Here is a 115,343-nt window from a genome sequence, read left to right as displayed (position 1 = left end):
GCCATGAAACGCACCTGACGGCGAATTTTGATACCAACAGTTGGAGGATCGAAATTACTAATATGATTGGAACATAAAAGTACGCCGCCTTCTTCCGGAATATTCTCCCGTCCAACGGCCTCCAAGCGGAAAAGAATGGTGTAAATGATCCGCAGTAATGTGCTGCAAAATGTGTAAATCATAGACCGATCTCTCCTCTGACCATTGTGCAATAAGATACGATTTTGTCAACCACTTCATGAATGTTCATCTTTGTTGTATCCAGGACGATAGCATCCTCAGCACAACGCAGTGGGGAAATTTCCCGATTCTCATCCAATCTGTCACGGGTGGCAATGTCTCGCTCCAGCTGTTGCAACGTCAGTCCTTCAGAGGGGTCCAGTTCTTTGAAGCGGCGAAGCGCACGCTCTTCCACACTGGCAGTCATAAAGATTTTCACTTCCGCATCGGGCAATACTGTCGTTCCGATATCGCGTCCATCCATAACGACGCCCTTGCGCAAAGCCATTTGCCGCTGAGTATCCACTAATTGCGTACGCAGCCCCTCGATTTGCGCATATCGGGACACGATTCCCGTCACTTCACGGGAGCGGATTTCCGAGGTTACTTCTTCCCCATTACAGAACACTTTCTGTCCGTCGGGATCCGGTTGTAAATCAATGACCAGCTTTTGGGCTTCCTGAAGTACCTGTGTCACTTCTTCTGGCGCAATATCTTTCCGAAGCATGTGCAAGGTTACCGCACGGTACATTGCGCCTGTATCGACGTATACATACGCGAGCGCCTCTGCAACCAATCGGGCCACCGTGCTTTTCCCGGCACCGGCAGGTCCGTCAATTGCAACGTTCATTTTCCCGTTCTCTGATGTGTTCTGGCTTGCCAACGGGGCATTCCTCCTCAAACGATAAACCTCAATAAAAAAACAGGCATTGCCTGCATCGTGAAAATTATACCACACTCTACACATGGATGCAAAAACAGACAAATCAGCGCTGTCCGTACTCATTCACCGTTTGCAATTGAACTGGCGTTCCTTCCAGACGGTCAATCGTGGTCAAATTCTTTTTGAATCCTGGTACCAACAGCAGTAATTGATACACCACAAGCAGGATCAAAAGGCCTGTAATCAGAATCATAACCCTTCGTTCCATTCGTCTGGAGAAAACATAATAAAGTCGTTCATATCTGCGGGTTGCATGACGATGATTCAAGACAATCCCTCCGTTTTTTACATTACAGTGCCCGCAGTTCCCTCTATTTATGCCACAACATTCCTATTTCGTGCGATAGTCCAGTTGCCGTTCGAAACAAAACTTGATAATTTTCTGGCGGTCCGAATCTGAGATCTGCACAAATTTCAGCATGCATAGCTGTCTGCCGGTTTCCAGGGTTTTGATCCGCACAACTTCAGCTTCAAAATTCACATGTTCAATGATTGAATTCCGGTATGGAACAAGCAACCAGCATTTCAATTTTTGACCTTCAGCTATTGAAAACCCTGTTTCGCCGTAGATGGACAATCCACCGCCACCAATATCTTCAGTCAATCCGACGGCACGGGTCAGATCTTCACTCTGGATGGCCAATTCGAGATTTGCATGAACACGAAGAAAGCTACGCCTTTGTATTTTGGATATATCGCTCGCAAGCGGTTTGCGTATACGAACAAGACGAATTACATCTTCTTCAAACCCTGTGACAAAGGTATTAAAATAATGTCTGACTCCATCTTCCGTAATGTATGAAATAGACAGTTCCTCTCCGAAAAAAAGCCTTTTCAGACGGCTGCTTCCTTGTTGCATTGGGACCTCAATCAGAAAACTGCTGTCATCCATATCTGCAATGCGTGATTTGTACTCTTTGTGTTCCTCTTTTTCATCTGCAGAAGCAATCTGGATGAATAAAATTTCATTTATTTTAGGAAACAAGCTGTTCACCGCCACTTTATGTATTTATCTTCGTATGTACAAGGACTATTATACCATGACCTTTCTCACATTGAACAAGAAAAAAACAGACCACATCGTGGTCTGCCGCAATTATTCGCTCAACTTAAAATTGAGATTATCCATCTTTTTATGAGGTTGCATTGACCGGTTTGATCTCTTCAACCGCTTCTTCTATTCCTGTATTCGCATTAATGTATATCCGGTAACGAGAACCGTTAATTTTCCCTCCGAATTCATAACACAATACTTCTTTGCTGTAATCATTCTCAATCAGAGATTTTCGTACATAATTTTCTTCAAAGTCTGAGTTGAGCTTTTGACGTGCCTGTTGCTCCGTAAGTGTTGCTTTCGGAATTTTGCGCTTGTCATTATGTTCATAGACAAAGTCACTCGCCTGAAATCCGGTTACTTCTCCTGTATCCAGTCCTACACGAACTGACATTTTCTCAGGATAGATCAAGGTGTCCCCTTGCTTACGCACGTAAGTAAGGTTACCCAAATTACCAAATTCATCGTAATTGACGGCTTTCATATCTTTGTAGCCTTTATTCGTTAGAAATTGATCTGCTTTTGCCATGGCATCCTGACGAGATACTTTTTTGGTTCCAATCGGACGTGTATCACTATAAGAGATAAGCATCCCCCCATTACGGGTGAAATCCATCATCAGTTTGCCATTGTTGGCATGATCGACCGTCGCAGTATACGATTCCCAGTCCGTTCCTTTACCGTTTTCCTGCACTTTAATTTTGCTGCTGTCCGCATCAGAGAATTTTGCAGCCTTGCTCTGAATCTGTTCTTTGGTCACCGGCATGCCGTCCAGTTTCTTGACTGTTCGTTTGGCATAGATATTGGATACGGAAGGACCCCAATCAAGCTCCGGGTATTCCTGCACCTTTTTATTCACAGTACGAAAACCGTCAACGATCGTGTTGTCCATGGATTGCTCTTGTGTTGCCATGGCAGTCTCCGCGTCCATCCAGCGCAAACGGTCCGTCAGCACTTTCTGCTGTACTTCCTGCAGATTCTTGGTAATTTCGGATGAATTCTGATACAGCTTTTTCAAGTTGCCCATTTCCTTCTCACTGAGCGGCTCGTTCGTCAAGTCACGCATCGACGCCCGATAGGCAAAGTTGGAAATGCGCGAGAGGAATTCCTCTGTCTCGTTAAATGGCAGCATCGTGAGTGGCAGCTGGTTAATCTCATTCTGTGCTTCACTGGTGAGTCGCCATACATTCATCAAACCTTTGCGGTGCATCCCCTGTGATGTGGAGTGAACCGCCAAGGTGTTGCCAATCTCCGAATGCAATTTATCCATATGAAAAGATAAATCGTGAAAGGCACGCTGATATTGGTTCTCTGCCTTGATCAGAATCGCATTTTTCTCCTGATTCTCCTGATAGCCCCACACGAGGGCACCGACCAGCAGAACCGCAAATATCGGAAACATAACTGAACTTAAACGTTTATACATCGGTAGAGTCTCCTTTCTTCTAAACCACTACCTCTATTGTGGATCGAAGAAAGACCTCTTATGCATGCGATTTCCAGTCCTTACACAAGCAGGCTGCTGAAGTACCGTTTGGGTCCTGCTTTTAATTCAACTGAACCCCAGTTGCCATGCCCTCTTCTTCAATTTCGAACTGGTCTCTGTTATCACAGAGGCACTGCTTGAATCCCGTCTCAATCCGGCCCCGTTCCTTCTTGCCACGTAATGTAAAACGTTCACCACATTGTTTGCATCTGATTTTAATTTTAATTCTCATCACAGTTAATCTCCGTTTCTGTTGGTCATTCCCCGGAGTATATTTCGCAAAAATAAAAACACACCGGAGCCATAGGCGCAATATGCGCTTTATGTCCACCAGTGTGTCCGTATTTTTATAATTTAACCTCTTCCTCCCGCTTCACAAAACGAAAAGGAGAACGGTTATTGGCACGTGTGATTTTACCCATTGCCCCATACCACAGGCCCGCCATTAGCGGCGCTATAAACCATAACCAATAATTCACCATGGTGTTCATGATGACATCGTATAACGCATGCCAGAAAAAAGGTAACACAAGGGAAAGAACCAGGTACCACCGCTTTTTCTTGCCACCGATAAACTTGGCCTTGCCCATGTAATAACCCATGATTACCGCAAACATAGCGTGCCCTGATACAGGGAGCAACGCCCGGAGAAACATAGCTGAGACGGATGCATTCCCCGCAAAGGCATACAACACATTCTCAACTGTGGCAAATCCAAGCGAGACAGCAACTGCATATAAGATCCCATCATACGGTTCATCAAATTCGGTGTGATTGTAGATGATATGATAAAGCACGAACCATTTGATGAATTCTTCCACGCCACCTGAGATCAGAATGGACTCAACATAAGGATTATCTCCGAGCCACATCATCATGCCACGCTGAATGATCATCACAGGCAATACCATGAGAATTCCCATAAGGAACACTCGCAATACCATATGAAGTGGCTCATAATCATAACGGTCTTTCAGGTAAAAGTATGTTAACAAGGCGAGACCCGGAGCAACTGCTGCCGCTAAGACCGAAAACAAAAGCACCGAAATTCCCTCCTCTGACTAAAGACGCGGTTGCAACTAGAGATTAATCCTGGCGTTTGAAGTGGGTGCAGATAACATCAATCGCTTGTGCAGGAATAACTACCTTACCATACTCTTCCATAACAGCAGGAGTCACTGAGGAGCCTTCACCAAATTCAGCAAGCAAGGCAATCAATGCCGCATGTTTAGTGGAATCAACCTCATCTGGCTCCAAATGCAAGAACCACTTGTCTTTATAAGAATAAAGTCTCCCAGCATCCGTAACATGCTGACGCAACATATGTGCAGCTTCAATGAGCACTTCAAAGTCCTTGAACGCATAAACGATGGAATCGCTTTGCTCGAGCGTAACTTCCATTTCATATACTTCTTCAGGAAGATCATCTTCATGACCTGAACCATATTGTTGCGGATCATATTTTCCACGTGTGACAATGACAACCATCCCTTGAGCGGGAAGTGCGAATACTTCGACAGCGAGTGGACCCGTGGCATCAAATCCAAGTTCGGAATAGGCCTGATCCATCATTTCAGTGAACAGTTCATGAACCTTAGGTATTTCCTGCCACATATCTTCTTTTTGTATTCCGCGCTCGCTCAGATCGTCAAAGGTCAGGAAAATCCGTATCTTATCGTGACTTAGTCGTTCTATTTTCATACAGGATCTCCCCTTTATAAGCAAGTCTTATAACAGATTATGAAGCACAAAACAATATGTGCTGAAAATAAATCTATGTAGTTATGTTATCATTTTATACCTCTAAATGCACGAAGTAAAATCGACAAAAAAAGAATCATTCCACAGCCAATCAAGACTGTGGATGATTCTAATTGGAGGTTTTGGTTTATAAACCCGGTACTGTTGTGTTTGTTTGGCTTAAAATTTGCTCAACTTCATGCTTCACGTCTGGATTAGTGCGAATAAAATCTTTGAGCATACTCATATTCGCTTCTTTTTCCTGCGGTGTGATTGCTCTTGCGCTCTTTGCCACTGGATTTTTGTGTGATTCACCATGTTGATTTTGCTTGCTTGTGAACCCATCCATACCCGGGAAAGTCATCTCCATCATCTTATGTTTTGCCTGATCCATCATGTTTCGTGATGAACCCAATGACATCATGGGCAATTTGCCTTTGGACAGCCATGAACTGGCTGCAACACCAATCACAATGCCCCAAAAAAAGGATGACGTCTTCATTACACCAACCTCCTTCAAGTGTTAAAATCATATTTAGTGTTTGCGGTAGTGAGCAATCTCATTCCGTATAAATACAGGAAAGCGAGTTGAAATCATGTTCAGACATACAGCCTCCCTGATTATTGCTGCAAGTTTGTTGCTGTCAGCCTGTGGGGTAGCCGAAGAAAAAACATCAGAAAATTCCACATCAGTAGGCGAATCCACCACGATTCAAGAAGAACAAAGTAATTCTAACCCAGCTGAAACAGGAGAACCCGGAACCAGTGCCCCTGAACTCTCAGCGAATGATACAACTGTGACTGAAGAAGAAACCGAATCTTCGGGGAAGGTTTCTACAGAAGAGAAAATGGAAAAGACCTATCATATGAATGAAAATTATTATATTAAACCGAACGATGATACAAGCCAAAGCAAAGTGGTCTTGTTAACGTTTGATGATGGACCCAAAGAAGAAAAAATGATTACTTCACTAATCGACACTCTTGATAAACACAACGCCAAAGCGATATTTTTCGTCAATGGATATCGGGTGAAAAGTCATCCGGAATTGCTCAAACTTATCCACGAACGGGGTCAGATTGTAGGCAATCATGCCTGGGATCATGAGGATCTCAAAAAAATGTCTAATGCTGAAGCGGCAAAGCAGGTTACAGATGTCCAAAAAATAGTGAAGGATACCATTGGTGAAGAACCGCAATTCTTCCGCCCACCTTTTGGATCGGGTAATGATGCACTGAAAGCTGCTGTGAAGAAAAATGGCATGTTATATATGACATGGTCTAATGGTTCCCTTGATTGGGATAAAAGCACCAAAGACAAACCGGAAAAAGTCATTCAAAATGTAATGGACCAGTTAAATCCAGGAAGTAATATTTTGATGCATGAATTGCCATGGACGGTTGAAGCATTGGATGAGTTGCTGACCAAGCTCGAAAAGAAAGGCTACGCATTTGTCGATCCGCGTGCAATCGAATTGGAAGCTCGTTAAATCCTTATTTCTCGTATGTGTAAAGTTAAACAGCCTTGATCCAATGGATCAAGGCTGTTTCTCTGTAAGTGCTATTTCCGCGGGCGCTCTTAATGTGATGATATGCATCTCCGCAGGACAACCTAGTCGAAGAGGAAGATGATTCGTACCGTATCCTCTGCTGACCAGCATTTTACCTTCTTGATGAACGTCCTCCGGATTGCGCTTCAGGGAGTACCACCCATTTGATATGGGACGATACGCTTTACTAAGGAAAACGGGTCCAAAAAATGGTAATACTAATTGCCCACCATGTGTATGACCACTTAAAATAAGATCTGCATTTTGCTCCAAGCGAAGGGCCTGCAAAGGATCATGAACAATCGCAATTTTGCAAAAACTGTCGCCGACCTGCTGTAACAATTCATCGCCTTGTCTGGAACGATAATCTATACCGATCAGGCTTAATCTGTCGTTGCCCCTTTGCAGATATTCCACATTATCCTGCAAGAGCTGAACGCCCGATTGCTGAAGAATACGAGCAAGTTGAGAGGTACCAGCCCGCTTGTCATGGTTGCCATACACGGTAAAAGAAGGAGCAATGTTCGATAAGAGTTTCATATTATGTCTTACTAGAGACCACGAGATTCCTCTTTCCGCAACATCCCCACCAATCAGAACCCAGTCCACCTTGTTTTTAAAGTTTGCCAGATCCTTCTGCTTTAGCTTGCGCTTATGAGTGTCGGATACATACAAAATCATGGCCCCATCAAAGGATGTTGGCAGATGAGGAACTTCGACCTCTTCTTCAATCAATTGATGAACATGGGCTTGACGCCACATATGAAAGAGTAGCAAAATTCCAATCAAAATGACTAATCCTGCGAGTAATAACATTACCACGGCAAGGGAAGGAACGTATTCAGAGCGGGAGCCCCTTTTACTCCCCACCAAACCAGACTAATCGTTAGCATGACAAAAATAAAAATGAGTGAATTGACAAACCTCTTGCTCAATTTTAAGCGACGTGAAGGATGTAATTCAGTCCGTGTAGGAAGCGAACCCGCTTCGGGGATCGATTCTTCTGTTGCTTTTGGCGTTTTTTTGGAGCGTGATGGTGCCCTTTGAGGAAGTACTGGACTTTCCAACTTTTCTGTATAAGGCTTGCGCTGTGATCTAGGTAAAGTAACGGAAGTAATTGGTGTAATTCCGCCAACCTCAGCAGCTGCTGCTGTTTCAGCAACGATGCTTACTTGAGAAGCCACCTCTCGCTCGGAAGTCTCTTTTTTATCCGATTGACGATGGCGCTGACTGCCATATGTCTTCATTCTACTTAATGGCTGATTCATGATCCCCTCCGAAAACGTATCGCTAATCCGGACACCAAATCAATAATAAAGTGACATAATATCGGCGCCCATAATGTGCCGGATTGCAGGTAAATCCAACCCAATCCATAACTTGAGACAAACACCCAGCCTGTTGGAATCCAGTGGCGCAAATAACGAATGTGGATAACTGCAAATAAAATACTTGTCCAGTAAGGACCGATGGCATGTTGAATGGCTCCACGGAATAATAATTCCTCACACACAGCAACAATGGCTGCTATACATACAATGTGCCAGATCGGACGTCCACGGAACAACATCTCGTTAATTCCACCGTCATCCATGCTTTCCTGAGGTATAACATACGACAGTACCAAGTCCATAACAAGCATGATGCCAGCAAGACCAAGACCCCACCATACAAATTGGTAATTGTCAGGCCATGCGAGTACATCTAACAAGTTTCGTTTTTGCAATAAGATCCACACAACTCCGATAATCAGTGTCAGACCTTGAGTAAAGTATAGATTGATTAAAAGCAAACGCTCGGTGAGCTGCTGTGGCTCAGCCTTCTGAATCTTGAACTTGGGAAACTTGAATTTTTTCATCGGATGCGTCTGTCCTCTTGAGTTAAATTTGATGGATAACAATTACGTTGTCCAATCGGATAGTATACTAAATCATAGCCAAAAAACCAAATAGGTTCAAGGCCTGCCCCAAGTCCTGGTTTTGCGTCAGTGACATTACTTCATTAAAGCAGTAAAATCCGGTTCACCAAACAGCTTACATTCCATCTTCTTGTAGTAGATAGAATAAGGATTGCATTGCTTATGATGTCTTGGTATAGGTTCGAAGCGAAAGCCATCTGCAAAACAATTTAAAACATTTAAGCCTATTGACATGCTCATGTCAGCCATGATACATTATGAAAAAATTAGTCACGTTAAACACGATGATGGAAAAAAGACGTTGCTTCGTCTTACAGAGAGCCGATGGTTGGTGTGAATCGGTGGCAGGCAAATGGTCTTGAGCGCTCCTGAGTTATTGCATTGAAATTGGAGTAGGTGCAATCGGTTTAGACCCGTTATCCTCTTCGGTCTTCATTGACCGCTAAGACTGTCGTTGCGAAACGGCGGTGAATTAGGGTGGTACCACGACAACTCTCGTCCCTTATTGCGCAAGCAGTATGTGGATTGAGAGTTTTTTGATTTATTTTAAAGGATATCTGTGGAATCACTCTATTTGCTTCACCTTCCCCCTCTGCTGCGACACCGCGTTGTTGGGCGGAAGAATCAACCTGGTTTTAAGGAATACCTCTTCCCTGAGGTCAAACCTTGACGATATAGATACACATACCTAAGGAGGAAGAAACCATGTACAAAGTGTTAGTGTCGGACCCAATCAGTGATCTCGGTATCCAGCAACTGGTGGATGCAAATGATGTTGTTGTTGAGAAGAAAACCGGTCTTAGTGAAGATGAACTTGTTGCCATTATTGGTGATTATGATGCCCTCTTGGTTCGTAGCCAGACTCGTGTGACAGATCGTATTATGACGGCGGGTACCAACCTTAAAGTGATTGGACGTGCAGGTGTTGGTGTAGATAACATTGATCTGGAAGCTGCTACACAGCGCGGGATCATCGTTATTAATGCACCTGATGGCAATACCATCACAACCTGTGAGCATACGTTTGCCATGATGATGGCATTGGCACGACACATTCCTCAGGCATACGCCAAGACTATTCAGGGTACGTGGGATCGTAAAACCTTCCTGGGTGTGGAATTAAGAAATAAAACGCTGGGTGTACTGGGTATGGGACGAATCGGTAGTGAAGTTGCCAAACGCGCCAAAGCATTCGGAATGGACATCCTTGCTTACGACCCGTTCCTGACGGAGGAGCGTGCCGAGAAGCTGCAAGTGAAGCTGGCTAGTGTAGATGATATCATTCGTAATGCGGACTTCATGACCGTTCATACGCCATTAACACCGGAAACACGGCACATGATTTCACGTCCACAATTCGAAGTTATGAAAAAAGGCATGAGAATCATCAACTGTGCTCGTGGTGGTGTAGTTGACGAGATGGCACTTGTGGAAGCCATTGACGAAGGCATTGTTGCCGGAGCGGCATTTGATGTATTTGAAAGTGAACCACCTGCTCCAGACCATCCATTCCTGAATCACCCTAGCATCATCGTTACACCTCACCTTGGTGCATCCACTGTTGAGGCCCAAGAAAACGTAGCAATTGACGTTTCTGAACAGGTTCTTCACATTCTGCGCAATGAACCTTTCAAGAACGCAGTTAACATGCCGGCTGTTGCACCAACCGTAATGAACAAATTGCAGCCTTATTTCAAATTGGGTGAAACATTGGGAAGTTTTGCAGCACAGATTACACAAAATGCAGTGCAGGAGATCCGAATCGACTATGCTGGCGAACTTTCTGAAGTAGATACATCTCCTCTTACGCGTTACATTGTGAAGGGTATTCTCGCCAGACATTTGGGTGGGGAAGCCAACATCGTCAACTCCATGCATTTGGCCAAAATCCGTGATCTGAATGTGGTTGTAAGCCAAACCTCTGCAACCAAAGGATTCACTAACCTGATTACTGTAACATTGGTTACAACTCAGGATGCTGAGGAACGCCGTGTAGCAGGTACATTGCTTGCAGGTTATGGAGAACGTATCGTTCGTCTGGACAAATTCCCGGTAGATATCGCTCCGGAAAGTCATCAAATCTTGATCTCACATAACGATAAGCCTGGTATTATCGGTCGTGTAGGAACACTGCTTGGACAAAACGATGTCAACATCGCATCCATGCAGGTTGGACGTAAAATTATTGGTGGTGCAGCCATCATGATTCTGACCGTAGATAAAGCTGTGCCAAAAGACGTGCTTGTGCAGCTTGCTGCGCTGCCTGAGATCAATACTGCTGTTGAAATCGTGCTGGAATAATCATACGTATTATAAATGTAAAAGAAAAGACGGGACCATCATGGTTCCGCCTTTTTTTGTCGCGAATTAAATTCAGTATTCATTTCAATTTTCAAGTTAAATATGATAATGGTGAGTGATACTTCTGGCCGTGCACTTTCGGTTGCCCCAAATACCTGTTGTTTGATTGACCACTATCTGGAAAGAAAGAGAAACCCGAGTTATAAAAACGATTTGGGTTTCTCTGGATTCTGATGCACCAATCCCGTATGAGTCCCTCTGCTTTTGCCCACTAGTGATTCATCTTAAGACGTTATCAGACGATTAACTTAACTGAATAATATTTAGTGTAGATCCTGGAGGAGAAAGAATAGCTGTGCCAATAAGCCCGAATAATTGTAACTGTATTGTTGAACCAGCCGTAACGGTAACCATAAAATCAGACTGAAGCTGACTGAGAGAAAGTGCTGGAGATACTACACTCGCTGGAATAGCTGTACCATTAAGCAAAACCCGAGATTGAATAGCAAGCGCAGCTGTCAGATTTATTTTGTATGAGATGTAGTAACGACCTGCATTGGCAAGTGTGAAGGTGTCATTTGTCCCATTGACGGTTATACCTGTGCCGATATTTTGGTTATTCGGCAATGGAACGAGTGTACCTCCCAATATTACAACAATCGTACCATTAGTATTCTCAGCAAAAGCAGAGTTAGATGTTACAGATGTTCCGGTTGCACCGGTAGCTCCTGTTTCACCAGTCGCACCCGTTGGTCCGGTACTTCCTGTTATGCCGACTCCCGTGGCTCCGGTTATACCTGTCGCACCCGTTGACCCGGTACTTCCTGTTATGCCGACTCCTGTGGCCCCGGTTATCCCTGTTGCTCCTGTTTCACCAGTTGCACCCGTTGGCCCAGTGCTTCCCGTTATACCAACTCCTGTGGCTCCGGTTATCCCTGTCGCTCCTGTTTCACCAGTGACACCCGTTGGCCCAGTGCTTCCCGTTATACCAACTCCTGTGGCTCCGGTTATCCCTGTCGCTCCTGTTTCACCAGTGACACCCGTTACTCCCGTACTTCCTGTTATGCCGACTCCTGTTGCTCCAGTTATCCCTGTAACTCCTGTTCCCCCAGTTGCACCCGTTGGTCCCGTACTTCCCGTTACGCCGACTCCTGTTGCTCCGGTTATCCCTGTAGCTCCTGTTCCCCCAGTTGCACCCGTTGGTCCCGTGCTTCCTGTTATGCCGACTCCTGTTGCTCCAGTTATCCCTGTAACTCCTGTTCCCCCAGTTGCACCCGTTGTACCTGTAACTCCTGTAACCCCAGTCGTTCCGGTCGCCCCTGCAAGACCAGTTACTCCACTTACTCCTGTTTCACCAGTTGCACCCGTTGCTCCGGTACTTCCTGTTATGCCGACTCCCGTGGCTCCCGTTATACCTGTTGCTCCTGTTTCACCAGTGACTCCGGTTAGCCCTGCCGTTCCCGTCGCTCCCGTTTCGCCGGTTGCACCGGATGCCCCTGTGTCTCCAGTACTGCCGGTTACGCCAACTCCTGTGGCTCCCGTAACACCCGTTGCCCCTGCGCCCGCAAGCAACGTAAAATCCGGTGAAGTCCCTGGCGTTCCCGTTGGTGATGCCACATTCGCGATATACGTACTTCCATTAAACGTTACGACCTGACCGACTGGATACGTCGGCGCAACTGCTGGATCAAACGGCACCACTCCCGTGAGTCCTGCACCCGTAACACCCGTTGCTCCGGTATTTCCCGTCACTCCAGCTCCCGTTGCACCTGTCACACCTGTTGCTCCCGCACCCGCAATTAATGTGTAATCCGGTGATGTACCCGGTGTGCCCGTTGGAGATGCAAGATTGGATATATACGTACTGCCATTAAACGTTACAACTTGGCCGGCTGGATACGTTGGGGCTACGGCTGGATCAAATGGCACGAGGCCACTTAAACCTACACCTGTCGCTCCCGTTGCACCTGCTGTTCCAGTGGGCCCCGTAGATCCTGCACCTGCAAGCAGTGTATAATCCAGCGATGTGCCCGGCGTTCCTGTTGGTGATGCCACATTCGCGATATACGTACTTCCATTAAACGTTACAATCTGACCGGCTGGATACGTTGGCGCTACCGCCGGATCGAATGGCACAACACCATCTAATCCAATTCCTGTGGCCCCAGTAACTCCCGTTGCTCCTGCGCCAACAAGCAATGTATAATCCGGTGAAGTCCCCGGCGTTCCCGTTGGTGAAGCTACATTCGTAATATACGTACTGCCATTAAACGTTACAACTTGGCCGGCTGGATACGTTGGGGCTAAGGCTGGATCAAATGGCACGAGGCCACTCAAACCTACGCCTGTCGCTCCTGTTACACCAGAGATTCCTGTAGCTCCTGTAACTCCAACGCCAGTTATTCCTGCGCCCGCAAGCAACGTAAAATCCGATGAAGTCCCCGGCGTTCCCGTTGGTGATGCCACATTCGTAATATACGTACTGCCGTTAAACGTTACAACTTGATCGACTGGATACGTTGGCGCTACTGCTGGGTCAAATGGAACAACACCATTCAGACCGATACCTGTAGCACCAGTGACACCCGTTGCGCCCGCGCCTGCAAGTAATGTGTAATCCGGCGATGTGCCCGGTGTTCCCGTTGGCAGAGCTACATTCGTAATATACGTACTACCGTTAAACGTTACAACTTGACCCGCTGGATAGGTCGGAGCTACTGTTGGGTCAAACGGTACAATTCCACTCATTCCGACGCCAGTAGCTCCAGTACTTCCCGTTGCCCCTGCCCCGGTTGCTCCTGTGACTCCCGTCGCTCCTGCGCCAGCAAGCAATGTGTAATCTGCTGAAGGCCCCGGCGTTCCCGTTGGTGATGCCACATTCGCGATATACGTACTCCCGTTAAACGTTACAACCTGGCCAACTGAATATGTTGTAGCCACGGTACGATCGAATGGCAAAATGCCTGTTAGTCCTGCCCCGGTTGCTCCCGTTACACCTGATGCACCTGTGGCTCCTGTAGGTCCTGCTCCTGCAAGCAATGTATAGTCTAGCGAAGTCCCTGGAGTTCCCGTAGGAGAAGCAACATTTGTTATATACGTACTGCCATTAAAGGTAAGAACCTGACCGGTTGGATACGTTGGAGCTACTGCAGGGTCAAACGTAACTGCACCATCAAGGCCTATGCCCGTAGCTCCAGTCGAACCTGTAACTCCAGATCCTGCTAGCAGTGTATAATCTGGTGAACTGCCGGGTGTACCTGTTGGTGATGCCACATTGGTAATATAAGTACTTCCCCCAAATATGATGATCTGTTCAGCGGGATAGGTTGGTGCTAATGCCGGATCGAATGGCACGATATCACTTAAACCTACGCCTGTGGCCCCGGTTGCTCCTGTCGTTCCTACACCCGTGTCTCCCGCAGCCGCAAGCAACCTGTAATCCGGTGAGCTTCCTGGTACTCCTCCAGGACTTGCAACATTCGTAATATAAGTACTCCCGTTGTACGTAACAACCTGACCGGTTGGATATGTCGGGGATTGAGCCGGATCAAAAGAAGTTATTCCAGTTAGGCCTACACCAGTTGCACCGGTGTTCCCCGCAGCCGCAATTAATGTATAATCTGACGAAGTTCCAGGTGTTCCTAAAGGACTAGCAACACTTGTAATGTACGTACTCCCGTTATACGTAATTATCTGACCGGCTGGATAACCCGGAGCAAGCGCTGGATCAAATGTTAATGCACCCGTTAAACCAGCTCCGGTTGCTCCTGTAGCTCCGGTCGTTCCTCCCGCCAACAAAAGAGTGTAATCCGGGGAACTCCCGGGTATACCCAACGGACCGTTTACATTAGCAACATAAAGATTCCCCTCATAACTTACTACCTGACCTTGAGCATAAGTCGGTCCAAGTGCTGGATCATATCCGGTAATATTGTTTAAACCTACACCAGGTGCCCCTGCCGGACCTTGTGATCCCTGTGGGCCTACTGGGCCTACTGGACCTATTGGGCCTACTGGGCCGATTGGTCCAATTCCTCCTGCCGGTCCAGTAGCACCTTTCACCCCGGGAACACCTGGTACACCTGGTACTCCTGGAACTCCCTGTGGGCCAGTTGGTCCGGTAGCTCCTCCGTTTCCAAGAGTTGTCGTCGCCCGACTTAAGGATAACGATATCGAACGGATTAACCCCACGAATTTATCTTTTTCTACAGGTGGCACTTCAAGAAGTAACGTCACACTCAATAAATCATCTAGTAAATGTTGCAAGTTACCTGCGAGATTAATTAAAGGAACAGGAATAACCTCTGAGCCTGCAATCGTTAATTCCAGTACTGCTTGTAATTCTGCTTTTACCCCGGCACGAAATCCGGATTCATTTACAAATGTAAGTAACGGGCGTAATCCATTCTGTAATGCTAGTATATTGGCTGAAGTCGGCTGGCCGAGTGCAGCTGGAATAGTCACAGCGAGAGAACGCAGTATGGACTCAAATTGCTCCAGTTCTTTAGTGGTTATGGGAATAAACGGAGAGCCCGCTCTAAAAGATCTACCTTCCAGAAAAGCTTTAATATTGACCCTTTTTCGATCATCGGACATGCTTAACTCAATCCTCCTCTATCTTGCTTGCTTTTCAAGCTTATGTAACATAGGAAGGAAAATTATCTTGGACACTCTTTTTAGTCAAAAATAAAAAAAAATCATGTTCCACGTTGAACAAGATTAAACGGTACTCTTCAACAAAAAACACCCTCCGTAAGAGGGTGTTTCCGCACTTTTTGTATGAAATCAGGCTATTTCGATGAATCCAAGGGAAATTGTAAAATAAACTCTGTTCCTTCGCCAAGCACACTGTTGACGGTAATCATTCCTTGATGCGCATCAACAATATTTTTCACAATCGCTAACCCAAGCCCTGTACCTACACTTTCTCCCCGAACACGAGCCTTGTCTGCTTTGTAGAATCGTTCGAAAATAAATGGCAAGTCGGATGAAGGGATACCTACACCTTGATCCTTCACTGAAACTCTAACGAATGGCGCACGAAGATAAGTGACCCGCTCTGCCGAGATCATTACATTTTTGCCAGTCGGCGTATGCCTGAAGGCATTATCCAGCAAATTCGTAAAGACCTGCTCAAGTCGATCCTCATCTGCCTGTTGAAGTTCAATGGTTGGCTGTTCACATTCGAAGTGCAGTTGAATTCCCTGTTCTTTCGACCGCACTGAGAACTTCCGGTATACACGCTCAAGTAGTTCCCCAAGGTCAACTTCCTTCATCACCATGTCCGTGTGTCCAGCTTCCATCCGAGCCAGATCAAGTAAGTCTTTGACCAATCTGCCCATTCGCAGGGACTCATCATGAATAACCTGGATAAGTTCTTCGCTCTCTTCCGGTGAGTTTGCCATACCGTCCAGTAGGGCTTCACTGTAACCTTGCATCATGGATAGCGGAGTTCGTATTTCATGAGATACATTAGCCACAAAATCACGCCGCATTTTCTCCAAACGCACTTCTTCTGTTACATCTCTCAAGACAGCCACAGCGCCTCTGACAACACTGTCAGCATACAACGGTGCCATCTGGACAGACCAAACGCCTTGCTGTACATGAACATTGGAGTTCTGGTCCCCACCTTGCTCCATCACCATTCTGAACAATGGAAGAAGGGGCTCAGGTACATCACGTGAAGACTTGTCAAACTGTTCAGAATCTTTTCCTTCGTCCACTTTCGCCCAATCCAGATCATACCAAGTCTGCATGATCTTCTCTCCTGGCGGATTCGTCAGAATAACTTTGCCTTCACCATCAAATGTAACCACCGCATCGGTCATGCTTCGAAGCACACTCGCCAAATGTTCCTTCTCATGGTTAAGGTTTCGAATATTATCTTCCAGTTGGGCAGCCATATGATTAAAAGTATTGGCCAATTCACCAATCTCATCACTCGTTACCAGGGAGAGACGTGTTCCGTAGTTGCCTTTGCGAATCGCATTGGCTGCCTGAATCAATTGCTGCATAGGCTGCGTTATTTTGGTGAATAGGAACAATGCAAAAAAGGTAGTTAAACTGAATCCGATAATACAGATATAGGTGAACAACCGTTTAATATCTCTGGACTCGGATTCTGCAAAGTTCGTATCAATGTAGGGCAGCAAAAAAAGACCCAGCGCTATAAGTACACAACCCACAAGGCAGATAATAGTGATCCATAACTTCCCGACCAGCGATCTCCAGAAACTTAAACTACTTCGGTACTTCCAGTTTATAACCGACACCCCACACCGTCGTAATCATGGCCGCCGACTCTGGCGATACCTTGTTAAGTTTCTCGCGAAGACGCTTCACATGCGTATCCACGGTACGAAGATCGCCAAAGAACTCGTAGTTCCATACATCTTTGAGCAATTCTTCTCTGGAGAACACTTTGTCGGGAGATGTTGCCAGGTAGTGCAACAATTCATATTCTTTTGGTGTAAGGCTAATCTCTTCACCACCAGCCGTGACCCGGTGGGCATCATGCTCAATAACCAAATGTGGGAACACGATGTTATTACTCGAATTGCTCTCCTTCGATAGATAAGCTGTCGCGGAAGATCGACGCAAAATCGCTTTGACACGATAAATCACTTCACGCGGACTGAATGGTTTTACTACGTAGTCATCAGCGCCAACTTCGAAGCCTTGAACCCGGTTAATCTCTTCACCTTTTGCAGTGAGCATCAAAACTGGCGTTGATTTCACCTGACGAAGACGGGTACACACTTCAACTCCATCCATACCCGGTAACATCACATCAAGCAAAATCAGTCCGTAGTCCCCTGCTGTTGCTTTACGCAGCGCAGTTTCCCCATCCTCAGCTTCATCAATTTCATAACCTTCTTTTTCGAGATACATTTTCAAAAGTCTGCGGATTCTCTCTTCGTCATCCACGACCAGTATTCGATTCTCATGTTCAGCCATGCCTCTCCAGCCCCTTTGCAATAACTCCTGATCACTTCTATTATGTTCGATCTGGCGAACAATATTTGAATACCCTTCAATAAAAAGGTACGTTTGTGTTTCCCGTTTCTAAACCCAACCTTTGCAAGACGAGTCTGTCCTAGTCCGCTCCAGCGTACGAATGCAATCCGGCAATGATCAGATTCACCCCAACCAGCGTAAACATGACAACCAGGAAACCAAGAACCGCAAGCCATGCAGACTTTTGGCCTTGCCAACCTCTGGATAAACGCAAATGCAGATACACACTATAATATAGCCATGTAATTAACGCCCACACCTCTTTGGGGTCCCAACCCCAAAAACGACTCCAGGCAATCTGAGCCCAGATCATGGCAAAGATTAATGCTCCCAGTGTAAATATTGGAAAACCGATGGCAATCGCACGATAACTTATCTCATCCAGATCATCGGCATCGATTCCATCCATCATTGGCTGTAACGCTTGTCCAAGGGGTCTGCGCACAAGAAGTCGTACAATTCCATACAGGATCAGACCTACAATAAGTGACCAAACCACCGTATTCAGCTTACGCCCGGCATTTACGCCGTTCATCCAGGAAGGCGTCTCAAGTAAAGGTTTTTTCATGCCAAGAAACGGTGTCATGCTCTCCACTTCGCTATTATATGGCGCAAAAATTGGAGGCATGCGATAATTCACTTTCTCTATTGTACTATTTTCCTGTACCTGCATGTCAATGCTGACCGTTTTCTGCACAAAAACCGCCTCATAGCCAGCTGCACGAAAGGCAAATACCGTTCCTATAAATCCAATAACGACAACGATCGTAACCAGGGTGAATTCAACCCATCCTCGTTGACGTCTTGAAGACTTGTCCTTACCACTAAAATCAACAGTACGGAGCAAATACATGAACCCTGCGGCAAAACCCACGGCGAAGAATGCTTCACCAAGTGCGGCCAACGTCACGTGAATTTTCAGCCAGATGGACTGAAGTGCCGGGATCAACGGTTGTACCTCCTGAGGAAATACAGCAGCATAAGCCATTATAATGATGGTAAGTGGTAAGGCAAACAAACCCAGTAACGACTTCCGATATATGGCGTATACAACGATAAATGCAACCATGATCATCATGGACAGAAAAGACATGAACTCGTACATGTTACTAACAGGAATATGCCCTGCCCCAGCCCATCGGGTTGCAAAGAATACAAGATGTGCCGCCAAAGCGACAGTCGAGGCAATGAAAGCTCGTTTACCCCAGCGATTCATATGCGCCAGAGGATCACGATTGCTCCATTTTTTGCCCATTACCGCAACACCATATAAAAAGAATGCGGCACAATAGAGAAAGAAAGCTACGATAAATGCGTCGCTGCTGAAATCCAATAAATTCATGCTTGGTTCCCCCCGTTATCCAACGACTTCTCTTCCACTTCCAAATTCATTTGTTTCAAAACAGCCGCCACTTCACGCCTGAAGCCAAACCAGTTTTTGTTGGTATGTCCACCCAAGGTAAGCTGTTGATCATCAAAACGAATCCAGATGCGGCGATGATGCCAATAAAATCCCATGACCAGACCCAACATGACAATGCCGGCTCCTACCCACACAAAAGGCATTGCTTTATCTACGCGTATATTGAGATAACTTACGGATTGAATAATATCAACCTTGTCCATGCTGTCCACTTCCAACTGTAAAGGAATCTCTGTTCCAATCAGCTGTTGGTTAATTGCATCCTGCTGAAACCGTTGTTTATCAATCTGCTTCGCAAAATAAAGATATTGTATCCCCTCTTCCGGCAGATTCGGTCCCTTAATGAGAAATAGAAAAGCAGGTGCATTAGGTGAAGGCGATATTGATTTGGGCTGTCCATTCTCATCCAATCCAAAGTCCATGAACTTTTCCTTCACGGTCAGTTCATAAGGGCCCGCTTCAAATGTTTTTTGGGTATCGACCATATCAATCTTAATCGCCCCATATACTTCACCAGTCTTTGTATTGACCAGATCCGGCGTTACGGACCGAATGGTGGGTGTTAGATCATAATCAAACTGATATGCTTTCAGACCGTTATAATTTAAGGGATGATTCACACGAACATCATGTCTGGCCACCTCAGCTAATTGAGGTTTTTTTGAAAGATCCGAACAATCTGCTGTACATTCATACAACACAACTTTTGTTTCAAACAGTTTTGGAACGGTCTTGTTCAGGTTACGGAATTGCTCCGGTACTTCTTCCTCACTGTAAAATTCAACATTAAACTGTTCGTTTTTCAGATACATCGACGTATTCGGTATCTTTTTGATCTCACCTTCCGGAAAAGCAACATGCTCATCCAGATTCAGGCCAGGCAGCCCTCGTGCAAGCACCGCCAGCAGAAATATAATGAGTCCAATATGAATGACATATGGGCCCCATCGACTGAATCGCTGTTTCTCGGCGAGTAAAGCATCACCCTGAGTATGCACGCGGTAGCCTTTCTTTTTCAGCGGCGTAACCGCTTTCTTAATCCAGTCTTCTGGTGCCTCTTCGATAGGACCTTGGTACACCAGACGCTGTCTCGTCAGAAATTGCCTGTGTTTACGTATTTTCTGTTTATTCAGTGCTTTGTAGAGCGGTAGGACGCGATCCAGACTGCATATCACCAATGATGCTCCAATCATCACCAATAGCAAGATAAACCACCAGGATTCGTATGTATGGGATAAACCCAACAGATAATAGATATGACCCAACTGACCGTATGTTTCTTTGTAATACACGGAAGGATCAATATTTAGAAATGTACTTTCTTGCGGATAGATCGTGCCAAGCATAGAGCCTACAAGCGTTAACACAATCATATAGACAGCAATTTTGACGGATGAAAAAAAGTTCCAGATGCGATCAATGATGTTGGGATTACTACGCTGTGAACGGCGCGCCATGCCATCGTAACGCATTTCCAGCACTTCAGTCGATTTAGCTTCAGACTCCAGTAGTGGTTTCCCACATGCTTCACATAGTACAGTGCCAACCGGATTTTGGTGTCCGCACTCACATTTGGTATTTTGGAACACGAATAGACCTCCTGTCAGGGCTGCTTCGCCAGTTGCGAAATTTGAGCGTCAAGTGTGTCCAAATCAAGTTGCCCGATATGAATGGTAGAGATTTTGCCGGTGTCGGATACAAAAAATGTTGTTGGCATCGGAGAGATCCCGAAATCACGAACCGAGTTTTTCTCACGGTCTAACATGATTGGAAATGTAACCCCAACCTGCCGAACAAAATTATCCACGGTCATCTGGTCTTCTCCAACATTAATTCCGACAAATTGTACTCCCTTGTCCTTCCATTTGTCAGCTTGTGCCTGAAGTGCAGGCATTTCTTTAACACAAGGTTCACACCAGGTGCCCCAGAAATTGATCACCAATGCTTTTCCTTTGTACTCGTCAGACGTATGAACTTGACCATCCAGGCCCAGCAGTTCAAAAGAAGGAGACTTGTCCCCTTCCTTTGGCTTGCCGTTCGAGCCGGATACCGATGTCGTAATCGCATATCCGCCCAACACCAGGATCAATGTCAAAATGACGATTTGCACCGTTCTTCTTGATTTCCCCATGTGCTGCTCCCCTTTTAAGTGACTCTAACACTCGCATATTATTGAACTGGACAACTGTGAACATCCTATGAACAATTATAGCGAATTTCGTCACAAAACTGCGGCGGTTTTATGAAAATTATGTGTCCTCACATTACCTTTTTTTCATTTTTCTGGCTGGTTCTGATTGTGCGAGGGTAATCAGGTTGTTAACTTCTTCTTTGGTCAGATTGCGTGTCAAACCACGTTTCAGGTTTTGTAGCAAAATGCCACCAAACGAAATCCGTTTCAACCGGGTTACCGGATGGTTGATCGCCTCGAACATGCGTCTAACCTGACGGTTACGCCCTTCATAGATCGTAATAGAGATCACCGACTCATTGGCCGCTGTATCCACATCTTTGTACTCCACCTCTGCAGGAGCAGTCATGCCATCATCCAGCATAATGCCTGTCTTTAATTTTTCCAGAGCCGAACCATGCGGCACACCTTTGACCGTTGCGTGATACGTTTTGGGTACGTGATGCTTCGGATGCGTCAACAAATGTGCAAACTCACCATCATTGGTCAGAATCAATAAGCCCTCTGTGTCATAATCCAGACGACCCACAGGGTATACACGTTCCTTGACACCTTTCAGGTAGTCGGATACAATTTTCCGACCTTCCGGGTCAGATGCACTTGTGATCACGCCTTTTGGCTTGTTCAACATCAAGTACACTTTTTTCTCACTGCGGATCGGTTTTCCATTAACCGTAATCATATCCTCTTCGGGGTTCGCTTTCGTACCCAGTTCGGTTACGACCTCCCCGTTAACTTCTACTTTGCCGGACAGGATTAGTTCCTCGCTCTTACGGCGGGATGCAATGCCTGCCTGTGCGATAATTTTTTGTAATCTTTCCATGTTTGTCATGTCACCTCACACTAATGATACCCATCACGCAAGGAAATCACAAGGATAATCCAAGGATTTTGTAAACTGACGACACGAATATCCATTTCAGGCTGACTTCCCCTTTGAGATTCACGTAAAAAAAGCCTACCTTTGCACGATCTGTTCAACACAGATAGCGTAAAGATAAGCCTTTACCTCAAAACAATTAATTGGAAACTTTTCCGGCAACTGCAACCTGTTTTTTGGCAGGCGTAGCGCTGTCCTTAATGAAAGACTGCAATGTTTTGGAAGTAATATAATAGGTGCGTCCACCGTATACAAATGTCATCATACCAATGACCCGGTTGTTCTGGTCCAGAACAGGGCCACCTGAATTACCTTGTGCCATGGATTTCACAATACTGCCGATTCCCTTTTTACCCGGAACATCAGAGGCTTGGGAACTGAACACTCTGCTTTTGGCTATCGTATTGTAGGTTGAAGGAAAATCTTCATCCAGGATGACCAGATCACCAGCAGGATTTTTGGGGAATCCAATCGTATAGACAAGCTGGTTATCCCTTGCGTTTGCAAATGTGACCGGTTGGGCGTCTATTTCCTTGTCCAGCTTCAGCAGCGCCATGTCTGTCACCGGATCTGTCTTCACAATCTTTGCCTTTACAGGCTTACCTAAGGAACCAGGACTCGCAACAGTCAGTGTGCCTTCATCGCCACCAGACAGTTCAGCATAACTCTGAACCACATGGTAATTCGTGAGCACTTCATCCTTCGAGATCAGTATCGAGGTACCAATATCATAATATACCATATCGGGTTCATTCTGCTTGACCAAACGTACATTCACGACTGGGAAAGAATCCGCTGTGACTGCCATTTGTGCACGCAGCTGTTTGTCGAAGTAACCTGTAAAATGTATCGTCTGAACGGCTTGAGCCGCCGCCAGCCCCGTTGAACCAGCGAGCATTGCAATGGCAAGCACACCTGACATTCCAACACGGAGCATTCGTTTCCAACTCTTCTGCATGTCTCACTCTCCTCCGCTATTATTCTAGCATAACTAATATATCGGAAGGAAAGGAGATATCTTTTAACCAAAAACGAGCAAACAAATGGCGAGGGCAGCAATAAAACCAACGACATCAGAAAACAACCCTACTTTGAGTGCATACCGACCGTTCCTTATGCCTACAGCCCCGAAATAGACAGTCAGCACATATAATGTAGTATCTGTACTCCCCTGAATCGTAGATGCCATACGTCCAATCATGGAGTCGGGGCCATGGGTTTTGATCAGATCGGTTGTAAACGCCAGGGAGCCTGTCCCAGTCAAAGGACGCAGTATTCCGAGTGGTAACACTTCGCCTGGAACACCCATCCAGGACACCAATGGAGCCAATAGACTAATTACAAAATCCAGTGCACCCGAGGCACGAAATACGCTGATTGCGACCATCATGCCTACGAGATGCGGGATAATACTGATTGCAGTAGAGAATCCATCCTTGGCCCCATCAACAAAGGATTCGTAAACCGGGACCTTTTTGGTAAACGCATATAATGGAACAAACGCGATAATAACCGGGATGGCCCAGACAGAGATCCAGTTGATGAAGGTTAACAAAGCTACTCATCCTTTCATGCCGGGTTTGCCACTTTTCTGTATACGTGGCGGTTTATGTAAAGCCCTATTCCGATACCAGCGATCGGCGATTATAGCAGCAAGTGTAGCGATAATGGTAGCCATTAATGTTGTTCCCACGATCTCTGTAGCATTGGCGGAATGATAGTTTAATCGGATGGCAATTAGCGTTGTTGGAATAATGGTAATGCTGGCCGTATTCAGAGCCAGTAAGGTGCACATGGCTGGAGAAGCTGTTTGTTTATCCGGATTAAGCTCCTGCAGCTGTTGCATGGCTTTGATTCCCATTGGTGTCGCCGCATTTCCTAGCCCCAGCAGATTGGCACTCATATTGGAGAGAATATAACCCATCGCCGGATGATTTTTGGGCACATCGGGGAACAGGAAGCCCACAATGGGACCGAGCAGCTTAGCAATCCGAGACAGGAGACCGGCATCCTCAGCCATTTTCATCATGCCCATCCAGAACACAAGCACACTGATCAGTCCAAAACACACTGTAACTCCCGTGGCCGCGCCATCAAAAGCGGCTTGCGTGACCACCTCAATATTGCCGTTGATGGCTGCAAAAGCAAATCCGATTAAGATCATTAGCAGCCAAATTAAATTGATCAATGGTTATCCCCTCCCTTCAACGATGGTTCTACTAAGGAGACAACAGGTGACTTAACACGGCACGCCAAGCTGCTGCCCAGGAAGAAACGTCTCCAATTCCCCCCATCGTTGCCTCATCTGTCTTTGGTTCAGGAGGAATAAAACTGCCTTTGCGATATACCGGAATCGAGCCAACAAGTTTTCCGTCAAGTTGCATATCGATGCGTCCTGCCAATCCAAATGTAGGGTCTGTGGATTGTTTATTCCCATCTGTTTCAGATTGGGCGCGATTTTCGTGCAAAATCAACTTTTTAGTCAATGAACTTTTCTCACTCTCAGCAAGTGGATACCAAAATCCCCGACCTGTAACGACATCTGTATTTTGCACAGGCTGTTCTTGCCTCGCAATCTCTACCAATGGGAAGTATTCAAACCCAAAATCAAGCATCCGAGCATGATCGTTCCAATCATTTCCATCGTTCAGCGTTACCGCGGCGAGCTGCTGTCCATTCCGTGTAGCCGAGCTGACCAAACATCTGAAAGCTTTCTTTGTATAGCCGGTTTTCACACCATCTGCACCTTCATACATCCGCAGCATTTTATTTTTGTTGTGCCAGGAGTATTCCCAGCTTTCATTGGGGTTAGGTGCGGATTTGTCCTCCGTGGCCACGATGCGTTTGAACACCGGATTGTGCAACGCGTAGGCAGTTAATCTGGCCAAGTCATTGGCTGTAGAATAATGACCTTCTGCATCCAGTCCATGAGGGTTCATAAAGTGGGAGTGCGTCAGACCGATTTGCTCTGCCTTTTTGTTCATTAATAGCACAAATCCTTCTTCCGAACCCCCCACATGCTCTGCAATCGCAGAAGCCGCGTCATTGCCTGAACGGAGCATTAGCCCGTACAACATGTTCTCGAGTGTCATCTCTTCCCCCAACTTCAGATAGAGAGATGATCCTTCTTTGGCAAAAGCCGTGGGAGACACTTTCACTTTCTCATCCAGCTTGCTGTGTTCGATTGCTACAATCGCTGTCATGATTTTGGTCAAGCTGGCAATTCGCAGTTCCTTATCCCCATCCTTGCTGTATAAGATCCGTCCTGATGTGACATCGATGAGAGCAGCGCTTTGCGCATGTGTGGACGGACCTTGAATTATTGCCTGGGCTTGAGTAACCCCTAAGGAAGATAGCAAGAAGACAGGGATAAGCATGCATGCAAGAACTTTCGTTATTTTTCGCATCAATTCATTCCTCCGGGTCACTTGGAATCTTGTACTATCTTATGTTCGGACAACTTGGAGTATGTCCCATGGGGCAAAAACAGCAAAAATCCCTCACGCTGGATGCGGGAGGGACGTTATGTATGATACGTTATATAAAATAGCAATGGCTGTGATGACGATCACGCCTGATCCGGTTTATTCAGCATTTTTGCCACTTTTCGCATAATTCTGGAGACTCTCATCTGGCTAATATCTTCCATATCCGCGGTCTGAGTTTGATTAAATCCGTCTACACGATGTTTCAGTACTGTCACTTCTTTCTCACTGAGCTTGCGCTTGACCGAATCAATGACCGCATCAACATATAGCTTATCCAGAATACCTTCTTCAATGTTCTCCCCACTATAGATGGTATCCATCAACGTCACGGATTGAGTTTGTTGATCATCAGCACCTACAGGCTCATCCAGGTACTTCACACCTTTACCCACCTGAAGTGCTTTGTTGATCTTATCTTCCTCCTCATCCAACAGCAATGCGATTTCATGTGCTGGTGGCAGGTAGCCCATATCGTGTTCAAGTCGATTAATTCGGTTGATTAATTCCGTAGCTGTGCGAGTTGGACGAATAATGCTTGCACTATCTCTTAGAAAACACCGAATTTCTCTGACGATCGCAGTGACAGCAAACGAACTAAATTTTACGCCACGCCCGGTATCAAATGCCCTAATCGCTTTGATAAATCCAAGACGGCCCAGTTGCAGAATATCATCCTTCTCTACACAATGATTCTTAATAATCATTTCCGGCTTTCCTATATACTTATGAACGGAATGCCAAATCAGGTTCTCATTGACCAGAATACAATCCCCAAGGAAATGTTCATCGAGCTTACAACGTTCAATATTTTCTACGTCATCCATTGTGTAATGCTTCTTATCTACCTGTAAATTCATACTAATATGTTCTGGAAATTTTCCCATGTGGATCTCCCGATGTAAAATTGATAAACGGTATTGTAATATTCAAATTCTATTGTTAACTGATGTTCATAGACCTTTTTTGATTATTTCAAGCATTTTGTAATGGTGTTCCTTCACTTGATTGTAATACCAGGGGCGCGCCTTTCCCTTAGCTACATTGCCTTCTCCCTGATTGTACGCAATGGTTGCTGTACGAAGATTTCCATCGTACTTATCCATGAGATATTTCAAGTATATAATGCTTGTCCTGATATTTGTTTCAGGCTGATGTAGCTCCTGTTGCTTCACTCCAAACGATTTCGCTGTGCTAGGAAGAATCTGAAGTAGACCAATCGCTCCATGGGATGATACACTTTCCTCTACCATTCGGCTCTCTTGCCACATCATTGCCAGAATCCAGACGGAATCGATATCCGTATCCTTCGAATATTGAATTACCCACCTCACATACTTCAGCAGCTTTGCCCGGCTCACTTTTTGCTCATGGTGGAGTTCTATATACTGCTCAAGCATATCCGTCATTTGTAGGTGTGCAGGAGTTACCGATTTAACTAGTTTCTGTTGTTTTTCTTGTTCTTCTTGCTTCATTGGCTTTACTTGCTTTATCTGCTCTTCTTGTGTTACTTCCTTTAATCTCTGAGAGCCAACTATATCTGCGTAAACCCGTTTGAAATTTTCTGATGCCGATAGACTCCCGTATTGCGAAGCCAATACCACAACTGCAATAACAACACCTATTGCTCTTTCTAAAGTGAACAACAGATTCGTCCACCTCCTTACTGAAAGCCTCTATATTATAGAAGAAAAATCTCATGTATAAGTTAGGATTGGTCTTGTTCACTTGGTTGATATACGATAATTGCTGCAAATTCCAACATGCTGCTGAGTGGATCAACGTTGGAGGTAAACTCCAGTCCGGTAACAAATGTGTGTGGTTTGGATAACATCCATGCGTTGATCAGTTCTTCCATACCTGCAGCGCTAGTGGACACAAACGTTTTTACTGCTAAATCCGAGGCGTAGTTCAACACCTTCATTGCTCTTCACCACGTGAGTCTTGTTCTTCTTCCTTTTTCTCTTCAATGAGTTGATTAAACTCCTCTTCGGTCAGTTCATGAATTTCCAATTCGTAAGCACTTGTCAGAATGTACCCCATACCATCCGTTAAATGAACGTTATAAAATGTTTGTGGTTCTTCATGAAAGGTACCTTCTTCATAGTTGAATCCAATAACGGCTTTTTCGTAACCCGCTACACTGCCAGCAAACCATACGTTAGCCTGGGTTGTTGCGCCGGTTGGCGTCTGGACCTCATGCATGTTGGTTGGTGCGTGGATATACTTTCCAATCATGCTTGCTACGATTTCTTCCGTTAATTTATCTTCTTTGGCTTTGATCATACGTGTCATCGAATTATTCCTCCATTAAGTTAAAGTTTAACGAATATGCTTGCCCTTACATTCTCTATACGTGTTATCGGAGCGGCAGTTAAATTGGAGGCGCAGATGAAGTACTTGTTCCGCTGCTTAGGACCAAATACTTCGTCCGCATATGGAGTACAGCTGTATCCAGATCAGTCACTCGTTTGGAGACAAAATCTTCGATAACAGGCTCCAATGGCTTGAAACCCACACCCAAGATTGGTTTTTTATGTATATAAGCATGATGCATGATCACAATATCAGTAGAGCTCAATTGATCCATAGCCAGATTAACCAAGACAGCATCAGCCTGTACGACTACTTTCTCAATAATCAAGGCATACTCCCTGTTGCTTAAATCAGCAGCTGTCGACGAATCATGACTTGCCCAAGCGATATCCGAATACCCCTTCAGATGTTCCATCGTAAATCCTAAAACCACCACACTAAGCATCTTGTTCCGCCTTTCTTTCTGTACTAATCACTCTATACGACTTAAAAGAGCACCCAGTTAAGGGTGCTCTCTCTGTTCTATGTAGGTTACTGAATCTATCTTTCATCTAACTTAGGCTATTAATTGCCACTTATGACTACAATGCTTCGTACTTCTCACGAATCGCTTTCCATAACTGGGATATACGTGCCTTGGATACACCTAGCATTCCTGCAATCTCTACAAATTCATACCCCGAAGTCCGAAGTTTAAAGATTTGCTTCTCACGTTCGTTCAGCCTCATATTTTCCATAATATCTGTTACAAACTCAAAATTCTCATATGCAAACCCAGCATGACCAAGCGCTAATGCAATATCTGAACTTTCCGATTCATCGCCACCACTCTGATCCGTGCACATGATCTGTACAGCGTTAACCACACTGAGATTTTTCTCAGACATGCACTTGCGGTACATGTCCTTGATTTTATTTTCGATAAGATGATCAACAAACGTCGACATTTTCGCTTTTTCTGCATCATACTTGTCCAGGGAATTAACCAATTTGATCATAATCTCCTGGGTTACATCTTCTTTCTCCATCCCTGCAAATGTTTTCCCTCTAAGCTTGTGACGACACTTCTCCTGAGCTTTATTCAGGAACATGTCTATATCCCCAATCTCAAATAAATCATCAAAACCCATAGCAGTTGTAGCAGACATAATACATTTCCCCCATTAACTTTTAATTATTGTCGGTCGTATACTTTCTTCACAATCTAGTTACTATCCAGCGTGATTTTACTATACACACCCGCTATTGCTCCCTAAATCTCACATACCATATGTAGTCTTGTTACAAACAATTGAAACTAATAAGCCTAATTACATACAAACGATCAAAAAATCCCCCTTTGATCCGCCTCCTCATTCCCATCCTATTACATTCAGAATAACAAATACGAACTAATGTTCGCAACATTTATTTATTTCGTTCGCTTATATGCCTTTTACTGACTATATACGAAGTATACGGTGAAAGGTAAAGCAGCATTTTTTACAAACAAAAAGACCAACACAGAGCGCACCACTGGAAAATACCAAAATGGTGGAATGTGTCGGTCTTGGTCTGACATCTATTTCGTCCCAATTACCGAAGATATGGCCTTCAAGTTCTTTAACAAGGTTATAGGCTTCGTCAAGATTATTAATCTATTCAATCGCCATAAGGGTAGTATAAGGAAATATGTAGGATATTGTCAACAACAAAAATTAGTTCCTAAGAACCTGTATAGTATTCAAAATTTAGTTAATAGGACTTAAGGCATGTTTATCTCATCATTTTTCAGCAGCACTTCAACATCCTTGTTCATCTTGAAGACTGTAATCTGTTCTGCAAAATCAGGGCCAAAAAATGTTGTTTCGATGTCTTCGATCTTCAGACCCATGTTGATATAGGAGAAAACGGGGTTGAAATTTTCTCTCATCATATGTGCTAGCTTCATCTTGTATTCGGCGAAAATTTGACTTGAGTGTGATTGCATATGTTTCAGCATGAATGCTTCAGGCTTGGTGAATTTTGCTGTAAATTTTAAGATGATAAAATGATTCATGATAGAGACTCTGGTATCTACCGGCCCGCGTTCAGTAAAATCTTTTCTTATTCTGGATGCCAACTTTGCGAGCTCTCTTTCCAAGTCTTTTATCTCAATGTCCCATCCCTCCTTGCCAATCATCCTGACCCCTTCTACTGCCCCTGAACATATGAATTCAACCTAGTTTAATCAAAACTACTTGTACAAGACAAGTTTCAATGGATGCATTAAATCAAGACACGATCAACTTTTCATGAAAAAGGAATAGACCCCAGAACTAGGCTTGGGGTATATCACTTTATTAACTATATTTTATAATTATTCAAATAAATTAGCAGTTGATGCTGAAAAGCTAACATTTGTTAGCGTAAACGCTTAATTTATCATTTCATTGGTAAGCTCTATTTTTAGCAGGCTAAACGCGACCAGATTCAAAGCGACATTGGCTCCATAGTCTCTTTCGATCAAATCGAATGCTTCTTCGGTTGCTCCAACCAGATCCTCCTTATCCGAAGTCATCTCGGTAGTCACAATTTCCTCATCATTCAGTGCGAAGGTCAGTCTGTACAGCATCTGTATTCCCCTCCTTAGAAGTCAATTCAATGTTTCGTACATCCGTAAGATCAATGATATGAACCACATCGTATGTATCTTCCAGCGTGATCGATTTCCCCTCGTTCTTGTGTTTAGTGAAAAGTCGTCGATATTCTTGCTTAACCTCATCCGCAGTTAACGGGATTTCACGTACGACCTTATCCGAATCTTTCTCTTTCTGTTGTAATCTAGGATTATCTTCTATCCAGTTCACCGTTTTTTTCTTCCCACTTCCCTTGAAATAGAAATGAGCAGTCAGTTCAATATTCATCGTACACTACCTCCCGAAATAATTACGTTCTCATACTACTTTCTCTATACGACTTGATCAGCCAAGTGTTAATGCTAGTCTTCATATGGTGATGTGAAATAAAAATTATTTCGATGTTATTCGTTGTTAAAAGAAAAAAAGGACAGCATATGCTATCCTTCCCTATTAGTATTTCTTAACCGCTATACGATTGCCGAATGAATCATATATATATTGGAAGTTGGTTTGAACAGGTGTTGTTCCCATTCTGGCGATAGACTTCTCTACCAATCTTCCCTCACCATCATACTGATAAATGACATCAACCAAAGTTGGAAGCTGTACGAAGTCCAGACCGTCATATCGATATATCTCACCAATGGAAATGACCAAGAAGGAATCATCCTGAGCGTAACCTTCTGAAGAAGTCGGCAAGGTCAGCACAGGTTCTCTAACCAGCTGCTCGGTGTAATTGTCCGTAACGACTTGTCGAATAACTCTTCCCTGCATATCAAAAGCAAAATATGTAACCACATCTGTATAATCCACCAAGTCGCTGATTGATTCCCACGGATCAATGACATTCAGGCGTTTTCGTTCACCCCACGTCATGCTCACATGTGTTTCGCCATCACTGATCATATCGGCACTATGTGTATCAGGATGTGTGTAATGATTGGCCTCACGCTCGATGTTGGACAATTTTTCACGTTCGTCCAGAGTCATGATAACGTTATGAGTTCCATCTGTTACCATATCAGCACTGTGTGTATCAGGATGGTTATAGATCACCGTTCTGGTTCCATTAAGATTAATGGTTCCATTCTCCGGATGGTTCGAAACTCGATCACCACCCACCTTAACATATTCCCCGCTGCTGTATGTATAGGTCGTTGATTCATTCTGATTGCTTGAGTCTTGGCGTACCAGATATAATCTTCCTGCTTCACCTACGGTGGGCAGTTCTGTTTTGAGTCTGACCGAGACCACGTTTCCTACTGACACCGCGTCCAGTCTGCCATCAAGTGAGGCATATGAATCCCTGGCTTGTTTAACTTCACGTTCTACTTTGGCAGCTTTGCTGAATGAAACAATATCCATGTGGTGGTCCCCTCCTACCTCGTAGTCAAGCCAACGACCTCAATATCGAAGTTGGCCACATCTATACCCAGATTTTTTAACGACAAGTGAAGTGTTGAAGTCCCATCTACGTCCTCATATGGCAAATCGATCATATCATAGATCCCTTCCATAAAATTCCCCGTTGAGTATTGGGCATTGTTGAAATAGAGAACTTCTGGATGTGGACCGGCACTGTTCAACACATGGACTTCCACATTCGTCTCTCTGGACGGAATGACTCTGATCGTTTTGATCATGAATCGAGGATGTTCCATGGGAATATCAATCATTGCCTTCGCCCCACCGCCAACATACTCTACTCTTTGGGCAAACGATACCGGCAATAGCACTTTTCTCATCTCCTCCATCAGTTTCCATGTCCTGTTCAAGAGTCTTCCCTCCTTCTAGGAATATGTGTATCCGGATACCGTCGTGGACGAAGATGATTGCCAGAAGTGTTGCCACTTCCGCTGTAAGACCAATCCCCCCACGTTTTTCCTACTAACCCCGCCTGCTGGGTAGGAATCTTGACCTTAATACACCAATCGAGCCCCGCAAAATTTTGTTTTGCTTTTAGTCCTCTTATGGTTTCTCGAATTAAACCTACTCCACTGGATTGGGTCAAAAATTTATGCTTCAGTATCATATTTTTTTCATTAGGAACTCCCACACTGGTTCGTGGCCCATAAATATACTTATCTGTAACGTATCCAATCAAAAGATCGTTATGGTTGTCCAGTACCCTCCATGTACCCCAGCGATAGATGTCAATTAATTCTGCCGTAGTTGATAACGTTCCTAATGAATAGACCATTTCCTTACCTTCAATGGTTAACGGAACGGCATCCAGATCGTATCCAATGCCATGGAGGACCACTGCCTTACTCTGGGTAAAAATAGAACCGCTCTCGGCGGTCCCTACAACTTTCCCTTGATGTATTGCCATGTCCATTCACCACCTTAATTCATCAGGACAGCAACCGTAGCTCCTGATAAGAAGCTTTGTCCACCAATCGATAGAGAGTATACCTTATATGTTTTGGTGCCCACTTTGATCTCATCTCCATGAGAAACTCCGGCAGAAGGTACCGCATAGATATCAATAAGCTCGCCTCTCGGACCTTCCACACCGTTACACATAATAACCGGAGCAAGATGATAAAGGGACCCCCAGCCTGGATTAACAGGAAGCATGGCAGAGTAGGCATCATATATGTTATTCACCATCTGTTTATCTTTATCGCGCAACGTCCGAATACCGTTATCTCCGTTGTAACTGAGGCCTACACTCAAACTCGAGGAATCTGTCTCTGTCGCATACCTGTTCAGAATTCCAAAGTAACCCAGATTGGATATACCGGTAACCGAGTTCACATCCCCCTGCAAATAAATAATAATACGGTTTGGTTGAACTGAAACTTGGTAATCAATTAATAGATTCGTATCAACGGCACTCGTATGACATAGGAAGTCCTTCTTCACTTCAGCTCGGCCTAATGGAATACTACCATCTGTTGCCATCACATCTTCAGCCACACTCACGGTCAATGTGTTCCCCGTAGTTCCCTTCGTGTTTCCAACCTCTAGTCTGAAAAACAGTTTATCTGAGCCGGTTGTACCCACTGATTTCAGCACGATCACACTCGCTGTCTCGTAAAAAACGGACCAGGGAGAACCCGCAATCGTTTTAAATCCCTGAACAATATTCGCGAATAATTCATTCATCTTCACTTTACCTGTGAAATTAGCCATCCCTCATCGACACCTCCTATATTTGGAAAAGTAACGCTCTTTGCCCGCCACCAAGCAGTCGGGCACCATGGAAGAACTTTGGTCTTGAATACACTGGAACTTGGTTCGAATTGTAGTAATAACGTCCATAGTCTGTATTCGGGTAATCCTGATCTACGACATGAAAGACGTAGTACTTGCCATCATTGCCAAGATCGAGGATCGATCCGTCCGGGTGCTGCGCACTGTTTTTAAATACAATGGAGCGCATACCCTTGAATTCACCCCTGGCCCCTTCAGAAGGATGATAGACCATGAAAGGTGTAACATAATATCTGGAACCCACACCTGGAGAAGGAATCGACTCTGTTCCAAAATTGTACAATGCATACTCCGTTCCATTCCGTGAAGACATAACGACACCTCTCGGTGTATCATATTGATCTGATGTGTTGTTATCTGAAGCGGATAAAGGCATATGTGGGAAAACCCCATAAAATTTATTGGCAATCGCCGGGTCTTCTTGCTCTAGTGGCTGGCATTTGCCTAGAAATATTCGTACTGGGTACGCTCGTTCCGGGTAGTTCAGACTTTCTCCATGGATAAACAGGATATCCTCATTTGTAATTACAGACCACTTATAGTTCACATTGTACTGTCCGTTATGACACAAAAAGGGAGTTTCCAACATGAATTTATCCGTGTCTACTGGCGGATTGACGAATAGATCTGGTGATGCCACATTGTTTCCGAGGTTCTTCAGCCCCCAACGAATGTTAACTCCTCTGGCATGCGCCCATACACACATAGTAAAACGCATGGATGTATTTTTTTTATTGGTCAACAGTGCATTACCCCAGTTGGCATAAGTCGTTTCGGCCGTATGTATGGTATCCCAGTAAGGATCGAGTGCATCTTTCAATGTGTTAACAAGTGTGGAAGTAAATAAGCTTAGCGTACTGGTAAACTCGTGTCTGCGAATCATAGTCACGCCCTACACCTCCTTCTCAATTTCGAACAGCAGCACCCGCTGCCCACCACCTAGGAGTAAGGGGGAATCGAAGAAGTAGGGTTGGCCATTGTAGTAAGCTCCATTGCTTGCATAAAAACCTTGATGTGTTGATGGATGCTGTTGATTCATAACATGAAAAACATAATAGCGTTCGTCTCCAAGATCTAGAATAGAGCCATCGGGATACATACCTGCATCCCTCAGAACGGCTGTTCGAATACCATAAAACTCTCCACGCACACCTTCTGATTCATGCCATACATAGAAGGGCGAAACAAAGTACCTCCCACCCAAACCCGGAGAAGAGACTTGGGAACTTGTTGAAAAGTGATATAAAGCATTTGCAGTGCCGTTTCTTGATGTTCTCACATAGCCTCGCCCTGTACTATACTTTAATTCGTCGTCCGACATGTTCAACCCTAGAGGATAATGTCCGAAAACGCCTACAAAATCGTTAGCTACTAAAGGGTCCTCATTTTCGAAAGGTTTCAATTTTCCGAGATACAATCTTACTGGATACGCTATGTCAGTAGCATTCTGTGGCTCACCTAACATGAAAATATAATGCTGTGAGCTGAATAAGCTCCATTTCCAGTATACATTTGGGGCAGTGCTTCTGTCCGAATAGGCCTCATTGATGCAGGTGTTTAGTGGTATTTCTGACACAGCGCCTACTTCAGTATAAAGATCAGGTTTCACTACTGAGCCATTGTTTCTATATCCAGTTCTAAGTAAATAACTCCGTGTGTAGTCATTAGTATAATAATTAGTATAAAATCTTGAGATGTTCATACTTATTGTAAAAAACAAACTTGGATCATTTTTATTTTTTGCCGTTATCGTGCCTTGGTTTCCTGTAAATCTACTGATACTATTCCAGCTTCTTGGAATCGAGTATTCATTCGTTGTATTGTAATCCCATTCCCAGTTGGTATCTCCATACAACTCTTGGCTCACTGTTTTATAAAGTTCTGAAATAAATGTGGACGAGTAAGAATAAAACTCGTATCTTCGTAGCGCGCTTAGTAGAATGTTCTCAGCCACTCTAATACCTCCTTAAGTCCCGAATCTTAAACTCATGTCACGAAATATATGTTCCTTAATAACAGCAAACAAGATTGTTTTCACCATATCGCTTCTCTCTGTTATGAGATTCTCATGGTAAGACTGCACTTTGTCCCCGGCTTCACCCTCTGACTTCACACCACTAGCAGCCTCTTGAATTTCAGGTAACCCTTTAAGTGAAGGCAGAAACTTATGAGCCACATTATCAAACAGAATATTGCTTTCAAAAGCGAAAATCAGGATTTCAATTTCCTCTGTACTGTATGGCTCTGAGTGATTGCCCACTAATTTATCCATAATGGTATGTAGAGCAAATTTCACATCCTGTACGGTCCTCGTCACGTCAAATCACAACCTTTCTAATTTTTACTTGTTTGATGTTACCGCCGGCATCGTATTCAAACGCCTTTTGAACTCCCTGGCCGTCATAGATCAATGTCTCGGTCTTAACGGTACCATCAGCATTGTAAGTGAACGATGTTTTCTTCAATAGCTGCGGTGTCAATTCTACGGAGAACACTTCTTCTGACTCGATGTCACCATTAGAGAAGTAGTTATACACGACATCGAGCTCAAGCGTACTTCCTTCAAGAAAGACAAGCCTCCTCCGGATGTCCGTGTCATCGAAGGTAGCACCACCTTGAAGTACATAATAATCTGCACCGTTGTTGATTTCGCGCAGTACTTTACCCGTAATGTCACGCTGATACTCAATAGACTTAATCTGTCCGTTACTCTCTGTAACCTCTTGTCGTTCCAAATTTCCATCCGGGCTATAAAAGTGCTCAATAGTACGGTTAATTCCTCCATCAATCTTCTCGGTATGTACTTTTCCATCTGGATAGTAGGTATATTCGGTTACCGAAGTGGTATTAATAATAGACCCACGACCAATGATCGTTACCCGGGCTTCCTTGGGCACATCAAAAGTAAACCGTATAAGCGTATCATTATATTCAATGTAATCGTCTCCTGCATCCATGCGTATTCCGTCCAGAAATACCTCTGCGGAATTCGAACCAATCACATATCTGGGCACTTGAAAATCTCTAGTCGTCGACAACCTGCTGTTAGGAGCAGAAGTGAAATGGAATACGGATTGATGCTCCATGGTGCCTCGACTCTCAGCGAGTTCAAGACGACTCTGCATGTTGTCGAGTCTGTCCTTGAGAGCATCATAGACGACTCCGTTTTTATCTTCTCTTGAGACCACAACCTCTTCAGCAGTTGCTTCTAATTGAGCTTCCATCGCTTCAATCGCCGCATGATGTGAAGCAATTGTTGCGGTTTGCTCACCAACGGTTTTTTCCAGATCATCTACACGAATTCCCAATTCAGACATGTCATTTTCAATAGAACCTTTTGTTAAGAAATATCTGAAATCCAAAGCCGTAAGTGAAGTTGTTGGAGAAACTCCGACATCGAGTCCACCAATAATCACGGCATCCTTGGGCTCTTCTTGATCTGAACTGTAAGAGTACACCCCATTTTCATGAAGAAAAATATAATATGTCTTATTTGCCACAATGTCCGGGATACTAAATGTCTGAGTAAACTGATCCACAATAACCTTGTTGATACTGGCTCGTCCTGCATTAATCGTAACTTGAACACTGTTATTTGCATCTAAATACATGGGGTTGGTAACACTGAGATCCTGAATGGGTTGCTTCGCTACAACTTCAATCGCTTTCTCCAACGTGTCAAATCGATGATCTATGGATGCCTCTGCTCCACGTGCTTCTTTCATTTCCTTCTCAGCCAGGCTCAATCTCTTCTCATGGTCATCCTGACTTTTGGAAAGAGTGTTGACATCTGCTCTTGCCGTCAGAATATCCTGCTGAACATCATCTAATCGTGAGCTGTTTGAAGTAACCTTAGTCTCGACATCGCCTAGTCTCTGCTCATGATCTTTTACTGAATCTCGGCAATCGTGTGCAGACTCTTCTACGAGTGTGATTCGGTCGCCTAGACTAAGTGCAGACCCTCTGGCTTCTTCCAACTCTGCAAGATAGGAATCAATCTCATCATGCGTACGAACCCCAATATCACTCAATTCCTTATGACTCTTGGCGGATGATCGATGAGACTGGTTAATTCTTACTGACATTTGACCACCTCCATTCATGCCTTACATGATCTATACGTAATTACTCCAATACGATTAAGTCATATGTATGTCGAATACATCTGTAGCGAAAATTTGACCTGGGAAGCATACCTGTCTTGAGACTCTTCCCTTTCCATTCGCAGCCAGAATCGATAGGACGCTCCTGGCAAAATGGTAAAAGCGGTGATTGAGTAGCTGAAAGACCCAGGAACGCCTTCAACATCGGGCGCAATCTGCACTTTATCCGTTCCGCTTGTGAGCGCAAAAGTTACATTTTTAAAGTCTCCTGATATCATGGGGTTCTTGGCAAACATTCGAACTTCTTGTGTAGCAGAACCACCTGCCGTTAAATAGCCTAGAAACCGATCCGTGTTGGGATAGAGAAGCACATCGAAATCTTCTCCTGTTTCAGGATTTGACTCTTTGTAATATAAATCTGGTGTAACCTCAAAATACATTAGGTCTCCCTTGTATAACTTAATAGAATCCATGGCCTGAAACCGATTTCCATCCGGAAGCCTGATCCCAAAATTGCCTTCAAACGGATATGGATATGGATCCATGTTAAAATGTACTACCGTTTCTTCAGATCGGCATACCCTGGACTCAAGTACAACACCATTCTGATCGATTAGATCAACCACAGTTCCTTTGGTTAGATTGTCTATGGCAATAGATGTTCCTTTGTTAATTCGAATATACTGAACATACATCGGGTGATCCCCTTCACCCTTCAGATAGAGACCAATTTTAGGAGCTCCCACCAGTTCTACAGAACCAATGATGTTCCAAAACACGCCATCATCCGACCAGTACGCAGTGTAATAGTTGTAATCTCGAATCAAACGTATCCATGGATAGGTCTTTAACAAAGGCGTTGGCAAAGACACATCCAGAAACTCTTCAATCTCCATGTAATTATGTTCGTCTACCAAAACAATAACCCCACCATAACATCCCTCTGTATCGGGATTATAATTGTTCTTCACATCCATGACGAATTGCTTCATATCTGTCAGAGGCTTATAGAACATATACAGTGGATCTTGACCATGTTTGAGTACTAAACTGCCACTACCCGCTTCATAGCGAGTAGCATCATTAGGGAGTATTTCCCATTTGGAATCCAGGTTGGAGCTTGCGAACGCATCCTCATATATCCTGCCTGACTCTTTCAATCTCGCAACACCCATACAGCTCCTCCTTTCTTTACGTGAATAACCAGATGCGTTTACCGATTACACACATCTTAGGCCGTGCTTTCCAAACTTCCAGCAGGCATTTAATAAGTGCTTCAACACACTTGTCTCCCCCACCGCCTTCGCAGTAAGGAATGACATAGACGTCATCACAGATCCAGTTGGTCAGTTCCATCCAGTCCAGATTAGCGTATTCGTAACTACGCGTACCTGCTTCCTGAAGCGAGGTAAACACCCATTTGAATTCATGTTTGCCTTTGGGCACTGGATGTGAAAATGTATAGTATCCACCCTCCTGGGTGAATGTTTTGATTAGTTCATCATCAATGAAGAAATCCAGCTGACAATCAAACGGCTCAGGTACCCATACCCATCTTTCGTAGGCTTTGAAGTCATGCACCCGGAAGGTGGTCAGATATCGTTTTCCTGTCCAGTCACTGATCTGTCCCTTCTGATCTGTTGTAATCTCCACTTTATACTTGCTATAAGGCTTGGGAGCCAGTTCATTCAGTTCGAAGCCACGATAACCGTCTCCATAATACTTTTCATCCCATAACACTTTTCCGTCCTCACGTGTAATTTTTACGCGCATATTACTGTTATCGCAGCCGCCCATCCAAATTGGTTTGTTATTCCAAACTTCGAAATGGGTCACTTCTGCCCAGGATGGATCAACTTTAATAATGTCATCAATATTAAGTTTCCCTCCCCAGATCATGGCGCCATCTCCAGGACAATCTTGTACAAAACGAACTTGAACTTCATACTTCCGCTTCTCATCTGAGGTATTTTCCACTTCAATTGTAACCAATGTGTCATCTTGATTCGTCACATCTCGGGAATGAAGAAATTTCCCTTCTTCGAAGGTTTCAATAACGATTTTCGTCCCAGAACACGCTCTGCTGTTATTTTTGTATAGACGAATAACATCTAGCCAAGCATGACTCCCACCATCTGGTGTTGTAGTGTCTGGTGGATTCGATGGCTCCTTGCCTGGGTGAGGGGAATTGCCTTCAGGGAACATGTTTCCACTTGCATCAATACAGTAGTTAGGCCATCTCTCGGAAAAACTACCTTCACTTAATGTAAATCCACCTGCATCAAGACCTGTCGCGTTCGTTGAGGTTTTATCTTTAATAAGTGTGTAAACCACTTTATATTTGTGCCCGGGTATTAATGAGGGAGGGCTGTTAATGAAATCGCTAACTTTTTGACCATTTTCAACGGATACTTTAATAGGATTAAATTTGTTTTTTTCGTCTGTTAAATCAAACCACTGCACATTCACATAAGTTGATCGATCCACCAAGACTGGATTTAGCAGTTTATTTTGATTCACACCATCAGGATCATCCGTGCGAACCACAAGATCTTTGATGGCTGCATAATAGTAATTACCTTCTTTTCCTCTTTCACGCCCATTATAAGTATCAGTAAGACCTATAATTAATGTATATTTTCCAGGTTTCTCAACTGTAATTGGAATAGAAAACTTTTCTGCTTTTTTCCATTTTGTTTCATCAATACTTTTGCTATTATATCCTTTTTGATCTCCAAAATTATCGTTACAATCAAGAATTGTTACCGCTTGACTTGCTTTATCTTTAGGATAATAAGCAACCCTAAGTCGCCCGGCTTGAATTGAATCTTGTAACAGGTAACACAAATATTTAAATTTAATATCAAATGATTCAACACAATAGAATTCAAAAGTTATCTTCTTGGTATCTGAGCCAAATAAACTATATTCAGGACTTTGAGGGTTGTTTCCAGAAACATCCAAAGAGTAATAGTCCACTGTACCATTTGATTTGTTAATAGTCTCAGCACGATCATATTGAGCACTCTTATTATTTAGTTCTCTTTTCACAAAGACTCTTCTCTTTGTTACTGGATAGACTGTCAACAATTCAGAGAAATTGAAACTTCCAATCTTAGGGGCAGTAAACGTACGAACAATTGTCGAATTTTGCTTAGTAACACCCAATGCGTACGCTTGACCAGAGGATGAGTAAACTTCACCTCTATTGGTTGCATCAAACTTAGCAGCACGTGGCGAATGCCCTCCATATGATTTTTGCGCGTACTGGATGTTATTCGTTTTTGAATCTCCTTTATAACACTTCACTCCATATGGATCTTTCGTTGTATCCCCTTGCTGATCAGTTCCCGTACCTGGTCCAGTGGAATCTCCCCCCCTCCCATCTCCGTTACCTGGTGTATATTTTTTACCGTCACGGTATCTCCATCGGAATTGATGATTCCCCGAAGGTAGAGGATACATACAATTGGTCCCTTCTCTGTCATTCGACTGACTCCCTGTCCATACAGAGATACCATCAATTTGTAGTTCCAATTTTTCTCCCGGATCAAATTGCCCTCCGTATTGCCAACAGATGTAACCAGAATTATCTAAATGAGCTTCAAAATCACATATAAAATCCTGATCATGCCCCTGTGCCCACATAACCCCATCACCGTTTACAATTTTTTTCCACACCCAGTTTCCAGAGAATCTTAATGCTTCATGATACTTGCCTTCCTCATTAAACAATTCTTCAAAAACGTTAAAATCTCTTGTTACCCCTTTGTCTGGATCGTATGACGAGTCCATCGCTGGATAGATACGCATATGCTCTTGAATGCTAAACTTAGCTCCAGGATTTAACTCTGCATTATATCTAATCGTATCACCAGATTTTTCTGTTCTAGCTCCTGCATCTGTTACATCCCATCCACGAGTCACATCAACATACGAGCCTAGATCAGTTACAGTTCGATATGTATTGCCAGTATTGTTCCCGTACGTGAATAATTTTTCTAGTTTATCGATGAAAGGCTGCTCAGTGTAATAATCTCGAATATAGAATTGGATAATATTTAAACCTTCCTCTAGCGGAATTCGTATCTGCTCCCCCTGGCTATGCATCGTTGAATAGTATTCAAGCATGCCATTTACAGTCACCTCGAACGATTCCGTAGCTCGTAATTGATGAGAATAACTAAACAAAAACCAACCCTCATCTTGCAAGTTCACTTCGGTTTGAGCAATCATATCCCCTTCTATAGGTTCATCCAGTCTTAATACATTCCCTGATCTTACCCATGGCGGACTGCCCGACATCTGCCACTGATAACTCCCAATCCCTTGACCATGAAGCGATGGTTCCCAATGATCAATCTCGTACGTTGGACATATAACTTCAACTACACCTCTTAAATCTACAGTCGTCTCAGGACCTGCTATAATTTCGTATTCAATCTTGGCTTGATTAGCTGTTGTTTCTGAATATTCCTCATTGATATTCCACTCTACACCGTGTAAAGATTGAGCATGGCTACCATGCCTGCTTTCTCCATGCTGAGTTCTGGATTCAAAAATGTCATCAAAAAACAATTCATAATCTTTAGTTGGATATGATTCTTTATCTACTCCCATGAAGTAAGCAAAAGAAACTGTACCGTCACATTCATTCTCCAAATCCATTTTCATCGTTTTACTTCGATCTTCATCTGTAATGAACTGAGCTTGAAAATGGGCTTGTGCAATGCTTTTTGAAGACTTTACATACCAATCACTATCACTTCCCTCCCCATCCAGATCAATATCCAAAGGAGCAGGCGGCTTGCGTGTATCAACAATCTCAACGACCTCAACATCCTTGATATAGATACCATTGTTCTGCCATACTTCAGGTCTCATTTTGCGAATTAACCAGTCGAACTTGTACATCTGCCCTGGCTGTAACGTAAATGCAGCTTCCTGCCATCCACTGTTCTCGCTCCATTCACCTCCGACTTGCTGCCCATTAATATAGAACAGCATGCCATTACCTCGCTTGGCATTAGCCAGGTACTTGAACCTGATCTGTCCATAACGCTTCACACGCCAGTTAAATGTAATTTTGGATGAGTTGCCAATCTCCAGAAGCCCTAAATCTAGTTTTAAGATCATCTCGGAGCCAGCTTGTTCATTTCGACCTACGGAGTGAACAGCTACCCATTCCTGATCCTCCGTTGAGGATACATATCTGAAGAAATCAGGGAATTTATTCGAGAATGGGACGTCTTTTTTCATTGAAAAGAGTGGAATCTCATATACAGTTGCATCAAAATGATTGAAGTAATTTCCACTAAAATGATGGTAGTAGGGTGCCAGACAGATCGGCAATGACACACCATGATGACTACCGCCAGGCTTCTGAGCATTTTCAAGTATCTTGTGAATACAATCTTTAATCATCTGCAGTACTCGCTGATATTGTGTTTTATCTGGAGGCTGCTGTTGTTCTACCCACCATTCAATCCTGCGATACATATTCCACAGTGCTTCACGGCAACGTACACTTGCATACCATGACTTATCCTTCAGGTACTGCTCAATGATCTGATCAATACTGTTTTCCAGTGCATCCAATTGAACCGTCTGCCATCGTCCGATCTGACCGTACCCTGGATCACCCAGAATAGGATTATTTTCTTCGCCATGCCGGTCCGTTTCACTCCTCGGTGCATTGGGACTCTGCGGTAAATACGCAGGGTTATTGGGGTTGCTGTAACTCTCGTCCGCAATCTTCGCTCTCATATTCGCGAACAATACACCTTTTTGTGATTTGGAGAACAAACCAAATGTATGACCCATACCAATCACCTCCCAATCTCTCTATACGACAAAAAGAGCACCGAGTTAATCGGTGCCCGTCAGATCATATTGTAATTTTGAGTCTGTGTAGATCTGGATTTTATTTTCCATCACTGACACGGACAATGTATACCATTTATCCTTCTCCCATTTGAAGGGTTGCATCGGAGAACCCACTGCCGTTGGGTTGCCAGCAATGATTTTATATAGCTGCATCGGTGTTCTCATATCCAGACTGTTATCGCTGTCTCCTCCGTGAACCATAAACATCCAATAATTATGTTCATCAAAATATTTGAAAATAATTCCGGCACCATCCCCATCCGTACTTGTATCTACCTTGAAATCAACTGAGAACTTATATGTCTCAGCCAGGAAATTATTGCGGTACCATCCGCTGATGTCCTTCGTATCTTCTTTGGAATAAAACTTTCCAAGCAGTTGATCCCGCTCCCAATCGCCTTGACCGAATTTAGTCCAGTCGTCTGATTGGGATAATTCTAGCGCATCCATATCCTTGGAATACGGATAGTACACATTAAACGGATCATTCGGATCGTAGTCCTCCGGCACGCCCAACCCGCCTTCCCAGTCCTCAGGATCCATTCCTCGATCCAGCAGATCTTCTGAATAATCAAATAGGAGACCCTGCGCCATAGTGTCCATCATTGGAATGTAAGCATCAGCGGATTCCCGTTCAGCCACCGGGTGCTCAGTCAGTGTGAAGCTCTCACGAGGTTCCATCTTGGCTTTATGATACATCTCCATAAGATGAGCTGTTCTCTCTGGAAGGAACGCATGCAACTGCTCCAAATACTCTGCTCTTTTCTCTGGTCTTTCAGCGAAAATAAAACCTGTGATGACTTGAGAACAGCGTTCTTCAAATGAAGCCATGAGAGAATCAGGATCTTCAATTTCAGACAATCTGGCGTTCGCTATACCAGTCGGCAACTCTCTTGCTATGCTGGATTCACGTTCCTCAGTTATCCCTTTAAAATCACTTTCACTAAGATAACCAGGGTCTATTAACTTGCTGCCAAAACTCTCACCGTCATTAACAACGTAGCTTGTGTACGGAAGACTACTTCCGTAACTTAACTCGTCACCTGAGAAAGCAGACCTCTGGAGTGTAGTCCCATATATCCCATCGAAATGGTCACCGGATCGCTCACCCCTAACACCACTTTCCATTTCATGTGAATGACCATATCGATCTATTTTCTCCGCTGCGAATTGCTCCCAATCCAGAGCCGTGCTTCTTAACAAGTTCATTCCAGAATCCAATTGATGGTTATACGCGTCATAAGAAATCCTGGAGCTCAAGAAGGAGTTATCTTCAATATAAACGTCTCTCGTTTTAAGATAAGCATATTCGCTTTGGATCAGATCTATCTGTTTATATTGGAAGCCAACCAGTTCCATGTCCAAAATGGATTCATTAAATTCCTTGTTTCCGTAGAACATGTCCTGATCCAGCGATCCATTTCGAAGTTTCACTACATCATTGATCGTCTCATGAGAATGTGCCCATCTTTCAGCTTTCACCGCAAAAAGGTTGTCATGCAGGAATGCTGATCGATCCTCTTTATTGAACTCAAGTGTTCGGATCAAATCGACTTCTTTACCATCTTTAAACGCATGAATTTGCTCACCCATAGTGGAATCTTTGGCATTTTTCAGACCATATATGTTCTCTTCCAAAGATCCATATTGCGGTTTGTCAGCGAGCAGATTCTCTTCCATATTACCGTACTGCGGTTTATCCCCTGAGAGCACAATCTCTGTTGTACCATACTTCAAGTTTGTTCCACCAACAATCTCAACCGGAACATCACCATATTTTAGATTCGTTCCACCAACAATTTCTACAGGTATATCTCCATAACTGAGCCCCGTCCCACCTACGGATTCCACTGGAACATCAGCATATTTGAGATTAGTACCGCCTAGTGGTAACGTGAGGTCCATGTAACCGTATTGCGGTTTATCCGCTAGAAGTTGTTCTTCAAGATTAGCAAGCTTTTCAATCGTACTATCCGTTGTCTCATGAAGGTAAGCGTCGTGAGTATGCTTGTAGGCAAGGATCACATCGTGATCCAGTACCGAATCCTTTGTACTCTTTATCGTATCATAGATCAGTTCGACTAAGTCGGTATCTCTGAACCCTTTACCACCATACCAACCCTCACCATGCAATTCACTCAAGCGTAACTTGACAACTTCACTCTCCAACTCATGGACGGATGCCTCTTTCAAGATTCTTGTAGATTCGTTTTCTTCCAGCATGAGAGATAATCTGTTCATGTAATCCGAGAGGATTTCCACGTTGGATTGCCCTTTGCGCATGATTGAATGAGCCGTCAGCATATCATCCAGGTTCGCAGATTTCATTACAGTAGTGGCTAGAGACATCTCATCTTGAACCGATCCATATCGATCTACCCTAATCGCTTCAGAAGCATTACTGATCAAAGTGGATTCCCAAACTTGACGCATCCCTGCGTTAAACTCAATATCTATTGCACTTTCTCTTGCCCACGATGAACCAAGCGTATATCCAATCTCAGCTACTCCATTTCGATATTTCGCGCTGCTTATGGAATAATCGTCGTTAAGCAATGCTGATCTCCATTCCATAGTCGCCAGTGAGTAATCGATATCCATAGCTGCCTGACGTGGCTCAATCACGCCAATAGAATAGCTCTCATTCAAATACAACTGTCTAATCTTGGCTGTGCCTATAGAATACTCACCACTGATTAAACCTTCTCTTGTTGGATTAGTAGAAATAGGTTGTTGATCATACGCGTATCCCTCACGAGTCTTCGACGTTCCAATAGCATATTCGCTATTGAGAAGCATCTGGCGCAAGTTCGTACCACCCATGGTGTATTCATCATCAAGCATGCCATAGCGTTCGCGGGAAACTCCGCCCATATTGAATTCGGTATGAATCACACTCTCACGGTTCATGTTGGAACTCACGATATGATGGTCAAGAGCCATTCCATTCCGTTTGTCTTTCTCGCCTATCCCATGCTCATCAAAGGCTTGTCCTCTACGTTCAACTTGACTTCCTTCATACATTGGATCATCGGGGAATAGTCCCCCTTCATGTTCCAACCAACCTAATGAATCTTTAAACTCAATAATCGCCGGTCTTGCATTAAAATCTGCGCCGTAAATGACTTCCGTAATTTCGCCATGCTGATCTTGTTTTATTTTCACTCCCTCGAAAACGTCTGTTTCTAAAGTAGAATTACGTCTGTCGAGTTGAGCCGATCTTGGTTCATCTTCAAGTACTGCCATATTCAACTCTTTGGAAGCTTCTGCAAGTTCTGTTCCAATATCACCAAGCTGAGATTCCTTCGCACCTTCCAAATTAAAGGAAATGATGCCTGATCTGGTTCCGTCTTTATCAGCTGTTAAGATCCCACAATCGATTAACGCATCTATCCGCTCTCTAACCCCAGCCAAAAATGGTTCATCAAAATAAACCGAAGCGTCGGCATTATTCACAGCTTCCATCATCATTTCCAGAATGACTGCCGGGCTGTTCTCCAAGATCTCTCCTACGATAAATTCCTCGTCCAGATATCCAGGGTATGCTTTATTCCCCAACCATCCTCCTCCAACCAGTTTGTCCAGAAGGTCATCCCGAACTATGGCTGGTCGACTTCGATCTCGGATGGAATGCAGGATTGTTTCCAGATGCAACTCTTTACGTTCTCTATGTAGCACAATTGGTTTCTCAGTCAGATGTACATGCTTCTGTTCGTCGTTCTTTCCATACGAATTTAGCTTTTCGAGTATAGTAGAACGTAATAATTCCTTGTCAGCCATATGGTCCTCGGACTCGGGTAACCACAAATCATGAGCTAATGCTCTTTCTGCCGTTGTCGAACCGGTCGCATAGCTTTCAAAGGATTTTTCTCTTGCAGCACCTTCCTCGCTGTTCGGGATGTACAGATTCCTTTTCTCTATATTTGCAGTATGAAACTTGTCCTCAATATAGCTATCAAACTCGCTTTCCCTTTCACCAAGTAATTTCTTGTTGAGTATTTCTAGAGCCTCTGCGGCCACTCGTTTGCCTAGCTTTCTTTCCCTCTCCACGTACCCGGGAACCTTACTGACCCTTCTGCTCTCCTGCAAATCTCTGAAAACAAAACCGTACTCCGTACTTTCACGATAAGCCTGAGCTGCATGACGGTCTATCTCACTATGAACCACATAAATCCGTCGCGCCTTAGGACGCTCATGCTCAATATACATTTTCTCCAAATAAACTCTTTGTCCCGTAGTCAGTTCACCTATGACGTTCATATCTTCTGCTTGATCCCGAACAGCCCAAGGAAACTGTTTTTCCACATCAGCAATAGTTCCTATATCTCTGGATGCCAAAAGGATACCGGATGCTGTAGTTGCCGGATGTTTGTCTATTATTCTGTGAGCTTGGAGCGGATGCCATAGGGTATTACTTGCACGAAAGACTAACGCATTACGATGTTGGTCACGGCTGCTTTGAATTAGATCATCATGAAAGTACAGTTGCTCGTTGACTTCTCGCGTACTTCTCATATCGGTATGCAGAACTGTGGGGTACTGACGATCCTTCAGTTTGGCAAGTACGTTCTCATGAGTTACCAATTCATTCTCAATAACCCGCGCAGCCTGATCCAGTTGTGATAGGAACATGTTCTCTTCAATGTCTCTGACTGCTTGAACAATTCTGCCAGTAGTCATTCCAGTAAAGGTTGTTTCTCGCATAGCTGTCCCTAGTGTTTGCATGAGTGTCAATTGGGATGTGTTAGAGATTCTTTGAGCTAAAGGCAATGTCCGATCAAAATGCATATACTTTATTTCCTGAAAGCGACGAATATAAGCAGTCGACATATCCGATAGAATGGATAACTGCTGATGATCATCTACCCTTTTCCCCATCATGGCAGCTTGTTCGGCAAATGTTTCTTTATGACCATCTCGTAAACCTAGCAGATCCCGATATAGAAATTCCACATCTTGTTTGCTTACCTTCCTGGATTGAAGACTGCTCTCCAGTTCTGTACTTCTGAAGTGGTCCTGGATGGCTTCTAGCAAAAAATCATTTTGTGTCCGGCGTCCAATGATTTTCTCCACTTTCTCGAAAACCTCTGCCACATCCATATCCGGTTTGTCGTTTCGAACAGCGTGTATCCATTGCTTAATTTCCAGTTCAGAGCTGCTATCTTGCTCTGCACTATCTGCATAATCCGCAATCATCCCATATTCACTGACCCTGAAACTGATTTTTCCTGGCTCCAACTTATCCAGATTTTTCACAAAATTACGAGTTAGACCCAAATTACGGACAATCTTTAACTCTTTATCGTTATCTACGCGCCAGCCCTCTGACATATTTTCATGAATGAATGAATCCTTTAATCCTCCGGGCCTGTGGCCTTCGTCTTGATGATCCATTTCCAAAGCTTCAATTAACGCAGATCGCTCCATTTCGAACGAAAATTCCATGACATCGCCTTGCTTAGTAGCTGAGCTCGATCCTTCCATGGAACTTTGCAAAAGTCCTTCTTTATCCTGTTTTGCATCACTTAGGACAATAAATCGTTCTTCTCCTTCCAGATCCTTGCGAATCGCTTCCACAAGTTGATGATTAAATCCATGTGAGATGGATCTTGCCATGTAGAAATCAAGCATCAGGACACTTGGATACCGGCTGTAAGGCATATATATAAATCGATAATCCTCAGGCCTGCTTCCTGTAGGTCCGACTGTAAACAGGTAACCGTACTGAGTTGTCGTGTAATCTATAACGGTGAAATCAAACTTATTGATTACTTGATTCACGTCACTGCCCCCTTCCAACTAAAAAAAGGGAACCCCTGAGTGGAGTCTCAGAAAGTTCCCTCTCACTGAATCTATACGACTCAGCTTTGATTCAGTTTAACTTACGCCGTATAACGGACTTCCTTCAGAATAGCCACACCCATGCGTTGGTTAGCAGACAGATTCATGAAATTCTGTGCTGTATCGGTATCGAAGTAACGATACACCTCTTGGTCCCAAGACTTGCCTTCCACATCAATAATTAACTCATCCAGATGAAGGATATTATGCTTCGTAACCGCGATGCAGTTATCGAATTGACCGCGGTAGCCCTCATAAGGATGAACCACGTAGATCGGAGACAAGTGATATTTGGACGTCCATTTGGATGCCTGGAAGCCCTGTGGCTCCAGTTCCAAACCGGTATCACCCAATTCAGGATCTTGATAAGCTTTACCTTTCGGTGGAGCTTGCGTGATAAAGGAAGGATAGTGCTGCTGGAATTCAATACCTGACTTGGTTTTCAACATCTGAAGTGTGTTGTTACCTGCAGAGGTATATTGACCATAGTAGTACGTTCCCGTTGTGGCAATCTGAGAGATATCCGGTTCTTCAATTACCGCTCCGGCTGTCAGCATGACGTTTCCGTCTACATCATTCAGGTTGTATTTGAACGGTTTCAATGCACCTGCATACAGGAAGGATTTTTTGTAATCAAGGAAGTTTACTGCTGGGTCGGCGACAAGAACCATCGCCAAACGATTGTTCATAACATTCACATACATGTACACAGGTTTTTCTTTATTTCGATCTGTTGGTGTGTAGTTTTCCAGTGCCCATTGGTAGAGTACCGGATGTCCTGTAAGCTTGAATGTAGGGCGAGTAGTTACCGGCAGTGTGGTTGGTTCACTGCCTTCGAATCCTTCAAGCAACTGCACAGTCAACGTACTATGCTCCTCATAGGCTGGAACAGGTGCAACGATGCGTGGTACCAAAGCATGATTGATGAAACTTACATAGAAATGCTTAGTAATTGGTGTTGCTTGTGTTCCAATGGTCATGATCCCGCGAAGAATAAGTTCCTGAATTCGGTCACTGCTGTCCTTTTCTTCGTAAAATACTTCCCACAAGTTTTGTTCCTGAGACTCGCCTGCAGTGGATTCAAATGGGAAACTCTTAAACCCTGTGACTTCCTCCTTCAGTTTTGTCAACACGTCCTGTGAAGTAGTGATTGTTTCTACATATTTAAAATTTGCCATTATGTAATCCTCCTTATTTTATCTCTTTCAAAAATGCAATCGTAATTACATCTGGGGATGGGGAATGTTTGAATAGATTCAACGGACTCTTGATACTGAAAAACTTGTAAACCTCTGTCCACGTACCCAACGCAGGTTTGGAAGGATCTTTCAGAATTTCTGTATCTACGATTAATTCATCGCGATTGACTAGGTTATGGTCGTATATCGCAACTACACCGTCCATATAACCCCGATATCCTTCTGCCTGATGAACAAGGTAGATTGGACTTGCATGATACTTTCCTGTCCAGAGAGATTTCTGGAAGCCATTCGCATCTACAATCAATTTTGATAGACCTGGGGGAAGTTTACCCACAGAAGGGTAGTTCGGAAGATGCGAAATAAATGCCGGGTAATACCGCTGGAACAAAACATTACTGCGTGTCTTCAACATGGACATGGAGTCCATACCATTTGAAGTGTACTCACCGTATTTGGCATAGAGATCCGGATTGAGATCTGTGAGAATATCATTTTTCGTATAACCAGTCATATCTGTTCGCAGATCACCCATGCCTACAGTAACACCGAAGTTACCTCCATGGTCATAATCATTGAACGGAACAATCTTGCCTATGTATCCAAAACTACGGTAATAGCTATGAATATTCGGTGAAGGATCACCTTCCAAAACAAGAACTACTCGATCATTATTTACCGATAAAGTGTAAGCTACCAGGTAATCCGGTCTGCGTTTTTTGTTAGGCAACCATGACGTGGTAGAATGTCTGCCGTGGAAAAAGCGAGCAGCCGGGCTTACGATCTCTGTCTTGCCGTCATAATCCAGCTTCCAATTCGTGGACGGTGGGAAGAATGTTTTGACAATCGTATCTGTGTTCCACATCTCGTAAATGGCTTGTGCCTTGGCTTGATCTATAACTGTAGGCGTTAACCCCGGTTTAACCGTAGCTGGATCACAAGCTCCTCTGTATGTGGTCGTTGAATCTCCACTTGTGTTTGTACCTTCAAACTCTTCACCATAATAAATATTAATATAGTTCCAATCATTCGTAGGTTGTTCCAACATTACAGAGTACTCTCGCACAGGAATACCAGTTGGTACAGTTGGCGTACCTTTAACTACTACTCTAGAAGGCACATCATGAACAGGATCAGCAGTATAATAACGCTCAGTAAAAGTATACTTAGACTTCCCAGGCTCTACATTGCTTGTTTTTAAAGAAGTCCAACTACCGTAATAATCAAAAAATCTTACATATTCCCACTGATAGGCTGTCTTAAGACTGTAGTTCCAGTCCTCAGGAAGCTCCGTGACTAACTCAAATTCATTCCAGTCATTCACGTAAACCTCTTCACCCGTGCTCAGTGTTTGCTTCTGTTTTACGACATAGGCAGTAACCCCGTCAGGTTTCGTCAAGTCTGTTACCAATGTAGCCAGCTGATTAGGAACGTCTATAAAAATATTAGCTCCAGTCTTATCTGTATAAGAAAACTGAACAACTTGAATTTTTCTACCGGTTCTGTAATTACCGTAATCCTTTTCTCTGACTGCGGGACGGCTACTACCTTCAACAATTTGATCCCAATATACGGAACTTACTTCATGAAGAAAACCATCATCTTCAACAGCTGGTGTTCCATCTTTAAACTTAAGTTTACTGTAGTCAGGAATTTTAACTACGTCATACAAGTTACCATCCGTATGAAGGTACTTCCCTTGAATATTAGGCCGAGTTTTAGGGGTGTAGGTTACCCAGTAATCTTGCTCAGCCTCGTAGACTTTCTCCCAGCGATTGGCGTCAATCCCGCCCTCTACTCTGGGAATATCAGCACCTACAATTTCATCGGCCAGCGTATTGATTAATTTTTGTGCTTCCGACTCTCCGTCAATATAAGCGGCAAAGTTCGTCTGCGGTTTTTGCAGTGCCATCGTCACCCTCCTTATCTCAAAAATTTGATGTTGTACCAGACCGACTTGGCTTCAGCCACCGCGTTAAAAAAGTCAAACGTGATAGTCGTTCCAGCCGGAATCGGGTAGACAATTCCGAAACTGTTACCCATGGAAACCGACTCGGGAAGTTCCTTCGCATAAATGGTGCGGCACACCTTTTCAGTCCCGATCGTCAGCTCCCAGTAATCGCCGACACAGTAGTGACTCGCAGCAAACGCAATGCTCAGAAACTCTGTGTCATACGCCAAGGTGAACGTATCCGACTTGGTGGTTTTGGCCGCCGGAATGTCCAACATCTGTCCCCGAATGAACGGGATCGTCTTTTTACTGAAGTGTGGGTACGGCAGCTCGCGCACTTTGTCGATGACGCCACCCGCGATGTAAGATACATTAAATGCCATGGAACCACCTCCTATATCTTATATACGACTTACGCTCGTTCCAGTTAAGCGTCCTTCGTCATCATAATTTAGAGCAATATTGTAAGTGAACATCGACTCTCCAGATGCATCATATGTACGGGCCGTCACCTGCGTTAGCCTGTAATACTTGTAATAATCATAATCCGGGTGGGAGTAGCCCACCCCTGAAGGAAAGTCTTCCTCATCCTCTGAGCCAAACTTCATCCAGATCGAAACCTTCCATGCCGATTCATACAAGAGATCTGCTCCAGTCACCCGGTCCGGATCCTGCATGTGCTCCCGATATAATGTAACGGAAGGCTCACCTTCAAGAGGAGAAACATTCGAATTGGAGATACTGCTATATTTGCGAAGTTCACGGTGGATGAGATCCAGCACGGGGTATACAATATTTTCATTTACAATGCCGGCCATTACACCATCACTCCCTTTCTTGCCCACATCATATCAATGACCTGTAACATGCCCCGGTCGACCGAATAACTGGTTTTAATACTTTTAATCGTATAGACAGCTCGAGTGGTGGTCGTTTTATCCGTCACAATAACGTTGTCGAGCAGATCAAGCGCAGGATTCGCAGGTATGGATACCTGTAGCGTACGGCACATGCGTTTCATGTCAAAAAAAGCTCGCTCTGCCACCTGTCTTTTGGCTTCAACCGTCTTCGCCCAAGGAACGGCCAGCACCATGGTTCGGATCTCTCCTTTGAGTTCGAGCAGAATCTCCTTGTCCACGAAACTGCTCTGACTGTTATTCGAGTCGATAACAACGATGTGACTTCTTCCTCTGGACCAATCCGTGGATTTGGTAATGGAGATCAGATTGTCATTTTCGGAAAACTCTGCCACGACCGGTTTGTCATAATTCAGGCGCTCCAATCGATATGTACCATAACGGTCACAATAGCTACGATACGGAATCTCCGAGATTACCTCCTGAACGGCTTCCGTAACTTTGCCTGACCATTGCTCAAACGTCCTGCCATACTCCTCGATGAATGGATTAAGCCATCCGTTCGGTGTCAGCACTGTACTTGCGTCCTTAACTTCAAACTCACCTTCCTGACCAGGTACGGGAACAATGACCCTGCCCGTCTTCTGATTCACCTCAATCAGATAGGTCTCGTCAATCACGTAGTCAGGATAAGAGCGATCCTCACTGGTTGCCCTCCAACCCACCATACCTGCATGTTTAACCAGATCTAGTACAACGGTTGATTTGACCCAAGCCGGCTTTTCAAATTCTACAGGCTGAGCGGGTGTTGGTGTAACTGCCGGAGTGGAGGTTGCTGTAATGGTCCAGCTTGCCGGGTCTGCGAGCATTTCCTGATAATAGGTCCATACCTTGTCCACCCAATTCTCCCGATCCTGACTCCAGGTCATGGGGGCAATGTCTCCACCATTATGGAAATAAAGTACATCCGCCTTGGAAGTCACTTTTTTCCCTCTGGAAGCCAGTGCCTTGGACATCCGTTCTGCTCCGCGCTTCATTTGCTCCTGAATTCCCTTGTACAGTGGGTTGCAAGCACTTGTACTAGGACAGCCATATCCAAGAATGAAGCTGCCGTTCTCTTCTTTGCCTTTCCCTTGTGTTCCGAGAACGGTCTCGTGTCTGCATATCGCAAGCAAAAACTTATGATCAGGTACACCATACGCTGCAGCTTGAGCCTGCGCAGCCTGAATAATGGATGATGTCCGGTCCGTGCCAACTGCTGCAGGCGGCACCGGATCCGGCACATTATCAATCTCTTCTACCTCTGGATAGGCTTTTTTCTCGGAAATGACTTTCTCGATAATGCGCTTGTACATATCTCGGGCCGTAATCTCCAGCGTGGAGCCTTCCCCATTGATGTCCACCTTGTCAATCAGTCCCGTAAATACCCGCATCATGTGCTGACCATATCCCATATATATGCGTATCGGTGTGTTTTCACTCAGAACCCCGATATGGAATCCGTTTGCGAAATAAGACCATGGAGACGGTACGCCCCCAAGCTCGGGAAAATGAGCAGGATTATAATCGGGGGAGAAGAATCCTCTCGGATTGGAGATCGTCAGCCGTGCTTCCCGGGCTTCGGAATCAAATTGATCATCGATTTCGGCACTAATGATATTGGGGAGAACCTGTGTATCCATATAGACAAAAGACCCGACCTGGATAACATCCGTTTCGACCCTTCTATTATTGATAAAATCTGTGTAGCTGTTCGTTTGATAATATCCTTTAGATGGATCGAGCCCTTCTTCACTCTTTTGATTCTTCAACGGAGCAGGCAACAACTCTTGGATGCGAATATAATCAATGGCGAATTTTTTATACTTCTTACTTGAAGCAGGAACAGACCCGGTTGGGACAGTGGAGTTTTGTTTGCCCCCATACGTCACCTTAATCTTGATACTCTTGGCTTTTGCAGGGATCACAATATTATTCAATTCCGTGAGTTTGGTCAGATCATATGCCCCGTTAAACTTATTCACATAGGCATACGTTTTACCATCAATCACCACAGCGAAAGAATCCCCTTCCGCATCACTGAAATTAGTCCCCATTCCAATACTAAGCAGCCCTTGTGTCGGCATACTCAGTTTCGTCACGTTAATCTCGAATTCAGCTACAGCGGCTTTGCCTTCAAAGGTGTATAGCAACTTGCCTCCTGAATCAAACATAGTCCAGCCCGATTCAATCTTGGCATAATCCGAAAATTTCAATCCGGTTGTATAAACGTCTTTCTCATGCCAGTTGCGTTTGTCGAATTTCTCATTCAGTTTAATCTCTCCGGGATATCCCTCGACCTGAACCGGCTTTACATCAGTAAATGTTGTTTTCGCATTTCCGTGCAACTTGCGCTGGCCCTTGAAATACAATTCAGGATTAACTGGCTTGCCTCCCTCTCCGGTTCTCGTTGTTGGATTGACTCCTTCCCAAATTTCAAAATGTAGATGTTTTCCCTTGCCCGCCGCACGTTCAGCCGGGGACACCTTATGCCCACCGGTATATACGCCACCTGTATTGCCTAGCGTTCCAATGACAGCCCCTTGAGCTACTTCATCATCTACTGAACAGAGAATTTCTTTCAGGTGAAAATACTTGGTGATTACACCATTAGCATGTCTAATATTTACGGCATTACCAGCACCTTCTGTTTTATTCAAGGATGTACGGACTACTTTTCCGGCCCACGCAGCCAAAATTGGCGTCCCGATCTTTTCTGACAAATCGATGCCCCGGTGAATTTTTGACGCGCTATCACGAGGACTACCAAATTTATCTGTCACAGGAGTAGTAATAAACGTTTTACCTTTGATCGGAAAACAAATCTCCTGAGCATCCGCTTGAGTCGAACCGCTATATATACCATTACTCGACTCATCCACCCAAACGGATTCTGTACTGATGATGGGTACCTGCTCGGTTACGATATGCCTGAACTCTTCCGTCCGTCCCGGGATAAAGGCCAGCCGATCTACTTCGACCCGGATATTGGGAAGCGCCCCTTCCCCCAGCTTAAGACGCTGGGATAGCACATTCATAACCTCATCCGAAATTGGAATCATATTGTAATCTCCCCCTTACTTGAATCGCTCGATGGTCCATTTCATGAATCGGTCCAGGAAAGCTGCGGCTTCAGCCCGTGTCATAGCGGAATTTCCAAGGAACCATATCTCTTCCTCGTCCGTACCACCTACAGGTCTTCCCATATCCGTGACTACCGCTGCACCATCCATCTTTTTCTTGATCGGAATGCCATTAATGAGTGGATCATTATTCGCAAATGTTTCATCTTCCATCTCAGAGACGGCTATTTTCCAGAACGCATCCTTGTTCTGTACGACTCGCTCATCTTTGTTCTGATAGTAGATGGCCGAATCTTTGCCAACGTCTGCGAACCTCTCGCTCACATCTTTGAGATAATAGAACGTCACTTCGTCGCCCTCTGAGAAAGGTTGATTGAAAACAACCGTATGGTTGTCAATTTCCGAGTACCCCGGTGTTTCTTGGACGTTATCTTTTTTTTCGTCTTTAAATTTCACTGTAACTTTAAGTTTCTTTTTACCTGCCGGATAATTGCCGTTAAGTCTAAACACCCGTTGACCCTGAAATGCCGTAATAGGCTGATTAATACCTGTCGTAGGGGCTTCCTTGTCCGTAAATCTGGCATAGAACACCTTGCGCAACTTGTTAATCAGATGAAAGGCTTCTCCCCGCTGTATAATGGCATTAGGAAAGAAACAATTGTTGTATGCTGGTTTGAGGGTTGTCGCTTTGATATTTTCACTCATGAACTTGTTATTCTTCGTCCAATAATTGAATTTGCAGGTAACACCGTTCAGATTAAAAGGAAGAAACACCGATCCCCCCGGGCTGACACAATATACATCCGTTCGGTAACCAATTGCCTTGGTTGCAATTTTGGTTACCGCCTCAGCATCTCCCATGGTGTCTGCCCATACCTCGGAAGGAATACTGAGTCTGCGGAGTGGTTGGCCTGCTGCATACAAATATTCCTGATGATTGCGACTGAATGGATCATAGAAATAGGTCGTCGCTGCACTAAGTACAGCTCTGGGCAGATCTCCGGTCCAGGACACGGGTGGCCTTTTCCAAGCACTGTCCAGCAACGGTTCTCCATAACTACAGAAGGACACCACCTGCCCTGCTTTTACACCGGTATACAACTCCACATCGGTTAATCCCTTACTATTGGTTTCAGCCGTTTGGTAGATGGTTTGAACACCATCAATAAACACATACAGTGGATTGTCATCTGTAGGTTTAATCAGCACAGGCAGACTGAATGAGGTTTGCCCCGCTTGCCCCTTGATTTCTTCATATACAAAAGGTTTGCCTTCCTCAAACTTGTTGTAGTTGATCCCGGCCACAAAGATTTCACCATCATCCAAAACCATATTCGTGGCTTCCATAACATCGTTATAGAACCAGTCCCCTTCGTTTACATCAACCCATTTTCGTATGATAAACACCTCCTATCTTTAGAATAGACAGAAAAGAGAGTAGGTCACCCTACTCTCGAATTGTTCGTTCCAGCAGACGCTTGGTACGCATCAGGAAAGTAACAAACTCTGCTCTGGTTATAAAGTTTTCCGGTCTGAAATATAGAATGGGTGTGCCATCCAATTGCGTTACAACTGTCAGTCCCAAATCAGCCAAACGTTCAATGGAATCTCTTGCCCAGTGGTCCTTCCCTTCTGTCGTCTGTAAATCCTGAAACTGTATCGCACTTTTACGGTCATATCCATCTTTTTTGATCAGGGTCATGGTCAACTCGACCTTGTACCCCTTCTGATCCTTATCCATCGTATCCTGATGATAGAAAATAGGGTCAACTTTGATGGACTCTACAACACCAACATAGATATTGCCCTTCTCATCATAAAATTTGTGTGTCCAGCCTACGTACATGACGTAGTCGTGATAGGATTGCTTATCTTTAAACAGAATGTTAATGATCGCCTTGTACGAAGACACACCCATCTGATGAAAATGCGAAGGAGCATTAATCATTTTAATTTCCCTCACTTGCGGATTGGGCGAAGGTGAAGAGTACGGATCAATAATTCTTCCGTTCACTGGCTCGAACTTCATGCCTGTATCTACCATCAGCCTTCTTTTATACCGGTCATTTACTAAGCCAAACGGGTCTTGCTGAGTCATATCAGATGCCCTCCTTACCTATTTTATCTCGGGATATGATTGCTTCCCATTCTTGCACCTACATTGCTGGCCATATAGTTCACCATACCCGGGTTGTTCTGCCGCAGTGTCTTGTCCAACGTAGATGTCAGTCTCTCCACATCTTTTGTGCTGCCTGTCATATTATCGATGTTCACGTGAACCGTAACATCACCCGAACCAACCATCACACTCTTATGTGTATTGCTCGTGGTCATGTAATCAAAATAATCCATGACCTTAAGACCTGCTGGAATGTTGAATGTGGATATCGGTTTATCCATTTTTTTGCTAATTTCAGCCAGATTTTTGGACTGTTCTACACCTAAGGACTGGATCTGTTTAAAAATATCCATGTATTCATTGGACCCTGGTTTAAATACACCGCTATTCAACAGATTCTTCCACTCTTGCTTGATCGAACTGATTTGTGAGTTCATTTCAGATGCACGGGACTTGTTCAATGCAATTAATTCTGGTGCATCTTCCTTACCGCCATTAGCCGCAAGAAGATCATACATTCGTTTATCATAATCCAACTGCGTCAACTCAAGCTGATCATTCATCTTGCGTCTAAGCTCATCAATTTGGCTGTTTTTGACACCATTCAGTTCAAGCTCTGATTGTGCCTTTTGTTGTTTCTTCTCATTGATCTCCAGACCCAGTTCATCTTTCTCCTTACCTTCAGCCATCTTGTCATACGTCTTCTGTAAACTTGCAATGGCCTTATCGAAGAACTTGATATTCTCTTGCAAATATTTCTCCATTAGCGCACGCATCTGACCCGAATCTTCTCGTACACCACTAATCAACAAACGGGATCGTGTGACTTGATAATTGGTTTCGTTGTCACTTGTCGATTTGTTCAGCTGACGATTAATTTTGGCGATCATTTCATCAATGCCATTACTTTGCGGCTGAGGCTTATACCCATTAGCCAATGCCCCAATTCCGCCCGCAGCAGGAATATACTGCATTTGGGGTGGTATGTATTGTATCTGCGGTTGTTGTTGAGTGTTATCAACAGTTGGCTTTCCTGACTCTTTATCCATTTGAATCTGAGCATCTTTTTTCTCTTGCTCGTAGTTATACTCTTTGGCCAGTTTTTTCTCGACTGCATCTCCACCTTTTTCGGACCATACCGCTTTGAACCCCTTCCAGTAGTCCCCGAACTTGTTATTCGTTGCATTGTTACCAAATAGGCTGCTGATTCCTCCCTTAACAACTGCATCCATTCCAAGGTTAAGGCCTTTCCACACTTTACCTACAACTGAAGACTGCTCCATATCTTTAAAATCCTTGGCCAGTTCCTCTTTATTTGTTGCACGAATACTCTGCTTCTCCGCTTCTGATTTCCCCATATTGCTCAGAGGATCAACTAGACCGGATACGACATCAACCGCGGTCATGGCCGCGCCAAGATAAGGAACGGCTTTTAGGGGCTTCAGTATCGACTTGCCCAACTTGCCGAGCTTTGCCCATTTTCCTGGTCCGTTTTTCTTACGCTCTCTCGTAATATCACGCTGGGTGAGGATATCTCCGGGGGTTCCATCAGGTTTATCCGGTCCTCTAAGTACGTTCCCATCCTTGTCACGAATAGGTGCATGACCGTTAAAAAATGCTTTTTTACTACCGACTTCCTGCATATCTTTGAATCTCTGTTTAATCCCTCGCCGCTTGGGCTTGTCCTTCTTCTTCTTGTCTGAACCAAAATCCATAACTTCCTCAATCTTTGATGAAGCCATATCCTTAATTGCGTCATTGATGAGTTCTTGATGTCTCTCTAAAAAAGGTTTGTTTGAGGAATCTTCCTTGTCCTCCTTCACAGGGGATCCACCGCTGCCTGCACCTGGAACAACTAGTAATCCTCCTGGACCACTCATCATGCTCGCGAGTTGAACTTGTTCAAGTTCCTTCAGTTTGGATATGTATGCTGTAGCATCGATCATGCCCTGTCTAAAAGAAGCATTCAACTCATTGACTTCGGTTCTCAGTGTGGAGAGAACATCATTCAATAGCGTTGACTGCTTACGCAGCTTCTGAATCTCGGATTCGTAGCGCTGAACATCGGTTGAACCGTATGTAAACTCAGCATTAAGGAAGTACAATTTGTTGCGTAGTTCAACTGCATCCAGGTCCATGTCATCCATCGCCATCATCAGTACTCTAGATTGGTGTTCAAGTTGCATCATTGCTTTGCTCGTGTCATCCAGTTCTCGGCCTAGAAACTCAAGACCTCGCTTCGTCTTTGCAATCTGAATATCGAGTGAATGCATTTCTTCTCGCAACAGAAGAAGTTCTCGGCTATACGTTTTGACTCGCTTCTCAGCTTCGTCACGTTCTTCTGCATGAATGGAAGAAGCCGCTGTATCTCCATTTTGTATTGCCTGATTATACATTTCATCTTGATGATCACGGTTAGTCCGTGCCTGAATTACATCATCTCGCTTGGCGGCAGCCCTACTCTGGATCTCTGTTCTGCGCTGATTCAGAGTCTGTAGACGACTCTGCTGTCTATCCATTTCCTGCGCTACACCAGCACGCTGCACATCCGTGACTCGAAGTCGTTCGGCAACATCTCTCCCCGTATTTTCGACTTTCCCTGGATCTGATGTTGTAGGATCATATCGTTTCTGATCACTTTCATTCATCACTTCACCGAACTTATCCCACGCAACCTGAACTCCGACTTCATCCATAATTCGGTTAAGGAGTTCCATATGATCAACAATTCCACTTGTACGATCACCAATTAACCGCATGACTGCAATAAGATAATCGCCCAGCTCGGCAAATTCCTCTTTTAACCCCTGCATCGCATCATGTGTTGCAATCTGAAATGCGATTTCGATCTCTCGTTGTCGGAATTGCAGATGATCTCTTCCACCGGAGCGTTGTTGGATGGGCGCGTTTGCATCCGCAGCCTTCAATTGTTCAGCAAGAAGATCGAACATGACTCGATTCGATGTAAAAGCCTGCTGCGGAATCATATCTCCTTTTTCCTGAACCGCCAATCCAGCCTGGCTAATCCAGTTGGCTAATGCATCCTCTTGTGCAAGCGTTCCATGAGGCTTACTGGCCATTGGAAGAGTTTGACGCATCATATCCATTAAGTCCTGAATGCCAATATCCAACATCGTTGCAGCCCTGATCATCATGTCTGTAACTTGGGACAGCTCAAAGCCACTGCTTCCCGATGCCGCAGTAACAGCTTCCAGGCCTGTTGCCGTCTGTTCTACATCGGTATTGCTCACTGCATGCAGCTTGGCTACTTCTTCGGCAAACTCTACAGCTTCAGAGGCATGATCATAATTACGAGAGCCAATGCGATAGGCAAGACCTACATCTTCCTGATCCATGCCATGTTGCAGTGCAATCTGTTGCAGATTTTTGACCGTTCCGGCTTGTGTGTATTGCCTACTATCATCCGATGTTCCAGACGATCTGAGCTCGAAATTCTGGTCCGCCCGGCTCAGCTGTTGATCCATCTGCTGTGACGAGGCAAGGGATTGCTTGAGCATTGTTGATGAGTACCCCTTGGTTTCACCTGCTGAAATATATTTCATCGTATTCATCACGGAGTCTAACAACTCCTGTGATCCAGCTGCTGACACATCCTTCATTTCACTGAATGCTCCACGATAGAATTGCTCCAGATCGTTAGTCAACGTTTCAATCATTTGCGACTGCATATCACTTCTGATCGTCTCCACACGTCTAACCAGCGTGCTAACACCTGATAAGTAGCTCCCTTTCAGTGCTGCATTTTGTCCAGTTAATTGATCCCTATCCGTTAATATTTCTTGTGTTAAGGAGTGTTTATCCCCTTGTCCTTCTGTTTCAGTCAATAGAATCACCGCCTTTATGCATAAATCCCGTTCTACCTTCATTTAGGCAAAACGGGATATCTCTCTCTTATCCTCCGAGCGCTTGTGCAAGCATACCTATATCATCTTCTGATATCTCCGTGTAATCCTCGTCATTGAAGGTTCTTTTACGTCTGACGGTCCCATCTTCTTCGACTTCCTCGCCCCCACCGCCACCGAACATGCGAAGAGGTGCTGTCATAAGTTCAATCTCAAATTGAATATATTTCTCGGCTGACTTGCACAGCTCCGCAACCTGAGGGAGTGTGTACTCCCAAATCTCCCACTTGTTCAGCCCACAGTGTTTATGGAGGGTGAAGAAGATCTCTCCCCAGTGAACGGGTTCTTGTGTTTCCGTATCACGGATTTCGGTTCCCTCCAAAGACTCCCCCTCGGTGCGTTCTACTTTTTTAAACCATTGAGTCCAATGAGCATATCAATGACTTTACGAGCTGTGTTCAGATCGAGGTACTCATCCAGATATTCTCGATTGATGATATACTCACCATGCTCATCTTTGGTCACGATATGTGGATAGTTTTTGAATGCCATCGCCAATACATCAAATAAATCCTGCTGACGCTTTTCGTCCAGTTCATCATTCTCAGTCGGAATGAAATTAAGAATAATGGCATCAATATTCACCGTTTTCAGCAACTTCATCAGACGACGGGCATCCTTCAGGTTACATGGCGGAATTCGATATTTCCGTCGATCCCGCAGGGTAATAATCTCATCATCTTCAAAAAATGCACGCTCAGCCGCTTCCACTTCCTCCAGCGACACTCGTTTGTTCTCCGGATCATCCTTGATTCGTTGCGCCGCTTCCTCATTCAGCTTTTCCGCAAGCTCACGCTCGGCTTTTTCTCGTTCTGTTTCCATGAATTTAAAGACCTCCCCAGGACATTCTCCCCTATATAATAAAAAACCTGGCAAGGCAAGGCGCTGTGAAGGGGAGGACACAGATGCCGTTTGATACCTTGCCAGGAGCAATCAACCTTATTCAGATATTAGATCTTGCTTGGTGCGCTGAAGCGTTTGATACTGCCAATTTTTCCGTCAGCACGTTCCGGATCAAGAATCTGCAAGGAGATTGCAGATGCAGAAGCGGCAGCACGCTGGGCATTGATGCTGAATGTTCCTTTTGCACGGCACATGTACAACTCGGTTTCAACACCTGCATACGAACCATCTTTTTGCTGGAACGTACCGTGATGAATGACAGAGATCGGGAATGGAACTTCATCAACCAACAGATCAACCATGTCTACAATTTGGTCTCGCTTGTAGTTGAACACAACCTCTTTACCGATATGGGCAGCATTCAGGATAACTACATCATTCGCTTCGTCGTAGAAGAACGCATTGGGTTCCACGGCCGTTCCTTTGGAAGTGAGTTGTTTCAGCAACGTGTTGGAATCTTTGAGACGAACCGTAATGTCACCGTTACTTCCATAGATATCACTCGCATGCTTCGGTTTGGCTTCAGCAAATCCGGAATTGGATACGCCAGCAGCCGCTGTAGACTGCTCATTCAGTACCCATACATAAGACTTCACTTGCTCTTGTACCGTTGAACCCATCATCAGCTGGATTGCATCCAGATCGAACTTGGCGTCTGTTGCCGATACTTCGATCGATTTCGACTTCACCAGTACATCAATCGCGAACAGACCGTCACCACCAAAGATATCCTCAAGCTCCACGTTAAGGTCAATTTTCAGATCTTGCAGCGTACCCAGGGTAACTACCTCAATTTCGCCCATTGGATCTGCTGGAAGGCGTTTTGCCATGAACGTACCTACACCTTTGATAATCATTTTTTTAGCCATTGAATAGTCCACTCCTTAGGATAATTATGTAATTTTAGCTACGGAGACTTTCTTAAGCCGGGATCAGGTTAAATGACTTGATGATCGGGAGATCCTTCGTTAACCTGTCTGGCTATTGGCCGTCTCTGCTTTTTATAGTGTAGAACGCTATCTTCATTCCCTAACGATAATGTCAACGAAATATATTGAAGCCCGAATTGCCCTGTCACCTTGCAAAAGGGATACTCCCATATATGATCAAAGAAAAGACCCCTACATCAGAGGGGCCGTTCTGTTGGGCAAAGCATCTATAATTTGCGCAACCTGTTCTGCACGTTCTTTGATCTCAAATTCATCGGCAGTAACCAGATGAACATGCGAGCAATATTTGCCATGCTCATAGATTCTCTCGGGAGTAATAAAGACAACGTCAGCAATAGCTTCCATCTTGTGCTTATGCTTCTCATATTGATCCGGGTCGGTCAACGAATCAAATACGACCAGATCAGGATATGCTGTCTCGACCGAACTTGCCAGCCGACTATCGTTCACCCAATAGATTACGCGATCCCCCTGAAACAGCGTACGGACATTCTGGCCCACACGGGCTACGACAAAGTTTGGAAGCTCCGGATGAGGATACTCCAAGGCATCTACCTGATAGAACTCATCACTGGAGTTGATATATATTATATTGTAGCCTACTTCCGCGAGTGCTTTTAACAGCCGCTGTGGTCGACGCCCGAATCGTTCACTATGGAAATCGATCGCAGGCAGATATACAATCGTTGTATTCGTGTTTGGGGTGTATGTCGTAACATTGAACTCCATCGCATCAATCTCTATTTTTGGAAGCTCCATTGGCGGAGTCGTTGATTGACTACCAAACATTCGTTTAAATATCTTTTTCATGATTTCCGCCTCCCATCACCTGATTAATCATCCTCACGGCATCCATTGCCCTGCCATCCCAGCTATTAGACTTAGCCACTTTTACTCGCGCAGCAATTCTGGAAGCACTATTCTCACGAATGGCTTTCTCCAACATCACTCCGCAATTATGCTGATTCATAAAGTAAGTTACATCGCTGTATTTATGAACAATTTCCTCCATACGTGTCGTTAACACAGGCTTGCCCGCAGATAAATATTCGTAATACTTGATTGGATCGCAGCCACGGATCATCTCTGTCAGCTTGAATGGCACGATACAGACGTCGAATTGAGCAATGTAGGCTGGAAGCACTTTATAATCTTTGTGCGGAAGACAAGTCACATGGGGATGCACAATATTTTTTTGATAAAGGGCATTGTTTCCAATCAAAACGACACGATAACCTTTATCTGCAATAGCGGTAATCAGCGAATAATCTACCCACGATGCCATTGCCCCATGGAAACCCACCACCTTTTGCCCATCATGAACTTCGGGGAAGTCCGCCGGTTTCGGCAGATCCGCTCGCGCTTTCTCAAAATGATGAACATCTGCCCCATTGGGGCACATAAAGATTGGTTTGCCGTCATGTTTATGGGCTTCATACATCACCTTGGCAGTTGTAGCGATCAGATCTGCACGGTCAAAACATTTCGGGATGTAGGATTTCCACACAGCAAACTCATCAGCTGAATTATCGAGGTAATCAAATACGGTGAAATCAAACTTCCGCCCATCCGAATAATTGTACTGGCCTGGATTCGAGAACCAGAGTACCTTCTTCCCTTTGACCAAGTGATCGTAGTTCACGCCTTTTTGCACAAGGAACAGATCCTCATTTAACTTTTCAATCGGGCGGCTCTGCTTTTTGTACGTTTCTTCATTGATAAAGATAGCCCGTACACCTGGAATATTGGAGAAGGCGGTCATCAATTGCTGAGGACGTTGGAACAGGAGGTTCCAGTCAAGTGCAGGCGGGTAGACGATGGTCATTTCCATACTTTCCAAACCCGGATTTTCCCGTTGCTTTCTACGAAGCAGCCAATTGAGCAATCAACTCCACTCCTTCCGCATAGGCATGAATGGGGCGTAACCGAGTATCTACATATAGTTCAAACCCCAATCTTCGTGCTTGCTCACAGAATGGTGCATCTTCACCTGTTGGATGAGAACCATATCGAACGCCTGCTTCGATCACTTCACGCTTAATCAAATATACGGCACCTGTCAGATCTACCGGGAACATGCCCGCTTTGAATTCAGGTATATGTTTTCCGCCAATCATGGCATTATGAGCCTTCAACTTTGGATGATTCCGTATAAGCATGGAACATACATCCTTGTCATTATCCATTAACTGCCGTAGGCTACCCTCGGGAATGATGATGTCCGTATCGATTGAGAACAGATAATCACAGTCCGATTTTAGAAACTCTTCCAGAAGCATATTTCTCAACAACGCCAGGTTGTGATAGGAATATTGTCCACGTATATGTCCATATGTTCTCCCCAGATTGTGCGTCAGATAAGGAATGTGGTGACGATCAAGGATATGCTTCGTCTGATCTTCACTATCATTCAGGATGTACATATACTGCTTCTGCACTACTTGCTGCTCAAGTGATTGCAAGTGCCTTTCCATAATCCAAGCCCGATTTCGCACAGGACTACCTATATATACCTTTTTCACAGTCTATCCCCTCTCCCTTTTTACATAGTCTAGACTGTTCCTCTATAACCTTCGCACGTTGAACAAAATGTAGTGATTCTACAAAAGAAGAGAGAGAACGAAGCATTTTTCCTATTCTAGTACAGAAGGAGTTGATGAATATGTATACCAAAGAAACCATTATTCACAGATGGAAAGAAGGTGATATGCATGCTGGGGAGTGTAGATTTAATCCGCAACTGGTTCCAAATGGCCTCTGATGGAGAAGCCCATGCTTCTGTTCGATTTGGGGATGCTTCCAACACCATTCTGGCTCACGACACCGTTCTGACCATGGATTTCATCAAGTCTCATTACGGCTGGCTGAACGATCCTACCTATTGTGGGATAACCTTACCCAATGCAAGTGCAAGAGAAATTATCGTACACTGCCTGCGAAAAGCGGACTACGTCGGACATCTGATCCAGACAGATCACTGGTATTTCAAACCGTTATTTGATATGTGCCTTGCCTATTACAAAGTGGAACCCAAAGAGACCTTCTATGCCTTTGAGAATAATTACATCGCCCGATTCAAGTTATTCTATGAAACATTCAAGAACATGCCTATTCTGATCTGTGGGGCCAAAGCCGAGCAATATCGAGAAGTTCTGGAGCGGAGATACGGGTGGACAAGCATCGTGGGAACGGTGGACTGTCCCTCATGGTCTCATGTGAGCACAGCTTCCAAGCAAATGGAACATATCTATCAACAGACACCGTGGAAGCTTGCTCTGGTATGTGCAGGTGCTCCCGGCAAGGTACTGGCTATTAAGGCCAAAGAACTGCATACCGTTGGTGTTGACTTAGGTTCCGGAGCAGATGTTGCCATTCAAGCCGACAACGAAAATCTGAACGCCTGGGATTACAACGGATTCCCTGATTATTGGGAAGGCAGACCCAAAAAATGACCCTCTCCGGGTCTTTTTTATTGGATAAAACGGTGATTCCAATCCGATTTTATTGACTTAGTGGCTGTTGATAAATTAAACTATCTGCCTTATTATTGTTAAGATAACTCCTAATCTAACCTGGTTTAAACTTGCATGAAGAGGAGCTCTGCTAAGATATTCGAACCGTTGGAGGGAAATGTAATGGCGTACTCACAGTCAAAGACTGAAATAGTAGCAACTCATTTAAGAACAAGATTTATGGAAGGTAATGTGGAAGGACATGAGATCGTTGTTGCCTTGATCAGTATGGTCAAAGCTGAGAAGATTAATCTAGATGAGGTTGCACCTATTCTCTCTACAGTCTTTTTTGAACAACCACAAGGTATTCTGTTGGCACTCGAAAAAGCTAGCGCGCTGATTGATGATGAATTAATTGATTCCATTCTCCACGAAGTAAACAAAAAAGCTTAGTCTTACATACAAGGGGAGAGCTTACCATCAGATTTTAATTACATCAACCCATTATTCTCTCCACACTTTTAGATTAAATAGATTAACTACTGAGAAATTGGGCTTTCTCGTTATTTTATGTCCTCCTCCGCTTATTCTAGTAGTATTACGAAGGAGGGGACACCGATCGAGACAGTGAATAAGGCCATTTTATTTTTAGCAGTTATTGAAACTTTGCTTGAAGCGCTACACCATACTGAAGTAGATCAGACAGAACTTGTGGATTCGCTTGTTATGTTAGGTTTTGATCCCATTGAGATGTTGTACGAAACGAATACGATTAGATCTTTCCAAAAGATATGCAGGGCTTTTGCAGAACTCCATCTTACTGATGAGGCCCTAGACAAGTTCTCAAAAGAATAATTACATAAGCAGAACCTCACATTACATTCAACGTGGGGTTCTGCTTTTATTTATATTTATGAATTCTGAAGCCATTTTGATCAAATCATCTTAATCTTCTCCATCCTGCTTCGTATAGGTCATCTAGGGACCATGGACCTCTTCATCGCCCCTATTGACTCTGACTTAATATACGAAAGGACGGTTGTATGAGCTCACCCGCAACAACTCATGTGATTAAAACAAATCAACTCGCGGTTATTGGAGTCGTCGACGAATCCTCGATTCAGATCCAGTATGAACTTGAGTATCCTGATCATATCGTGATTATACAAGATTTTTATTTTCTGAAAGATCCAGCACACTTTAACTCATGGTTAATCGGCAGGCATCCTTAGCTCCTAATCCACATGGATCTCACGGTTAGGACTTTTTGCGTCTGCGCTCATCAATCAAGACCTTCAGTAACAGCAACTCTCCATACGTTAACTTCTTTTTGCGTACCTTCTCTACCCAGGCCCAATCATCGATTACTTTGTCGTTATAGGCATCTTCAATGTACTGATCAAGTTCATTCCAGGCCCATTGTGCGTAATCCAAAACGGTATTCATGTCATCATCCTCCGTGACTGCTATTGGTTGTAGTGGGTTTAATTTTGTATGTACTGCTTGCTTGAATCTTTCATATTCGCTTGGTTGTTTAATCCATGGGAGTGGGCATTCCTTCCATCCAACTACTTCTTTATGTGTAAAGAAGACAGGTGGGAAGCCTCGTTCCCTGATCAGGTATATAACAAGATCTACAACGTTATTGAATGTATCTTCATGGATACTGCCATCCTTTTCAATGCACATCTCAATGCCCACTGTACTATTGTTCGGATATGTCCCAAGATTGGCTAGAGCTTCCTTCGTGTATGTTGCGCTCCCGCAATGGTAGGCCAATTCATCATCCGGCAGACTGTTATATATCGAAGTTCGATCTACCGAGTAGTGTGCACTTGCATAGCGGCCTTTAACTGCTTTGTTGGAATCTTGCTGTGCCAAGCTCGCAAAGTATTTGCTAATATTCTTGGCGGGCGCTCCGGGAGAAGCTGTATAATGCATCACAATTCCACGTTTCGCTTTTAATTTCAGTCCGACTCGGCTGTATTTATTAACCGGGATGTAGTCTTTGGTGATTTGTATCATGACATTTTCCCCTCGTCTTCAACTTGATCTTCATTGCCTCGAAGCTTAAAGAGAGCTGAGGTGATAAACTTTGGTACAGGCAGGCCCAATTTCCCCAGGTTCTCCAATATACTGATTCCTTCTGTACCGATAATGAACATTAGCATCGCATCTCTCATAAAATCATTGGAGTTGCCTGCAACCATATCCAGTTGATGTGCAATAATGACAAAAACAAATGTCAATGACTTACGAGCAAGCCCCCACCATCCAACCCTGCTGGATAACTCCTTCCTATACCATGCAGACATTACGCCTGTGATGTAATCCAGCCCCACAAAGATGGTCACTGCAATAAACAGGTGATCAATCCCTCCTACCAAATACACGACTGCCGATAGCAGCCAGCCAAACAAAACCATAAAAACGGTGTCTCTGTGCATTAACGTTCCCCCTTCAATAACCTATTTCATGTCTAGGTTAGGCGGATCATAGACATAAGTCTCATGCAATACAAAAACCTTCAAAAAACCACTCACCATTCACCAAACAAACAGCAAAAATCCCTCACGCTTGGATGCGGGAGGGATCATGACCAACTTATTCAGCTATAGGTTGAAGGATCTGGTGTAACCGGTACATCTGTTGTATTCATTGGTGTTGTATTACGTTGGAACATGCCTTGAATTCGATCAAGAACATAAGGCGTAGAGTCAATGAGTTTCTCAAACAGATGTGTGGAGTTATCAAGTGGTACAATGTGTACCCCCTGTTTACCTACCACCAGGAACGCAATAGGACGTATGGATACACCGCCGCCGCTACCGCCACCAAATGGAGAAGCCACTTTTGCTGAACTGGCATGTTCAGTAGAAGTCCCCGTGGCACCACTTTTGCCATTACTTTCTCCATTGACGTGAAAATCACTACCACCGGCAGCAAATCCGAATCCCACCTTACTGATTGGCAGAATCACGGTACCATCCGGTGTTTCGACTGCATCGCCAACAATTGTATTGACATCCACCATGGCCTTGATATTCTCCATAGCGGTTTCCATTAAGCCTTGAATTGGATGATCTGACATTTTAATTCCCTCCAGTTTCAATGTAAGCTAGGTTTGATCTAACCATATCATCCCCAAACTTGAAGGGACTTATGTAAATAAGCAATTTAAGAACACTCCCTGAACTCCAACCTCATACTCCCAAAAACAGACCGACTAAGATGGACATCTACAGTGCTGTCCCACTAAGTTTTTTCTTTTGCTTTCGCTTCTCCTTACGCTTACGGCGTTGTTCTTGAAGAAGCTTGAGCCACATCCGCCATCCGCCTTCGACTTGGAGCACACGGGTTAGCAGTGTAAATCCAGCGATCAAAAGAGCTGTAATCCGAATCTTTACTCTGCAATCGAGCTCTGTTCTGAACTCCATTTCGTCTGACCACACCGGCATCACCTGAAGCACGGGTGTATCATCGAACCGAATCTGATAGGTGAGAAAACCAACAATAATGGACTTGATACTCCACACCCAGCCCGTCAGCACCGCGGTGTATGCTGCATCGCCAACGCCGATGTGGGTAGACCAGGACAGTTGAGTCATATGCACATGCATGAGTGTTTGCTTGAGCCACAGCTTGAGTGCATCAGTCGCTCTTAGCATAACCTTTACATCTTTGGCCCACTTTTTGACTTTACGTTTGTTCACCCGCTCACTACCCTGGGCTTCCCCTCTGGAATGATTCATGGACTGTTCAGTTTTGACCAGAAAACCTTCCTTCATATTGCGAAAAACAATACTCGGGATCTCATAGTTAATCCGCACAATTCCATAAAGAATACGAACATTAATATTGGCGTAATCATCACTTTTATGCTTACTGAATGTAAAATGTACATGAACATTTGAGATGAGGACTGCGGCAATCAGCAATGCGAACAATAAACCGATTCCTCCAAGCCAAATCCACACAGGCCTTACCTCCAAGCCCTCAATTCTTTTCTCGTCTAGTATGGCACTCTGGATAGGAAAAAATTCACGTCTGACCTAAAAATCCCATTTCATATTGTTTGGAACTTATCTATTCGCCTTTTTCTAAAAATAAATGCAAAAAAACCGACCCCACTATCGGTGTCGGTTAATATGAACTTGCAATTAAAGAGAAGGATCCGAATGATCGTCTTCATTGTCGATATGACTTAGATCATCTGCCGGATCAGCACTTTCCGGTTCCAGTTGTTGCAAATCCAGTTTGTTGAATAACAGTTGTGTCTCTTCCTCCAGGTTTTCCGAATCTTCGAACAAGCCTGGTTCCGGAAGATCCTTAATTGAAGCTAATCCAAAATAATCCAGGAATGACTTGGTCGTTCCGTACAAAATGGGGCGTCCAATTGCCTCCGCTCGTCCCACTTCAATGATTAGATCCTTATTCACAAGTGTATGAATAGCCCGCTCCGATTTTACACCGCGAATCTCCTCAATCTCAACCCGGGTAATCGGCTGCCTGTACGCCACAATGGCCAATGTCTCCAGAGCCGCCTGGGATAAGGAAGTCCGTGCTGGAGAGTACGCCAATTTCTCAAAATATACAGCATGCTCAGGCAAGGTGCCCAACTGAACTACGCCAGCAATCTTTAGAATCTGTACGCCTCGGCCCTGCTGTGAAAATTCACGAATCATCTCCTCAATCGCGTCCGTTACAAGCTCCACTCGCTGATCCACGATCTCGGCAATTTGTTTGATGCTTAGACCCTCTTCTCCGGACAAAAACAGCAGGCCTTCAATAATCGATTTCAATTTCGGAAAATCCATGATTCTTTGTTTCCCCTCTCCACTCCATAACGATATCCTCGAACATCCGTTCCTGATAACAGACAATCTGCTTCATCTTCATCAATTCCAGTACCGCCAGAAAAGTGACAACAATCTCATGGCGATAGATATGCTCATCCATCAATTTGGAGAATAACAGTCTGCCTCCCGGCCCCATACTTTCCAAAGCGCCGATGACATCCCGTATCCGTTCCTTAACGGAAATCTCATCCCGCTTGATCCGGGTTACGGTTGTACGCTTCTCAGCCTTGCGTAGAGCCTTCTGAAATGCTGCAATCAGGTCAGAGGTATGCAAACCCTCAACCGGGTTCGAAGGGGCTTCTACAGGCATATAAGGGCGCAGATCCTCGGGCTCTTTGGAAAATATAAGGCTGCGTTCCCACTCCCGTTCATGAAGGTGACGCGCAATTCCCTTGTATTTGCGATATTCTATCAGACGCGCAATCAGCTCTGCACGTGGATCATAATCTTCTTCTTCCATATAATCATAATCCTCGAAATCCTCAATGACCGGTGGTTTGGGCAGTAAAAGTTTGCTCTTGATTGACAGCAGTGTAGCTGCCATAACCAAAAATTCACTCGTAATATCCAGTTCCAGTTCCTGCATTGAATGCAAGTACGCCATGTATTGATCGGTAATATCGCTGATGGGAATATCCTGGATATGAATTTCAGCCTTGTCAATCAGATGAAGCAGCAGATCCAAAGGCCCTTCAAAAGTCTCCAGTTTGTATGTAACTACCGTCACTAGACGAATCCTCCCGCCAGAAAAATACAAAACCCTGCCAAGCCGTCCGAATTCGGTTTCCCGTCTTCGTCTGCGCATAGCAGGGCACTACTATTAAATAAGCACTATTTTAGCTGTTTCGTCAAGTTTGCCATCTCAATTGCCGCCGTAGCTGCATCCCAACCTTTGTTACCTGCCTTGGTTCCGGCACGTTCAATCGCTTGTTCAATATTTTCTGTCGTAACCAGCCCGAAGATTGTAGGCACGCCAGTTTTCAGGTTAATTGCTGCTACCCCTTTAGCCATCTCATTGCACACATAATCATAATGTGTGGTTGATCCACGAATGACCGTACCCAGGGTAATCACCGCATCATATTTGCCGCTCTCCGCCATTTTCTGCGCAATCAAAGGGATTTCGAACGCTCCTGGCACCCAGGCTACATCCACTTCATCATCCTGCACACCGTGACGTTTGAATGCATCGAGCGCTGCACTAAGCAATTTACTGGTGATAAATTCGTTGAAACGACCAACAACAACTCCATATCTGGATCCTTCTGATACTAAATGTCCTTCGAAAAATTGTGGCATTCAAGTCATCTCCCTAACGGTATAATTTAATGTAAGTAACGGAAATTCCTAAGAAATCAATTCCATAAATTACATGGTGAACGTTGTTCATCTAAAACGCATTTACTGTTCGTTCTGCTCGATATCATCAAACTTGAGCATATGCCCCAGCTTGGCTTGCTTCGTATGAAGATACACCGTATTGTCCTCGTTCTCTTTCATTTGGATCGCAACACGCTCTACGACTTCAAGTCCATATCCTTCAAGACCTTTAATTTTACGAGGATTATTGGTTAGCAGTCTGATCTGACGAACCCCAAGGTCTTTCAGAATTTGGGCGCCAATTCCGTAATCACGCAAGTCGGCAGCAAATCCCAGCTTCAGGTTTGCATCCACCGTATCCAGACCTTCCTCTTGCAGCTTGTAGGCTTTGAGTTTGTTGATGAGTCCAATGCCTCGACCTTCCTGTCTCATATAAAGCAGTACGCCGTTGCCTTCTTCGTTGATCTGTTTGAGTGCTGCATCAAACTGAGGACCACAGTCACAACGATGGGAATGGAATACATCGCCTGTCAGACATTCAGAGTGTACCCGTACAAGTACAGGTTTGGAACCATCAATCTCACCTTTAACCAGAGCCACATGTTCCTTGTTGTCTACAGCATTTGTATAGGCCACTGCTTGAAACTCGCCAAAGTCTGTTGGCATACGTACAGCCACTTCACGTTGAACCAGCTGTTCTTTTTCATTACGGTAACGAATCATGTCCTGAATACTGATCAGCTTCAGATCATGTTTGCGGGCAATCTCCTGCAGATCCGGAAGTCTGGCCATTGTGCCATCTTCCTTAATCACTTCACAGATAACGCCTGCGGGATACGAACCACACATAATGGCCAAATCTACTGCCGCTTCAGTGTGCCCCGCACGACGAAGTACACCTCCGTCTTTTGCAATCAGCGGGAACATGTGACCAGGCTTACGGAAGTCCCCGGATTTCGCCTCAGGATCGATCAGACCTTTCACGGTAATAGAGCGTTCATGTGCCGAGATACCGGTTGTCGTATCTTTGTGATCCACAGAGACCGTGAAGGCAGTTCCGTGGAAATCCGTATTTTGTTGAACCATTGGTTTCAAGTTAAGTTCATCCGCACGTTGTTGTGTAATCGGAACACAGACCAGACCTCTACCTTCAGTAATCATGAAATTAATGACTTCAGGTGTCGCCTTTTCAGCCAAAGCGATAAAATCGCCTTCATTCTCCCGATCTTCATCATCCACAACAATGACGGGTTTGCCACGCATGAGATCATATATGGCTGCTTCTATCGTGTCCAAAATGGATTGTTCTGACATTGTCCCACCTCCAGTTTATTTCTTTCTCTATTTATGCAAATCCGTGATTGGCGAGAAAATCTTCACTGATACTGCGCGGCTTGCCAGCATTCGTCTCTCGATGTCCTCTCCCATACTGGAGCAGATGATCCACATATTTGCCCAAAATATCGCATTCGATATTAATGGTATCCCCTGTCTTTTTCACATTTAGTACAGTTTCACCAATGGTATGCGGGATAATGGAAACCGTGAATGCGGTATCCGATGTATGGACAACGGTCAAGCTAATACCATCCAGTGTAACCGATCCTTTGGGGATCAGGTATTTGAACAACTGGTGATCATCCGGCTTGATCTCAAACACAATCGCATTCTGATCACGTGTTATACTGCCAATCACTCCAGTACCATCGACATGGCCCTGAACGATATGTCCGCCAAAACGGCCACCTGATTGCATGGCCCGCTCCAGATTAACTTTACTGCCGGATTGCAGCTGACTGAGATTGGTATGGCGATACGTTTCAGGCATGACATCGGCTGTAAAGCCGCCACCTTCCAACGTTGTCGCAGTTAAACATACTCCGTTCACTGCTACACTATCACCTATCTTCAGATCGTCCATGATGGCGGAAGCTCCGATATTCAGGACCATCGCTTCGCCTTTCCGACCAATACGCCGGATCTGACCAACTTCTTCCACCAAACCGGTAAACATGCTGCCGCCTCCCTTGTTTAATTTATTTATTCAGGCCACACCGGAATACCGCCAATGCTGATATTATCTCCAACTTGTTCGATCTCCAACTGATTCAATTGAATTGCCTGATTCATACGTTCCACACCCTCGAAGCGGAAACTGCCAGGTGTATCATAACCGCCTACAATCTTAGGAGCGATAAACATGAGCAGTCGATCGACCAACCGTGCCTCCAGCATCGCTCCATTCAGAGTGCCTCCGCCTTCAAGCAAAATCGAACCAATCTCACGCTCACCCAACTTGCTGAGTCCGTTTAACAGATCCACACGTGGTCCAGGACCACAGCGGATAATTTCAACACCGTAGGCTTCCAAACGTTCAGCAGCTTCAGGACTGGCTTCGTCTGTTGTCAATACCCATGTTGGAGCAAGACCATCCTTAACCATTTTGGAACCTACTGGAAGACGCAACTTGGAATCCACCACGATTCGTACCGGGCTGATGCCTTCCACTTGCAAGCGGGTTGTAAGTTCCGGATTATCTGCGATCACCGTGTCGACACCAACCATAATGCCTTGGTGACGATGACGAAGGGCATGCACAATCTCACGAGCAGACTCGTTGGAGATCCACTTGCTGTCTCCGCTGCGAGTAGCAATTTTCCCATCCAAAGTCGTAGCCGTTTTCAGTGTCACGAAAGGAAGGCCTGTTGTAATAAATTTAATGAATTTTTCATTCATGCGTCTTCCACGCTCACGCAGTACGCCAACTTCAACTTCAATGCCTTGTTGACGAAGCATGCTTATGCCTCTGCCGGATACTTGCGGATTTGGATCTTCACAACATACCACAACACGTTTTACCTTTTCATGAATCAGGCGTTCACTGCAAGGTGGCGTCTTGCCATAATGACTGCAGGGCTCAAGTGTAACGTATACCGTACTGCCTTCTGCATCGCTGCCCGCCATGTTCAGTGCATGTACCTCCGCATGACCGGTTCCACGTTTCAGATGGCTCCCAAGGCCTACAATACGCCCCTCTTTCACAACCACACATCCAACAACCGGATTAATTCCCGTCTGTCCCTGTGCTCGTTCCGCCATATCTAGTGCCAGTGCCATATAAAATTCATCATTGATCATTTCCAAATCCGTTCACCCCGCGGTTTAAAGTCTTGTTTATTAAAAAATCCCCGTCGAACAACCGTTCGATGGGGATGATGAGAGACAAATGTCAACAACAGGAGTGAAATGGATACAGCACGCCAACACTTTGCCCAAAACTTCATTTCGGGCAAGTGAAAATAGACACATACCTTAATGAACATCAATTACAGGTAAAGAGCTTTTATCGTGTGGCATATGTATGGAACTGTCCGGCCTAGCCGGATCTTCCCTGCACAGTGCAAGACAAACACATCGTGACTGTACAGCCAAACTCCTGCTGAATGCAAACTTGTTAGGTCTGCACCTCTCCTTCTCCCATCCAGACTATACTGTCGGTTCTGGAATTACACCAGATCAGCCATCTGCCACAGGCAGACAGGTCACGGACTTTGCATCAAGTGCTGGACATGTGTCCTTACACTCCCTGCATCACCGCCGGTAGGGAATTGCACCCTGCCCTGAAGGATTGCTTTCGTTATTAATTGGATGTTAGCACTTTAATGCCAAAAAATCAATTGTTTTTTGTTCCTTTTTGTCACATACTAACTTTTAATAAGCTAAGATACAGCAAAAAAACCGCATCTCACTAAGAGACACGATTTTAAGTTTTTAGATTATAGATTTTAGTTTACATCCTTCTCAGTTCCATCACAGCATTCTACATATCAGGAAAACACCAACGCACCATATGCTTCAAATCTTTGGCATTGTGAAATGGCAAGCGGTCAGGTTCTGGCAGTGGCGAACTGGGAAGCGGAATACCTCTCGCAACTCTTCTGACCCAACTTGTGGAATCGATCGCGATAGCCGAGCATTGCCAGCGTCCAGTCGTTCTCGGTCGAAACGTTCCCTGCAAATCGGCTTTTCCCGGCATGTCAGGAAAGACACCATCGAGATATTCAACGATAACGCGTTTGTCTCTGACTTCATGACAGTATACCGTCACCCATACACCTTCCCGGACCCGAACAGCATACACATCTCCAGCTTCTGCCTCCCCTGTGCCTGCATCAGAAGATTTCTTTGGCACTTTCCCCCGGACACTTCTCATTTTCTCCAATGCGCCCAGGGTCGTTTCCTTTAAAGGTGGACTCTCTTCAGGCTTATCCGCAAGAGATATGCTACTCAGATCAAAATCATGGAATATCTGGTTAAGGTTCTTCTCATTGATTCCGATAGATGAGTCCCACCACGCCAGAGGCGCCTGTACCTCAACCCGCACATTGGGGCGCGCGTCACGCTGTATGTAAGTCGTGTATTCTGTGATCATTCCGGGATGTTCCGGCGTATCCAGTATGCCAATCAGAGCTAATGTCTCAAGCAAGTCCCGATAGGCATATTCCTTTTGTGTAGGCAAAAGACGTTCCTTCTTGAGTGCTATTGCTGCTTTGCTGTAGCGTGTTTTTGGAGGTAAGTGGCGCAGCACCGTTAACACCGCACGGAGTGTCCAGCGGTCGTAATCATTAGGTATTGGAAGCTCCTGCGCGGCAGCTAGCTCTCGAAGTGCCAGTACATGTCCAAAGGGATCACCATCCAAAGGTGTTCCATTGGTCATGCGCCAATACCATTGCAACGTCGAGTCGGTTGCTTGATCTACGCTTAATCCGCAGATCTGACAAGTACTCGAAGATGGATATGGCGTGTGTTCATGGCTTGGCATACCGCTTGCAATAAGCTTGCCCGTAATCAGCGAGCGCCAGATCATGGGTGCTGACCACATCGATGCGACAAAGGCCTGTGCTGCTTCATTTATCGTCCATTGATTTGCAAGTTGTTTCAGCTCACTGATCGTTTCATCATGCCCCGGACGTACAAACCGGTTCGGTTCATGCCTCGCTGTCTCAAGCGCTTCTAAATCCGGTGTGGATATACTCTGAGAAACATCATGTCGGGATGCCTGTAGTTTTTCGTCCCATCGTGTGGGTCCGCTATAGACTTGTTTTAACAAACGTAATTGATCCACTGTATTCAAAGGTTCTTCATCCTCCCTTGTCGCTTCGTCTAACGACAGAATAACCCCATGCCAGAACTTTCGCCAGATCCATTATGCTCATTTTGCACTATTTCATGATGAAAATAAAAAAAGTGCTTCTATAAAAGAAGCACTCCGAGTTTAAATCAAGTAAGTCAACGTTACAAAGCTTATTAAGCTTCTACAACTTCAACAGTCTCCATTTTGTCTTTACCTTCCAAAGCGTCCACGAACTCCATACCTTTGGTTACTTTACCAAATACAGTATGTTGTCCATCCAAATGTGGTTGTGGTTGGTAGCAGATGTAGAACTGGCTTCCACCTGTGTTACGGCCAGCATGTGCCATAGCCAGTGTTCCACGCTCATGTTTGTTCGGGTTGATTTCACAGTTGATTGTGTAACCTGGGCCACCTGCACCAGTACCGTTAGGGCATCCGCCTTGAGCTACGAAGCCAGGGATAACGCGGTGGAATGTAAGACCATTGTAGAAACCGGAGTTAGCCAGTTTCTCAAAGTTTGCTACTGTGTTGGGAGCTTCTTGATCGAACAGATCGATCAGAACTTCTCCGCCGTTTGCCAATTTAATTTTCGCTTGTTTCGCCATATGTAAATGACTCCTTTCGTATTGACCATCGTTAATGGTGCCAAAACGCATGACCCTGGGTCAAGCATTACAGCACTTTTCTTAGTGTACACCGAAAATGACCGGATCGCAAAAAAAACGGCAACTTTTTTCACAATTTAGTCCGAATACGTAAAAAGCAGACGAAAAAGGAAGTTCCCTTTTCATCTGCTTCAACTATAGAATCCCTATATCCTAAATAATGCAGAAACGCATTATCTTTGACGAATTAGCGAGTTACTGGCTGTTTGCCAATACGCGCTGGTACCAGGTCATTCTGGATGATATCCTGATACGTCTCACGGCGTACCACGACATCTCCTTGACCGTCTTTGACAAACACAACAGCTGGACGACGAATCCGGTTGTAGTTGCTCGCCATGGAGTAGTTATACGCGCCTGTGCAAGCTACAGCGAGCAGATCACCACTTTCCACTTTTGGCAGGTCCAGATCCCAGATCAGCATATCGCCACTCTCACAACATTTACCCGCAACGGATACCGTTTCCTGAGCAGCCTCATTCGCACGGTTAGCAAGCACAGCTTCGTACTTGGATTCATACAAAGCAGGACGAGGGTTATCGGTCATACCACCGTCAACAGCAACGTATTTACGCACGCCCGGAATGTCTTTGCTTGTTCCAACGGTATACAGCGTTGTTCCCGCTTCACCCACGATGCTACGTCCTGGTTCAACCCAGATCTCAGGTACGGCATAGCCAATTTGGGCAAAATGATTTTTAACTGCGTCTGTTATAGCCTTCACGTATTGCGCAACTTCAAGCGGTGTATCTCCGTCGATATAACGGATTCCGAATCCACCACCAAGGTTAACCACTTTAAACGCAACGTTAAGACGTTCATATACGCTTGCTGCAAATTCAGCAACACGTTGAACAGCCATCTGGAAGCCTTCAACTTCGAAGATCTGGGAACCGATGTGGGAATGCACACCGAGCAATACCAGGTTAGACTGCTTGGAAGCCAGTTCAATCGCTTCAAATGCTGTACCATTCCCGATATCGAATCCAAATTTGGAATCCGTTTGACCAGTGGAAATATATTCATGCGTATGGGCCTCAACACCAGGCGTCACACGAAGCAAAATATTTACTTTACGATTTTTGTCCGCTGCTACAGCCTGCAACAGATGCAATTCATTGAAGTTATCAACAACAAAGCATCCAATCTCTGCATCAAGAGCCATTTCGATTTCTTCCAGCGTTTTGTTGTTACCGTGGAAATGAATGCGCTCAGCCGGAAATCCTGCTTGCAGTGCAGTGAACAGTTCACCATCAGATACAACATCCAGGGAAAGTCCTTCTTCAGCTGCAAGTGCACACATCGCCATTACACAGAATGCTTTACTTGCATATGCAACCTGGAAACCCAAGCCGGAAGCGCGGAATGCTTCCATGTACTCTCTGCAACGCTCGCGAACCAATTGCTCGTCCACAACATACAGGGGAGTTCCAAATTGTTCTTTCAGATCTGTTGCATCCACTCCGCCAATCTCCAGATGCCCTTGCGCATTTATTTTACTTGTACCATGTAAATACATAATCTGCATTCCTCACTTTTTTGTATACTGGAACAGTTGCTATTCCAATGATTTTACACCAGTATATCAAATTAGGCGGCGAGATGAATGGATTTTTCGGAAGATCATTTGTGTTTTTTACTTTTTCGCAGTTCACCGTCCGGATCATCGGACATTTTGGTGTTGTCACGGGTTTTGTTGAATGATGGACGTTTTTTATTTTCCAGTAAAGGTAGCCGGAATAAAAAGTTGCCCAAGGCCTTTGCATTAAACGGTATAAAAGGCCATAGATACGAAGAATTATACGACCGGTGAACGGTGAGTGCCAATATGAGCAATGTACAGCCAACAACCAATCCCGGAACTTTGAATATCGCTACTGCTATGAGTAAAAACAGTCTGACTAACCTGTTGGCAAGTCCCAACTCGTAACTTGGTGTGGCAAACATTCCAATGGCTGCAATGGCCATATAGAGTACAACCTCATTAACAAAGTATCCCGTTTTCACGGCGATATCTCCAACGAGAATGGCCGCGATTAAACCCATGGCCGATGCCAGAGGTGTAGGTGTATGAACCGCAGCCATCCGCAATAGATCGACACCAAGCTCTATGAGAAGAAACTGCAAAATCAGGGGCAACTTCACATTTTCCTGTGGACCAATGAAGTCCAGCCCCATCGGTTTGAGCGAAGGTTCTATTACCATGAGAAGCCATAGGGGCAGCAAAAACAGCGATATGAGAATCCCTGCAAAACGAACCCATCGTAAATACGTTCCCATCAATGCCGTCTGTCTATTTTCCTCTGCATGTTCACACAGGTCGAAGAACGTCGTTGGCAAAATCATTACACTGGGAGAAGTATCAACGAAAATGACGACTCTGCCCTCCAGCAGATGGGATGCTGTTACATCCGGCCGCTCCGAATATCGAACGAGCGGGAATGGATTCCATCCCTTGTTGATAATCGCTTCCTCCAGCTGTTTATCTGCGGCGGGAATACCATCGATATCCACCCGCTGAATTTTCTCACGGACTGAGTCCACCTGCACTTTATCCACAATATCGTCAATGTATACCACGCAGACATCGGTTTGTGTTCTCCGCCCCACCTGCATGATCTCAAACTTAAGTCCAGGGTCGCGTATTCTTCGGCGCACCAAGGTCACATTGGTGAGGAGGGTTTCCGTAAAGCCATCTCTGGAACCTCGGACTACCCTTTCCAATGAAGGTTCTTCTGGTGAACGAACCGGGTAACTCCGGGTATCCATTACTAGAACCGAGCGATCCCCTTCAACGAACAAAGCACTCATACCTGTAAGAACCTTGTTAATGACCGCACTCATCTTCTCGACTTTTTCCACCTGTATATGGGGAATGTAACAGTCGAAATAAGATTTTAGTGCGTGCTCAGACACCTGATCAGGCGTGAGATAGGTTAACCTTTTTAATACTTCCAGTAGGATCTCATCCTTGGCGAAACCCGTCAAAAGAAGCAATCCTACATGTTTACCACCCAGCACCATCTCTCTCATATCCACATCAAAGGATTCCCCAAGTCCGAGAACTTGCTTGAGCGTATTTTTGTTTTCACTCATCCGAGGGGAAATATCATCATTTTCCTGCCAATACTGTACGGATTCCTCAATACTGTCGGACATCTCATTTTGTTTTTTCTTATTGTACGCTATCTCCTCTTCTTCCTTCTGAATCTCATAAGCAGACTTGTGCAGCATATCTTCTGTTATACCTTCACTATGTTCCTGGCCTGTGTGCTCCGTTCGTTCATCCATCTTCCATCCTCCTATGGCCACGAGTTACCGTTGATATATAAAAAAATCAAACAGGGAACCTGTCATTTTACCCAAAATCATGGCGAGCAGTAATCCAAACAAATAAGGTTTCATGCCCAATCGTTTGGCCAGCACGGGCAGTACATTAAGCACCTCGGTGAGTGCTGCGGCGAGCAGACCGATGAACACACCACAGAACAACCCTACGATCGGGCTAAGCAGCAGTACCCCATGCATTTTCCAATGCCAGAAGTCCGCCACCGTTCCGAGCAGTGAACCACCGATTAGCGCCCCTTCGTACCAGTGAGTCTTGTCATACGTTTGCGTAAGTTGAGCCAACCTGGGAATCATATCGAGCACCAGAATAAGCGCAATTACGCCGCTTCCTACGGCAATTCCTCCGGCAATACCCAATACAATGCTGATTGCTCCATTAAGAACGCTCATCCGCATTCATCTCCCTGCGTTCCTGCTCATGCATCCGTTCGCTTTCCTCGATGACCACAAATTGATCTACATTTTGCTGGTATAGGAACATCTCCACTTCCAGCGGTGTAGGCTCCTCATTCCACTTTTTCTTGAACAAGTGATTAAAAAATACTGCCATTCCGAATCCAATGCCAATCGAATATGCCACTTGGAACAGGTAGGGATGTTCGTCCCGATGCCCAGTGAGCATCTCCACAATTCGAATCTGAACTTCCTGCATGTTCACATCGGCATGAAAATTCATTATGGTTAAGGCTGATCCGAAGAAAAGAAGTAACCACACCAAAATGAACAGGGACTTGGAAGGTTGACCATTTCCCGCGATGACTTCAACCAGCGTATGACCTGATCCCATCAGTTCAACACTGACCTCCGGCAAGATGTGCCGAATTCGGGGAATAATCTGTAATATATCAATGAGGATCAGATTGCCATCCTCCGGTCCAGGACGCAAAAGTTCAAGCTCCAGTAGCCTGCTCTCCTGATTTTCAGAAATGGTCAGTACATGTGCAATGTCTCCAAGCTTGACTGCCCTGCCCCTCTGGATGCGAATGCGGCTGCGCAGTCGAACGTAGACCATTGGAGTGGGCGTCTGAGACATCCATAACACTCCTTTGCTGCGTAATTTAGGTTAGTATTTGAAGAATGTGCAAATTTATTACAAATTGGTTGGAAAAAGATCGTGAGGAGGGTGAGTTGACGCTGCGGGATGGATCGGTCATTGGTCGCTGTTGCTCGGGGGAGGATACACGCAGACACTCCGACGGCAGACCAACCTTCTGATCGCTGTTGTCTCCAAATTCTTCTAATTGATTTCTAAGTGTTAGAAATTTGGAGACAAAGGCGAACGCTTCGCTTCTTCAGGTCTAATCTGCCGCCTGCGTTGCTTATGTATCCATAGATGAGTCCTCACGCTTCGCTCCTTTTGACCGATTCCATCCCTCCACTACCCCTTGTCCTCCCGTTTCCAAAACGTTTGTAATAAATATGTTGGGGAGGGGGCAGGGAGGGAATTGAAAGAGGTGCTTTGCGGTTATTTTGTTCAATACAATGACGCTAATGGTACTGATAGATTGCTAAGTAACTATTTTTAAGGAGGAAAATTCATGAAGTATATCATACTGGTTTTTATGATAGCTATTATTGCAGGATGTGGTGAAAAAATCGACGGAGATCAGATGACGAGTACTGGCGATATTTTAGCGAATGAGATGATTCAAACTGATCCATCTGCAGATCTCTTTTTACTCAAAGATCGAGTGTATGTAAGAAAAGAGGAAATCAAAAACATTGACCAATTAGGTGAAAAGTTAGGAACAATTGAAAACAAATATATAGAAAAGGGAGAATTTAAGGATTTGATGTCTACGCAATTTCCCGTGGGTACAGAAATTTATCAATTCAAAAATGAAAAATCGATAGATCAGGTGATTGTTAAGGAAAATGAAAAACTAATGATCTACCAATCATTAGCTGAAGGATAATCATAATCCCTTGGATGCACAGCCTAACAACAAATAACCTCCCTCGCCATAATGCGCGATAGAAGGTTGTTAGTTGTCGTATATTGGTGTATAAGCGCCAATCATGTTGTCGCAATCCCCGAATCACTGCGCGATCTGGTCGCGGATGGATTGCAGTATTTTTTTCTCCAGACGGGATACCTGCACCTGAGATATGCCCAGCCTGCTGGCAACCTCGGACTGCGTCTGATCCCGGTAATACCGAAGATAGACGATTAATCGCTCCCGCTCACTGAGACCACCGATGGCTTCATTCAGCGCCAGTTTGTCAAACCAACGTTCCTGAGACTCGTCGGCAATCTGATCCATTAACGTGATGGGATCACCGTCATTCTCAAATACCGTCTCATGGATCGAGGTCGGCGGTTTGTTGGCTTCCTGGGCAAATACGACTTCCTCCGGGGTTACTCCCAACTCTGCGGCAACTTCCTTAATCGTTGGCAGTCGATCCAGGTGTTTGGACAGTTCGTCCCTTTTTTTGCGGACTTTATTCGCCATCTCTTTCAGTGAACGACTGACCTTCAGGGTACCGTCATCCCGCAGGAATCGCTGGATTTCTCCGATGATCATCGGTACCGCGTAGGTTGAGAACTTCACGTCATAACTGAGATCAAATTTGTCTACTGACTTGAGCAGACCGATACAACCAATCTGGAACAGATCTTCCGGATCATATCCCCTGTTCATAAAACGCTGTACGACGGACCAGACGAGTCTGATGTTGCAGTTCACCAGCGTATCCCGTGAAACATGGTCACCCGACTGACTGAGCGCAATCAGCCGTTTGACCTCGGCATCGTCCAAATAGGTCTGTGAAGATGGTTTCACTTCAGCATCCATAAGAACACCAACCCCTAATTATACAATGCTTTCTTGGATTCAATCCTTTTTTTCATCTTGATGGAGGTGCCTCTGCCGGGCTCACTGCTGACTTCGAATTCATCCATAAAGTTTTCCATAATGGTGAAGCCCATGCCCGACCGCTCAAGTTCGGGTTTGGACGTATATAACGGCTGCTTGGCTAGTTCAAGATCTTCGATACCTTCACCGCGATCTTCCACAATAATCGTGATCATGTCTTCCCGAATCTCGGCCTGGATGGAGACAACACCTTCAGAGTTGTTGTTGTATCCGTGGATGATGCTGTTGGTCACGGCTTCCGAAATGACCGTCTTCAGGTCACTGAGCTCGTCCATCGTTGGATCAAGCTGGGAGATAAATGCAGCAACGGTTACCCGTGCAAACGATTCATTCTCTGACTTGGCCGCGAATTGCAGATTCATGAAATTTGTCCCTGTTCCTTCATTCATGAGACGACCTCCAGACCTGAGAGAGCAGTTCCCTCATTTTCGTATATCGGCATTATCTTGAACAGCCCCGACATTTCCAGCAAACGGTACACCGGCGAATTGACGTCACAGACCACCATCTTGCCGCCTTTGTTCTTAATGAGCTTGTATCTTCCCAAAATGACACCCAGGCCCGAACTGTCCATAAATTGCAGATCTTTCAGGCTGAGTACCAGATGCTCGCTTTGTCTCCGCTGGATGGCTTCATCCATTTGCATCCGTACCATGTCAGCTGTATGGTGATCCAGCTCCCCGGATAATCGTACAATCAGAATCCCGCGATGGTGTTCCATTTCCACATGCAAGTTCACGTTTGCCCACTCTCCTCCCTGTCTTGAACAAGGATTTCTACGTATCCAAAGGCTTTTCCTGCCCCCCGACAAAACTAGAAGAAAACCCCTATTTAACTACAAAATATGTTCGAAGGATGCCGAACAACTCGCGTAATTCGCCTTTTAATCAAACAGGTTGGACGTAGTCCGTTTAAACAGCTTCCACCAGCCAGCTTTATTCACGTCCTGTGGAGCCTGAATGTCGAATTCCTTAATGACGTCATTGCCCTGGTACACCACCAGTTTACCTATACTTTGTCCAGCCTTGATCGGAGCTTTCAATTCTTTGGCAACCAGCAATTCATGCCGAATGTCATTGGATTTGGCTCCTTTGCGCATCAGCACACTATAATTTTGCGTGGCATTCAGAGGCAATTCGGCAACTTCGCCTTTTTCGATCTTCAGACTGCCCAGCAGATCCCCTGCCTTGTAGAGAGCCTTCATCGTATATTGACTAAAGGCATAATCAAACATCGATGACACTTCGCTATTTCGTGTTTTGGTATTTGGTTCACCAAGTACCACGGAAACGACACGCAGTCCGTCCTTGGACGCTGTTGCGGACAGGCAGAACTTTGCTTCGGACGTATAACCTGTTTTCAAACCATCTGCCCCTTCATAAAAACGAACCAGCTTGTTCGTGTTCACCAGCCAGAATGGCTTTTCCGAGTCTTTGCGAAGATAATCCTGATAGGCACCGGTATACTTCGTAATCCCGGAATGCTTCAGCAGTTCACGACTCATGACGGCAATGTCGTGAGCTGACGAATAATGATTATCCACCGGCAGACCGTTACAGTTGGCAAAATGAGTATCCTTCATGCCAAGCTCCTTCGCACGCTCATTCATCAGCTGTACAAAGGATTCCTCCGAACCAGCAATCTTCTCAGCCATAGCCACTGAGGCATCATTGCCTGAAGCCATCGCGATCCCTTTTAACATGTCATCAACGGTCATCTCTTCCCCAGGCTCCAGGAAAATCTGCGAACCGCCCATGGAAGCTGCATATTCGCTCGTTCTTACTTTATCTGTCAGCTTCAGCTTGCCGGAGTCGATCGCTTCGATTGTAAGCAGCATGGTCATAATTTTTGTAATGCTCGCCGGAGGCAGCTGATCATGACTGTTTTTCTCATATATGACGGTTCCTGTGTCCGCATCCATTAGGATCGCAGAGCGTGCCGACGGGGCAAGATCCGTCCCTCCCGCTGCCTTCGGTGTTTCTTCAGCCAATGCCGTTGATGCCATAAGGGACAGCAGGATACAAAGGGTCATGAACGATGCCATTATTCTTTTCTTCACAAGGTTACCTCCTCAAATGACTTGCTTACTGCATGTTCCATGCATGTACTGCTAATCATTGTCGGCCCGTTTCCAGTAAATTATTCCATGTAAAGCATGATTTTCCGAACTTTTATTGAAAATGTGATCAAAGCGAAAAAAACGCACTTTACTCAACGCATGAGTAAGCGGACGTTCAACACAACAAAAAAAGGTTACCCCCGATGATTTCTCATTCGAAGAGGTAACCTTCTCCAACTCTTGCTTACATTTGAGGAATAACAGCCAATACCAGCGCCAGGAACGACTCACGAACACGCTCCGTCGTTTCCATCACCTCATCATGTGACAGCGGCTGGTCCAGAATTCCGGCAGCCATGTTACTGATACAGGATATACCGAGCACTTCCAGACCTGCATGGCGTGCCACGATCACTTCAGATACAGTGGACATGCCCACGGCGTCTGCGCCCAATGTACGCAGCATTTTGATCTCTGCTGGTGTCTCGTAGTTCGGACCAAGCATACCTGCGTATACCCCTTCACGTACGTTAAAACCTTGTGAAGCCGCCGTATCCTTCGCCAGCGCACGCAAACGGCGGCTATAGGCTTCGGATAGATCAGGGAATCGCACGCCCAGGGCAGCGTCATTGGGTCCGATCAGTGGATTTTTGCCTGTAAGATTCAAGTGATCAGAGATCAGCATCAAGTCTCCAGCTTCATACGACGTGTTCACGCCGCCCGCTGCATTGGTTACAAGCAAGCTGCTTACACCCAGTTCTTTCATTACTCGTACCGGGAAAGCTGTCAATTCCGGACCATATCCTTCGTACATGTGGAAGCGGCCTTTCATCATTACGACTGGACGGCCTTTAATGGTGCCGACCAATAGCTCACCTTCATGTCCTTCTACTGTGGACACTGGAAAATGTGGAATATTCTGATAAGCGATGCTTACGCCATCTTCAATCAGTTCTGCCAGTACGCCAAGACCCGAACCCAAAATCAAACCGACTTCCGGCTTGATGGAGCTTTTGCTTTGAATATAAGATGCTGCTTCCGAAATCATTTGTTGGTTTAATGCTGTCATGCGATGTATGTTCCTCCTTGAGTTGAAACGATCCGTCTATAGACGCATTTTGCAAAATCTATTCAATCCGAATTTATGCAAACTGCTTATGTATAACGGCGTTTGGATGTATTCAATTTATTTTATCCTAAATCGGCCCGATGTTCCGCATTTATTTGTGAATGTCATGCGTCAAAATCTATCTTGCCCTCGGATGATGGGTTTCATAGATTTCTTTCATCGTTTTGCGACCATGGTTGCCATATTGTTGCCCTGGCTGCTCCACGTGACCCAGCATGTCCTGAACCGCACGTGTATCCGCCCCATTAGCAATCAGGTGTGCCGCAAAGGAATGACGCAGTGTATGCGGTGTGATTTCGTCCGAGATTCCTGCGTCCACTGCTGCTTTTTTGAGCAGCTTCCAGAAGCCCTGGCGAGTTAAACGTCTGCCAGATACATTCACGAACAGTGCCTGCTCGTCCGAATCGGTTTTGAGCAATTTGTTGCGGAATTCCTCCACATATACACTTGCCCAATGTGCAGCGGGTGCACCAATGGGAAGAATGCGTTCTTTGCCCGCTCCACCGCATCGTATAAAACGCATGCCTGGCTGTACATCCCGAATATCCAGCGCAATCAGTTCCGATACCCGAATACCTGTAGCATATAACAGTTCAAGCATCGCTCGATCTCTCACACCCTGCGGTGAACGAATATCAGGCGCTGTCAGCAGTTGTTCGATCTCCTGTATGCTTAATACCTGTGGTGGCGACTTGTCCGCCTTGGGAGCTTCCACATCAAACGTAGGGTCCTGTATAATCTCCCCCCGGCGCATCAAAAAGTGAAAGTAGGAGCGCAGTGATACGATGCTGCGGGCAATGGTTGCGTTGGCACGTCCTGCCTGTTTGAGCTGACCTGCAAACAGGACGACATGCGTGCGTCTGACCTGATCGGCTTTGCGTATGCCAAATTCCTTATCTGCAAATTCAATGAACTTGTCCACGTCTCGGAGATACGATTCAAGCGTGCTGCTCGACATCCCTTTATCATCTTCCAAGTATAAGGCATAGGCGTGTATCGTCTGTTTCATGTACAACGCTCCTCAACTGACAGATCTGCCGCTTTGGCAGACTGCTCCCGTATTTGCATCCCTGACTGTTCGAAGCTACTCCCCGTACCAATAGAACAAACGGAGACGCTCTGCCATCGTAGGACGTCCTTCTCCATTACCCGGCCAATCCGTTTCCTGAAATACTTTGATTGCATTGCCAGTCGGCATCTGATACTGGTCCACAGGTGAGATCCAGCCATTGAACAGATCCAGAACATGATAGAACAGATAGACTAGTGCAGCAAAAAATATAATAAATCGAATAAAATGGAGCCCTCTCCGCACTGATATAATCATGGGTATATCCCCCTTCTGATTCAAATCCGGTAATGTCCTTGACTCAGGGTATGTCCATAAACACAAGTTTATGCCATTCGGGGTAAACTCCAGATCACGTCCGGTGCCAAAAAAGCTCTCCCGTCAAAACCGCCGGTGAGAGCTTGAAGATATGCTATGTTATTCTTCATCTTTGGGTTTTTGTTCATTTTTAGCTTTGCAACGATAACAAATTCCATGAAAATCCAGTCGGTGATCTACTACCGAAAAGTTGAATTCCCGCTCCAAACGCTCTTCAAGCGGTCCAAGCCAGTCTTCACGTATTTCATCCATACTTCCGCATTGAACACAGATTAAGTGATGATGGTGATGCTTGGATGTATCTCCGCGCAGATCATAACGCGCTACACCGTCGCCGAAGTTGATTTTCTCTACAACATGCAGCTCACTCAGCAGTTCGAGGGTACGGTACACGGTTGCCAGACCGATTTCGGGAGCCTTTTCTTTAACGAGCATGAATACGTCTTCTGCGCTCAGATGATCTTCTTCATTCTCAAGAAGTACTCTTACGGTGGCTTCCCGCTGGGGCGTTAATTTATATCCTTGGGACTGTAGTTGCTGCTTAATTTTATCAATCCGTGCTTCCATTTTCTCCCTCCCCCTAGGAAATCACTGCACACTGCAACTTAACCCACTCTTTTCATTATAGGGGGAGTGCATAATTAAAGTCAACATTTTACACTATGCAATGCACGTTATGCCGGTAGTAGCATTGGCGTGACCCAGCGCATCATCGCAGGTGTAACCCATGTTTCAAAAGACGCCACGCCGAGCAGCATTGCAGCCATAACCAAAGTTAACACTATATATGAAGCAAACGGCCTTTGTCGACCAGGTGTTCGCTGCATCAAAACACGATTGCGAATGATGTATAGCGAGAATGTCATCGCCGCCACACTGCAGATCAGAAGGATTGGAATGACAAATAGATTATGTGGTGCCACGGAAACCAGTGCAAACAGCAGCCCTTTCCAAGAATACTGTCCAACCAGGTAACCCACAGTGAATCCAATGAGCACACCTTTCAGAAAATCCAGAACCAGTATACCAGGCAGTCCAACGACGGATAAACCCAGAATAAAGATTAGACCTACCCATTTCAGATGAAGCATGGCGATGTCCCAATAGGCCCCGGTCTCTGTCACCTGCGCACTATGCTGCACGGTCATGAAGAAATTACCGAGATAACCCTCCAGATCCTGGCGTTGATCAAGAGACAATGCATTCACCATAAGCGCGCCAAAAATGACGCCGACCAGAAACAAGACAGCCACGAATACATATAACGAAGTCTGACCTTTAAATGTAAAGTAGGATGAGCGCATACAGGTACGAGTCCCCTTTCCGGTATCATGCTGCAAGGATTCTCAGTTACATCCTCATAGTCATTCTTATGAATCGGAATGCACCTGTATGACTTCTTGTCCAGATTGGTTCCCTGTATGGTGTAAGCTATATGAGTTGAACCTCGGAATATAACTACAGCATATTTACACGAGTCACTCCGTGGCTCTTTCCTGAACAGCAACTTTACCGTACGTTCCTCCACCACCAGAGGACAATTCCAGTTGCCCATTCCTTGCAGCCACGATCAAGCCAGCCAGCACAGGTCCAACAACCGCAGCAAGTTCTTCCTCACGCGTGCGATGAAGGATGTTCATTTCCGTACCAAAATGGTCCAGTAACTGGCGCAATTTGGCTTTGCCAAGTCCCGGAATGAACTCCAGTGGTACCTGATAATGATAGGAGGGTCTGTTTGCAGGAACACGAGGACTATCCCGATCAGAGATGGCCAGAATGCGGTCCAATACCCCTTGAACCAGCTTAAGACTGCCACAGTGAGGACAACGCTCTGCCGACATTGCTTGATCGTCCATAATACTGCCACACGCTGCACAGTAGGTACGGTGATATTTGCCCAGCCTTGGATTCAGTCCATAATTGGCAGCAATGCTCCTGCCGGCTTCTCCTTGGAGTGCCATACGGAATTCATCAAAAGAAGGGGCAGCAACTTGCAATTCGTTATACTCCCGTCCAATTTTACCAAGTGAATGTGCATCCGAATTGGTCAGGAACGGCACATGATCCAGCTCCCGAATATAACTGGCCATGGATGAGTCTGAGCTTAACCCCAGTTCTACCGCATCCACAATACGGGTATCCAGCACATCGCCCATACGGGGGGCTGTACTGCCATAGATGCCTTTATGCGGTGTAAATACATGTGCAGGCACAATTAGTCCACCACGTGCCTTAATCTCTGCCTGCATCTCTAGAGCGGGCACGTATACCCGCTGAGAACTGAGATTCACATTTTTCATATAACGTTTCATCCAGTCCGTGAAGGACTTCATCGTTTTCAGATCACGGAAGTATGCGAGCATATGGAACTCACGCATTTCAGGCTCGCGCAGCTCAATCTCTGTACCCAGCAGAATGGTGGTGTCCTGGTAGGCAATACCGCCCCCCTCAATCTCGGACATCGTACCGTTCTCCAGCAATTGCTCGATATCCATCTGTACAACCGGCGAATGACAATCAATCACACCCAGCAAATGAATTCCTTTGCGATCCGATGCTTCCCGGGCAATATTCTCAAATGTCAGATCGCGACTACCACTGATTTTTACGGCCTCGCCGCGAGAGGTTCGTCCGATGTGAATATGAAGGTCTGTATAACAGGGCTCCCACATCGTGGACGTTTTCAGTTGGTCATTCATCCCTAGAACCGTCCTGTCGTTCTGTAGAGGTCCCACGCGTACACAGCCATCATCGTTTTGGCATCACTAATCCGGTTATCGTCCATGAGTGCGTAGGCTTCCTCCAGTGTGATCTCGGATACTTCAAGGAATTCATCTTCGTCCAGTTCCATATCTCCGGCTTCCAACTCTTCAGCAATGTATAGATGAATGATCTCATCTGCGAACCCCGGTGAGGTGTAGAACGAACGCAGATGACGCAGCGACTTGGCCACATATCCCGTCTCTTCTCGCAATTCACGTGCGGCAGCCACTTCCGGCTCTTCTCCAGGGTCCAGTTTTCCCGCAGGAATCTCCACTTCGGTGCGTCCCATTGCCTGACGATACTGATCCACTACAAGCATACGATCCCCATTCAGAGCGAGTACAGCTACCGCTCCAGGGTGCCGGATTATCTCACGTGTAGCCGTCTCACCGTTCGGCAGTTTAACCGTATCGACCTGTAGTGAAATCACTTTCCCCTCGAAGATGGGCTTGGTGGATACGGTCACTTCATCCAACTTCGGATTGGCAGGTTGCGCTGCATGGATGGATTGGGCAGATTGGTTTGGTTTCATTCGTTCTTCAACTCCATATCGTTGGATTATATATTCGGTTAATGTATAAATCTCTGATTTTGGGCATATGGTGAGCGTATAGAACTCTCACAGCAAATATAAACAATTCAGGGGGAATTTTGATGAACAGTTATTTGACGCCTAAATCCGTACACGTGGTAGGACAAGCCCGGCAAGTACAGCTCATCCTTAAGCAATGGTTGCACGAGTGGGGACCGGATGCCAAATTAAGTGATCTGCTCGCTGGACGCAAATCAATGGGGCATTGATCTATTCAGCCATGGACACATGTTTCATCCAATATTAACGAGTCTTCTCCCTTGAAATATAACATGATTTCACAAAAAGTCCGAATCCGTACAGACCGGGTTCGGACTTTTGTCTAAGAACATATGAGGTAACATGTGCAGTATCTTATTTCTTGCCGGCTGCCGTTTCTTGAATAATTGCCACCACCACTTGGGACAACTTCACAATATCTTCGGCACGAATACGTTCTTTGGTTGTATGAATATCCTCATACCCTACCGCCAGATTCGCGGTTGGAATACCAAATCCGTTAAAGATGTTGGCATCACTGCCCCCACCAGAAGCGAACGTACTTGTCTCCAGTCCAAGACTGCGGATGGCACGCTGTGCAAGTTGTACAACTTCGTGTTCATCATGGAAACCAAATGCAGGATACAGAATCTCGCTTCTGAATTCAGCCGTTGCACCGTATTTGCGACATGTCGTTTCCAGCGCATCGCGCATCTGTGCAACCTGCAACTCAACTTTCTCCTGCACAATACTGCGGGCTTCCGCTTCAAGCTGTACAAAGTCACATACCACGTTGAGTGCTGATCCACCCTGGAATTTGCCGATGTTTGCTGTTGTCTCATCATCAATTCGTCCAAGCTTCATCGCTGCAATGGCTTTGGCAGCAACCTGAATGGCGCTGATCCCGTCTTCCGGGTTCACGCCCGCATGTGCGGACTTCCCATAGATGCTCATTTGGATTTCAGCTCTGGCCGGTGCAGCTACACAGATCGTACCTACAGCTCCGTTGGAATCCAACGCATAGCCGAATTCGGCATCGATATCCTTCGGATTCATGGCACGTGCGCCCACCAGGCCAGACTCTTCGCCCACCGTAATGACGAATTGAATTTTACCATGTGGAATCTTGTTCTCCTGAATCACACGAATCGCTTCGAACAATGCCGCAATCCCTGCTTTATCATCTGCTCCCAGGATCGTTGTTCCATCACTGCGAATCCAGCCATCTTCACCCAGTTCAGGTTTAATGCCCTGTCCCGGCGTTACGGTGTCCATATGACATGTGAAAAAGATCGGTGCAACGCCATCTGTTCCTTCGGCCTCCCAGGTAATGACAAGGTTTCCCGCGCCATGCCCGGTTTGCTCCATGGTATCGTCCTCATAGACATGAAGACCAAGCTCTGCAAACTGTTCTTTTAACACCTTTGAGATGTTCTGTTCATTTTTTGTTTCACTATCCATCTGCACCAATTCCATGAACTGATCGATAACACGTTGTTGTTTAATCATAGGACTTTCCTCCCTCTCGTGGATACGGTACAATACAATTACTATGGCTTGTTTACTTTTTATGAGGTTGTTCAAAAAGTCCGCTTTTGATTACGAAGGATGCCTGGCGGCATCATCAGCTTTGAATATGGAATTCAGCCGAAATAAGCAGAGGCTTACGAAGTATGTTTCCTTTGGAAACATTGTGGTTGCTCACGTAGTTTCCCTACGCTCCGCTACTCCATTTCTAGCTTCATCCCATCTTCTTGGTACTGAAAACCGATCTTTTTGAACACACACTTTATGTTGAAAGGAGTTCTCTTATCATGCAAAAAAAGAAATGGTTCAAAATCATCATCTATCTCATGCTGATCGCCATGATCGGGTCCACCCTTTTCATCGCTCTCGAACCGTTGCTGTTCGGATAGCCACATGAAGCCTTTCGACGAACTGTTTACAGACGTTGAAGGGCTTCTTTTTCGCTAATCCAATTGATTTGATATGGAAAAATGCGATTAAAGTACGGAACAATCTCGCGTGCTACCTGCTCCACTGTATAAGACTTGCCCGTGATATCCTCCAGTGAGGTAACGCCATATTGCTCAATTCCACAAGGAACAATCCCCTGAAAACCAGCATGTTGAATGCCTGAGCTGATGTTAAAGGCAAACCCATGACTGGTCACGAAACCGCGGCGATGTTTGCAGCGATTAAACTTGATGCCAATTGCAGCAATCTTCATATCGCCGATCCACACACCCGTATAACCCTCTTTGCGTCCGGCTTCGATGCTTTGGTCTGCGAGATAATCTATAAGTACCTGCTCAAGTTTCCGCAAATATCCGTGTAGATCCAAGTCTTCATCCCGACCAAGAATCAATAACGGGTAACCTACCAACTGGCCCGGGCCATGATAAGTAATATCACCGCCCCGATCAATTTGAAACAAAGAAATCCCTTGCTCACGCAACTCTTCCGGACTGAGAAGCAGATGCTCCGGATGATTTTGTGAACCGATCGTATACGTTGGCGGGTGTTGTAAAAGCAGCATCTGCTCGGCTCCCTCGCCCTCGTCCAATCGCTGCACAATCGCTTTCTGGCGGTTCCAAGCCTCTTCATAATCAAGCATCGGTATGTATGCAACATCCAGCGGCTTGCTCATGATTCCCCACACCCTTCTGCTTCAGGTTCAATGTACAATTGAGCACTTGTCATAGACAACAGGAAAAGTGCACGGCCTCCGGCACATACACTTTCTCGTCTACTATTTACTTAATACACCGTGCTCTCCATGGTATATCCTTCAAGGTTTTCTTTGACACGTTGCAAGAAACGTCCGCTGATTACACCATCCAGGATTCGGTGATCCAGCGACAGACACAGATTAGCCATCGAACGAACAGCGATCATATCATTAATAACCACGGGCTTCTTGACAATCGACTCGAATGTAAGAATCGCTGCCTGCGGATAGTTAATGATTGGCTGGGACAGGATCGAACCGAATGAACCGGTGTTGTTCACTGTGAACGTACCACCTTGCATATGGTCCAGCTTCAGCGTACCTTCACGTGTTTTGCGAGCCAGTTCATCTACTTCACGGGCCAGACCTGCAATATTTCGCTGATCGGCATGTTTGATTACCGGTGTAAGTACGGAATCTTCGGTTCCTACCGCCATGGACAGGTTAATGTCCCGTTTGACGATAATTTTGTCCACTGCCCATACCGAGTTCATGATTGGATAGTCTTTAATCGCATTGACGACACCCTTCATCATGAAGGACAGATATGTCAGATTGATGCCTTCCTTACGCTTGAACTCATCCTTGAGTTTATTGCGCAGCATCACAAGATTTGTTACGTCCACTTCAATCATCGTCCATGCATGCGGGATTTCCGATACGCTCTGACGCATATTCCGCGCAATCGCATTACGCACAGGGGTAACATCAATGAAATACTCCGATCTTCCTTGGCCGCCACCTTCTACTTCGATCTGTGGAATTTTCGGGCTTTCGGTTAGATGAATACCTGAATGTCTCACAGGAACGCCTGCATCGGACGCTGAGATCGCTTCTCCAGCGGTTAAACCCATGTCTCCATTTCCACGATTTACGCCACTGAATGGAGAAGCAGACGGCACACCAGAAGGTGTAAGCTTTGCAGCTGGAGATGATGCTTGTGCAGACGCAGACGATCCAGCCATATTACCTCCCTGTGCAACATATGCCAGCACATCTTTGCGGGTAATACGACCACCTGCTCCAGTACCTTGGATGCTTTGCAAGTTCAAACCATGCTCTGCTGCCAGGGATTGAACTGCCGGGGAATACCGATTACGCATCGGCTGGTTGGGATCATGTGCTGCTGTATTTGAGGCGGCAGCAGGAGTATGGGCCGTATTATGCTGCACTTGCTCCTGTTGCTGCGATACTTGTGTTACCTGCTCAGCCGCTTCTTCGTCAGAAGCTGCGACCTGCATGCGGCAGATTGCTTCACCAACAGCAATTGTTGTGCCCTCTTCCACCAAAAGGTCACCCATAATTCCATCCACAGTGGATGGAATCTCGGCATTAACTTTATCCGTGATTACTTCACAGATCGGCTCGTACTGTTCCACACGGTCGCCCGGTTTTTTCAACCATTTGCCTATGGTAGCCGAGACCAGCGATTCCGCCAATTGCGGCATAATGACCTCGATCCATTTCATACGTTCAGCCATTTGATTATCACTCCAAACTTTACTTTTAAACGATTAAACGATCCAATAAAACGAAATTAAAACTCGGCAAGTGTACGCATTGCTGCTTTGGCTTTGTCCTTGCTCAGCATGTAGAATTTCTCCAATGTTGGGCTAATTGGCATGGCCGGCACGTCAGGTCCACAGAGACGCTGAATCGGTGCATCCAGTTCAAACAGACATTCCTCGCTAATAATCGCGGCAACTTCCGCACCTACACCACCCGTTTTGTTATCTTCGTGTACAATCAGCACCTTGCCTGTCAGACGAGCGGAAGCAATAATCGCTTCCCGATCCAGCGGTTGCAATGTGCGCAGATCCAGAACGTGTGCTGTAATGCCTTCTTCACGTTCCAGCTCCTCAGCAGCCTGCATGATAAAATGCAGCGGCTGGCTGTAGCCGATCACCGTAATATCCGCACCCTCACGAAGTACGTTGGCTTTACCAATTGGAACGATGTAATCATCTTCAGGCACATCTTCCTTGATGAGCTTGTAGCATTTTTTATTTTCAAAAAAGAGTACCGGGTCCGGGTCGCGAATAGCCGCTTTAAGTAGTCCCTTGGCATCATATGCCGAGTAGGGCGCTATAATTTTCAGACCAGGTGTACCAAAGAAAATCGATTCCGGACATTGGGAGTGATACAACCCACCGAAGATTCCGCCACCAATCGGCGCTCGAATGACAATCGGACAACTCCAGTCATTGTTGGAACGATAGCGAATTTTGGCCGCTTCACTAATGATCTGGTTGGTTGCCGGCAGCATGAAGTCCGAATATTGCATCTCGGCAATCGGCTTCATGCCATACATTGCTGCACCGATGGCAACACCTGCAATAGCTGATTCGGACAACGGTGTGTCCATGACACGCATCTCCCCAAACTGATCCTGTAAGCCTTTGGTTGTGGTGAACACACCACCTTTGACCCCTACGTCTTCACCGAGGATAAAGACATTTTCATCCCGCTCCATCTCTTCTTTCATCGCGAGACGGATTGCATCAATATATTCCATCACTGCCATACTTACCGTCCCCCTTCTTCGCTGTCCGCATAAACGTGCGTCAGAGTGTCCTCAGGTTTCGGATATGGCGCGTTGTCTGCATATTCAGTAGCTTCTTTCATTTCCAGCGCAAGCTGGGAAGCCAGATCCGCATCCCGGGCTTCGTCCCAGATACCGCAATCAATCAGATAGTTCTTCATGCGAAGCACACCGTCCTTCTTCCAGTTCTCATCAACTTCTTCCTTGGTCCGGTAAGCCAGATCATTGTCAGAAGTAGAGTGAGGAGAGAGACGGTACATCATCGCTTCAATCAGTGTGGGTCCTTCGCCTGCTATGGCACGTTGACGTGCTTCCTTCACAGCAGCGTATACTTCGAGCGCATCGTTACCATCTACACGCAGTCCAGGGAAACCGTAACCGAGTGCACGATCCGATATTTTACCGCTAAGCTGCTTGTGAATTGGAACCGAAATCGCATACTGGTTGTTCTCACACATAATAATGACAGGCAACTTGTGTACACCTGCAAAATTGGCTCCCTCATGGAAGTCACCCTGATTGCTTGATCCTTCACCAAACGTAACAAAAGAAACAAATTCCTGCTTCTTCATTTTGGCAGCCAGCGCAAACCCAACAGCGTGAGGAACCTGTGTGGTAACCGGGCTGGAGCCCGTCACAATCCGCAGCTTTTTGTGACCGAAGTGACCCGGCATTTGCCGCCCGCCACTATTTGGATCTTCCGCTTTTGCAAAAGCAGACAGCATCAACTCACGCGGAGTCATGCCTACCGCCAGTACAAAACCATAATCGCGGTAATACGGTAAATAATAATCGTGATCCCGGTCCAGACCAAAAGCAGCGCCTACTTGCGCAGCCTCCTGCCCTACACCGGATACGTGAAAGTTAATTTTGCCAGCCCGTTGTAAGAGCAAGCAACGCTCGTCAAACTTGCGTGCGAGCAGCATGTATTTGTACATATCCAATACTTCACCATCGCTAAGTCCCAGCTGTTGATGCCGATGGACCGCGTCTGCAGTACCTTGTGAACTCATATGAGGTACCTCCTTTTAATCAGAGCCTGTGCCACTCTTACTACCCGATCTTATAACCTGGTACTAAGACTTGGCTTAACCTTATTATAATCCCTTTTACCCAAAAAAGGAAAGAACCTTTCTCATAAGCCTGTTTGGCTTACATTCCAATGGCCTTTCCATCGACCGCCAGCATGGCTTCACCCATGATTTCCGACAGAGAAGGGTGCGGATGAATGGTTTGTCCGACTTCCCAAGGTGTGGCATCCAGCATCTGAGCCAGTGAAGCCTCAGCGATCAATTCCGTTACATGGTTGCCAATCATATGTACCCCCAATATATCATTCGTCTTGGCATCTGCGATCACCTTCACGAATCCATCACGACTTCCGTGAATGAGCGATTTGCCAATCGCCTGAAACGGGAACTTGCCTGTTTTGGTGTCAAAGCCACGTTCTTTGGCTTCACGCTCGGTGAATCCGATGCTGGCTGCTTCCGGACGTGTATACACACAGCGCGGGATGCGATGGGATTCTACAGCATGTACCGTTTCGCCGGCCAGATGATTGACAGCGAGAATGCCTTCATGACTTGCCGCGTGCGCAAGCTGTAGACCACCAATGCAGTCGCCAATGGCATAGATGTGACCTTCACCGGTCTGTAGCTGTTTGTTCACAGCAATGAAGCCACGCTCCAGCTTGATATCTGTATTTTCGAGTCCGATATTTTCGACATTGGCCTGACGTCCAACCGACACGAGCATTTTCTCCGCTTTCAGCGTTTCCTGCTTTTCGTCACCAAGCTGCACATCAATCTGGATGCCATCTGTATCCGTGCTATAGGTTTCCGTTAGCACTTTGGCTCCTGTCAGGAAACGAACCCCCCGCTTACCAAGCAATCGTTGCATCTCTCTTGCAACATCCTCATCCTCTGCAGGCAGCACGTGAGCAGCAGCTTCTATCACCGTGATGTCTACACCAAAGTCATTCAGCATCGATGCCCACTCCAGTCCAATCACACCACCGCCGACAATAATAAGTGATGCGGGAAGCTCATCCATACGCAGTGCTTCGTCACTGCTCATAATAAACTTGCCATCCGGTTCCAGCCCTGGCAGCACACGTGGACGTGAACCAGTAGCAATAATGAGATTGGTCGGCACAACCGTATCCATCTCCCCATCTTCAAACTCTACAGCGACCGCTCCGCTCTGCGGGGAGAAAATGGAAGGTCCGATCACGCGACCTTTCGCGTGTACGACCTGGATTTTATTTTTTTTCATCAAATATTGAACGCCCTGATGAAGTTGCTCCACAATCGCATCCTTGCGCGCCTGTACTTTGGGAAATACAAGTGTGGCTCCATTGGTCTCGATACCATACGTCTCACTCTCCTGAATCTCGGCGTACACTTCCGCGCTTTTCAGCAAAGCTTTACTCGGAATACAGCCACGATGCAGACAGGTTCCGCCAAGCTTGTCCTTCTCAATGATAACGACCTGTTTCCCCAGCTGTGCAGCCCGGATCGCGGCTACATATCCACCGGTTCCTCCTCCAAGAATTGCTACATCACATGTAATTGGCATCTCTCATGCTCTCCTCTATGAATCAAATTTCAGTATCATTTATGATGGCTTGAATCATGGTTTGGAATATACCCTCTATATGCCATTGTACTCTCCTTGAGCAGTCAACTCAAAGTTTGAACCAATCACACATGGACAGCCCATGCATTCCAAGCTATGATGGAATCAGGTATGATCTGTAAGCGTAACCTTTATTTAATGTCGACTTTGGCAGAAAGGGTATAATGCTCATGAATACAAGATTGGTATTTGCGCGATTTTTGGCGATTGTTGTTCTGGTCATTCCCGGTTTAATGGCAATGAAGGGTTTTCTGATGATGAAAGACGCCCTGTTCCTATATTATGCCGAGCACGGGAACGAACTGATTTCACCAGGGTTCCAGTGGCTTTCCTTTGGCGGTGGACTTGTCCTTTTTGCCGCAGGTATGAGCTTTCTGGGAGGCTGGATCCTGTTCCGTGACCGCAAGCGTAATTATGTAGGTCCCCGTTTCCGGTCCAAAAATGTACCCGAAAAAGCAGAGACGCCCGGAAGGACTCCATGAGTCCGGGCTTTTTGTGTGTTTATATAACACACCGCCTACTTTACATAGACAGGATGGATCCTCATGGTATCATTTTTAATCACGTTACAACGACTGCTCAAAGGCATTTTCCATGCGTTCAAAGACCCCAAGTTTCTGGCTTTGTTCGCGTTAACGGCAGCAACGTTGCTGTCAGGCACTTTGTTTTACACTCGTGTTGAAGGTCTGCACTGGATCGATGCGTTATACTTCTGTGCGGTTACCCTCACTACGGTGGGACATCCTGAATTTGTGCCAACCACCGGATTCAGCAAAGCCTTTACCGTGATCTACATGTTTGCAGGCATTGGTCTCACTTTTGCCATGATTGCCAGAATTACAGCAGGTATTCTATTCCCTCGCAAATTAAAGACAGAAGAGGACCCGGAGTAATCTCCGGGTCATTCGTATAAAGCATCCCGCAGTTTGGTAGACATACGTGATTCTTTGGAAGAAGACTTCAGGATCGTTCTGCGCAGCGTCAGGTTACTTGCCTGCAGTCGCTCCGCTTCTGCGAACAGTTCTGCAAATAATGCCTGCGCCGCTTCATCTAGAGATCCCTGATCTTTCAGACTTTCATATTGCGCTTGCAGTGTTGTTAATGCTTCACTCATACTAAACACCTCTTTTCACAACTCCTGTTAATTAGCTGCCGTAACCAATAGCTTAACAATCCATATAGTAACACAAAGCTGCACAGATTAGTTCTGGCTCTTACCAAAGATTTTGTGGTACTCTGTAATGGTCGCTTTTTTTGTTGAATCCCGTATGTGAGAGGAGTAGCAGCACCGTGCAAACAGGACGTATTACCGTAATTACTGGACCCATGTTCAGTGAAAAGTCCGGTGAACTCATTCGCCGTTGTCAGAAATTAATTCAATTTGGCCGTAAAAAGGTGGTAGCCTACAAACCAGCCGAGGATGATCGGTTTGCCCAAGATGAAATCGTGAGCCGAATTGGTTATCGACTCCCTGCCCATTCCATTCCCCGGCAATTAACCACGGAATCCGTAGAAATGATCCTGAATCAAACCATAGATGCTGATGTTGTTGCATTTGATGAAGTACAATTTTTCAGCAGTGCCATCATGGAACTGGTCTCGGAGCTAGCCTATTGTGGCAAACATGTTATTGTGGACGGACTTAATATGGATTACCGTGGTAAGGAATTCGGATATATCGGCGGTTTGCTTGCCATGGCAGATGACATTGAGAAACTCTCGGCTTTCTGTGCCGTATGCGGCAGTCCGGATGCTGCCTTTACGCAACGTATCGTCAATGGGGAACCCGTTACTTTGGGTCCGGTTGTCATGATTGGCGATTCAGAAGCTTACGAGCCACGCTGTCGTTGCTGCTTCATTCCTCCTCACAAAGTTGAATGCTCATCATAGTTTCTAAATGATCTCTAAGATCCTCCAAAAAGCCCTTTTTGGGCTTTTTTTGATTATCGCAGCGAACTTTTGCACAAAAAAGCACCGCTTTGCAGCGATGCTTACAGGATCACTTCCCGCTAGTCCCGGGAAACAAAATATTTGTTGGTCATGTAGTAAGCGTCACCACGCGACGTTTCCACCATTCCTTTTTTGGCATCCAAAAATACAATCTCTTTACACTTCGTGCAGTACCATTTCGTGCGTTTGTATGGAGATTCCGTCACGTAAGCCGTGCCGCATTTACAATCAATCTTCATTAATAACTCGGTTGATTTATAAGCACTGGACAGGCGTTCCAGGTTATCCTGCTGCTGTGTAGGCATAATGGTCTGCTGATAATCCGATAGATGATTCTGAACCTTAAAGTCTGCTACCAATCCTGCATTCAATCCAAAAAACTCCTTGCCGATTTCGGTCACGAAGCGCTTCTCATTTCTGTAGCAATCCAGCCACTCAATAATCTGCTTATTAGACAGTGGAACCGTACCCTTGATACCGCTGTTTAAGGTGTAGGTCATGATGTATAAAGTATCGTCTTGTCTACCTGAGTACATTAGAATCCTCCTTCGAATACATTTGCTAATGTACTACAAAAACGCGCATAAATCAAAAAAATCTTATTTCCTGAGCGCATCTCTTCTTATTAAATGGGAAACATTCCTCTTTCATCCGCCAAAGACTTACAAGAACTGCATACACCTGAAACATTTCCCTGCGGTGCCGCATAATGCACGACCGATCTGACGTTTTTCTTACATATGGAACAGTAGTGCCTCCTTTCCTTTTTTGGAATATAGTCCGATAGCTTCACTACATTTTGGTTCTGTCGGAATCGTTGTAAGAAGCCCAGCCATTTCATCTCGCTTCACTCTCTCTTGTTCGCTTACCTCGTAGTCGTTTTTCGCTTTTGGTTAAAAATTATCGCGCCTTCTGTTATGTATACGATTCCAAGTTGTGCATGCCTATCTCATAATCTATTCGACGTTTTGGGCGTTTTTCCTGTTTTTAATCTCTACACATATAAAAAAAACCGACATAACCTGCTTTCCTTCCTTTTGGAAGAACAGTATTTTAGTCGGTTCCCACCTTATTTATAAAAAGTTCCCAGAACGTCCAGCTCTGGTGAGCGCTCAATTCGAAACGGGTAGATATACCCCTGATTCATTCGGGTAAATTTGCGACTCCACAGATCCAGTCCGGATGTGAACTGATAGGCCTGATATATAAACTTGGAACAGTAATTACGCTCAATACTGCGAAGATTGGTCTGCAAACGGTAGAATCTCACCTGCTTGTAATGGTCCTGTACCCAACCGGCTGCTTTCATGCCTGCCTCACTCAGCCTGGAACGGAATACAATGAAGCGATCTCCTTCATAGAAACGCGTGAGATACCAGTCTAATGAATCAGCAAATACAGGCCCATAAGGATGCACATGATACACTTTGCCGTCGAGCCCAATAATCCCCATATGCCCGGCGTAATACGTTGATTCCGAACTTGGTGTGTACACAATATCTCCAGGCTCCAGCTTCATCTTGCCTAATGCGTTAATGGGCAAGTCCTGATGCAGCCGTTTGGCTGCTGTACGTTCACGCCGTCCTTCAACCAACAAGCGATGAAGTGCCCCGGCAAGTGCGAGATATATTTCAGACCATTTGATCTTTTTTTTATCAGATCGTTTGAACCACCGCTGGATGAAGGTGAACCCTCGCTGTGGCTGTGATCCCTTTTTCATACGCTGCACTCCACTCTAATCTATTTATTGGATTTATTGGATCTATATATAAAGATTATTTTCACTGACACTACGATGACAGAATAATCTTCCAATCGCTGTAAACCCCAGATTTTTCTGCCCTCTCCGTTATTGTGTAAATGATTATTTCAGATGATGTTTTTGTCATTCTAATGTATCTCAGGCTTATTATAGACATTTGGTAGCACATGTTCAATTCGGCAACCATTGTGTGTGTTGAAATTATGCCTTCTTATTACCCATTTTATGCAAAAAAATGACTCCGGGATTAACCCGAAGTCATTTTGCTCTGATCCAAATGTAAACATTTATTCTTCTATAACACCAAGAGCTTTATTTTTCTCCTTAAAACGACTGTTATGGGAAGAAACATAAGCCACTTTTTCCGCTTCAGGGTCCATGTAAAGCTTTGCACTATTCACCGCAAGAGCAGCATCAGTGAAAGTACCCGCAATCAGATAAAGTTTACTACCATAATCTACAAAATCACCTGCAGCAAATACGCCCGGTATATTCGTTTGTAATCTCTCCGTTGTAGTGACGTGCCATTCGCCAAGGTCAAGTCCCCAATCCCGAATTGGACCAAAGTCACTCTTCATGCCATGGTTCACAATGACAGCATCTACTTCAAGCAGTTCAGTCTCGCCAGTGTCCACATGTGAGATGGTCACTTGTTCAATCACATCGCCACTCATACTATGCAATGTCTCTACCGCATAAGGTGTACGGACATCTACTGAGGATTCTCTCATGCGCAGTACATTACGCTCCAACCCGCCAAAACGGTCACGACGATGCACAACTGTCACTTGCTCTGCCAATGCTTCCAGTTCATTCGCCCAGTCTACAGCAGAGTCGCCTCCACCCGAGATCAGTACCCGTTTGCCCCGGAATGGCTCGAGTTCCTGCACGGTATAGTGCAGATTGCTAACCTCATAACGGTCAGCACCTTCAAGCTCCAGCTTGGCCATTTTATATATACCATATCCGATTGCCATAATGACGGTACGTGTCCAGTGTTGTTCACCTGTTGCAGAAGTTAACAGAATTGTGCCATCAGGTTGACGCTCGAATCCTTCGATCTGTTGTTCGAACACAAGCGTTGGATCGAAAGTTCGTGCCTGTTCTTCCAATTGTTTAATCAGATCCTCACACAGGATTGGCGTCACACCCCCGACGTCCCAGATCATTTTCTCCGGATAAAATAACATGCGACCGCCCAATCTGTCCCGTGCCTCAATTAACTTGGTCTTCATATCCCGCATGCCGCTATAAAAGGCAGAGTACATGCCCGCAGGGCCACCGCCGATAATGGTTACATCATAGAGTTCCAACTGCTGATTCATATTAAAAATACCTCCGTTAATTCGATCCAGAACATCGAGTATTTGATATCGATTCTCATTATCACTTAAATCCTAGTGTAATGGTAATCTTATCAAAATACAATGGCTAAAAAACAAACATTTCTTGTACAAAACATTTACGAACTACTCTGCACTCCACTATTGCGCTCTTGGAGCCGCCAACAGCTTTTCAACGACAAAATCAAGTTGTTTATTGATTGAATAGATATCTGAATAGTAGAAGAAATCAAAATCAATCTCAATCAAACGACCTTCCTTGATCGCAGGGATGCTGCTCCATATTGGATTATCCGTCAAGTTATCTGCCCCATCGTATATTGAGCGAAACACATAGTCACCGATATATTCAGGCAGTACTTCCATAGAAATACTGGAGCCGGCTTCGTCCGAAACCACATCAATTTTTTTCTGTACAACCTCAGGTGCTTTCATTCCCAAGTACTCATATACCGCCTGCGATCCTCGGCCATATTGTTTGCTCTCTGCAATGTTCATGCCTTTCAAACCACCCTCCACAATGGAGATCGTTTTGTCCAGTATGCCTGCATCCGCAAGCGTCTTTTTACTCTCTTCAACCTTGGTGTTCAGATTAGTGATTAACGTCTCAGCTTCCTGCTCTTTGCCAAAAATACTCGCTATACTATGCAGTCTTTCTTCTGTTGTCTTTTTCTCGTACGGAATATATACAGTAGGTGCAATATCCTTTAATAACGTATATGTCTCTTCAGAAGGAACAATGATCAGATCCGGATCAAGATCAATGACAGCTTCAGGATTCGGTTCAAACCAGGTACCCAGTGCATTTACACCTTCAAGCTCACTCTTGTATGCAGCCCCGTCATATACATCTGAGGTAGCGATCGGCTTAACCCCAAGGGCAACGACATCTCCCTGGAGATACAGAACAACAACCCGTTTGGGGTCAGCTGGGACAACGACCTCACCCTTAACCGTCGAGACCGTGCGTGTTTCATTGTCTTTGTTGGTCTGGTTTCCTATGTCTGATGACACGGTCGTACTGCTGTTATTGGAACTGGCACCCGTTCCTTCGCCAGCTGTTGGTGTGGTTGTACCTGAAGAGCAGGCTGAGAGCAGCATCGTGATGCTCAATAGAGCCACCATAATCATACTTGAACTTGTTTTTCTTCTTTTCATTGGTGTAGACCCTCCGTCTATATATTGATAATGATTCTCATAATCAATATATCCTGACTTCCACCTACGGCCAATGGACGATTCAGATATTTGTAATGGACGATCCTCTGCTCTCGCTTCTTCTCTCCTATTTCGTTGATACTGGATTGGTGAGATCCCGACATGTTTTTTGAAGATACGACTAAAATAATACACATCCGAATAACCCACTTCTGCTGCAATTTCACCAAGCGTTGCATCAGATCGTACAAGCAGAGTACGAGCCTTGGCAAGTCGAGTCTGAATTAGATAATCAATCGGACTGTAACCCGTTTTTCGTTTGAATTGCATGGATAAATGACGAGAGCTGTAGTTGAATTGTTCAGCCAGAGAATCAAGTGTGACCTGTTCCCTGTAATGCTTCTGTATGTAACGAAGTGTTTGTTTCACCGGATCAGCATGTTCTGTTTTGATCTCTTGCTCTGTTAGCTGAATCAGCATTTCATGAATGAATTGGTAAAATAAACTTTTCGTATGAAGCAGATCCAGACTGCCGGACTGTGCCCATGCATCCTCAAGCTCATCGAGGTAACGTAACAGCCCAAGTGGACTATTTGGCGTAAATCCATATTGCAATGAGAACGGTGCAACCTCAGGCTGTGCCAATAACCACTTTTGGCGATAACTAGGAAAGGCAAGGAATGCTCTGTAATAGAGCAAAATATATTCGAAATCTTCGTGGGTTTGGATATCCAGTGAAGATCCTTTCGCCCCATGAAGCATGAAAAATCGCTCTGCCTTGTATGCTCGTCCATCCAATTGAAGCACAGCCGATCCTCGGGTTGTATATATAAAACCATTTGCCGGAAGTGTGTAGGAACTCAGTTGTTCCCCCGCCTCCATAACGATCCGGCGTATATCCAGAACCTTAACAGCGGCAAGATTCCAGCATTTTATCTGTTCATCTATTTGCATCAATTACTCTCCAATCCCAGCCTCATCCGGAACAAAGGCCTTACAAGATCATCATTCTTCCACACCATCCGATAACATATGCGTAGCAGAGTTTCACTAATATACCTTATTATAAATGATAATAATTTTCATTATCAACTGTGATTTTAGAGTGGAATTGGATTTCATCTCATCAAGCATGTGTTACGCTTATTTTGGTTCAGAGATCTTCGTAAACCACGCGGCCAATTCCTCTGTTTGATCCAATGTTGCAATCGGGTCAAAGTACCATGAACGATCTGGGCTCCAGATAAACACTCGATCATTCTTAACCGCATCCAATGAGCCCCAGACCGGTTTCAATTTCAACTCTTCCAGAGTCAGATTATCTGCTGTTAGAATGATGTAGTCACCGGCAAATTCAGGAATCGCTTCTGAGGATACTTCAACCAGTTGATCCTCCATTAAGATCTCTTTTTTATCTGCAGGAGGATTCAAACCAAGCGCGCTGTAGACTGCCTGACCTCCCCGACCAAAATTATCACCAAAAGCCAACGGACCTTTATCATTGAACTGCATGACCGACACCTCTGCGGCTGGATCAATCGCCTCACCGACGCGCTTCTTGGCATCTGCAATTCTTGCATCATAATCGGCTAACCATGCCTCAGCTTCTTTTTCTTTATTCAGCACTTTACCAAAATAGGCAATCTCTTCGTGGGTGTTTTTCAATTCGCCAAACGGAATAACTAACGTAGGTGCAATTTTGCTAAAGGAAACAAATAAATCAGGATTACCTGTCACAATCAGATCCGGCTCAAGTTCCAACACTTTTTCGAGAGAGATGGTCTCGTATTCGCCAATATTTTCCACACCCTCAAGTGACTTGATAAAATAAGGATTCTTGAGGTTCAACTCGGGTGTACCCACAGGCTTGATCCCCAGGGCAATTAGGCTCCCTAGATACAAGTCAACCACAATCCGTTTAGGTTCAGCAGGGATTGTAACATTTCCCTTCACCGTTGAGATTGTACGTGTTTCAGATGTTTTGCTTTCACTCTCTCCTGTTGCTGTTTTCGTGGAACTTGACGCACTATTGCTTCCAGATGCATCCACGTTTGAGTTACTCGCAGCCCCTGTAGAGCAGGCACTTAACAGTAATGTAAGACTTAGTAGAATGCTCAGCAGCATTCCCGTTCTTGTCTGTCTGTTCATATTGATTGACCCTCCATGCTTATATTGATAATGATTATCACCATCAGTATAAACATACCTTCCACGTCCACCTCTGAAAATGTCATTTCGCGCCATACCTGATGTCAGATCAGGCCAATAGAGGGGTGCTGAGGTCTTTTCTTTGAATTGCAAAGGAGAAAGACCTGTATGTTTCTTGAACATACGTCCCAGATAATATCCATCCGGATAACCGATGCCGGCGGCAATCTCATCCAACGTGGCGTCCGTTTGCAACAACATCTCTTTGGCCTTAAACAAACGAAACTGAATCAGATAATCAATGGGACTGGTTCCAGTTGACTGCTTGAACTTGCGTGACAAACTTCTTGGGCTGGTACCAATCATTTCTGCCAAAGTATGAAGCGTGAGGGGCTGGGTGTAGGAAGACTCCACAATTTCAATGACTTTGCTGACCTGATCCATAATACTTGGATAGCGATTGCACATCCGAGGAATCTGTAATGATACCTGCTCCACAAATGTATAGAACATACTCTTGGCCTGAAAGTGCTGAATGGGGTTCTTTTGCTCCCACAAAAAATGCATCTGTTTAAGTTGCTCATATATAAGGATTGGCATATCGGGTGTAAAGCCGTAGTTCATTTGGAACGGATTGGTACGCTCCATTAACCTTCCCAGATCGGTTCTTCCTCTGCTAGGTAGGTTGGCTTTGTACATCAAGTAATAGAACCGCAATCCGGCTTTGCCTGCTTGAATCACCAATTTGCTCCCTTTACCGCCATGGAGAATATAAAAGCGACTCACTTCATACGTTGCGTTGTCAATCATCACTCCAGCTTCACCCTGAATGGTGAGCACAAAGGTACTTGCTGGAAATTTGTATTTCATCTCTTCATATGCCTCTAATTCCATGTAACGGATATCTGCTATACTCACCGCAGCATAGTTCCAGAGGATATAATAATCATTCCACATTTTGCTAACCCAACTCCGTCTTCATGTATTATGTCTTGATTTCCACCCACTTATTGATAACCATTATCAATTATTATGATGAAGTACGCAATACAAGCGAGGTAAATAAGACCATTCTGACTGACATAAAGCTATTCAAATCCTTCTCTTAACATCCGATATATGTAAATAGAACCATGATTAAGAGTAGAAGGAGTACAGAGAATATGAATTCAATCTCATCTGCAACCAAAAGCAGTTTCACTCCCGGGAATCAAGTCTCCAGTCGGGATAAAGAAATTCAGGGACTTATGCAGCAGAAGGTCCGGCTCAATGAAGAAATACAAGGGGTAAAAACCAATGATGAGTTGGATACCAAAACTAAAGCTCAGCGGATTAAATCCTTAACAAGCTCCATCTCCCAGATCGATAGCCAAATTGCTCAGATTAAAGCAGAGGAATTGCAGGAAAAGAACAAATTGAGACAGCCCGAAAAGACTCAACAGCAACAACCCAAACCAAGCGATGAGACACAAGCCCCTTCACTGGATCATCTAATCAAACATAGTCAGACATATGATCAATTGGGTAAGCTCGTCGGTTTGCGTGATCGCATGCAGGGCTCCATTCAGACCACTGAAGGAGAGACCCGCTTCGACCGACTCGTTCTGGAGATCAATCCTCCTGCAAATAGTTCTGATCTCGGCAAATCAATGATGTTGGAAAACTCAGAGCGCACCGTCTTTCAGGCAAAACGAGAGGTTGTTCAGGACATCACTTCTCAGCTCAGCAAGGTCAATCAAAAGATTGGCGATCTGGTGAAAGAGATTCATCAGCCTGCACCTAAAGAAACAACACAACCTCCGATCTCTGCAACATCTGGAGAAAAAGATCAGGAAGTAAATGAAGGAAAGAAAAAGGAAAGTAAGGAGCCATCAGATGTGGGAGCCACGAATCAGAAATCCGGAAACGGCACGCAAACTCCGGCTTCCGCCTCTCCAGCTGCGTCATATCCATCTGTAGATATTCGAATCTGAGTACCTTTTGCTCAAACATACTTATATGTATACATATTAGGGTTGAGGTGTTTTGTTTTCATAGCAAAGTTCTCAACTCGCATCCAATGATAGAAAAACCACTATTACAGGTGACTAACTCCTGATAATTAGTGGTTTTTCTGCATTTCTGAATATTAATGGTATGGGTATTAAAACGATGCTTCACTTCTTGAGGTTCATTCTGTCCTCTATGTTCTCTTATAAATGTATGTTTCAATTTATTTCGTATGTGAATTCCACTTCTAACATGGGTTACTGACAGTATCATTTGCACAGATGATGCTGCCGGCAATCGCTTTACAACCTTTCTTGATGCGTGTGGCCTCATCAATGATCTGATCTATGTTTTCATATTTTCGCTTCCTGTTGGTTACAACCGCGATGGATACCGACACGAGAGGAATGGGCCGATTTAGCCCGGAACGTCCTTCCCCCAGAACATGTTGATTATGCCAATCAAGTGTGTTGTAGAACGTCTTTTTCATTTTCTCAAAATCCGAAATGACTTCATCACTAATGCGCTTGTAATCATGGTGATTGAGAATCACAATAAAGTCATCACCACCGATATGTCCAATAAAAGCTTCAGGAAAAACAAAAAGCTTACGAAGCAAATTAGCTGTCGCCTGAATAAGCTGATCCCCCATTTTGAAGCCATAGCTATCATTATAGGATTTGAATTGATCGAGATCAACGTATAGTACGCTAAAATGGTCCATCTGAAGAGCCTGAGATAGCCTTTCATCTATGATATGGTTACCTGGAAGGCCAGTCAGGGGGTTCATAAAAATAGCCATTTCAGCGCGTACATCAGCAACAGCAAGCAGCAAACGGCGAATACTCACAGCTCCAAAGAAACTTTCTCCCGTCGTGACCAGCACAAGGTCATATATTTCCCCTTCATCTCGGTCCATGGCGAGAACACTGACATCTGTAATCTGTTCCGAATAATCCACAACCAGTGCCTGCATGTTCATCACCAGTTCTACAGTACGTCCCATATACAGATTATAGCCATACTGAGTCCCAATCTGTTGAAAGAATCGTTGGCGCATCATCAAAGACACCCCCTTCTCCCCCATAACAGCTATACCTTCCAGACTGGGATTGGACTTGAACAGATGATAGACGATATCACATTTTGTATCAGATTGTACTACAGGAATTGGTTCAGCAATCTCGCCTATTTGCGTAAACATACGATTCTACTCCTTTGTTCGTAGCATCTAATCTGGACTTCCCAAATATATATGTAGGTCTTTGTCAATGGTCACATCGTACCACTTTCTACTCAAAAAAGCGTTAACTGAGGGTAAAAGTTTATGAAAGATTTCCTACCACTGAAAATTAACTAAATCGTATTACACTAATACTGAATCTCAAATGCTGGGAATAATTCGTACACAGATCAATTTCATCATTTTGTTTCATAATAGTTAAAAGCAAAAATCCGTCATTTACTGGATATCTTAAATCCAATAAATGACGGTATTCGTTGGCTTATATTACAGAAGTTTATCGCCTGAAATGAACAAATTCAGATATAGATCGCCATAAATACATTTGGCTAGAATCAAATTTGAATCCAGACTATACTCGCCGCTTACTACTCCTGACCCGTTCAGCTTACCTTATGTTCAATTCTCAGCTTGTCTGCAACCATCGCGATGAACTCAGAGTTCGTCGGTTTCGACTTGCTGATGTTGATCGTGTAGCCAAACAAGTGACTGATGCTGTCGATGTTACCGCGAGTCCATGCCACTTCAATGGCATGACGGATGGCACGTTCGACGCGGGAGGGTGTGGTTTTGAATTTTTCGGCAATCGCCGGATACAGTGTTTTGGTGATGGCTCCCAAAATTTCGATATTGTTATACACCATCGTAATCGCTTCGCGCAAATACTGATATCCCTTAATATGCGCAGGTACACCGATTTCATGTATGATGGACGTAATGCTTGCATCCAGATTTTTGTGTTTGCCCATTGGCACGACATTGGATTTCATAAACATAGATGAACCGCTGCTTGTAGACATCGCAGTCTGTGTTCCCACCAATTGACGTACACGGTTCGCAAGCACTTCCATGTCAAACGGCTTGAGAATGTAATAGGAAGCTCCGAGTTGCACGGCACGCTGTGTGATATTCTCTTGTCCGAATGCCGTCAGCATAATTACTTTAGGCTGTGGAGACAGATTCAGGTTGCGCAAGCGCTCAAGCACACCCAGACCGTCCAGATGAGGCATGATGATATCCAGAATCAATACATCCGGCACATCCCGAGTTTGCTCCAGCAATTGCAGTACTTCTTCTCCATTGTATGCAATACCGGTTACTTCCATATCTTCCTGCTCAGATATATATTCGGCAAGCAAATTCGTAAATTCACGATTATCATCGGCCAGCAATACCTCAATTTTTTGCAAAACGGTATCCTCCTTTAAATTAAACATCGTTTCGTACATTTCCTTACAGGTTAAATTTTCGACACAGCAAGTTAAATTCCTCCTGTCGAAAATTATTTTTCTTTATT

Annotated in this window: 110 protein-coding genes, 1 riboswitch and 1 other annotated feature (1 of these 112 cut by a window edge); of the genes, 12 read left to right on the top strand and 98 right to left on the bottom strand. The window is 45.0% G+C overall.

The genetic code is table 11. The features are described from left to right. The 9 genes from MKY73_RS10545 to MKY73_RS10505 all read right to left on the bottom strand — a co-directional run. Positions 1-182: the 5' end (the start) of a lysophospholipid acyltransferase family protein gene (locus tag MKY73_RS10545; RefSeq protein WP_339307302.1), read on the bottom strand. The gene continues 406 nt to the left of window position 1, outside the view; only the first 182 of its 588 coding nucleotides appear in the window; it begins with the start codon at positions 180-182; its stop codon lies beyond the left edge, outside the window. Then, a complete protein-coding gene (cmk, locus tag MKY73_RS10540; RefSeq protein WP_339235246.1) occupies positions 179-883 on the bottom strand; it encodes a (d)CMP kinase in 705 nt (234 codons plus the stop codon). Before cmk ends, MKY73_RS10545 begins: the two co-directional genes overlap by 4 nt. A 103-nt stretch (positions 884-986) precedes the next feature. Then, positions 987-1,211: a hypothetical protein gene (locus MKY73_RS10535; protein WP_339307300.1), complete on the bottom strand. Its 225-nt coding sequence runs from the start codon at positions 1,209-1,211 to the stop codon at positions 987-989. 63 nt (positions 1,212-1,274) lie between these two features. Beyond that, entirely contained in the window at positions 1,275-1,928 is a 654-nt protein-coding gene (locus tag MKY73_RS10530) for a flagellar brake domain-containing protein (protein WP_339307296.1), read from the bottom strand. A 148-nt stretch (positions 1,929-2,076) separates the two neighbouring features. Next, the gene (gene ypeB, locus MKY73_RS10525) at positions 2,077-3,423 is read right to left on the bottom strand and encodes a germination protein YpeB (RefSeq protein ID WP_339307294.1); all 1,347 of its coding nucleotides are present in this window, start codon (positions 3,421-3,423) and stop codon (positions 2,077-2,079) included. A gap of 121 nt (positions 3,424-3,544) precedes the next feature. Next, positions 3,545-3,715: a hypothetical protein gene (locus MKY73_RS10520; protein WP_167350887.1), complete on the bottom strand. Its 171-nt coding sequence runs from the start codon at positions 3,713-3,715 to the stop codon at positions 3,545-3,547. A gap of 115 nt (positions 3,716-3,830) precedes the next feature. Then, positions 3,831-4,526, bottom strand: coding sequence for a glutamic-type intramembrane protease PrsW (gene prsW / locus MKY73_RS10515; protein ID WP_339235254.1), 696 nt, complete (start codon positions 4,524-4,526; stop codon positions 3,831-3,833). Positions 4,527-4,569: 43 nt separating this feature from the next. Next, a complete protein-coding gene (locus tag MKY73_RS10510) occupies positions 4,570-5,184 on the bottom strand; it encodes a genetic competence negative regulator (RefSeq protein WP_076209900.1) in 615 nt (204 codons plus the stop codon). 187 nt (positions 5,185-5,371) lie between these two features. Further along, on the bottom strand, positions 5,372-5,725 hold the full coding sequence (locus MKY73_RS10505) for a hypothetical protein (protein ID WP_339307292.1): 354 nt from the start codon (positions 5,723-5,725) through the stop codon (positions 5,372-5,374). Positions 5,726-5,819: 94 nt separating this feature from the next. On the opposite strand from MKY73_RS10505, the gene MKY73_RS10500 reads away from it, so the two are divergent. Then, entirely contained in the window at positions 5,820-6,713 is an 894-nt protein-coding gene (locus MKY73_RS10500) for a polysaccharide deacetylase family protein (protein WP_339307290.1), read from the top strand. A 48-nt stretch (positions 6,714-6,761) separates the two neighbouring features. Here the strand turns inward: MKY73_RS10500 and MKY73_RS10495 are convergent, their stop codons facing one another. The 3 genes from MKY73_RS10495 to MKY73_RS10485 are packed head-to-tail and all read right to left on the bottom strand — an operon-like array spanning position 6,762 to position 8,631. Then, positions 6,762-7,562 (bottom strand): metallophosphoesterase, encoded by an 801-nt coding sequence (locus MKY73_RS10495; RefSeq protein ID WP_339307288.1) that lies wholly within the window; start codon positions 7,560-7,562, stop codon positions 6,762-6,764. A 26-nt stretch (positions 7,563-7,588) separates the two neighbouring features. Next, a complete protein-coding gene (locus MKY73_RS10490; protein ID WP_339307286.1) occupies positions 7,589-8,041 on the bottom strand; it encodes a hypothetical protein in 453 nt (150 codons plus the stop codon). Further along, positions 8,038-8,631 carry a type II CAAX endopeptidase family protein gene (locus tag MKY73_RS10485; protein ID WP_339235264.1) on the bottom strand — a complete coding sequence of 198 codons (594 nt, stop codon included), beginning with the start codon at positions 8,629-8,631 and terminating at the stop codon, positions 8,038-8,040. The genes MKY73_RS10490 and MKY73_RS10485 overlap by 4 nt, the downstream gene beginning before the upstream one ends. A gap of 335 nt (positions 8,632-8,966) precedes the next feature. After that, positions 8,967-9,197: a binding site (T-box leader), on the top strand. A gap of 199 nt (positions 9,198-9,396) precedes the next feature. On the opposite strand from MKY73_RS10485, the gene serA reads away from it, so the two are divergent. Beyond that, the gene (gene serA / locus MKY73_RS10480; protein ID WP_339307284.1) at positions 9,397-10,992 is read left to right on the top strand and encodes a phosphoglycerate dehydrogenase; all 1,596 of its coding nucleotides are present in this window, start codon (positions 9,397-9,399) and stop codon (positions 10,990-10,992) included. A gap of 303 nt (positions 10,993-11,295) precedes the next feature. Here serA and MKY73_RS10475 read toward each other — a convergent pair whose 3' ends face one another. The 45 genes from MKY73_RS10475 to MKY73_RS10255 form a co-directional block, all read right to left on the bottom strand. Then, positions 11,296-15,588: a collagen-like repeat preface domain-containing protein gene (locus MKY73_RS10475; protein WP_339307283.1), complete on the bottom strand. Its 4,293-nt coding sequence runs from the start codon at positions 15,586-15,588 to the stop codon at positions 11,296-11,298. A gap of 194 nt (positions 15,589-15,782) precedes the next feature. Then, complete coding sequence (locus MKY73_RS10470) at positions 15,783-17,180, bottom strand: ATP-binding protein (RefSeq protein WP_339308551.1); 1,398 nt, start codon at positions 17,178-17,180, stop codon at positions 15,783-15,785. A gap of 55 nt (positions 17,181-17,235) precedes the next feature. Beyond that, positions 17,236-17,952, bottom strand: coding sequence for a response regulator transcription factor (locus MKY73_RS10465; protein WP_017687664.1), 717 nt, complete (start codon positions 17,950-17,952; stop codon positions 17,236-17,238). 139 nt (positions 17,953-18,091) lie between these two features. After that, positions 18,092-19,354, bottom strand: a complete 1,263-nt coding sequence (ccsA, locus tag MKY73_RS10460; RefSeq protein WP_339256160.1) for a cytochrome c biogenesis protein CcsA — start codon at positions 19,352-19,354, stop codon at positions 18,092-18,094. Further along, on the bottom strand, positions 19,351-21,024 hold the full coding sequence (locus MKY73_RS10455; RefSeq protein WP_339307282.1) for a cytochrome c biogenesis protein ResB: 1,674 nt from the start codon (positions 21,022-21,024) through the stop codon (positions 19,351-19,353). The genes ccsA and MKY73_RS10455 overlap by 4 nt, the downstream gene beginning before the upstream one ends. A gap of 14 nt (positions 21,025-21,038) precedes the next feature. Then, on the bottom strand, positions 21,039-21,566 hold the full coding sequence (locus tag MKY73_RS10450; protein WP_339307281.1) for a redoxin family protein: 528 nt from the start codon (positions 21,564-21,566) through the stop codon (positions 21,039-21,041). Positions 21,567-21,699: 133 nt separating this feature from the next. After that, positions 21,700-22,449: a pseudouridine synthase gene (locus MKY73_RS10445; protein WP_124116190.1), complete on the bottom strand. Its 750-nt coding sequence runs from the start codon at positions 22,447-22,449 to the stop codon at positions 21,700-21,702. Between the two features lie 196 nt (positions 22,450-22,645). Continuing rightward, positions 22,646-23,464 carry a serine protease gene (locus MKY73_RS10440; protein WP_339307280.1) on the bottom strand — a complete coding sequence of 273 codons (819 nt, stop codon included), beginning with the start codon at positions 23,462-23,464 and terminating at the stop codon, positions 22,646-22,648. Between the two features lie 63 nt (positions 23,465-23,527). Beyond that, positions 23,528-24,061 (bottom strand): spore maturation protein, encoded by a 534-nt coding sequence (locus tag MKY73_RS10435; RefSeq protein ID WP_062835224.1) that lies wholly within the window; start codon positions 24,059-24,061, stop codon positions 23,528-23,530. A 6-nt stretch (positions 24,062-24,067) separates the two neighbouring features. Beyond that, the gene (locus MKY73_RS10430; RefSeq protein WP_339235281.1) at positions 24,068-24,694 is read right to left on the bottom strand and encodes a nucleoside recognition domain-containing protein; all 627 of its coding nucleotides are present in this window, start codon (positions 24,692-24,694) and stop codon (positions 24,068-24,070) included. Positions 24,695-24,725: 31 nt separating this feature from the next. Next, positions 24,726-25,913, bottom strand: coding sequence for a D-alanyl-D-alanine carboxypeptidase family protein (locus MKY73_RS10425; protein WP_339307279.1), 1,188 nt, complete (start codon positions 25,911-25,913; stop codon positions 24,726-24,728). 161 nt (positions 25,914-26,074) lie between these two features. Next, positions 26,075-26,878 carry a sigma-70 family RNA polymerase sigma factor gene (locus MKY73_RS10420; protein ID WP_339235284.1) on the bottom strand — a complete coding sequence of 268 codons (804 nt, stop codon included), beginning with the start codon at positions 26,876-26,878 and terminating at the stop codon, positions 26,075-26,077. Positions 26,879-26,944: 66 nt separating this feature from the next. Next, positions 26,945-27,637 carry a lytic transglycosylase domain-containing protein gene (locus tag MKY73_RS10415; protein ID WP_339307278.1) on the bottom strand — a complete coding sequence of 231 codons (693 nt, stop codon included), beginning with the start codon at positions 27,635-27,637 and terminating at the stop codon, positions 26,945-26,947. A gap of 62 nt (positions 27,638-27,699) precedes the next feature. Beyond that, positions 27,700-27,915 (bottom strand): hypothetical protein, encoded by a 216-nt coding sequence (locus MKY73_RS10410; RefSeq protein ID WP_339307276.1) that lies wholly within the window; start codon positions 27,913-27,915, stop codon positions 27,700-27,702. Further along, complete coding sequence (locus tag MKY73_RS10405) at positions 27,912-28,286, bottom strand: hypothetical protein (protein WP_339307275.1); 375 nt, start codon at positions 28,284-28,286, stop codon at positions 27,912-27,914. Before MKY73_RS10405 ends, MKY73_RS10410 begins: the two co-directional genes overlap by 4 nt. A 79-nt stretch (positions 28,287-28,365) precedes the next feature. After that, complete coding sequence (locus MKY73_RS10400) at positions 28,366-28,752, bottom strand: hypothetical protein (protein ID WP_339307273.1); 387 nt, start codon at positions 28,750-28,752, stop codon at positions 28,366-28,368. A 136-nt stretch (positions 28,753-28,888) separates the two neighbouring features. Further along, positions 28,889-29,455, bottom strand: coding sequence for a sigma-70 family RNA polymerase sigma factor (locus MKY73_RS10395; RefSeq protein WP_339235296.1), 567 nt, complete (start codon positions 29,453-29,455; stop codon positions 28,889-28,891). A gap of 596 nt (positions 29,456-30,051) precedes the next feature. After that, complete coding sequence (locus MKY73_RS10390) at positions 30,052-30,468, bottom strand: Na-translocating system protein MpsC family protein (RefSeq protein ID WP_339307271.1); 417 nt, start codon at positions 30,466-30,468, stop codon at positions 30,052-30,054. A 234-nt stretch (positions 30,469-30,702) separates the two neighbouring features. Beyond that, a complete protein-coding gene (locus MKY73_RS10385) occupies positions 30,703-30,900 on the bottom strand; it encodes a hypothetical protein (RefSeq protein WP_339307269.1) in 198 nt (65 codons plus the stop codon). After that, positions 30,869-31,192, bottom strand: a complete 324-nt coding sequence (locus MKY73_RS10380) for a hypothetical protein (RefSeq protein ID WP_339307268.1) — start codon at positions 31,190-31,192, stop codon at positions 30,869-30,871. Before MKY73_RS10380 ends, MKY73_RS10385 begins: the two co-directional genes overlap by 32 nt. Before the next feature lie 165 nt (positions 31,193-31,357). Then, positions 31,358-32,272: a hypothetical protein gene (locus MKY73_RS10375; protein WP_339307267.1), complete on the bottom strand. Its 915-nt coding sequence runs from the start codon at positions 32,270-32,272 to the stop codon at positions 31,358-31,360. A 14-nt stretch (positions 32,273-32,286) separates the two neighbouring features. Then, the gene (locus MKY73_RS10370; protein WP_339307266.1) at positions 32,287-32,682 is read right to left on the bottom strand and encodes a hypothetical protein; all 396 of its coding nucleotides are present in this window, start codon (positions 32,680-32,682) and stop codon (positions 32,287-32,289) included. After that, the gene (locus MKY73_RS10365; RefSeq protein WP_339307264.1) at positions 32,679-33,239 is read right to left on the bottom strand and encodes a hypothetical protein; all 561 of its coding nucleotides are present in this window, start codon (positions 33,237-33,239) and stop codon (positions 32,679-32,681) included. The genes MKY73_RS10370 and MKY73_RS10365 overlap by 4 nt, the downstream gene beginning before the upstream one ends. Positions 33,240-33,253: 14 nt before the next feature. Then, positions 33,254-34,045, bottom strand: coding sequence for a hypothetical protein (locus tag MKY73_RS10360; protein ID WP_133385367.1), 792 nt, complete (start codon positions 34,043-34,045; stop codon positions 33,254-33,256). 16 nt (positions 34,046-34,061) lie between these two features. Continuing rightward, positions 34,062-35,015, bottom strand: a complete 954-nt coding sequence (locus MKY73_RS10355; RefSeq protein ID WP_339307262.1) for a hypothetical protein — start codon at positions 35,013-35,015, stop codon at positions 34,062-34,064. 3 nt (positions 35,016-35,018) lie between these two features. Continuing rightward, entirely contained in the window at positions 35,019-36,080 is a 1,062-nt protein-coding gene (locus MKY73_RS10350) for a hypothetical protein (RefSeq protein WP_339307260.1), read from the bottom strand. A gap of 12 nt (positions 36,081-36,092) precedes the next feature. Continuing rightward, complete coding sequence (locus MKY73_RS10345; RefSeq protein WP_339307258.1) at positions 36,093-36,422, bottom strand: hypothetical protein; 330 nt, start codon at positions 36,420-36,422, stop codon at positions 36,093-36,095. A 22-nt stretch (positions 36,423-36,444) separates the two neighbouring features. Further along, a complete protein-coding gene (locus tag MKY73_RS10340) occupies positions 36,445-38,211 on the bottom strand; it encodes a hypothetical protein (protein ID WP_339307256.1) in 1,767 nt (588 codons plus the stop codon). A 59-nt stretch (positions 38,212-38,270) separates the two neighbouring features. Further along, positions 38,271-39,404: a hypothetical protein gene (locus MKY73_RS10335; protein WP_339307254.1), complete on the bottom strand. Its 1,134-nt coding sequence runs from the start codon at positions 39,402-39,404 to the stop codon at positions 38,271-38,273. Positions 39,405-39,420: 16 nt separating this feature from the next. Continuing rightward, positions 39,421-44,052: a hypothetical protein gene (locus MKY73_RS10330; protein ID WP_339307253.1), complete on the bottom strand. Its 4,632-nt coding sequence runs from the start codon at positions 44,050-44,052 to the stop codon at positions 39,421-39,423. Positions 44,053-44,097: 45 nt separating this feature from the next. After that, the gene (locus MKY73_RS10325) at positions 44,098-49,896 is read right to left on the bottom strand and encodes a hypothetical protein (RefSeq protein ID WP_339307252.1); all 5,799 of its coding nucleotides are present in this window, start codon (positions 49,894-49,896) and stop codon (positions 44,098-44,100) included. Between the two features lie 101 nt (positions 49,897-49,997). Further along, a complete protein-coding gene (locus MKY73_RS10320) occupies positions 49,998-51,134 on the bottom strand; it encodes a hypothetical protein (protein WP_339307251.1) in 1,137 nt (378 codons plus the stop codon). A 13-nt stretch (positions 51,135-51,147) separates the two neighbouring features. Next, the gene (locus tag MKY73_RS10315) at positions 51,148-53,067 is read right to left on the bottom strand and encodes a hypothetical protein (protein WP_339307250.1); all 1,920 of its coding nucleotides are present in this window, start codon (positions 53,065-53,067) and stop codon (positions 51,148-51,150) included. Between the two features lie 11 nt (positions 53,068-53,078). Then, positions 53,079-53,489, bottom strand: coding sequence for a hypothetical protein (locus MKY73_RS10310; RefSeq protein ID WP_076331348.1), 411 nt, complete (start codon positions 53,487-53,489; stop codon positions 53,079-53,081). A gap of 18 nt (positions 53,490-53,507) precedes the next feature. Beyond that, positions 53,508-53,924, bottom strand: coding sequence for a hypothetical protein (locus tag MKY73_RS10305; RefSeq protein WP_339307249.1), 417 nt, complete (start codon positions 53,922-53,924; stop codon positions 53,508-53,510). Then, on the bottom strand, positions 53,924-57,064 hold the full coding sequence (locus MKY73_RS10300) for a M23 family metallopeptidase (protein ID WP_339307247.1): 3,141 nt from the start codon (positions 57,062-57,064) through the stop codon (positions 53,924-53,926). The genes MKY73_RS10305 and MKY73_RS10300 overlap by 1 nt, the downstream gene beginning before the upstream one ends. A gap of 15 nt (positions 57,065-57,079) precedes the next feature. Further along, positions 57,080-58,417 (bottom strand): hypothetical protein, encoded by a 1,338-nt coding sequence (locus MKY73_RS10295; protein WP_339307246.1) that lies wholly within the window; start codon positions 58,415-58,417, stop codon positions 57,080-57,082. Between the two features lie 115 nt (positions 58,418-58,532). Continuing rightward, positions 58,533-59,183 (bottom strand): S-layer homology domain-containing protein, encoded by a 651-nt coding sequence (locus MKY73_RS10290; RefSeq protein WP_339307244.1) that lies wholly within the window; start codon positions 59,181-59,183, stop codon positions 58,533-58,535. A gap of 23 nt (positions 59,184-59,206) precedes the next feature. Continuing rightward, positions 59,207-63,049 carry a hypothetical protein gene (locus MKY73_RS10285; protein WP_339307242.1) on the bottom strand — a complete coding sequence of 1,281 codons (3,843 nt, stop codon included), beginning with the start codon at positions 63,047-63,049 and terminating at the stop codon, positions 59,207-59,209. A 67-nt stretch (positions 63,050-63,116) separates the two neighbouring features. Continuing rightward, positions 63,117-63,449 carry a hypothetical protein gene (locus MKY73_RS10280; protein ID WP_240768054.1) on the bottom strand — a complete coding sequence of 111 codons (333 nt, stop codon included), beginning with the start codon at positions 63,447-63,449 and terminating at the stop codon, positions 63,117-63,119. Between the two features lie 20 nt (positions 63,450-63,469). Then, on the bottom strand, positions 63,470-63,949 hold the full coding sequence (locus tag MKY73_RS10275) for a hypothetical protein (protein ID WP_339307240.1): 480 nt from the start codon (positions 63,947-63,949) through the stop codon (positions 63,470-63,472). A 128-nt stretch (positions 63,950-64,077) separates the two neighbouring features. Further along, entirely contained in the window at positions 64,078-64,899 is an 822-nt protein-coding gene (locus MKY73_RS10270) for a hypothetical protein (protein WP_339307239.1), read from the bottom strand. Between the two features lie 252 nt (positions 64,900-65,151). After that, the gene (locus MKY73_RS10265; RefSeq protein ID WP_339307238.1) at positions 65,152-65,790 is read right to left on the bottom strand and encodes a hypothetical protein; all 639 of its coding nucleotides are present in this window, start codon (positions 65,788-65,790) and stop codon (positions 65,152-65,154) included. Continuing rightward, complete coding sequence (locus MKY73_RS10260) at positions 65,774-66,865, bottom strand: glycosyltransferase (protein ID WP_339307237.1); 1,092 nt, start codon at positions 66,863-66,865, stop codon at positions 65,774-65,776. Before MKY73_RS10260 ends, MKY73_RS10265 begins: the two co-directional genes overlap by 17 nt. Further along, positions 66,843-67,502, bottom strand: a complete 660-nt coding sequence (locus MKY73_RS10255) for a hypothetical protein (protein ID WP_339307235.1) — start codon at positions 67,500-67,502, stop codon at positions 66,843-66,845. The genes MKY73_RS10260 and MKY73_RS10255 overlap by 23 nt, the downstream gene beginning before the upstream one ends. Positions 67,503-67,691: 189 nt before the next feature. Here MKY73_RS10255 and MKY73_RS10250 point away from each other — a divergent pair, with 189 nt between their 5' ends. From MKY73_RS10250 to MKY73_RS10240, 3 genes are all read left to right on the top strand, one after another. Further along, a complete protein-coding gene (locus tag MKY73_RS10250) occupies positions 67,692-68,432 on the top strand; it encodes a GT-D fold domain-containing glycosyltransferase (RefSeq protein ID WP_339307234.1) in 741 nt (246 codons plus the stop codon). 183 nt (positions 68,433-68,615) lie between these two features. Continuing rightward, positions 68,616-68,885: a hypothetical protein gene (locus MKY73_RS10245; protein WP_339307233.1), complete on the top strand. Its 270-nt coding sequence runs from the start codon at positions 68,616-68,618 to the stop codon at positions 68,883-68,885. A 174-nt stretch (positions 68,886-69,059) separates the two neighbouring features. After that, positions 69,060-69,287 (top strand): hypothetical protein, encoded by a 228-nt coding sequence (locus tag MKY73_RS10240; RefSeq protein ID WP_339235357.1) that lies wholly within the window; start codon positions 69,060-69,062, stop codon positions 69,285-69,287. Positions 69,288-69,689: 402 nt separating this feature from the next. Here the strand turns inward: MKY73_RS10240 and MKY73_RS10235 are convergent, their stop codons facing one another. From MKY73_RS10235 to MKY73_RS10160, 16 genes are all read right to left on the bottom strand, one after another. After that, positions 69,690-70,457: an N-acetylmuramoyl-L-alanine amidase gene (locus MKY73_RS10235; RefSeq protein WP_339307232.1), complete on the bottom strand. Its 768-nt coding sequence runs from the start codon at positions 70,455-70,457 to the stop codon at positions 69,690-69,692. Continuing rightward, positions 70,454-70,879 carry a phage holin family protein gene (locus MKY73_RS10230; RefSeq protein WP_339235365.1) on the bottom strand — a complete coding sequence of 142 codons (426 nt, stop codon included), beginning with the start codon at positions 70,877-70,879 and terminating at the stop codon, positions 70,454-70,456. Before MKY73_RS10230 ends, MKY73_RS10235 begins: the two co-directional genes overlap by 4 nt. A 161-nt stretch (positions 70,880-71,040) precedes the next feature. Next, the gene (gene ytfJ, locus MKY73_RS10225; protein ID WP_339307231.1) at positions 71,041-71,523 is read right to left on the bottom strand and encodes a GerW family sporulation protein; all 483 of its coding nucleotides are present in this window, start codon (positions 71,521-71,523) and stop codon (positions 71,041-71,043) included. A gap of 148 nt (positions 71,524-71,671) precedes the next feature. After that, positions 71,672-72,409 (bottom strand): DUF2953 domain-containing protein, encoded by a 738-nt coding sequence (locus MKY73_RS10220; protein WP_339307229.1) that lies wholly within the window; start codon positions 72,407-72,409, stop codon positions 71,672-71,674. 183 nt (positions 72,410-72,592) lie between these two features. Further along, positions 72,593-73,249, bottom strand: coding sequence for an SMC-Scp complex subunit ScpB (gene scpB, locus MKY73_RS10215; RefSeq protein WP_339307228.1), 657 nt, complete (start codon positions 73,247-73,249; stop codon positions 72,593-72,595). Then, the gene (locus MKY73_RS10210; RefSeq protein WP_339307227.1) at positions 73,218-74,018 is read right to left on the bottom strand and encodes a segregation/condensation protein A; all 801 of its coding nucleotides are present in this window, start codon (positions 74,016-74,018) and stop codon (positions 73,218-73,220) included. Before MKY73_RS10210 ends, scpB begins: the two co-directional genes overlap by 32 nt. 104 nt (positions 74,019-74,122) lie before the next feature. Further along, positions 74,123-74,590, bottom strand: coding sequence for a 6,7-dimethyl-8-ribityllumazine synthase (gene ribE, locus MKY73_RS10205; protein WP_017687651.1), 468 nt, complete (start codon positions 74,588-74,590; stop codon positions 74,123-74,125). Between the two features lie 102 nt (positions 74,591-74,692). Beyond that, positions 74,693-75,925, bottom strand: coding sequence for a bifunctional 3,4-dihydroxy-2-butanone-4-phosphate synthase/GTP cyclohydrolase II (locus tag MKY73_RS10200; RefSeq protein ID WP_339307226.1), 1,233 nt, complete (start codon positions 75,923-75,925; stop codon positions 74,693-74,695). 31 nt (positions 75,926-75,956) lie between these two features. Next, positions 75,957-76,625 (bottom strand): riboflavin synthase, encoded by a 669-nt coding sequence (gene ribE, locus MKY73_RS10195; protein ID WP_339307224.1) that lies wholly within the window; start codon positions 76,623-76,625, stop codon positions 75,957-75,959. 26 nt (positions 76,626-76,651) lie between these two features. Beyond that, complete coding sequence (gene ribD / locus MKY73_RS10190) at positions 76,652-77,755, bottom strand: bifunctional diaminohydroxyphosphoribosylaminopyrimidine deaminase/5-amino-6-(5-phosphoribosylamino)uracil reductase RibD (RefSeq protein WP_339235382.1); 1,104 nt, start codon at positions 77,753-77,755, stop codon at positions 76,652-76,654. Between the two features lie 321 nt (positions 77,756-78,076). Next, a riboswitch (FMN riboswitch) is annotated at positions 78,077-78,243 on the bottom strand. A 188-nt stretch (positions 78,244-78,431) separates the two neighbouring features. Continuing rightward, positions 78,432-79,736 (bottom strand): hypothetical protein, encoded by a 1,305-nt coding sequence (locus MKY73_RS10185; RefSeq protein WP_339308549.1) that lies wholly within the window; start codon positions 79,734-79,736, stop codon positions 78,432-78,434. Between the two features lie 182 nt (positions 79,737-79,918). After that, positions 79,919-80,350 carry a peptidylprolyl isomerase gene (locus tag MKY73_RS10180; RefSeq protein ID WP_253438709.1) on the bottom strand — a complete coding sequence of 144 codons (432 nt, stop codon included), beginning with the start codon at positions 80,348-80,350 and terminating at the stop codon, positions 79,919-79,921. Positions 80,351-80,597: 247 nt separating this feature from the next. Further along, positions 80,598-81,929 carry a diaminopimelate decarboxylase gene (gene lysA, locus MKY73_RS10175; RefSeq protein WP_145148860.1) on the bottom strand — a complete coding sequence of 444 codons (1,332 nt, stop codon included), beginning with the start codon at positions 81,927-81,929 and terminating at the stop codon, positions 80,598-80,600. A 104-nt stretch (positions 81,930-82,033) separates the two neighbouring features. Continuing rightward, positions 82,034-83,701, bottom strand: coding sequence for a spore germination protein (locus MKY73_RS10170; protein ID WP_339307222.1), 1,668 nt, complete (start codon positions 83,699-83,701; stop codon positions 82,034-82,036). A 24-nt stretch (positions 83,702-83,725) separates the two neighbouring features. Continuing rightward, positions 83,726-84,154 (bottom strand): stage V sporulation protein AB, encoded by a 429-nt coding sequence (locus tag MKY73_RS10165; protein WP_339235389.1) that lies wholly within the window; start codon positions 84,152-84,154, stop codon positions 83,726-83,728. Continuing rightward, the gene (locus tag MKY73_RS10160; protein ID WP_339307221.1) at positions 84,135-84,791 is read right to left on the bottom strand and encodes a stage V sporulation protein AA; all 657 of its coding nucleotides are present in this window, start codon (positions 84,789-84,791) and stop codon (positions 84,135-84,137) included. Before MKY73_RS10160 ends, MKY73_RS10165 begins: the two co-directional genes overlap by 20 nt. A gap of 505 nt (positions 84,792-85,296) precedes the next feature. Between MKY73_RS10160 and MKY73_RS10155 the strand changes: the two genes are divergently transcribed. After that, positions 85,297-85,674, top strand: coding sequence for a hypothetical protein (locus MKY73_RS10155; protein ID WP_339307220.1), 378 nt, complete (start codon positions 85,297-85,299; stop codon positions 85,672-85,674). Positions 85,675-85,797: 123 nt separating this feature from the next. Here the strand turns inward: MKY73_RS10155 and sigF are convergent, their stop codons facing one another. From sigF to MKY73_RS10100, 11 genes are all read right to left on the bottom strand, one after another. Continuing rightward, the gene (gene sigF / locus MKY73_RS10150; protein WP_036607856.1) at positions 85,798-86,553 is read right to left on the bottom strand and encodes an RNA polymerase sporulation sigma factor SigF; all 756 of its coding nucleotides are present in this window, start codon (positions 86,551-86,553) and stop codon (positions 85,798-85,800) included. A 14-nt stretch (positions 86,554-86,567) separates the two neighbouring features. Beyond that, positions 86,568-87,023, bottom strand: a complete 456-nt coding sequence (gene spoIIAB / locus MKY73_RS10145) for an anti-sigma F factor (RefSeq protein ID WP_036672324.1) — start codon at positions 87,021-87,023, stop codon at positions 86,568-86,570. After that, positions 87,020-87,373: an anti-sigma F factor antagonist gene (gene spoIIAA, locus MKY73_RS10140; protein ID WP_017687636.1), complete on the bottom strand. Its 354-nt coding sequence runs from the start codon at positions 87,371-87,373 to the stop codon at positions 87,020-87,022. The genes spoIIAB and spoIIAA overlap by 4 nt, the downstream gene beginning before the upstream one ends. A gap of 144 nt (positions 87,374-87,517) precedes the next feature. After that, entirely contained in the window at positions 87,518-88,639 is a 1,122-nt protein-coding gene (locus tag MKY73_RS10135) for a D-alanyl-D-alanine carboxypeptidase family protein (RefSeq protein WP_339308547.1), read from the bottom strand. Between the two features lie 298 nt (positions 88,640-88,937). Beyond that, positions 88,938-89,762, bottom strand: a complete 825-nt coding sequence (locus tag MKY73_RS10130; RefSeq protein ID WP_339307219.1) for a purine-nucleoside phosphorylase — start codon at positions 89,760-89,762, stop codon at positions 88,938-88,940. 178 nt (positions 89,763-89,940) lie between these two features. After that, positions 89,941-90,831: a tyrosine recombinase gene (locus MKY73_RS10125; protein ID WP_339307217.1), complete on the bottom strand. Its 891-nt coding sequence runs from the start codon at positions 90,829-90,831 to the stop codon at positions 89,941-89,943. A gap of 75 nt (positions 90,832-90,906) precedes the next feature. Then, the gene (locus tag MKY73_RS10120) at positions 90,907-91,149 is read right to left on the bottom strand and encodes a DUF4227 family protein (RefSeq protein ID WP_339307216.1); all 243 of its coding nucleotides are present in this window, start codon (positions 91,147-91,149) and stop codon (positions 90,907-90,909) included. A 159-nt stretch (positions 91,150-91,308) separates the two neighbouring features. Beyond that, on the bottom strand, positions 91,309-91,776 hold the full coding sequence (locus MKY73_RS10115; RefSeq protein ID WP_090922447.1) for a Fur family transcriptional regulator: 468 nt from the start codon (positions 91,774-91,776) through the stop codon (positions 91,309-91,311). 107 nt (positions 91,777-91,883) lie between these two features. Continuing rightward, entirely contained in the window at positions 91,884-92,513 is a 630-nt protein-coding gene (gene spoIIM, locus MKY73_RS10110; RefSeq protein ID WP_339256176.1) for a stage II sporulation protein M, read from the bottom strand. Between the two features lie 174 nt (positions 92,514-92,687). Continuing rightward, positions 92,688-93,908 carry an endonuclease Q family protein gene (locus MKY73_RS10105; protein WP_339307215.1) on the bottom strand — a complete coding sequence of 407 codons (1,221 nt, stop codon included), beginning with the start codon at positions 93,906-93,908 and terminating at the stop codon, positions 92,688-92,690. 2 nt (positions 93,909-93,910) lie between these two features. Beyond that, a complete protein-coding gene (locus MKY73_RS10100; RefSeq protein ID WP_339307214.1) occupies positions 93,911-94,504 on the bottom strand; it encodes an NUDIX hydrolase in 594 nt (197 codons plus the stop codon). Positions 94,505-94,626: 122 nt separating this feature from the next. Here MKY73_RS10100 and mciZ point away from each other — a divergent pair, with 122 nt between their 5' ends. Continuing rightward, positions 94,627-94,773: a Z-ring formation inhibitor MciZ gene (gene mciZ / locus MKY73_RS10095; protein ID WP_253438738.1), complete on the top strand. Its 147-nt coding sequence runs from the start codon at positions 94,627-94,629 to the stop codon at positions 94,771-94,773. 145 nt (positions 94,774-94,918) lie between these two features. Here the strand turns inward: mciZ and MKY73_RS10090 are convergent, their stop codons facing one another. Beyond that, positions 94,919-96,052, bottom strand: coding sequence for a tripeptidase T (locus tag MKY73_RS10090; RefSeq protein ID WP_339307213.1), 1,134 nt, complete (start codon positions 96,050-96,052; stop codon positions 94,919-94,921). A 305-nt stretch (positions 96,053-96,357) separates the two neighbouring features. On the opposite strand from MKY73_RS10090, the gene prli42 reads away from it, so the two are divergent. Further along, complete coding sequence (gene prli42, locus MKY73_RS10085; protein ID WP_017687624.1) at positions 96,358-96,459, top strand: stressosome-associated protein Prli42; 102 nt, start codon at positions 96,358-96,360, stop codon at positions 96,457-96,459. A 26-nt stretch (positions 96,460-96,485) separates the two neighbouring features. Here prli42 and lipB read toward each other — a convergent pair whose 3' ends face one another. The 5 genes from lipB to lpdA form a co-directional block, all read right to left on the bottom strand. Next, positions 96,486-97,193, bottom strand: coding sequence for a lipoyl(octanoyl) transferase LipB (gene lipB / locus MKY73_RS10080; RefSeq protein ID WP_339307212.1), 708 nt, complete (start codon positions 97,191-97,193; stop codon positions 96,486-96,488). A gap of 110 nt (positions 97,194-97,303) precedes the next feature. Then, the gene (locus tag MKY73_RS10075) at positions 97,304-98,755 is read right to left on the bottom strand and encodes a dihydrolipoamide acetyltransferase family protein (protein ID WP_339307211.1); all 1,452 of its coding nucleotides are present in this window, start codon (positions 98,753-98,755) and stop codon (positions 97,304-97,306) included. A 56-nt stretch (positions 98,756-98,811) separates the two neighbouring features. Continuing rightward, positions 98,812-99,798: an alpha-ketoacid dehydrogenase subunit beta gene (locus MKY73_RS10070; RefSeq protein WP_339307210.1), complete on the bottom strand. Its 987-nt coding sequence runs from the start codon at positions 99,796-99,798 to the stop codon at positions 98,812-98,814. Between the two features lie 2 nt (positions 99,799-99,800). Continuing rightward, positions 99,801-100,829: a thiamine pyrophosphate-dependent dehydrogenase E1 component subunit alpha gene (locus tag MKY73_RS10065; protein ID WP_339307209.1), complete on the bottom strand. Its 1,029-nt coding sequence runs from the start codon at positions 100,827-100,829 to the stop codon at positions 99,801-99,803. A gap of 139 nt (positions 100,830-100,968) precedes the next feature. Next, positions 100,969-102,393 (bottom strand): dihydrolipoyl dehydrogenase, encoded by a 1,425-nt coding sequence (lpdA, locus tag MKY73_RS10060; RefSeq protein ID WP_339307208.1) that lies wholly within the window; start codon positions 102,391-102,393, stop codon positions 100,969-100,971. A 224-nt stretch (positions 102,394-102,617) separates the two neighbouring features. Between lpdA and MKY73_RS10055 the strand changes: the two genes are divergently transcribed. Both MKY73_RS10055 and MKY73_RS10050 read left to right on the top strand, forming a co-directional pair. Continuing rightward, positions 102,618-102,935 (top strand): DUF2627 domain-containing protein, encoded by a 318-nt coding sequence (locus MKY73_RS10055; RefSeq protein WP_278294295.1) that lies wholly within the window; start codon positions 102,618-102,620, stop codon positions 102,933-102,935. A gap of 63 nt (positions 102,936-102,998) precedes the next feature. Next, on the top strand, positions 102,999-103,346 hold the full coding sequence (locus MKY73_RS10050; RefSeq protein WP_036607883.1) for a potassium channel family protein: 348 nt from the start codon (positions 102,999-103,001) through the stop codon (positions 103,344-103,346). Between the two features lie 8 nt (positions 103,347-103,354). Here the strand turns inward: MKY73_RS10050 and MKY73_RS10045 are convergent, their stop codons facing one another. Continuing rightward, entirely contained in the window at positions 103,355-103,567 is a 213-nt protein-coding gene (locus MKY73_RS10045; RefSeq protein ID WP_339307207.1) for a hypothetical protein, read from the bottom strand. 176 nt (positions 103,568-103,743) lie between these two features. Between MKY73_RS10045 and MKY73_RS10040 the strand changes: the two genes are divergently transcribed. Further along, entirely contained in the window at positions 103,744-104,343 is a 600-nt protein-coding gene (locus MKY73_RS10040; RefSeq protein WP_339307205.1) for a thymidine kinase, read from the top strand. 119 nt (positions 104,344-104,462) lie between these two features. On the opposite strand, the gene MKY73_RS10035 is transcribed toward MKY73_RS10040, so the two are convergent. The 5 genes from MKY73_RS10035 to MKY73_RS10015 all read right to left on the bottom strand — a co-directional run bounded on the left by MKY73_RS10035 (position 104,463) and on the right by MKY73_RS10015 (position 111,771). Next, a complete protein-coding gene (locus MKY73_RS10035) occupies positions 104,463-104,939 on the bottom strand; it encodes a hypothetical protein (protein WP_017687614.1) in 477 nt (158 codons plus the stop codon). A gap of 533 nt (positions 104,940-105,472) precedes the next feature. Next, entirely contained in the window at positions 105,473-106,123 is a 651-nt protein-coding gene (locus MKY73_RS10030; RefSeq protein ID WP_339307204.1) for a hypothetical protein, read from the bottom strand. A gap of 329 nt (positions 106,124-106,452) precedes the next feature. Continuing rightward, positions 106,453-107,490, bottom strand: coding sequence for an NAD(P)/FAD-dependent oxidoreductase (locus MKY73_RS10025; protein ID WP_339307203.1), 1,038 nt, complete (start codon positions 107,488-107,490; stop codon positions 106,453-106,455). A gap of 159 nt (positions 107,491-107,649) precedes the next feature. Next, on the bottom strand, positions 107,650-109,620 hold the full coding sequence (locus tag MKY73_RS10020) for an AraC family transcriptional regulator (RefSeq protein ID WP_339307202.1): 1,971 nt from the start codon (positions 109,618-109,620) through the stop codon (positions 107,650-107,652). Between the two features lie 189 nt (positions 109,621-109,809). Further along, positions 109,810-111,771, bottom strand: coding sequence for an AraC family transcriptional regulator (locus tag MKY73_RS10015; protein WP_339307201.1), 1,962 nt, complete (start codon positions 111,769-111,771; stop codon positions 109,810-109,812). 206 nt (positions 111,772-111,977) lie between these two features. Here MKY73_RS10015 and MKY73_RS10010 point away from each other — a divergent pair, with 206 nt between their 5' ends. Beyond that, positions 111,978-112,787, top strand: coding sequence for a FlxA-like family protein (locus MKY73_RS10010; RefSeq protein WP_339307199.1), 810 nt, complete (start codon positions 111,978-111,980; stop codon positions 112,785-112,787). A 263-nt stretch (positions 112,788-113,050) separates the two neighbouring features. On the opposite strand, the gene MKY73_RS10005 is transcribed toward MKY73_RS10010, so the two are convergent. Continuing rightward, positions 113,051-114,007, bottom strand: coding sequence for a GGDEF domain-containing protein (locus tag MKY73_RS10005; protein WP_339307198.1), 957 nt, complete (start codon positions 114,005-114,007; stop codon positions 113,051-113,053). A gap of 422 nt (positions 114,008-114,429) precedes the next feature. After that, complete coding sequence (gene spo0A / locus MKY73_RS10000) at positions 114,430-115,236, bottom strand: sporulation transcription factor Spo0A (protein WP_062835258.1); 807 nt, start codon at positions 115,234-115,236, stop codon at positions 114,430-114,432. Positions 115,237-115,343 lie beyond the last annotated feature (107 nt).

This window comes from Paenibacillus sp. FSL R5-0519 (genome assembly GCF_037974275.1).
Lineage (GTDB): Bacteria > Bacillota > Bacilli > Paenibacillales > Paenibacillaceae > Paenibacillus.
Note: the sequence above shows the minus strand (reverse complement) of the source record. Positions and strands in the feature narration are given on the sequence as shown.

Bases quoted from the DNA above. Each gene is read 5' to 3' on its own strand.
- MKY73_RS10105 (WP_339307215.1), bottom strand. From the start codon at position 93,908: ATGAATGACCAACTGAAAACGTCCACGATGTGGGAGCCCTGTTATACA.
- MKY73_RS10485 (WP_339235264.1), bottom strand. From the start codon at position 8,631: ATGAAAAAATTCAAGTTTCCCAAGTTCAAGATTCAGAAGGCTGAGCCA.
- lipB (WP_339307212.1), bottom strand. From the start codon at position 97,193: ATGAGCAAGCCGCTGGATGTTGCATACATACCGATGCTTGATTATGAA.
- MKY73_RS10385 (WP_339307269.1), bottom strand. From the start codon at position 30,900: ATGCTGTACAGACTGACCTTCGCACTGAATGATGAGGAAATTGTGACT.
- MKY73_RS10020 (WP_339307202.1), bottom strand. From the start codon at position 109,620: ATGCAAATAGATGAACAGATAAAATGCTGGAATCTTGCCGCTGTTAAG.
- MKY73_RS10070 (WP_339307210.1), bottom strand. From the start codon at position 99,798: ATGGCAGTGATGGAATATATTGATGCAATCCGTCTCGCGATGAAAGAA.
- MKY73_RS10010 (WP_339307199.1), top strand. From the start codon at position 111,978: ATGAATTCAATCTCATCTGCAACCAAAAGCAGTTTCACTCCCGGGAAT.
- MKY73_RS10445 (WP_124116190.1), bottom strand. From the start codon at position 22,449: ATGGAAAGATTACAAAAAATTATCGCACAGGCAGGCATTGCATCCCGC.
- MKY73_RS10120 (WP_339307216.1), bottom strand. From the start codon at position 91,149: ATGATTATATCAGTGCGGAGAGGGCTCCATTTTATTCGATTTATTATA.
- MKY73_RS10340 (WP_339307256.1), bottom strand. From the start codon at position 38,211: ATGTCAGTAAGAATTAACCAGTCTCATCGATCATCCGCCAAGAGTCAT.
- MKY73_RS10235 (WP_339307232.1), bottom strand. From the start codon at position 70,457: ATGATACAAATCACCAAAGACTACATCCCGGTTAATAAATACAGCCGA.
- MKY73_RS10015 (WP_339307201.1), bottom strand. From the start codon at position 111,771: ATGTGGAATGATTATTATATCCTCTGGAACTATGCTGCGGTGAGTATA.
- MKY73_RS10395 (WP_339235296.1), bottom strand. From the start codon at position 29,455: ATGTCTGCTACAACTGCTATGGGTTTTGATGATTTATTTGAGATTGGG.
- MKY73_RS10130 (WP_339307219.1), bottom strand. From the start codon at position 89,762: ATGACAGCATTAAACCAACAAATGATTTCGGAAGCAGCATCTTATATT.
- sigF (WP_036607856.1), bottom strand. From the start codon at position 86,553: ATGGATGCTGAAGTGAAACCATCTTCACAGACCTATTTGGACGATGCC.
- MKY73_RS10365 (WP_339307264.1), bottom strand. From the start codon at position 33,239: ATGGCAATACATCAAGGGAAAGTTGTAGGGACCGCCGAGAGCGGTTCT.
- MKY73_RS10375 (WP_339307267.1), bottom strand. From the start codon at position 32,272: ATGGATATTGTTTCATTCAGCAAAGCTGCCAAAGTAGAACGTGAAGTT.
- MKY73_RS10400 (WP_339307273.1), bottom strand. From the start codon at position 28,752: ATGCTTAGTGTGGTGGTTTTAGGATTTACGATGGAACATCTGAAGGGG.
- MKY73_RS10475 (WP_339307283.1), bottom strand. From the start codon at position 15,588: ATGTCCGATGATCGAAAAAGGGTCAATATTAAAGCTTTTCTGGAAGGT.
- MKY73_RS10065 (WP_339307209.1), bottom strand. From the start codon at position 100,829: ATGAGTTCACAAGGTACTGCAGACGCGGTCCATCGGCATCAACAGCTG.
- MKY73_RS10230 (WP_339235365.1), bottom strand. From the start codon at position 70,879: ATGCACAGAGACACCGTTTTTATGGTTTTGTTTGGCTGGCTGCTATCG.
- MKY73_RS10100 (WP_339307214.1), bottom strand. From the start codon at position 94,504: ATGAAACCAAACCAATCTGCCCAATCCATCCATGCAGCGCAACCTGCC.
- MKY73_RS10135 (WP_339308547.1), bottom strand. From the start codon at position 88,639: ATGGCATCAACGGCATTGGCTGAAGAAACACCGAAGGCAGCGGGAGGG.
- MKY73_RS10045 (WP_339307207.1), bottom strand. From the start codon at position 103,567: ATGAGTGAAGCATTAACAACACTGCAAGCGCAATATGAAAGTCTGAAA.
- MKY73_RS10025 (WP_339307203.1), bottom strand. From the start codon at position 107,490: ATGAATCAGCAGTTGGAACTCTATGATGTAACCATTATCGGCGGTGGC.
- MKY73_RS10330 (WP_339307253.1), bottom strand. From the start codon at position 44,052: ATGGGTCATACATTTGGTTTGTTCTCCAAATCACAAAAAGGTGTATTG.
- MKY73_RS10320 (WP_339307251.1), bottom strand. From the start codon at position 51,134: ATGGCAAATTTTAAATATGTAGAAACAATCACTACTTCACAGGACGTG.
- MKY73_RS10335 (WP_339307254.1), bottom strand. From the start codon at position 39,404: ATGGGTGTTGCGAGATTGAAAGAGTCAGGCAGGATATATGAGGATGCG.
- serA (WP_339307284.1), top strand. From the start codon at position 9,397: ATGTACAAAGTGTTAGTGTCGGACCCAATCAGTGATCTCGGTATCCAG.
- scpB (WP_339307228.1), bottom strand. From the start codon at position 73,249: ATGGATTTTCCGAAATTGAAATCGATTATTGAAGGCCTGCTGTTTTTG.
- ccsA (WP_339256160.1), bottom strand. From the start codon at position 19,354: ATGAATTTATTGGATTTCAGCAGCGACGCATTTATCGTAGCTTTCTTT.
- MKY73_RS10500 (WP_339307290.1), top strand. From the start codon at position 5,820: ATGTTCAGACATACAGCCTCCCTGATTATTGCTGCAAGTTTGTTGCTG.
- MKY73_RS10275 (WP_339307240.1), bottom strand. From the start codon at position 63,949: ATGGAAACAGAACGAGAAAAAGCCGAGCGTGAGCTTGCGGAAAAGCTG.
- MKY73_RS10005 (WP_339307198.1), bottom strand. From the start codon at position 114,007: ATGTTTACGCAAATAGGCGAGATTGCTGAACCAATTCCTGTAGTACAA.
- MKY73_RS10440 (WP_339307280.1), bottom strand. From the start codon at position 23,464: ATGCAGAAGAGTTGGAAACGAATGCTCCGTGTTGGAATGTCAGGTGTG.
- MKY73_RS10055 (WP_278294295.1), top strand. From the start codon at position 102,618: ATGCTCATGAATACAAGATTGGTATTTGCGCGATTTTTGGCGATTGTT.
- MKY73_RS10310 (WP_076331348.1), bottom strand. From the start codon at position 53,489: ATGGCATTTAATGTATCTTACATCGCGGGTGGCGTCATCGACAAAGTG.
- MKY73_RS10165 (WP_339235389.1), bottom strand. From the start codon at position 84,154: ATGCGGATGAGCGTTCTTAATGGAGCAATCAGCATTGTATTGGGTATT.
- MKY73_RS10160 (WP_339307221.1), bottom strand. From the start codon at position 84,791: ATGTCTCAGACGCCCACTCCAATGGTCTACGTTCGACTGCGCAGCCGC.
- MKY73_RS10270 (WP_339307239.1), bottom strand. From the start codon at position 64,899: ATGGCTAAAAAAATGATTATCAAAGGTGTAGGTACGTTCATGGCAAAA.
- MKY73_RS10360 (WP_133385367.1), bottom strand. From the start codon at position 34,045: ATGGCTAATTTCACAGGTAAAGTGAAGATGAATGAATTATTCGCGAAT.
- ribE (WP_017687651.1), bottom strand. From the start codon at position 74,590: ATGCCACAATTTTTCGAAGGACATTTAGTATCAGAAGGATCCAGATAT.
- MKY73_RS10200 (WP_339307226.1), bottom strand. From the start codon at position 75,925: ATGTCAGAACAATCCATTTTGGACACGATAGAAGCAGCCATATATGAT.
- MKY73_RS10115 (WP_090922447.1), bottom strand. From the start codon at position 91,776: ATGGAAGCACGGATTGATAAAATTAAGCAGCAACTACAGTCCCAAGGA.
- MKY73_RS10380 (WP_339307268.1), bottom strand. From the start codon at position 31,192: ATGAATATTGAACTGACTGCTCATTTCTATTTCAAGGGAAGTGGGAAG.
- MKY73_RS10465 (WP_017687664.1), bottom strand. From the start codon at position 17,952: ATGGCTGAACATGAGAATCGAATACTGGTCGTGGATGACGAAGAGAGA.
- MKY73_RS10520 (WP_167350887.1), bottom strand. From the start codon at position 3,715: ATGAGAATTAAAATTAAAATCAGATGCAAACAATGTGGTGAACGTTTT.
- mciZ (WP_253438738.1), top strand. From the start codon at position 94,627: ATGAACAGTTATTTGACGCCTAAATCCGTACACGTGGTAGGACAAGCC.
- spoIIAB (WP_036672324.1), bottom strand. From the start codon at position 87,023: ATGAATGAAGGAACAGGGACAAATTTCATGAATCTGCAATTCGCGGCC.
- lpdA (WP_339307208.1), bottom strand. From the start codon at position 102,393: ATGCCAATTACATGTGATGTAGCAATTCTTGGAGGAGGAACCGGTGGA.
- MKY73_RS10265 (WP_339307238.1), bottom strand. From the start codon at position 65,790: ATGAAAAAGATATTTAAACGAATGTTTGGTAGTCAATCAACGACTCCG.
- MKY73_RS10510 (WP_076209900.1), bottom strand. From the start codon at position 5,184: ATGAAAATAGAACGACTAAGTCACGATAAGATACGGATTTTCCTGACC.
- MKY73_RS10410 (WP_339307276.1), bottom strand. From the start codon at position 27,915: ATGAAGGTGTTGAACTACGCCTCGGATTTAGCAGTAAAAACGTTTGTG.
- MKY73_RS10390 (WP_339307271.1), bottom strand. From the start codon at position 30,468: ATGATTGGCAAGGAGGGATGGGACATTGAGATAAAAGACTTGGAAAGA.
- MKY73_RS10170 (WP_339307222.1), bottom strand. From the start codon at position 83,701: ATGGATGAACGAACGGAGCACACAGGCCAGGAACATAGTGAAGGTATA.
- MKY73_RS10245 (WP_339307233.1), top strand. From the start codon at position 68,616: ATGGCGTACTCACAGTCAAAGACTGAAATAGTAGCAACTCATTTAAGA.
- MKY73_RS10315 (WP_339307250.1), bottom strand. From the start codon at position 53,067: ATGGCACTGCAAAAACCGCAGACGAACTTTGCCGCTTATATTGACGGA.
- MKY73_RS10090 (WP_339307213.1), bottom strand. From the start codon at position 96,052: ATGATTAAACAACAACGTGTTATCGATCAGTTCATGGAATTGGTGCAG.
- MKY73_RS10155 (WP_339307220.1), top strand. From the start codon at position 85,297: ATGAAGTATATCATACTGGTTTTTATGATAGCTATTATTGCAGGATGT.
- MKY73_RS10250 (WP_339307234.1), top strand. From the start codon at position 67,692: ATGCTGGGGAGTGTAGATTTAATCCGCAACTGGTTCCAAATGGCCTCT.
- MKY73_RS10125 (WP_339307217.1), bottom strand. From the start codon at position 90,831: ATGAAACAGACGATACACGCCTATGCCTTATACTTGGAAGATGATAAA.
- MKY73_RS10405 (WP_339307275.1), bottom strand. From the start codon at position 28,286: ATGACACGTATGATCAAAGCCAAAGAAGATAAATTAACGGAAGAAATC.
- MKY73_RS10305 (WP_339307249.1), bottom strand. From the start codon at position 53,924: ATGGCCGGCATTGTAAATGAAAATATTGTATACCCCGTGCTGGATCTC.
- MKY73_RS10030 (WP_339307204.1), bottom strand. From the start codon at position 106,123: ATGAAAAAGGGATCACAGCCACAGCGAGGGTTCACCTTCATCCAGCGG.
- MKY73_RS10290 (WP_339307244.1), bottom strand. From the start codon at position 59,183: ATGACTCAGCAAGACCCGTTTGGCTTAGTAAATGACCGGTATAAAAGA.
- prli42 (WP_017687624.1), top strand. From the start codon at position 96,358: ATGCAAAAAAAGAAATGGTTCAAAATCATCATCTATCTCATGCTGATC.
- MKY73_RS10490 (WP_339307286.1), bottom strand. From the start codon at position 8,041: ATGAATCAGCCATTAAGTAGAATGAAGACATATGGCAGTCAGCGCCAT.
- ypeB (WP_339307294.1), bottom strand. From the start codon at position 3,423: ATGTATAAACGTTTAAGTTCAGTTATGTTTCCGATATTTGCGGTTCTG.
- MKY73_RS10035 (WP_017687614.1), bottom strand. From the start codon at position 104,939: ATGTACTCAGGTAGACAAGACGATACTTTATACATCATGACCTACACC.
- MKY73_RS10420 (WP_339235284.1), bottom strand. From the start codon at position 26,878: ATGGGAAAATTTCCAGAACATATTAGTATGAATTTACAGGTAGATAAG.
- MKY73_RS10295 (WP_339307246.1), bottom strand. From the start codon at position 58,417: ATGGTTTTGGATGATGGTGAAATCTTTGTGGCCGGGATCAACTACAAC.
- spoIIM (WP_339256176.1), bottom strand. From the start codon at position 92,513: ATGCGCTCATCCTACTTTACATTTAAAGGTCAGACTTCGTTATATGTA.
- ribE (WP_339307224.1), bottom strand. From the start codon at position 76,625: ATGTTTACCGGTTTGGTGGAAGAAGTTGGTCAGATCCGGCGTATTGGT.
- MKY73_RS10450 (WP_339307281.1), bottom strand. From the start codon at position 21,566: ATGGGGAAATCAAGAAGAACGGTGCAAATCGTCATTTTGACATTGATC.
- ytfJ (WP_339307231.1), bottom strand. From the start codon at position 71,523: ATGTCAGATCATCCAATTCAAGGCTTAATGGAAACCGCTATGGAGAAT.
- lysA (WP_145148860.1), bottom strand. From the start codon at position 81,929: ATGTATTTACATGGTACAAGTAAAATAAATGCGCAAGGGCATCTGGAG.
- MKY73_RS10300 (WP_339307247.1), bottom strand. From the start codon at position 57,064: ATGATTCCAATTTCGGATGAGGTTATGAATGTGCTATCCCAGCGTCTT.
- MKY73_RS10075 (WP_339307211.1), bottom strand. From the start codon at position 98,755: ATGGCTGAACGTATGAAATGGATCGAGGTCATTATGCCGCAATTGGCG.
- MKY73_RS10505 (WP_339307292.1), bottom strand. From the start codon at position 5,725: ATGAAGACGTCATCCTTTTTTTGGGGCATTGTGATTGGTGTTGCAGCC.
- MKY73_RS10180 (WP_253438709.1), bottom strand. From the start codon at position 80,350: ATGGCGAAACAAGCGAAAATTAAATTGGCAAACGGCGGAGAAGTTCTG.
- MKY73_RS10425 (WP_339307279.1), bottom strand. From the start codon at position 25,913: ATGCGAAAAATAACGAAAGTTCTTGCATGCATGCTTATCCCTGTCTTC.
- MKY73_RS10050 (WP_036607883.1), top strand. From the start codon at position 102,999: ATGGTATCATTTTTAATCACGTTACAACGACTGCTCAAAGGCATTTTC.